Consider the following 115,343-nt stretch of genomic DNA (forward strand, 5'->3'; position numbering starts at 1 on the left):
TATCATGGTTATGCTCTTGAATAAGATCTGAGCCAATATTTGAAGTCATGATCACCACCGTATTTCTAAAGTCTACGGTGCGGCCCTGACCATCCGTTAAGCGGCCATCATCTAATACCTGCAATAAGATATTAAACACATCAGGATGCGCTTTTTCTACTTCATCGAGCAAAATCACCGAATAAGGCTTACGTCGTACCGCTTCTGTTAAATAGCCGCCTTCTTCATAACCCACATAACCGGGAGGTGCGCCCACTAAACGAGATACCGAATGTTTTTCCATAAACTCCGACATGTCGATGCGGATCATGGCATCCCGGCTGTCGAATAGAAAATCAGCCAAGGCTTTACATAGCTCGGTTTTACCCACTCCAGTGGGGCCCATAAATAAAAATGAACCTACAGGGCGGTTTGGATCCGATAAGCCAGCGCGGCTACGACGAATAGCGTTTGATACCGCATCCACCGCTTCATCTTGACCAATCACCTGCTGATGTAAGCTATCTTCCATACGCAATAACTTATCTTTTTCCCCTTCGAGCATTTTAGCCACTGGAATACCTGTCCAGCGCGATAAGACATCGGCGATCTCTTCATCGGTTACGCGATTTTTTAATAGATGCTGCTCTTGCATCTCTGCTTGGCCGGCTAAATCCAGCTGTTTTTCCAACTCGGGAATACGACCATATTGCAGCTCCGACATACGACCAAGATCGCCGGCTCGGCGTGCCACCTCTAGCTCCCGACGTACTTGTTCAAGCTCAGATTTAATATGCTGAGTGCCGGCCATGGCCGCTTTTTCTGATAACCAAATTTCTTCCAAGTCAGCATATTCGCCTTCTTTATCGCTGAGCTCATCACGAATTAATTGCAGGCGTTTAATACTGCCCTCGTCGTCTTCTTTAAGCAGTGCTTGCTCTTCAAGTTTTAATTGGATAATACGGCGATCCAGCTTATCTAAAGGCTCAGGTTTAGAGTCAATTTGTAAACGAATGCTAGAGGCAGCCTCGTCAATTAAGTCGATGGCTTTATCGGGCAATTGTCGGTCTGCAATATAGCGATGAGATAATACCGCTGCTGCCACAATGGCGGGATCGGTAATTTGCACATGGTGATGCAGCTCGTAGCGCTCTTTTAAACCGCGCAAAATGGCGATGGTGTCTTCTACTGAAGGCTCATTGATCAATACCTTTTGAAAGCGACGTTCTAAGGCGGCATCTTTTTCAATATATTGACGATATTCATCAAGCGTAGTGGCACCTACACAATGCAGCTCACCTCGGGCCAGTGCTGGTTTTAGCATATTGCCCGCATCCATGGCGCCCTCGCCTTTACCAGCGCCGACCATAGTATGGAGCTCATCAATAAAGAGGATCACTTGACCTTCTTCTTTGGCCAGCTCGTTTAATAAGGCCTTTAAACGCTCTTCAAATTCTCCGCGATATTTAGCGCCAGCAATGAGTGCCCCCATATCTAAAGATAATACGCGCTTGCCTTTTAGCCCCTCTGGCACCTCACCATTGATAATACGTTGGGCTAGCCCTTCGGCAATGGCCGTTTTACCCACCCCAGGCGCACCAATTAATACCGGGTTGTTTTTAGTACGCCGTTGCAATACTTGAATGGTGCGGCGAATTTCATCATCGCGGCCAATCACAGGATCTAGCTTACCCTGCTCGGCGCGCTCGGTGAGATCGATGGTATATTTTTCTAATGCTTGACGATTTTCTTCCGCATTAGGATCGTCTACTTTTTGCCCACCTCGTACTTCATCAATGGCTTTATTTAATTTTTCTTTACTTAAACCGGCACGCTTTAGCAGCTCGCCTAACTCACCTTGCTCATCCAAGGCGGCCAGTAAGAATAATTCGGAAGAGATGTAGCTGTCTTTACGCTGTTGCGCTAATTTATCGCACTGATTGAGCAAGCGCGCCAAGACAGGGGAAACTTGCACATCCATATTGGCGCCGCTGACCTTAGGTAAGCGCTCAACGGACTTATCCAGCTCCACGCGCAAGGTATTACCATCAACACCAGCATTGGTAAGCAGCGGGCGCAGCGAGCCACCTTCTTGGTTAAGCATGGCAATTAATAAGTGTGCAGGCTCTATATAAGCATGATCTCGCCCCACTGCCATAGACTGGGCGTCTTGCAGGGCAAGTTGAAATTTACTGGTTAGACGATCGAGTCGCATCAGAATTTTCCTCCAACAACCCGCGACGAGCGGGAAAAGATACAGGGTGACTGATACTAAAGATGGGGGTTAATGGTGAAATTTCAAGCTTTAAAAGGAAATATAGCGCCCAGTTAAGCTAAGCCCTAAACCCCCTGTTTTTCAGCTGAAGCCTGGAATTATAAGTGACGGAAAACTACAGGTTCTAGATTGGGGTTAATTTGGTTTTCTGGGCGCCGGGCGCTTGGGGCTTGGCGCTACTTTCACTCCAGCCAAATTAAACTGGCTTGGCGGCCGGTTATTGGCTCACGGCGATAAGAGAAAAAACGGTTGCGGTCGGTATAGGTGCAATAATCACCCCCATAACACTGAGTAACACCGGCTGCAGCTAAGCGCAGGCGAGCCAGCTGATAAATATCGGCCAGCCACTTATCAGCGCGGGGCGAGCCTTTAACCACAAACGCGCTAGCCGTTTGAGGTAAATGGTTTACAAACGCACTGCGCACCTCTCCTCCCACCTCAAACACGCGAGGGCCAATGGCAGGCCCTAGCCACACCATCACCTGTGCTGGCTCTACCGCCATGGAAGTTAAGGTGGCCTCTAGCACGCCGTTAGCCAGCCCGCGCCAACCCGCATGTGCCGCTGCCACCACAGAACCGCCATAGTCACAAAATAATACCGGTAAACAATCGGCAGTCATAATAGCGCACACTTGGCCCACGGTGCGGCTTACCACCGCATCGGCAATGGGCACAGGGAGCGCTGTTGCAGGCAAGGGTAACTTGGCGACATCAATGCCGTGTACTTGCTCTAACCAAGTAGGTGGCGTGAGCAAATTTAAATGGTTCGCTAAGCGCTCGCGATTAGTTTGCACATCTGCCAGTGCATCACCTACGTGACTGCCTAAATTTAAGCTAGTAAAAGGCGAAGCACTCACGCCGCCCTGGCGGGTGGTTTGTATGCTGTGCACTGTAGAGGGTGCGGGCCAATTAGGTTGAATAAGCTTCACGCTATCGCATCCTTATTAAGTCCACACCAAGTCATCAGGATGCGCAGCGGTGTCGGCTCTTAGCAATTCAATTAGCTCCACAAAATCATCGGGTAATGGTGCTTGCCATTCCATTATTTCACCGGTAATGGGGTGCTCTAAGCGCAACAAGACTGCGTGCAAGGCTTGACGCTTAAATTCACGTAAAAATGCTAACAGCTCAGGCTCGGCGCTGCGCGGTGGCTTTAAGCGACCGCCATAGGTGGGGTCACCCACTAACGGATGCTGTAAGTGCGCCATGTGCACGCGAATTTGGTGAGTACGACCACTTTCTAAGCGTAGGCGTAAACGAGTATGGGCACGAAACTTTTCCATGACTCGATAGTGAGTTCGTGCCGGCTTTCCAGAAGGCACCACCGCCATTTGGATGCGTTGGGTAGGATGGCGACCAATATTGGCGTCTACGGTTCCCCCTGAGGTCATATGCCCAATAGCGACCGCTTCGTATTCGCGAGTGATATCGCGCCCTTGCAATGCCGTTACTAAGTGGGTTTGTGCGGGGATAGTTTTAGCCACTACCATCAGCCCAGTGGTGTCTTTATCTAAGCGATGCACAATACCGGCGCGCGGCACTTCGGCAATGCTAGGGCAATAATGCAAGAGCGCATTTAACAAAGTACCACCGGGCGTACCGGCTCCCGGATGCACCACCAAACCCGCAGGTTTATTGATAACCATGATGTCATCGTCTTCATAAACGATGTTAATAGGAATATCTTCGGGCTCAAAGCGTAGGTCGTCTTCAAGCTCGGCGTTAATCTGTACTTGCTGACCCACAGTGACTTTAGCGCGCGGCGTGGTCGCGACCTCTCCGTCTACTAATACTTGCTCTAACTGGATCCACGTTTTAATTCGTGTCCGAGAATAGTCGGTAAACATTTCTGCCAACGTTTGATCTAAACGTTGACCATGTTGGCGATCGGCGACGGTGCCGTGTAATTCGATTTGCTGGCTCATAGCGACACTGGTTACCAAATGATGTTTAATTGGGTATTCTAGCGTTTCTTGGCGCTGAGCTTAATCAGTTTCCGCAAACTTGACGCTTAAATCGCAAAAATGGACTCTTTACATGGTTAAACAACGACGCGTATGGCTTACTTTAACGCTTGCTTTGGCATTAACAGCCACCGGATGCTCAAGTACTAAAAAAGATTCGGTACCCGATGAGCCGCCAGAAGTACTTTATCAAGATGCTCAAGCACGCTTACAATCAGGAAATTATATCCGTGCCGCCGAGCTGTTAGAAGCCATGGACTCTCGTTATCCATTTGGTGCTTACTCAAATCAGGTACAGCTAGACTTAATCTACGCCTACTATAAGCAAGACGATACGGCGCGCGCTTTAGCTAATATTGACCGCTTTATTCGCTTAAATCCTAATCATCCCAGCGTGGATTACGCGCAATATATGCGCGGCTTAACTAATATGGCCACCGATCATAACTTCTTTCAAGAGCTGCTTAATATTGACAGAACCGATCGCGATCCCGCCTATGCTCGCCAAGCCTTTGCCGATTTTCGCCAATTACTGCGCCAATATCCAGAGAGCGCATATGCTGCCGATGCGCGCGCACGTATGGTATTTTTAAAAAATCGACTCGCTAAATACGACTTAGCCGTGGCCCAATTTTATATGAAACGTGGCGCTTGGCTAGCCGCCGCTAACCGAGCAAAACAAGTGGTAGAAACCTATCCTGATACCAACACCTTAAAACCGGCATTGGATATTATGGCTAAAGCCTATGACACCCTCGGCTTAACCGAAATGGCTAATAATGCCAAAGCGGTCAAGCGCGCAAACTTTGCTAATAAAGTTAACTAGCGCTTACTAATTAGTGATCAAAAAGCCCTATGTTATTAGGGCTTTTTTATTAGTGTAATTTTCTTATAAAGTGGGTTTTAAACTTTCAAGAAAGCGTAAACACCGGATGCCGTACCAGCACAGCGGTTCGCCATCGATAAGTACAGCGGGTTGCTGTAGATCTTGTTGAGTCACCGCTAGTTGTTTAGCAAAGGGATAGGGCTCGGTGGAGCAGAGCAAAATAGGATTAAGACCCGTTATTTCTTCAGGACTAAGCTCAGGATAATTGGCATCAAACGCCAGCAGTTTGTGGCCAAAACCAAGGTGCTTAAAAACCGAATAAATAAAAGTGTGTTGGCCAATACTCATATAAGGCTTGCGCCAAATTAAATACAACCAAGGGCGGTCATCGCTGAGCACTGACTCAGATACCGCGTCTTTATGACTAATTAGTGGTAAAGCAGAAGGTAATGTCGTCGGCGAAATAGGCACTAGATTATTAAGCACCCGCTGAAAGCGCGCCGCCAGTGTAATTAAAACACCGTTATTTAACTGCTGGGCTAATAAGCGCAGCGCGCGGGGCATGTCTTGCACCGACTCGGCATGGGTGGCGATATAGGGATAAGGGCAGGATTGGGCCATGTCACGGGTGTTTTCTTCTTTATCAAATATCACCAGATCAGGTGCCAAGGGTGCAACTTTTTCCCACTGCACATCTTTAGTGCCGCCCACGACTACGATATCGGCTACCTGCTCGGCGGGATGAATACAGTAGCGGGTGCGCCCCACTACATTCACGCCACAAGCGAGTAAAGTTTCGGTCCAAGAGGGCACCATACAAACCACGCGCATTTATGCTCCTAAGCCCTAGGGGGCGCTGTACGTTATGTGCTATACGTCATTAAGATGGTGTTTTTCTTTAACGTATAACGTACGGCGTATCGCCTATGACCGCCTGTTAACTGGGTAAGGGCAATGCCGACAGCCATTGCCACAGCAGTAGCCGCGATCGAGGTGATATTTTGCCGTGAAGACCCAATTGCCATTTTCTATATAATAATCAATATTTTCTTGCAAAGGCGGTGGGGGTTGAGAGGGAGTGTCAGCCATTATGGAGCTCTTCGTAACAATAAATAGTATCAATAAAAACGCCCTGCAACTTAAGCACAGGGCGCTGGCATTATCAATGATGGCTTAGCTTAAGACTTAGCAAAATAGTCAGCTAAAAAAGTATCAAAATCCACTAAGTCAGACTGCTCCATTTTTTGCTGGCGCAATTTTGAGCGCGTCCCTTCGATATCAAAAAAGCTATCTTCCCAGTAATGGGGGCGGCTTTGCTGTAATTGATCGTGATACTGCTTAGATAAAGCAAGACCAAAGGGCAAAATGTCTTGTTGGGCGCTTTTAAGCTCACTCAATATTTTGGCCGATAAGGTTAATTCAGGATTTTGGATCATCGCTAAATGTTGTTGATGACTCTTAGCATAGCAACCCTTACCGCAGCAGGCGTCCAGTAAGTCGGCAACAGTTTTTAATTCAGCAAAATATTGCTCACCTAAGGTCGCTAACGTTAAGGACTCACCATTAACTTGCTCAAGCATTAGCTCAGGGTTACGCCCTTCTAATACCACCTTATTAAAGTTACGACGGTTAAGCGCAATTTCGTTGGCCGATAATGCTGGGGAGGGACTGAGTAAACACCACAATAAAAAGGTATCTAAAAAACGTACTTGTGCGGCATCAATACCCACTGGCGAGTAAGGGTTCACATCTACTGAGCGTAATTCTATATATTCAATGCCTCGGCTATGAAGGGCATCGGTGGGCTTTTCTCCACTTTCTGCGGTGCGCTTAGGGCGAATGGGGGCGTATAACTCATTTTCAATTTGCAATACGTTTGCATTAAGTTGGCGATACTCCCCCTCAACTTTAACCCCTATTTTGGCAAACTCGGGCGCATGCGTACCGATGGCGTTGCGCAAAGACGCCACGTATTTATCTAAGCTATCAAGAGAGATATTAAGATTGGCCTGAGCATTATTGGTATAGCCTAAATCGGATAAGCGTAGGGAAGTTGCATAAGGCAAATAAAGCGTGCCTTTACCTAAGCGCTCAAAGGGTAAGTTATGTTCAACACCTTGCAAAAACGAACCGCATAATGCAGGAGAGGCGCCAAACAGATAAGGAATTAACCAGCCAAAGCGATAAACGTTGCGGATCAGTCCTAAATATTTATCGGAAACAAAATCTTGTAAAAACGCGCCCTGCCCTTCACTGCTATGCCATTCACTCCAAAAACTGTCAGGCATAGAGAAATTAAAATGCACCCCTGAGATCACCTGCATACGGCTGCCGTATCTATGGTGCAAGCCTTGGCGATAAAGCGTTTTCATTTTCCCCATATTGGAGCGGCCATATTGCGCTAGCGGAATTTGCTCATCGCCGCCTTTTAATAAGCACGGCATACTCAGCGGCCACAGTTGCTCTTCGCCAAGATGGCGTAATACATAGCCGTGGATATCGCCTAGCTGAGCAAGTAACACTTCAACTGAGTCAGAGACGGGAGTAATAAACTCCATCTGTGACTCAGAAAAGTCAGTGGTGATATAACCATGAGTTAGCGCCGAGCCTAAAGAATTAGGATGGGGGCTAGTTGTTAACTGGCCCGTGGGGGTAATACGCAGGCTTTCGCGTTCTATACCACGGCGAATGCCTTTTAAAGTTGGCAGTCGTTGCGGCTGATGCCAAGCTTCAATTCTTGCGGCCAGGGTGGTGTTTTCTTTGATCATTATTATTCACTCTTTGGCACTGTGTCACGCAAGGTGACACAGTGAGAGGTCTGGCCTCATTACTCTATGGTAAAGTCATGTAGGGGTAGATGGAGCTCTTGCAAAGACTTTTCAAGCTTGGCTTTGTCTCCCACTACCACTATTACCATCTCTTTAGGATCTAACCACTGCTTAGCTAGCTCAGTTAGCTCGGCTTGGCTGACCTTAGCTACTATCTCTTGTTGCTTAGCTAAATAATCTGGCGATAACTTCATCATGGCTAACTGCAATAAAAACCCAGCTTTATCCCCTAAGGTTTCATAAGCCAATGCGTCTTGCTGCGAATAGCTGCTGCGCAAATATGCCACTTCTTTAGTCGTGGGGCCTTGTTCTTTAAATTGTTCAAGTTCCTGTAAAATATTAGTAATGGCATCAGCGGTAACATCTGCACGCACATCACTGGCGACTAAGAACACTCCTGCATCGCGGTTACCGGTAAAGTAGGAGTTTGCACCATAGGTAAAGCCCTTGTCTTCACGCAGATTAAGATTAATACGACTATTAAAATTGCCGCCTAAGTTAAAGTTCATCAAATTTGCATAAAAATAAGGGCCTGTGGCGTCGGTGGGCAGCGCACGACGCCCAATGCGCAATACAGATTGTACCGAGCCAGGGACATCCACAATATAAATACCCGGTGTTGCAGGCTGTGGCTTAACTGTCACCGCTTCTAAATGGGGCGCTTTCCCTTGCCATTGCTTTAAAAATGCAAAGTCTTTGGCTGCTTGTTCCTTTGATAAATCGCCCGCCACCAACACATGACCATTCGCGGGGTTATAGTAAGCATGATAATAATCGCGTACTTGATCTAGCGTAATCTTTGCTACATGTTCAGCTTGGCCATTATCTGGCAGCCCCATGCGGGTTTCACCATACATTAATTGGCGAAATGCTTGTTGTGCTAACCAAGAAGGCTGATGGCGACTTTGAGCCATGCTTTCTAACATGCGAGTTTTCACCTTTTCAAAGTCTTGTTCACGCAAGCCCGGTGTTAATAATAACTCTTCCACCAAGTCTAGGGTTTGGGGCAGCGTTTCCGTCATGGTGGTGATGTTAATTAAGTTGGTATAAAAACCATGGCTCACATTAACGCTGGCTCCTAAGCGCTCCAGTGCTTCACTAAACTCTCCTGAGCTTAACTTAGTCGTCCCTTGATTCATTAACTCAGCGGTAAGGCTTGCAATACCCACTTGTTCAGGGGTTTCGGCTAACTGACCACCGGGAAAGGCTAAAATGATTGATACCGCCGGAATTTCATCGTTAGTAATGCCTTGCAGCTGTATGTTATCTCCTAAGGTAGTGTGCCAAAGCTTAGGTGGCGTAATCACCACCGGCTCACTGGAGTCGGGCATCTGGCTGCGATCAAAGTCATCTTTTACTTGGCGGGCGTTAGTCTGTGTTAAGGGTTGTTCAGTTTTTGGCAACACTCGCTGTGGCGTCTCATAATTAGGCGGCGCCGCTTGCCAGTCGGTATGCTCAGAGGGAACGACACTTAAGCTCGCCTTGGGTTGGCCTTGGACATAGTGTTTATACACTTGACTCACTTGCTCAGGCGTGGTTTTTTCTAATTGGCGCCATGCATTAATTGCATATAAAGGGTCACCTTGTAGCACTTGCCCTAGCGCTAATTGTCGTGCCTTACCCTGGGTGCTATCTAGGCCTAATATTAAATTAGCGCGAAGCTCAGTAACGGCTTTATCGACATCGTCTTTATTAATGCCGCGCTTTTCAATCTCTTTAACGATGCGCTTAATTTCCGTTTCAAGAGGCTCGAGTGAGCCATCTTTTGAAGGATTGCTATAAGCCCAAATACTTAACGTACAGGCCAGCTCGCCACAATAATGTCCGGCGCCAGCACTGACTGCCTTACCGGTTTCCACTAACTCTTGGTATAACAGCGAGCTTTTACCCCCGCCCAATACATTAGCTAATACATCAAGGGCGGCCTCATCTTCTTGACCTAACCAGACGGTGGGATAAGACATATATAACATTGGCATGCGAATACGATCGTCTACTAAGGTTTGATAGCGGTCTTTATCTAGTTTAGCCACAGCCGGCTTGGCATCTTCAACTTTGGGGCCTTTAGGAATAGAGCCAAAGTATTTTTCTACCCACTCCAGAGTTTGTGAGGGTTCAAAATCACCGCTAATCACTAAGGTCGCATTATTAGGGCCATACCAGCGATTAAAGAACGCTTTAAGGTGATCCACATTGACTCGATCTAAGTCTTCTACATACCCAATAGGCTGCCAGCTATAAGGATGGTCTCTGGGATACAGTAACTCCCCCATGCGCTCACTCACTAAACCATAGGGCTGATTATCGATACGCTGGGCTCGTTCATTTTTAACGGTGTCGCGCTGAATTTCAAATTTACGCTGACTGACTGCCTCTAGCAAAAAGCCCATGCGATCCGCTTCCAACCACAGTACTTTTTCTAAATGGTTAGCGGGGACGGTTTCATAATAATTAGTCCGGTCTTGATTGGTAGTCCCATTCATGGTGCCACCGGCTTCGTTAATTAAGCGAAAATGTTCTTGGTCGCCGACATGCTTAGAGCCTTGAAACATCATGTGTTCAAAAAAATGTGCAAAGCCGGTTTGCTCTGGCTCTTCGCGTGCAGAGCCCACATGGTACGTCATTTCTACATGCACTAGCGGATCCGACTTATCGGTGTTAAGTAAGACCGTAAGCCCATTATCTAATTGATACATTTGATAAGGGATCACTAAGCCATCCGTCGAGGAGGTAACTTCTTTAACTAATGTAGGAGCAGCAACGACTAGCGGCGAGCTTAACAGCAATAACAGCGACCAAAACTTCATGGAGTTTCCTTAATATTTAACAGCAATATTAGCCTTGGAGTAAGACTTTACCGCGGGTATGACCCGTTTCAATTTGTCGATGGGCTAACTCGCCTTCCGCCAGCGGATACACATGGCTAATTTCTACACGCAGTTTTTGCTCAACTACCGCCTGCATCAAGTTAGCGAGTTGCTGGTTATCATTATGTTTTAACATACCAGTTGCACTTAAGCCTTTAGCCAAGGCGGCGTTAATGACATCATCGGCGGTATTAGTCGGCACAGTGACCACGCGGCCTTGCTCTTTCACATTTGTTAATAAACTTTTCCCTGAGTTGCCCCCTACTAAATCAATAAATAGGTCTACACTCTCAAGCTGTGAGACTTGCTCTTGTTCTCGATAATCCAGTACTTCATCTGCGCCCAGATTTCGTAAAAACTCATGATTATAAGAAGAAGCTAAGGCCACCACAGTCGCCCCTAAGTTTTTAGCGATCTGCACTGCCAAATGGCCAACGCCCCCGGCGGCTGCGGATATTAACACCCGCTCTCCTGCTTTAAGACAGCCGTGCTCGGTCAGCGCTTGCCAAGCAGTAATACCGGCTAGCGACAAGCCCGCCGCAGTTTCATCGCTTACCGCACTTGGAACCCGTAATAGCGCATTAGCGGGCACGACCAGCTGTTCGCTATAACCGCCGCCAGCCAATAGGCCAAATACCCGATCGCCTTCTTGATAAATGCTTACCTCTGCCCCCAGCTCTAACACAGTGCCCATGACTTCAAGACCCGGCGTCCAAGGTAATTGATCTTTAATCGCTTCTGCCCCCCAGCCTAAACCTGCTCGAGTTTTAGCATCCACTGGATTGACACCGGCAAAGTGCATTTGTACCCGAATTTCATTGGTGGCTAAACAGGGCGCTTCTTGCTCTACCAGCTCCAACTGACTGGCATCACCAAAGCGCTTTATCATTAACTGCTTCATCTGCTACTCCTTGTCTATACACTTAAGCGAGACTCGGCTCGCAACCTAACAGGCTTTACCATCCATCATCATGGGCGTTGTGCATCATACTGGGTTAATAAGTAATGCTGTGCACGCAAGCTTAGCTGTGTTGTCTATCTAGAGCTGCATAAGTGGCAGCAGCTAGGCTATAGTGCTCAAACAGGGCTGTTAGTTCCACCCTAATCGATATTAAAGAAGGAATTTGCCATGGCACGATTGTTTCTCTTACCTTTATTACCCGCCTTAGTGTGGACCTTATTCTTAATATATAATCAGGTGCCCCTCAAACAAGGCGCGCGTGGCTACTACTGGATCATTGGCTTAGGGTGGGGCCTAGCCGCATTTTTAACGCTGATGATCCGTGTAACTCGCTAGCTAAAGCTGAGCACAACAAGCGCTGGGGCCACTTTACCAATAGTTTTCCATCAATATTTGACCCGGCTTACGTCGTAAGTGTTTAGCCAGTCCTTTAAGCTTTAGCTCCGCCAAGGTATCGCGCACCATCTCAGGATTACCGCAAATCATCACTCGGCTGTGCTCAGCGCTAAATTCCAATCCTACTCTTTGCTCAAGGTGCCCACTATTTACAGCTGCGGTGATCCGCCCAGGCTCGGCGCCCGCTTCCGCCTCACGAGATACAAAGGGCACATAGTGAAAATGAGGGCGGTCTTGGGTAAGAGTTTGAATGCGCTCGCGATAGCCAAGCTCCGTTGCAAAGCGTACCCCATGAACCAGCACTATATTTTCAAAATGCTGCCAGCAGTCTCCCTGCGCTAACAAAGATACGAAAGGCCCCACCCCAGTACCGGTCGCCATTAGCCATAAATCTCGCCCTGGTGGCACTTCGTCGAGGGTTAAAAAGCCGGTAGCTGTGGGTTGTACTAATATTTCATCCCCTACCTTAAGTTGGGATAAATAAGGAGTTAACTGCCCCTCTCGGATAGTAATAATATAAAATTCACAGTCTTTACCGGGCGCATTGACATAAGAATAAGCACGCGCTACTTTTTTTTCCGGCGTATGCCAAGCCAGCTTAGTAAATTGACCTGCCTGAAAGGGCTCCACCTTAGCGTCTACCACGATAGAAAATAAGCTGTCACTCCATTGAGTGCGTGACTTAACAATACCCGTTATCCAGTCTGCCATTTGAGTTCTCCTAACGCTTTTCCTTACTCTAGCCTTATTACAGGCAATAAAAAACCCGCGACGAGCGCGGGTTTTCTTAGCGAGCGGTAAAACTTAGGCAGCAACGACCTGAATTTTAACGATGGCTTTAACGTCAGCGTGCAATTGCACACCTACTTCATATTCACCAACATTGCGTAATACGCCGTCAGTTAGGCGGATTTGGCTCTTGCTTACTTCAACACCGGCTGCGGTAATGGCTTCAGCCACGTCGCGAGCACCGATAGAACCAAACAATTTACCTTCATCACCTGATTTAGAAGCAATCTCTACATTTTCCAAACCTGACAGTTTGTCAGCTTGGGTTTGTGCAGCAGCTAATTGCTCAGCCAGCTTAGCTTCCAATTCAGCGCGGCGAGTTTCAAAGGTCGCTACGTTGTCTTTGGTGGCTAACACTGCTTTGCCTTGAGGCAACAAGAAGTTACGAGCATAACCGGCTTTCACGGTTACCTGGTCGCCCAGGCCGCCAAGTCTGGCGATTTTATCAAGAAGAATAACTTGCATTACCTTTCCTCAAAAAAATAAAAGAGTTAGGCCGCTGCTTACTTGTGCAGATCGGTGTAAGGCAGCAGGGCCAGGTAACGAGCGCGCTTAATAGCACGAGCTAACTGACGCTGAAACTTAGCGCGGGTACCAGTGATACGGCTCGGTACAATTTTACCGGACTCGGTAACATAATTCTTTAAAGTTGCGATGTCTTTGTAATCTATCTCAGTAACACCGTCTGCGGTGAAACGACAGAACTTACGACGACGGAAAAAACTTGCCATGATTCTAATTCCTCAGCTTAAACGTGAATTACTCGGCAGATGCTTCTGCACGAGGAGCGGCGTCGTCACGACGTGGTGGGCGTTCATCTTTGGCTTTTGCCATTTCTGAAGGCTCGGTGACGGCCTGCTTAGTGCGCATAATCATGTTACGCAACACTGCATCGTTAAAGCGGAAGTTAGTTTCCAGCTCATCAATCACAGCTTGGTCAGCTTCTACGTTCATCAGAACATAGTGTGCTTTGTGCAGCTTGTTGATTGGGTAAGCTAACTGGCGACGGCCCCAGTCTTCCATGCGGTGAACTTGACCGCCTGAAGTAGTGATTGCAGCGGTATAACGCTCAATCATGCCTGGAACTTGTTCACTCTGATCAGGGTGAACCATAAAAACGATTTCGTAGTGACGCATGGATTGCTCCTTACGGGTATAGCCTCTTCGTGGGCTCAGTCACACCATCGGAGGCAAGGAACTTATAAGTAAAGCGACTGATTTTAAGGAGGCGGATTGTAAAGGATAAATAGGTTAAAGGAAAGCTTATATATTTCGTAAGGCGTAAATCGTGAGGGCGACACCTCACACTTTATGCCTCACTCTTTCCTGTTAACTATTTCAACTTTCGTTGCAGGCCAATGGCCATGATCACTACCGCAGCACCGAGATAAACGTGTAACGCCGGATACTCATTAAATAACGCCATACCCATAATGGTGACAAATATTAATCCCGAATACTCACTGGCCGCTATTTTACTGGCATCGGCCATGGCATAAGCCAAAATACAAATACTTTGATAGATAATACCCATTAAGCAAATGCCGATCAGTAACAGCCAAATTTCGCCGTTCATCGGTTGCCAACCCGGCAGTGCTAAGGCAAAGCCTACCGGTATCGCGAGTGCTTGAGTTAAAAATAAGGTCGCCAACACCGAGCGTCCTTGGGGCAAGCGGCGCACTAACACATTACTTGCCGCCATAGAAAACGCAGTAAATAACGCCAACCCTCCTGCCCAGTGCCACTGGCCTGGATTAAGCACAATTAAGATGCCAACAAAGCCTAATAAGCTAATGCCATAAGCGAGAGGACGTATCTTCTCTTTACTGAGTAGGGCGGCCAGTGGCAGCGTCATCAAAGGGGCGGCATAAAACACCGCATTGGCGGTGGCCAGCGGTAAATACATTAAGCTAATAAAGACGCAAATAGAGCCAAATAATAATAAATGGCCGCGGATCAGATGGATTTTCCACTGTCCCCAGCCTTTATTACTTGGCGCTAATCGCCACCAAAACGGCAATAACAAGAGCGAGGTTAACAAAAAGCGCAGCGCAATATATTGATAAGGGGTAACTTGCGTTTGGCCAAGCAACTTCACGATAACATCACCAAATGAAATCGTTAAGTTGCCTAATATCAGCAATAAAATCGCTAATATTTGTCGATCACCGGCCAGGTGCGCTATCCGCTGTTGCATGTTTTTCTCTATGGTGAAGGGTGAGCAGTCAATTCTGTAGGGTTACAAGCAGGACAGAACAACAAGCAGGCCAGCACAAAGAGCAAGACGCTAGGCTACTTCTTACGTCTCGCCCCTCCTCTTTATTTAATACGCTGGCGCACCATTTCAAATAAGCACACACCCGTTGCTACCGAGACATTCAGGCTAGATACCGAGCCCGCCATGGGAATACTCACGAGCTCATCGCAATGCTCACGGGTTAAGCGGCGCATGCCTTTATCTTCAGCACCCATAACTAGCGCTTGGGCACCACTAAAGGTCGACTGATAGACACTGTGATCGGCTTCTCCGGCGGTACCCACCACCCAAATACCTTTATCTTGCAGCATGCGCAAGGTGCGTGCCAAGTTAGTCACTTGAAATAACGGCACCACTTCGGCCGCGCCACAGGCTACCTTGCGCACCACAGGTGTGAGGCCTGCTGAATTATCTTTGGGGACAATCACACCATGTACGCCGGCGGCGTCGGCGGTGCGCAAACACGCACCTAAATTGTGGGGGTCGGTCACACCATCTAGGACCAATAAAAAGGGCGTTGCTTGGTTTTCTAGCAATTGTGCTAAGTCAGTTTCATTTAAGATGGGCGCGGCTTGTACCTTAGCTACCACACCTTGGTGCTGGCCGCCTTTGGCTTTATTATCCAAAGCACTGCGATTGGAAAACTGCGCCTTCACTCCCACTTCTAATAAGCGCGCTTGTAGGCGATTTAAACGCTCATCGTCTCGTCCTTTTAATAGCCATACTTCCAACACTTTTTCAGGATGCACATCTAATAAAGACTCAAGGGCGTGAATACCAAAAATTAATTCATTGCTCATAAAAATTACTCAACGACTCTTTAAAAAACGGGGGTAACCCGCTTAGCGCGAACGCTGGCCGGTTACCCCCCTCTTTAGTGCATTTAATTAGTGGCGCTTTTTGCCGCCTTTAGGCTTAGCTTCCCCTTTAGGCTCACCACCTTTACTGTCACCTTTTGGCTTATTATTACGTCGTGGCTTAGCCCGTTGGCGCGATTTTAAATTTTTTGCGCCTTTGCCACTTTTAGCGCCAGCTGGCAGCGGCTCTTCTACCGTCTCAAAGTCGATCTTACTATCATCAAGATTGACTGCCATGACCTTCACCTTGATCTTATCGCCTAGACGATAACGACGACGGAAATTCTCACCAATTAAGAGTTGGCGTGCGGCATCAAACTGATAGTAGTCATTTTGTAAGCTTGAGATATGCACTAAGCCATCGATGTTAATTTCATCTAAGCGCACGAAGAAACCAAAACCGGTGACGTTAGCAATGGTTCCCATAAACTCGCTGCCCACGTGATCCAGCATAAACTCACACTTGAGCCAGTCGGCTACATCGCGAGTAGCATCATCGGCGCGTCGCTCGGTAACAGAGCAGTGCTCGCCCATGGGCGCCACTTCATCATAGGCATAAGGCACACCGCCAGTTTTACTGGCGCCGTTGCCAGCAAGCTTGGCAATCTGCGCCTTAATGGCACGATGCAAGATAAGATCCGGATAACGGCGAATGGGCGAGGTAAAGTGCGCGTAAGACTTCAATGCTAAACCGAAGTGACCATTATTTTCCGCTTGATACACCGCTTGCTTCATCGAGCGTAACAACATGGTTTGGATCAACTGATGATCGGGTCGGTCTTTAATTTGCTCGGCCAAGAGTGCGTAATCAGCAGGCTCTGGCTCGTCGCCACCTTTAAGTTCAAGGCCTAACTCGGCTAAGAAGCTGCGGAAATTGATCAGCTTCTCATCTCCGGGCTTTTCATGCACACGGAACAAGGCATGGGCGTCTTGTTGCTCTATAAAGCGCGCTGCCGCCACGTTTGCCGCTATCATACATTCTTCGATGATCTTATGAGCATCGTTGCGCACCACTGGCACTATGCTTTCTATTTTGCGCTGCGCATTAAAAATAAATTGCGTTTCTTCGCTTTCAAACTCCACAGCACCGCGTTGATGGCGCGCCTGCTTCATGGCGTGATACATAGCATTCAGTGCTTCAAGGTGCGGCACTAAGGGCGCATAACGCTCACGCAGCCCTTCGTCTCCCTCTACAATTGCAGCCACCTTGGTGTAGGTTAAGCGCGCATGAGAATTCATCACGGCTTCGTAGAAGGTAAAATCAGATAGCTTACCGCTGGCAGAAATACTCATTTCCGCCACCATACACAAGCGATCTACTTGCGGATTTAACGAGCATAAGCCATTTGATAAGACTTCTGGCAGCATAGGAATAACTTGGGCTGGGAAGTAAACCGAATTGCCTCGCTGATAGGCTTCATTATCCAGTGCGGTACCGGTGCGCACATAATAAGACACATCCGCAATCGCTACCCATAGGCGCCAGCCCCCAGAGGCTTTGGCTTCACAATGTACAGCATCATCAAAGTCGCGCGCATCTTCGCCATCTATGGTGAGCAGGGGTAAATGACGTAAATCTTTACGACCGGCTTTCGCCTCTTCTGGCACTTCTTCGGCCAAGGTCGACACTTCTTTGGTCACGGCATCAGGCCAGATATGGGGAATGCCATGCGTGCGCAGCGCAATCTCAATTTCCATGCCCGGATCCATGGTTTCACCCAAGATCTCAATCACTTTGCCCACGCCTGTCATGCGTTTAGTAGGGCGTTGTGTAATCGCTATGACCACCACTTGTCCTAAGCGCGCCCCTTGGGTTTCATCTTGCGGAATCAAGATATCTTGGGCCACACGACTGTCATCAGGCACCACATAGCTAACCCCATTTTCAATAAAATAGCGGCCAACAATTTCTAAGTCACGTGACTCCAGCAAGCGAACCACGCGTGCTTCGCGACGCCCTTTTGAGTCAAAGCGCAGCGGTTGTACTAACACTTGGTCGCCATGCATTAAGGCGTCCATTTCACGCTGCGATAAAAATAAATCATCACCGCCTTCTTCTGGACGCAAAAAGCCAAAGCCTTCGCGATGACCAATTACGCGGCCTTTAATCAGGTTCATTTTTTCGGGTAGCGCGTAACATTTGGTGCGAGTAAAAACTAATTGGCCATCACGCTCCATGGCGCGCAAGCGACGGCGCAACGCTTCGGTTTGTTCTTCACCTTCAAGATTTAGCTCGGCAAAAATATCATCACGAGAAATGGGGCTTTGTTTGGTCTTAATTAACTCAATAATGAATTCGCGACTTGGAATGGGGTTTTCGTATTTTTCAGCTTCCCGCTTTAGGAAAGGATCTTGTTGTTCTGACATAAAGTTGTCCATTTGTGCACTGAAATAAGGAAAGTGTACCTAAAAATAAGAATAACAAGTGACAAAGCGCCCGGTTAAGCCAGTGCGTGCTTAAACCGGGCGCTTCGTTACTGACCGCTATCGCTTAGCATTACAGCGACTTCAGCATCTCTTCGGGTAATGCCAGCACATCATTGCTGTTTACACCTATGCCGCGGTCAATGATGTTAGCCGCTATTGCTTTGGCTTCATCTAATGAGTGCATTACGTAAGTGCCACATTGGTATTCATTAAGCTCAGGAATTTCTGATTGATTGGCTACTTTGAGTACATCTTGCATGGCCGCTTGCCATGCATCAGCCACTTGCTGCTCGCTCGGTGCGCCTACTAAGCTCATATAAAAACCGGTACGACAGCCCATAGGAGACAAGTCAATGATTTCTACTTGATCACTGTTTAGATGATCGCGCATAAACCCGGCAAATAAATGCTCTAGAGTATGAATGCCCTTTTCGGACAAAATCTCTTGGTTAGGTAGACAGAAGCGCAAATCAAACACGGTAATGGTGTCTTTATTTGGCGTGGCCATGGTTTTAGCTACGCGCACGGCCGGCGCTTCCATACGAGTGTGATCAACGGTAAAACTGTCCAGCAAGGGCATGAATTATTCCTCTATTTAGATATCACAGCGATTGTGACAAAGAAAAGGGCAATGGCCAAGGTAATTCAACAGATAACGCGCCGCGTTGGTTAATCGAAGTCCCATTGGGAGCTATTTATCTGCTTTACGGCTTACGTTTAACGCCATACGTTAAGAGCAACATCGTTTTTGTTTCGTTCGGCGCGGCTTCGGCTCTTTCTCTAACTTACAGCTTACAGCTTAAAATCCCGCAAGGACTGTTAAAGCGTGCGTTACACGGCGTCCTCGTTTTGTTCACCGGTGCGAATGCGGATCACTTGGCTCACATCAAAAACAAAAATTTTGCCATCGCCAATCTTACCGGTGCGCGCCGTTTGCTCAATAGCCTCGATGCAAGACTCTAACAAGTCATCTTGCACTACTAGCTCAATTTTTACTTTAGGTAAAAAATCCACCATATACTCGGCGCCGCGATACAGCTCAGTATGGCCTTTTTGGCGGCCAAAGCCTTTAACCTCAGAGACCGTCATGCCAGTAATGCCCCGCTCTGCCAGCGCTTCACGCACGTCATCAAGCTTAAAGGGTTTAATAATGGCTTCAATTTTCTTCACGATACATCCTTAATTAAATAATGAATAAAGGGTAAGACAAGCGCTAGCTTTTACCAATTTATACGGCCAAAGCCTGAAGTAATGGGGTAGCGTCTGTCTTTACCAAAGTTACGGGCACTCACTTTAGGCCCGATCGCCCCTTGACGGCGCTTATATTCATTAATATCCACTAATTTAAGAACTCTACGTACCTCTGCTTCATCAAAACCAGCGGCTAATAGCTGGGCTAATGACTGGTCTTGCTCAACATAGGCTTCAAGAATAGCATCGAGTACTTCATAAGGAGGCAAGTTATCTTGATCCAGTTGATCCGGTGCCAGCTCCGCTGAGGGTGGACGGTCGATAACACGTTGCGGAATTGCAGGGCTCACACTATTACGATAACGAGATAAAGCAAACACCTTGGTTTTAGCTACATCTTTTAGCGGCGCAAAGCCCCCGACCATGTCACCATATAAAGTACAGTAGCCCACTGCCAGCTCACTTTTATTACCCGTAGTGAGCACTAAGCGGTGCTTCTTATTAGATAACGCCATCACTAACATGCCGCGTGCGCGCGCTTGCAAATTCTCTTCTGTGGTGTCGCCGGCGCTCTTTTCTTGGCCGGCAAACAGTGGAGTCAGCTGCCCCATAAAAGCATCAAACATAGGGGCAATAGGGACACTATTATATTCCACCCCTAAGAGCTTAGCTTGCTCAAAGGCATCATCCACACTTATAGCGGCAGTATAGTGAAACGGCATCATTACGGCTTGTACTTTATCTTTACCTAGTGCATCAACGGCAATCGCTAAGGTGAGGGCCGAGTCAATCCCCCCAGACAAACCTAGAACCACTCCTTCAAAGCCATTTTTAATAACATAGTCGCGAGTCGCTAATACCAAGGCCTGATACATCTCGGCTAAAGGCGCTAACTCTGGGCTAATTTCTGCCACATTCGGCGCTTTTTGCTCAAGGTGAACTAAACGGAGCGCCGAGCTAAATGCCGGCAAGCGTTGTACTAACTCGCCGCGTGCATTAAAGACTTGGGATAAGCCGGCATAAACGAATTCATCTTGCCCGCCGACTTGGTTGACAAAGATGAGCGGCAGGCCAGCTTGGGCACTGCGCTTTTCGAGTAGCGTTTGGCACAGGGCCGGCTGTTGATAACCGTAGGCGGCGGCGCTCATTACCATTAATAATTCGGCACCGGCAGTCTTTGCTTGGGCAATCAGCTTGGGTTGATAAATATCATCTCCAATAAGCAAACCGATACGATGCTCTTTAAAATTAATCAGCCCTGCTTGTTCGCCTGACGTAAAATAACGCGCCTCGTCCACGCCCCCCTCATTAGTGAGCTGCTGTTTAAAATAACGTTCTTGCAGCTGCCCCTGACAATAAAAAGACACCGCATTATAGCAATGCTTACCTTGGCGCCAGGGGTGCCCCACCAAAATGGCCACTTGCTGACTGGCCTTAGCAAGCTCTACGAGAGCGTGTTGTACACGCTCATATAAGTCATCACGAAGCAGTAAATCTTCTGGTGAATAACCGGTAATCGCTAACTCAGAAAAAACCACCAACTCGGCGCCTTGCTGGTGAGCATCTTCGATTGCAGTCAGTATGGTTTGAGTATTAGTTTCAATGGCGCCAACAGTGAAGTTTAACTGCGCAATGGCCAGAGTCAGAAGTGAGGGCATGAATAAATCCATTTAAATCTGTAATAAAGTCATAGTAATAAAACTCACGCCCCTTGTCAGTTTTAAAGCCAACTAGCGCTTTTTTTAAAGGAGATTCGAGCATAAATGAAATGAGTAAGATAAATAATAAAAAACTTAAAAGCGCCGGCCAAAGGGACCTGTATTTAAGGTTGGCATAACGACTACTGCGGCTTGTAAATTAAAAGACTGCGGTTGCTCCATACTATTTTGCCAAGTCACAGTGACAGCCAGCTGATGTTTATTACCCTGTTGCTGAATAGCGACTGCTGCCAACCAACTGTGCGATTCTGGTTGCCACTGATAGGCGTGAGTGGTCCAGTTCACCGTGAAAGACACTTGCCCGATCTCTGTTTCTTCTTCGCCTGACGCCAGTAACTGCCACTGTTTAAGTTTGGCAAACTGGCGTAACTCATCTAGCTTTGACTCGGCTAAACGCATGGCCGTTTCTAACGCGCGGTCATCGCGGCTATTTCTTAAGCGCTGCTGATGGAGAGGTAATAAGGTAGCGGCCATTATGGAGATTAACAGCATGGCGATCATGACTTCAATTAAGCTTACGCCGAGTTGGCGAGCTAGAAATGGCGGCTTAATCATCATGCCAACTGCCTGCTAATATACTCAACAATCGATAAGGAGTCGCTCCTATTTGGCTCTGACAATCGCCGAGGGTGCACAGTACGCCTGCGTCATAGCGCAGTGTAAAGTCTCCGTTAAGTGAGCTTGCTCCTTTGCCCATAACAAGTGCGCCAATTATTTCGCTGCCAGGCGCTAAAGTTAAAGTAGGAGCGGGGCCCACTAAGATAATTAAGCCATAGAACTTGATAGGTACAGTAGCAATGGCGGCCATGTCATTAAGTAATAAGATAACCGGCGCTTCACGAGAGCTAGTTATCTCATCGAGCTGGCAATGCCCACCGCCTGCTAGGTGATAAAAACCAGGGCGCTGAATGTGACTGCAATCTTGCGCCTGGTAACTGACTAAGGGTGCTAAGTTTGCTGCACGGTAGCCAAAGAGATAATGCAATAAATCAGGCACAAAGGCCGTGTCTTGCACTTTGATATCGCTCGCAAGATGGTGTTGTAAGGTATCGAATTGGCTAATAAAACCTTGGCAGCGCCGAGTTTGCTTATCATAGTCAGTAAGTGCACAGCTGTGCAGTGTACCCGTAATATTTAGCGCTCCTGCGCTCCAAATAGAGATAGGGTGCCCAGGATTTAGCACTAATTGTAATTGCCCATTAATATGGCTAGTGGCGGCCCCTAAGAGCAAGGGCGACTTGGGCCCTAAGTGTTGCGGGTTAAGCACAGTGCGCTCAGCCAAGGCTAAGCTAATACGACTAGCGGTACCACTGGCCATATAAGCTGAGGCTTGCAGCTGTAATACGCCAACCAAAGAGTTATGGGGCGCAATATTGACATGATACTTAATGTCGCCTAAGGCATGGCTCACTTGATGGCTTAGCGTCTCGACACTGGGATCAAGGTGGCGTTGTGCTATCGCTTCTGCCACCCCTTGCTCGGCAATCGCCTGTACGACGCGATATTCCAGCTCGTTTAACATCAAGCGCCGCTCAGCCACAAACGCACGACTCATAAATACCGACACCGAACTTAAAATTAATAGCAGCAATAAGCTCATACTTAAGGCAAGCATGCCTTGATTCAGTTGCCTCATAGGCTGGCCTGATTGCGCAATAATACTTGGCGCTGTAGGTGATAACTTAATTGAGGCTGTCGAGCAGACACACCAGACAAACTTAAGATAAGACTGCGCACCCCCAACACTTGGTTGTTAGGCGATAAACGAAAAGCAAGCTGAGTAATGAGCACATCTTGGCGCGGTATTAATTGATTTCCCCCTCGACAAACACGGCTCAGCTCCACACTGAGCGCATTTTCATCGAGCACCTTTAATTTAATGCTCTGGTTTAGTGCATCAAAATAATACACCCGCCCTAAGACACGCGCACTTGGGTGCGCCTCTTTATCCCAAAACTTTAATCTTAGACACTGAGCAGACTGAAGGTGGGGATGTAGGTCTTCATCAGGTAAAAAAGTTAATAACCGCGCCCAAGAATGAGGATCAAGCTGACTAAGCGCCCGCTCTTTTGCGGCACTGGGATGATACCCCGCACGTTGAATATCTCGGCTTAGAGTATCCATCACCATATGTAAGTCTTGGTGTAAACGAGACAGCTCTATATTGGTATTGTTTGCGCTCAATACTGCAACCAATAAAGACAAGCCTGCCGCCATTACGACACTCGTCCCTAAGATAGCGAGCAATAACTCAGGCAAAGAAAAGCCGCGCTCTGCCCGTAAATAAGACATAGATCCGTCACTAAAAGTTAGCATGGCGTCACTCCTGCCATGGCACTGGCTGAACAGAGGCGGATAAGACCATTATTCCATGTGAGCACTTCTAACTGATGCTCACCTTGAGTGAGAGTAATATTGCCCGCTAACAAACTAACTCGACGAGGCTTAAAAATAAGATAAGGACTGGGATAATTTGCGGTGAGGATTAAGTTGGGAAACTCAATACTGCTCGCCTGTTGAATGTTGTTAAGCACCAGGCCATCACAGTGGCTAACATGAGCCAGCTCAACAATTTTATACTGCCAATTTAGTGTACCTGAATCACTAAAACATAAAGTAATGGCGGTGTTGCGCTTAATGGCTTCACTGCGCGCTTGTTGCAAATGGTGATAAAGCATATTACCTGCAGCGCGCAGCCGAGCTTGTTCCGCTATTCGCTGAAAGCTAGGGAGCGCTAAACTGGCTAGCAGCGACACTAGCGCAAGGCTTATCAATAATTCCAGTAACGACAGTCCTCGCTGAGTCATACGCATACTGCCTCCTTGCAGCACACTCATTACTCTCTTTACACTGGACTAAGCTTGGTTCATGGTTTCTCTTTCAACAAGGCTCACTGATGGCGCCACCTTGGTACAAACTTGAGCACTTAAAGAAAGTGAGCAATAAAAGTTACGGCGTAACGTTATTAGAGCTGCTCATTGTCTTGGCAGTCATAGCCTTGTTAAGTACCCTCGCCTACCCACGTTTCACCAGCTATTTAATAAAAAACCAGCGCCAAGTTGCGCAGCAACAGCTCTATGAGTTACAAATAAAGCAAGAGCAATGGCGCCTCTTTCATGCCCAGTACTCCAGCGATATTAACGACTTAGATGCCCGCTTAGTCAATGATGCTCATTATGAATTTAGTATTGACCACGCCAGTGCTCATGACTATCAGCTAAGTGCGACCGCTAAACAAAGCTCTCGCCAAGTTCAAGACCAAGAGCTCAATCAAGCCTGTCATACATTAACGTTAACGCACGACCAGCAGCGCCTACCAACCCCGTGCTGGTAACAAGGGGCGCAACAAGGCAGCTTTATAATTTTTAGCCATAAAAAAAGCCGAACCATAAAGTTCGGCTTTTAGGAAAAATAAAAAACTATCGGTTAAGAAACGTTTTTTATCTTCAGCTCGGCAGGCACTTCAAAGACAATATTTTCTTCACGGCCTGGGTGTTCGGTAACCGTATTACCGCCTAACGCTTGTAGGTGACTGATCACTTCTTGTACCAAAATTTCAGGCGCCGATGCCCCGGCGGTCACTGCCACGCGGTCTACATCTGTCAGCCAGCGTGCTTCAATCATTTCTACGCAGTCAATCAAATAAGCACGCGTACCAATTTTTTCTGCCAGCTCTCGCAAACGATTAGAGTTAGAGGAGTTTTTAGAGCCTACCACTAACATCACATCCACTTTAGCCGCCAGCTCTCGCACCGCGTCTTGACGGTTTTGCGTGGCATAGCAAATATCATCTTTTCGCGGGCCTTCGATAGTAGGAAAGCGCTCTCGCAAGGCATCTATGACATCTGAGGTTTCATCAACACTGAGCGTAGTTTGCGTAACAAAGGTTAAGTTATCAGGGTATTTTACCGATAATAACGCCACATCTGCGGGGTTTTCGACTAAATAAATACCCCCCTCAGCGCTTTCATACTGGCCCATAGTGCCTTCTACTTCAGGGTGCCCCGCATGACCAATGAGTATGGTTTCAATGCCTTTTTTACTGGCACGATGCACTTCCATATGTACTTTAGTCACTAAGGGGCAAGTAGCATCAAACACCTTTAAGCCACGGCGCTTCGCTTCTTCACGCACCGTTTTAGACACACCATGCGCAGAAAATATAACAATATTATCGTCTGGGACTTGATCTAACTCTTCCACAAACACAGCGCCAGCGTTTTTAAGTTTATTAACCACATAGCGGTTATGTACCACTTCATGGCGTACATAAATAGGCGCGGAAAATTTTTCTAACGCGCTTTGTACTATGCTAATGGCGCGATCCACACCGGCACAAAAGCCTCGCGGATTGGCGAGTAAAATATCCATGCCAGACTCCTTACTGTTACAGGCTAAGGTGAGCGCAATCGATTAAGGCGCGCACCATACTCCGTTAACTAACGGATAATATTTCCACATCAAAAGTGACGTTTTTTCCCGCGAGCGGATGATTAAAATCAACGGTCACTGAATCCCCAGCTATCTCTCGAATAATACCCGGAATTTCTGCGCCATTTGGCTGACTAAAAGCCACGATAGCGCCTTCTTCTAAACTAATGTCAGCGCTAAATTGGCTGCGATCCATATAATGAATATTATTAGGGTTAATGGCACCAAAGGCATCATCGGGGCCAAGCTCAAAGCGATGCTCATCCCCCTCGGTTAAACCTAATAAGCAGGCCTCAAAATTAGCAGTTAAGCTGCCATCACCCATGGTTAACTTAGCAGGCTTACCTTGTAACTTGGTACTATCGGCCACAGAGCCATCGGCTAAGATTAGGGTAAAGTGAAATAAAACTTCACTGTGTGCATCTATCTGCTTAGTCATCTACTTTGTCCTTTTTTAGACTGTCGATGATAATCATCACGGCGCCAATAAAAATAAAACTATCCGCGAGATTAAATGCCGGCCAATGCCAGGCATGGACATGAAAGTCGAGAAAGTCCACTACGTGCCCCAGCATCAAGCGATCAATCACATTACCAATCGCCCCGCCAATCACCAAGGCATAGGCAGCCGGTAACCAACGAGCGGCCTTAGGCAATTTTGCCATCCATACACTCAATAGTACGGTAACCGCTGCGGCAAGACCGGCAAAAAACCAGCGCTGCCAACCGTCTTGGTCGGCTAAAAAGCTAAAAGCTGCGCCTGGGTTATAGACATGCACCAAATTAAAAAAAGGCGCTAAGCTCACCCCAGGATAACCAAAGTCTAAATAGGTAACGGTGAGCCATTTACTGATTTGATCCAATACTATGGTAAGGATCGCCAGCCACCACCAGCGCAAGCCCGAATTAAGTAAAGAGTTACGCCAAGATGAAGGCTGTGCGCCTGGCACCTGAGTCATTATGCAAACCGGCGAGTTTCGCCGTCTCCAGATACGTTAGACACACAGCGACCACACATATTATCGTGTTCGCTGCTCACATCATTCACATGGTGCCAGCAACGGCCACATTTAGGAGCGCCACTTTTACTCACCGCTACTTTTAAGCCTGCAAGCTCAGTATCCATAGCCTTAACCGCTTCAGGTAAAGGCTTCACCGTCACACTGGACGTTAACAACACAAAACGCAGCTCAGAGCCTAAACGGCCTAAGGTAGTGGCCAGTGCTTCATCCACAAATAAAGTGATATCCGCTTCCAGTGCGCCGCCAATAACTTTGTCTTTGCGCGCCGTTTCTAGAGCTTTATTCACGGCTTGGCGTACCGTGAGTAATTGTGCCCAAAAGGCATCATTTAGATTTTCGTTGCTATCTAAACCAAATAGACCATCGTAGAACTCTTCGGTAAAGACAAACTGACTACGCTCGCCTGGCAACAGATTCCAGATTTCATCAGCAGTAAAGCTCATGATAGGTGCCATCCAGCGTACCAGTGCTTCTACAATATGATACAAAGCAGTCTGACAAGAACGACGCGCAAGCCCATCAGCCTTAGCGGTATATTGGCGGTCTTTGATCACATCGAGATAGAAAGAACCCATTTCCACCGAGCAAAACTGCATTAGCTTTTGCGTTACTAAATGGAAGTTGTATTCATCATAGGCGGTGATAATTTCTTGCTGGATCGCTTGAGCACGCCCCACCGCCCAACGGTCTATTAACACCATGTCATCGGGTGCCACCATCTCGGTAGCCGGATCAAAACCACTTAAGTTAGCGAGTAAAAAGCGCGCAGTATTACGGATACGACGATAAGCATCAGCACTGCGATTTAAAATTTCATCAGACACCGTCATCTCACCGGAATAGTCGGTACTCGCGACCCATAAGCGCAAGATATCGGCACCCAGTTTATTCATCACTTGCTGCGGGCTGACTACGTTACCAATAGACTTGGACATTTTTCGCCCGTCCCCATCCACGGTAAAACCGTGGGTCAGCACTTGGCGATAAGGGGCATGATCTTTCATGGCGGTCGAGATCATTAACGACGACATAAACCAACCGCGGTGTTGATCTGACCCTTCTAAGTAAAGATCGGCAGCTTTGCCAGCAAACTCAGGGCGTTTATCCACCACAGTGGCGTGAGTCGAGCCGGAGTCAAACCACACATCTAGCGTATCGAGTACTTTTTCATATTGATCGGCTTCGCCACCCAATAACTCAACCGGATCGAGATCCCACCAGGCTTGAATGCCTGCGCGCTCAACGCGCTTGGCCACTTCTTCCATAAGCTCGGTGGCTCTAGGGTGCAATTCTTGGGTATCTTTATGCACAAATAAGGCGATGGGTACGCCCCAAGTGCGCTGGCGAGAAATACACCAATCGGGGCGGTTTTCTACCATGGCTTCAATGCGATTTTGACCCCATTCAGGCACCCATTGTACTTTTTTAATTTCTGCTAGAGCTTTATCACGTAAGCCCGCTTGCTCCATGCTAATAAACCATTGCGGCGTCGCCCGAAAGATAATGGGTGTTTTATGACGCCAGCAATGCGGATAGGAGTGAGTAAAGGCTTGATGGTGCAAGAGTGCACCGCGCTCTTTTAATACTTCAACCACCGCATCATTGGCTTTAAAGACATGCTGGCCAGCAAACAGCTCGGTATCAGGCAAATAAACACCGTTACCGCCCACAGGGTTGGCTACTTCTAAACCATAGTGTTGGCCAACCACAAAGTCTTCTTGACCATGGCCAGGTGCGGTATGCACAGCACCGGTACCCGCATCTAGGGTTACGTGATCACCGAGTACGGCGGGCACATCAAAATCATAAAAAGGATGTTGAAAACGGCTTAGCTCAAGCGCACTGCCTTGGCAAAAGCCTAAGTTGTGATATTGACTAATGCCAGCTCTGTCCATCACCTCGGTCACTAAGTCTGTGGCGAGGATCAAGCGCTCTGGCTGCTCACCTTCAACTTGCACCAGCGCATAGTTTAGCTCGCCATTAAGCGCCACGGCGCGGTTAGCCGGTAGGGTCCAGGGGGTGGTGGTCCAAATAACCACAGAGATAGGACCTTGGCCTTGATGATCCAGCGGGCAATCAAATAAATTAGCCACGGCGTTTTCATCAACCGCCTTAAAACGCACATCGATAGCGGGCGAGCGGCGGTCTTCATATTCCACTTCTGCCTCAGCTAATGCCGAGCCGCAATCAGTACACCAATGCACCGGCTTTGAGCCTTTGTGCAGATGACCATTATCGATAATTTTGCCAAGTGAACGGATGATATTGGCTTCGGTGTCATAGTCCATGGTGAGATAAGGATTATCCCAATCGCCTAACACGCCTAAGCGAATAAAGTCCGCCTTTTGTGCGGCAATTTGCGTATGAGCATAGGCGCGGCAAGCTTCTCGAAACTCAGCTGGCGTCACTTTAACGCCGGGCTTACCGACTTTTTCTTCTACCTTAAGCTCAATAGGTAGACCGTGGCAGTCCCAACCTGGAATGTAGGGCGAGTCAAAACCTTGCAAGCCCTTAGACTTCACAATAATGTCTTTTAAAATTTTATTGACTGAGTGACCAATATGAATACTGCCGTTGGCATAGGGAGGACCATCATGCAGGATAAAAGAGGGCTTACCCGCTTTTGCCTGACGCACGGCACCGTATAAATCCTGCTCCATCCAGCGCGCCAGCATCTGTGGCTCTCGTTGCGCTAAGTTACCACGCATCGGAAATGGCGTGTCCGGCAAATTCAGGGTCTTTTTATAGTCGCTCATGTGTCTTACATTCCATTCGGTTCTGAAACCGCTAAGCCAAACCAGTGGCGGGCTGCAACGGCGTCGTGTTGAATTTGCTCCTTTAGCAGTGCAAAGGAAGCGAATTTTTGTTCACTACGTAACTTTTTACGCAGTGTTACTTCCACCTGTTTACCGTAAATATCACCGGAAAAATCAAACAAATGGACTTCTAATAATGCTTGGGAGCCATTGACCGTGGGCTTATTGCCGATATTAGCCACTCCTGGGTAAACCTTGTCGTCCACGTGAAGCTCTACCGCATACACCCCAGACACGGGGCAAACTTGGCGCTTAAGCGCTACATTTGCGGTAGGAAAGCCAATGGTTCGTCCCAGCTTAGCGCCATGCGCTACTCGGCCACACAAACTATAAGCGCGGCCTAACATTTCTGCGGCATCGGCGAGGTGATCATTAAGCAGCGCCGCTCTGATTAAAGTACTGCTCACTCGCTCGCTGTTTCGGCGCAAGCTTTGCGTACTGACTACCTCAAAATTAAATTGGGCACCAGCGCGAGACAGTAATTCAAAATCACCTTGTCGATGTTGACCAAAGCGAAAATCATCGCCCACCACCAAAAAACGCACGCCCAGTTTATCCACTAATAAATCACGAATAAAATAATCAGGACGCTGCGCGGCAAAATCGGGAGTAAAGCGCACACATAATAAACGGTCGATACCCAACTTAGCTAACTGATGATATTTTTCTCGCAGTCGTGTCAGGCGAGCCGGCGCTTGTTGGCCACTAAAGAGCTCTCTGGGCTGAGGCTCAAAAATCATGACGCAGGCGGGCACTTGCAGGCGACGCGCTTGGGCAATTAATCCTTGTAACACGGCCTGATGGCCGAGATGCACACCATCAAAATTACCTATGCTGAGCACACAGCCGCTATGCCAAGGCTTAATATTGGTAACGCCGCGAATAAGCTCCATAGACTCCAAGCATGCCCTAAATGATAAAACGCCGGATTATACCTCAGCACGGCGTTCGGATCAGCCTTAGCGGCTTTTAAAATGCGCTAACCGTACGCCCAAGATTAATAGCATGACACAATAACACACAGCGCCCATCGCAATATAGCCTAGCAAGTGGCTGGCACTGCTGAACATTCCCCACTGGGCCCATACACTTAAGCCAGGGGACAACCAGAGCAACAGCCCCGCCATGACGAGGCTGGCCACGGCCACTTTAGCGCCAAACCACAAGGTATGAGCGCTGGGATGGTAGATATCACGTTTGCTAAGCCCCCAGCCTAATAAGCCGGCATTTAAGATGCCCGATAAAGCAGTGGCTAAGGCTAAGCCCACATAACCGAAGGGGAAAATTAACACCGCATTCATGACCATATTAGCGACCATGGCGATCACGCCAAAGCGCACCGGGGTTTTAGTGTCTTGGCGGGCATAATAGCCGGGCGCTAAGACTTTAATCAGCATAAAAGCTTGTAGGCCAATACCATAAGCAACTAAACTTTTACTGGCAGCACTGACTTCAAGCGGGCCAAACTCACCCCGCATAAATAATACCCGCAACATAGGCTCACTTAAGACAATCAAGCCCAACATGGCCGGAAAGCCCATCAGTAATACCATGCGCACGCCCCAGTCCATAGTAGCGGCAAAGCCTTCTTTTGACTTATCAACATGGCGACTCGACAGTGCCGGCAAAATCACGGTGGCAATGGCAATACCAAATAACCCCAGTGGGAATTCCAGTAAGCGATCAGAGTAATACAAATAACTAATGGAGCCGGTGGCTAAAAATGAGGCCAGCATAGTATCAAACAGCAAATTGACTTGACTGACCGACACCCCAAATAGCGCCGGTATCATAAGCGTGCGGATTTTGACCACCCCAGGATGATGCCAAGCCCAGCGCGGGCGCACTAACATATGCAGCTGGCGTAAAAACGGAAACTGAAACATAAACTGTAACAGACCGCCTAAAAATACCCCTATCGCTAAGCCCATTTCCGGCTCACTTAAGCGCGGCGAGAGCCACAGCGCGGCGCCTATCATGGCTAAGTTTAAAAATACTGGGGTAAATGAGGACACCGCAAACTTACCAAAGGTATTTAAAATGGCGCCCGACATAGCCGTAAAGCAAATAAACCACAGGTAGGGAAAAGTCACTTTTAACAATAATGAGGCTAAATCAAACTTGTAGGCATTAGGGCCATCATTTATCCAGTCTAAAAACCAACCTACCCCAAAAACTGCCGTCACTATGCCCGAACCCACCATGCCAATAATGGTTACGATAGTGACGATTAAGCCCAAGGTTCCCGAAACGGCAGCAATTAAGTCTTGGGTATCTTTAAAACTGCGTGTTTGTTTATATTCTGTCATCACAGGAACAAACGCTTGGTTAAACGCACCTTCAGCAAATAATCGACGTAAAAAATTCGGAATACGGTTAGCAAAAAAGAACACATCTGCAGATGCGCCAGCACCTAGCAGGTTAGCAATCACTACGTCACGTACCAAGCCTAACACTCGAGAAACAAGTGTCATGGTAGAGACAATGAGGCCTGAACGTAAAAGCGCCTTACTCAAAATGAAAACCTCGCGGTAAGAAAATTGCTGTGCATGGGGTAATGCTGGTAGAATTCGGCCGACAGTTTAACCCTCGGCTCTGTATCTGACCACAGGGCGATGTTTATTTGCACAAACCAATTGACAATTTGCAGTGAAAAAGGCATATTCCTCGGCCTTTTATTCTCACTCGCTAAGACAGTTTTAGGAGTTTTACCTTGGCTAATATCAAGTCTGCTAAGAAACGCGCGCTTCAATCTGAGAAACGCCGTAAGCACAATGCCAGCCGTCGTTCTATGGTTCGCACTTACATGAAAAAAGTACTGGCAGCTATCGCTACTGGCGATAAAGAAAACGCTCAAAAAGCGTTTGACACTGCACAGCCGCTACTGGATCGCATGGCCACCAAAGGTCTGATCCATAAGAATAAAGCAGCTCGTCATAAGAGCCGTTTGAACGCTAAAATTAAAGCTCTGTAATTTACAGGCTTTATAGCAGCGAAAAAACCGGCTTGCGCCGGTTTTTTATTATCCAAATTTTATGTAACAAGCAATACGAGCCATCGCGGTAAAATGATTTACCATTATCCGCAATTTTTCTTGCCTTAAGCGCTGACTTCTTCAAGCTCACTGCAATAGAGTTTATGCAGCAAGCCTATCATCTCGCGTACTTCATCACTTTTTAATGAGTAATAGACAGTTTGCGCCTCTTTTCGAGTGCGAACAAATCCGTCGTTTCTCAGTAAAGCTAAATGTTGAGAGAGGGCCGATTGGCTTAAGCCTAAGTGTTGATTCATTTCACCTACTGACAATTCCTTGTCCAGTAAATGACATAAAATAAATAATCTGCGCTCATTAGCCAGCGCTTTCAGCAGTTTAACGGCGTTAGCCGCGCCTGCTTGCATTGCATTCATGTCCATTATGAAGTCCACATTTAATAATTAACTAAATTCTCCGTCAAAACTGACGGGTGCGATGCCAGTTGAAAAATCATCTAAACCTGAGAACAGCTTAGTAAAGTCGCTTTCGCATAATCGCTTTACCGCAGGATGTTGTATCATACGTTCAGCAAAAATCACGTAATATTCTTCTTTAAGCTCTTCCACACGACCAATTTCTACTACCGGCTGATATTGTAAAATAGCATCTCGATAGATAGCCGGAGCGACAAATACCCCCTGATTAAAAAAGCCAAATGCTTTCATTAATGCCGCATCATCAAACTCGCCTAAAATTTGTGGTTTTAAACCCTGCACTTCTAGCCAATGCCGCAATTGGCGCCCCATGGCGGTACGCTTTCCTGGTATGAGTAAACGGCGCTCTTCTAAACACTCGGGAAAAGGCTTAACAGGCAAAGGTTCGCGGCAATAAAAGCCCATTTCACACTCACCCAGCTTTTTTGACAGCAAGCCCGCATGTTGTGCCGAGTCCACCGGACAGTCTGACAAAATCATATCTAGCTTGTGCTCACTTAATTGCTCTAGCAGCATCTCATGCGTTGACTCATAACAGCGCAGATGAATAGAGCCATCATTGGGGATAACTGACATTAACACGCGACTCGCTAGCCGTTTAGAAAGCGCATCCGCCACCCCCACATCAAAGATCAAATGATCCTCTTTACGATAATGCACTATATCAAGCATTTCGTAAGACAAACTAAACATGCGATCGGCATATTTAAACACTAATTGCCCCAGCTCACTGGCTTCTAACTGGCGGCCTTTTCGTTTAAATAACTTTCCTCCTAAGCGCTGTTCGAGCTGGCGAATTTGGCCAGTCACAGTTTGCGGCGTTAAAAATAACGCTTCGGCCGCTTTTGTTACCGAGCCTTTTTTCTGTGTCATCCAAAAATAATACAGATGATTGTAATTAAGATGTGACAACAGCCACCTCCGTTGCGGTGTGGCTTATCCTAATACTCGCTTCACTTATCCATGAACGCACAGCTTAGGGGCCAATAACAGATTTTTTATTTCCACCTATCTTGTCACTTGTTAGCGACTGCTCTTAGCACTGTACTCCATGCGCCTGGCCGCTTTAGTCGCAGGGTGTGGCAAAATACGGTGCAATAGAGCATAACCTAAACACGCAGCCATGGTTGAGCCTAATAAGATACCTAAGCGCGATAACGTAGCAAGCTCTGGGGTATGAGCAAAGGCCAGTGAAGCAATAAAAATAGACATAGTAAAGCCAATCCCGCATAACACCGACACGGCAAAAATCTGTTTCATGCACACGCCCGCAGGCAAATGAGCCACACCAACGCGCACGGCCAGCCAAGAACTTAAAAAGATGCCCATCGGCTTACCAAATAACAGACCCGCCATAATCCCTAAGGGTAGCGGCGAGGCTAAATCACTGAAGGACACCCCTTGCAGTGATACCCCAGCGTTAACAAAAGCAAACAGCGGCAAAATAAAAAATACACACCAAGGGTGCAAAAATTTCTCTAAGGCTTGAGACGGTGAAAACTTACGGCCATATAAGGGGATCAAAAAGCCTAAGATAACTCCCGCTACCGTAGCGTGAATACCCGACTTTAATACCGCCGCCCACACTACCCAGCCAATCACTAAATAAGGCACTAAGTTATGAACTTGCGAGCGATTTAACCAAAATAAAGCCGCAATGCCAGCCACAGCCACCGCCAAGGCGGGCAACATCAGTCCTTGGTTATAAAACAAGGCAATAATAATAATGGCGCCTAAGTCATCAATAATGGCCAGTGCCAGCAAAAATATCTTTAAACTTAAGGGGACTCGCTTACCCAATAACGCAATGACGCCTAGCGCAAAAGCGATATCGGTGGCGGTAGGAATCGCCCAACCATGAGCTCCTGCTTCGCCGGCATTAAACACTAAAAACCATAACGCAGGAAACAGCATGCCACCTACGGCAGCAATGGCGGGGAAAAGGGCTTTTTCGCGGGTAGATAGCGCACCCGATACCAGCTCTCGTTTAACTTCTAAACCAATTAGCAAGAAGAAGACCGCCATCATGCCATCGTTTACCCAATGGGATAGGGTCTTATCGAGATTTAAACTACTGATGCGCAGCTGTACCTGGGTATCGAGTACTTGCTGATATATCCCCGATAAGCCAGTGTTTGCCATTACCATAGCGATAAAAGCAGCGACAATTAATAAAATACCGCCAGCTGACTCTAAGGCAAGAAACCGTTTTAAGACATCATTCATACGACAGAGACTCCTTCTCATTAAATTGCTACCGAGCGCAATCGACTTATGCTTAAGTCATGAGGAGAAACCTCTGCCTACCGCTCGGTAAAACCGAGCACTTCCTGCTCGTTATCCTTGTATAACTAAAAAAATGCCAAACAACAACATGAAACTAGCAATTTAGTAACAAATATTCAGCGTTAGCGCGGCAATTTTAATATTAAATGGCCACCGGTGCTTTGATATGAGCGTGGGCTTCATAGCCTTCGAGCATAAAATCCTCAAATCGGTAATCAAATAAAGACGCCGGTTTTCTAGCCAGCACTAAAGTAGGAAGTGCAAAAGGCGTGCGCGTTAGCTGCAAATTAGCTTGTTCTAAATGATTGCGATACAGATGCACATCGCCGCCCGTCCACACAAAATCCCCCACTTCAAGGCCCGCTTGTTGTGCCATCATATGAGTCAGCAAGGCGTAGCTGGCTATATTAAACGGCAAGCCTAAAAAGACATCACAGCTGCGCTGATAGAGCTGACAGGATAATTTGCCATCAACGACATAAAACTGAAACAACGCATGACAAGGAGCGAGCGCCATTTGCTCAAGCTCACCCACATTCCACGCCGAGACGATAATACGTCGACTGTCGGGATCAGTTTTAATGGTATGCAGCGCTTGGCTTATTTGATCAATGACTTGGCCATCGGCGCCTTGCCAACTGCGCCACTGATGACCATACACAGGTCCTAAATTGCCTTGTTCATCTGCCCATTCATCCCAAATGCGCACGCCCTGCTCTTTTAAATAACCAATATTGGTATCGCCGTTTAAAAACCATAACAGCTCATGAATAATAGACTTCAAATGACATTTTTTAGTGGTGACGAGCGGAAAGCCTTCACTTAAGTCAAAGCGCATTTGGTGACCAAATATCGATAACGTACCGGTGCCCGTTCGGTCTTCTTTAACGGCACCCTTGTCTAAAATATGCTGCATTAATTCAAGATAGGCTTTCACGCTTTTTTCTCCGTTTGTAAATCACCACCACTAAACCACTGAGCCCGATAAAAGGCGGCCCAAATCAGAATGCCACCGGCGATCATCATCGGCAGGGATAACAGTTGCCCCATGCTAAAGGTATTAAGGTATAAGCCCAGCTGTGCATCGGGTTCGCGCACAAATTCCACTAAAAAGCGAAAGAGGCCGTAGCACAATAAAAACAATCCCGAGATAGCACCGCGCGGTGCCCGCGCTCGCCAGGCTAAATTTAAAATGATTAATAACACCACGCCTTCTAGCGCAAATTGATAAAGCTGAGAAGGATGGCGAGGCAAGTTACCCGCAGTAGGAAAAATAATGCCCCACGGCACCTCAGTCACCCGCCCCCATAATTCGCCATTAATAAAATTCCCAATACGCCCTGCCCCTAAACCAAAAGGGATTAAAGGTGCAATAAAGTCAGAGACGGCAAAAAATGTTTTTTTCTGTTTACGCGCAAACAACCACAACGCGATAATCACCCCAATTAAGCCGCCATGAAACGACATGCCGCCGGTCCAGATTTTAAACAAATAAACGGGATCATCTAAGAAAGTATCGAGTTGGTAAAAAAATACATAGCCTAAGCGCCCACCAATAATGACGCCTAAAAAACCATAAAAGAGCACATCTGAAACTTGCTCTTTGGTCCACAGTGAACCGGGTTGTCCCGCACGGCGATTTGCCATCAGCCATGCAAAGGCAAAGCCTAATAAATACATTAAACCATACCAATGAACCGCTAATGGCCCAACTTGGATAGCAATAGGATCGAAACCAGGAAATACCCAGTGGCCTTCAGACATGCCTTTCTCCAACTACAACAAAAAGGGAGTATTGTGCGATCGCACCGTCATAATTACCAGAAGTTACAGGCCCCACTGCCAAGTGCGTAACAAAGATCAGCGACTGGCTCTTCTTTGTTAAAGACTAGCGCGCGCCGCGCAGCAGTCCGCCTAAGCCGCGCTCGGTTAAATAACCACCAAAGATATCTCTGATCGAGCCTAACTGTTGCTGATCTTGAGTTTGGGCCAGTAAATTTTGTAATTCATCACACCGAGATTGGCGCACTATGTATTTAATACGCAAAATATTACTGCTATTCATACTAAAACGCCGATAGCCCATCGCCAGTAAGATCAGCACCCCAATAGGATCACCTGCCAGCTCGCCGCAAATCGATACCGGCTTAGCAAAGCGTTGTGCTGCCTCAATAATATGTTGCAAAGCGCGCAATACCGCAGGATGCAAGGCGTCATAAATATTAGCAACTCGTCCATTGTTGCGATCCACGGCTAATAAATATTGGGTGAGATCATTGGTACCCACCGACCAAAAGTCCACTAAGGGGGCCAGATCTGGCAATAGATATAATAAGGAGGGCACTTCGATCATAACGCCCAGACTGGGATAGCGGATCACTTCATGCTCTGGCGTTTCTGCTGATACTTCACGCCAAGCGCGATCCAGCATGCGCCTCGCCACGCGGATCTCATCAAGATTGGTTACCATGGGCAACATAATAGACAGATTGTCTAAGCCCAAACTGGCGCGCAACATGGCTTTAAGTTGCACTAAAAAAATTTCGGGATGATCGAGGGTTAAACGAATACCACGCCAACCCAAAAAAGGGTTTTCTTCCACGATGGGAAAATAAGGCAACTGCTTATCGCCGCCCACATCTAGGGTTCGCATACACACCGGCTTGCCCACATAATTGGCCATCACTCGGCGATAGGTAATAATTTGCTCTTGCTCTGAGGGAAAGCGGTCCCGCAGCATAAAAGGAATTTCAGTTCGAAATAAGCCAATACCGTCTACGGTATCGTTAGCACTAATGGTGGTGTCAGCACTTAAGCCCGCATTTAATAACAGCACCACTGGCACGCCATCTCGAGTATTAGCAGGCTCTTGGCCCACACTGGCAAACAACTCATCCATTTGTTGTTCTTGTGCCATCAAGCGCCGATATTCTCGTAATACCGAAGGCACGGGCTCTACTAATAGATCGCCACTGTGGCCATCTACAATCAGTAATTTTTCTTCAAGCAGCTCTAAATTATGCTCCACCCCCATCACCGCAGGCACGCCCATGGAGCGCGCTAAAATAGCGGCATGGGAGTTAATGGAGCCGCGGGCTGAGACGATACCTTTTAACTTATTAAGTGGGATCTCGGCAATTAAGGTGGCACTTATTTCTTCAGCCACCAGGATCACCGCTTCATCAAGCGTTAAGCTGTGCATGCCCTCGTCTTCGTGGATCAAGCGAGTGAGCAGACGCTGGCCAAGATCGCGAATATCGGCGGCGCGCTCTCGCAGATAAGGATCCGACATATGACTAAACTGAGCAATTTGGCGCTCACAGATACGCTTTACTGCACTGCCAGCAATCCAGCCATTATCAATTTCTTGGCGAATGAGACCGATAAACACCGGATCTTTTAATAAGTATTGATAGACTTCGAGTACCGCCACCGACTCACTGGCTTGGGACTCTTGCAAGCGCAACGCCATACCATTGAGCTCATCCTCGACATGCACTAACACTTTATTGAGGCGCTGATGCTGCACCTTAGGATCATCGGCTTTGCGCTCGGTGACTTGCGATAACTTAACACGCGGTCGCCACACCCACGCCCGCCCTATCGCAACGCCTGGCGAGCCGGCGAGTCCGCGTAACATGCCGTGCCAATTAGGCGAGCCTAAGTTACCTTTAGCTTCGGCGTGGGCAATAACCGTAGCCAGCTGAGACGCTAGCGTCACTAAGAAAGACTCTTCGCTTTCTTCAAATAAGCGCTCTAGCTTTTGTTGTACTACTAATACACCCAAGGTCTTGCGCTGATGGATAATAGGGGCGCCTAGCAAGGAGATAAAGGCATCTTCTTCGGCTTCTGGTAGGTACTTAAATTTAGGATGGCTTCGAGCATCGGCGAGGTTGATAAGCTCTTCTTTATCGCCAATCATGCCCACAATGCCCTCCCCAATGGGCAGCTTAGCGCGCCCCACGGCACTTAGGGCTAAGCCATCGGTGGCCACGAGTAAGTAGTTTGGCGAGTGCGGCTCGCGCAAATAAATAGAGCAACAGTCAACGTTCATCGCCAAGCGAGTTTGGCGTACCAACTCCTTCATAGCATCATTAAGATCTGAGCTGGCCGTCACCTGCTGGACAATTTCTCGCAATTCCTTTAACACTGTCCCTCCTCGCTAGGCGCTATGGCTAACGTTGCTATTTTGTTGGTTAAGGTTGGGTAGTGCAGCTTATCTCTAACACTAATTGATGATGCTCACCGGCATTTAAGGTGAGGTGATCATCCAACACATTGGCTGTTTCAATACACACCATGTTTGACCACGCCTCATCCGCAAAACCACTGAGTTGGCGCGCTTTATCAATCCAAGGATTCCACACAATAGCGGAGTGCGAGCCTTGAGCTTGCAACTGAATACGTCGCTGCCAGCCTGAGTCAATAAGCTGTACCTGGGTAGGCACATTCAAATAAACTCTGTCGGTTTCGCCATTAAAAGTAATAGCGCCCGCTTGAGCTTTCGCTTGCCATTGTTGTAAACAATCGTGGTAGGTACTTTGCTCAAAGCCCGTTAATTGAATATGGCGTATATCACTTATCGCAAAATAGCTGTGTAAGGCTTGGCTTATAGCCAAGGCTTCATGTCCTAAATTATAATTGTTAAGCCGCAACGTTAGTGTGTCAGTCAAACAAACTTGCAGCTCTAACTTAGCCGAGTGCGGCCAGTAGTGCTCATGACCATTACTCACATCAAGCACCAGCGTTAGCTCAACCGCATTCGCGCTCGCTTGACTATCACTGAGTTGCCAGTTTGAAGTGCGAGCAAACCCATGAAAAGGCACCCCTCTTCACTGAGCGCCTGTACCGGGTCTGGATTATGATTTCGATCGCCAAACCAAGGCCAACATAGCGGAACGCCACCGCGCACCGGTTGGCCGGCTTTATATATCGCTTGCTCGCTTAACCAAATAACCGGCGGCTGGTTAATATCTGGAAAGTAGCTAAGGATCTGCGCCCCTTGTTGGCAAATATCGAGCTGAGCTTGGCCAAAACGTAGCCGCCAGCCAGCTAAGCCTGAAAAAGCCATGGGAGTTAAGGAGTACTGCACGTTAGCTACCTCTTATTAATAATATAAAAGCCATCATTGGCGATGAGCGCTTAAAAAGGACTGCGCGGGTGTGATTAACGAGATCGCCTGCGAGGATCGCGCCGCCCTTGCTCCGCCATCACGATAGGAGCAAACTCCTTTAAAACGCGACGATAGACTTCTCGTTTAAAAGACACCACTTGGCGCACTGGGTACCAATAGCTCACCCAGCGCCAATCATCAAACTCAGGTTGACCATGACAGCCAAACTCAATGTGAGACTCGTGTTCTGGTTCTAATCGCAATAAAAACCATTTTTGTTTTTGGCCAATACACACCGGATTACTGTCCCAGCGAACTAAGCGCTTGGGCAATTTGTACTTAAGCCAGTGTCGTGTGACCGCGAGCAAGGTGACATGCTCAGGCTTAAGCCCAATTTCCTCATACAACTCCCGATACATGGATTGCTCTGGCGTTTCACCTTCATCCACACCACCTTGAGGAAATTGCCAAGAATGTTGCCCATAACGTCGCGCCCAGAGCACCTGACCTTTGCGATTGCACAGCACTATGCCTACATTGGGACGAAAACCGTCACCATCTATCACGCAATCACCAGACTAAAAAATTAACATACCAAGGATTGTTCCATATTCCCCTATTCGCAGCAAATCATGCTGCTCGCGCGTAGGAGCTCAGTCATCTTGAATAACTTCACTTATTGTCAATAGTTATGAACAAAAAAGGATCCTTGGACGATCACTTGCCCCCATAATGTGTGGATAAGCTTGTGACAAAGGCTGTATAGCTTATATTACCCAGCCCTCTCTTTATAAATCTTGTTTCCTGACTAGATAAACAGCATTTGTATTATTTCTTATATATCAAACAGTTATTTTTAAAAAATACGATCAACCTGGATCTTTAAACAGGCAGATCAATTGTTTTCAGTTTGTGAGCAAGTTTGGCTGTACAAAAAATAACCACAGCTTAGTTATCCACAGCATTACGGATAGATTCCTTCTCAAAATCCAGAAAATTGCCTTTAATTTATAAAAACTCGACTAAAAATTTATTCAGATACGTCTTTAGAGACTTATCCATATTTTCTGTGGATAAACTTGTGTAACAGCCGTTATCTACTCAAGATACCTAGTGGTTTGTTATACTCGCCTCCCGTCTCACTGTGCTAGCACGCCATTAGAGCGAGAGAGTTAAGCAGAACGTTAAGCGATAAAGGAGTGAAGATATTTTGCACACATTAGGACTTCGCCCTACCTCACAGCAGTACTTAGTACATAGCGCCGAGCAATTGTGCGGCTTAACGCTGGCAGAAGTGGCGCAGACCTTACAGGTTAACGTGCCTAAAAATTTGCGCCGCAATAAAGGGTGGATAGGGCAGCTGCTAGAGCTCGCCTTAGGAGCGAGCGCCGGCTCTAAACCTGAGCAAGACTTCCCAGAGCTGGGAGTGGAATTAAAAACTATCCCAGTTAATGACCAAGGTAAGCCATTAGAAACCACCTTCGTGAGCGTTGCGCCCTTGACAGGTATTAGTGGTTTACGGTGGCAAGACTCTAATGTGCGTAATAAATTATCGTGCGTACTGTGGATCCCTATTATTGGCGAACGCCATGTGCCTCCTGGGGAAAGAGTCATAGGCCCGCCCTTGTTATGGCACCCTTCTAGCGAAGAAGAGCGCCTGCTGCAACAAGATTGGGAAGAAATCATGGAGTTGATAAGCTTAGGTCACATTCAAAGTATTACCGCTCGCCATGGCCAAGTATTACAACTGCGTCCTAAAGCGGCCAACAGTAAAGCATTAACCGAGGCCATAGGCGCAAAAGGTCAGCCGATCCTCACCCTCCCCCGTGGCTTTTATCTTAAAACTAACTTTACTGGCACCTTGTTAGCCAAGCATTTTATGCTGTAGGAGCACTAAAGTGTGCGGGAAAATGAGTAAAGGAAAACCTAATAAACGAAACGTTACGCCTCACTGTTCACAGCGAGGGGCTGATCTTTTAGTCGCCAGATCAACCAAGCGACAACTAGGATCCATGGAATGGCGAACAGGTTGAGCCACTGCCAGCCCAAAAGCACTAAACCTTGGCCGGCGAATAAGCTCCCCACGGCGGCGGCACTAAACACCATAAACTCATTCATGCCTTGAACCTTGGCTTTTTCAGCAGGTAAGTAACTAAAGGTTAATAAATGGGTAGCGCCAATAAAGCTAAAGTTCCAGCCTACGCCCAGCAATAATAGTCCCCACCAATAACTCCAAAAGCCTTGGCCCGTCAAATTAATTAACACACTCCCTATTAAGGCAGCACATCCCCACAAAATAACGTTGCGGGTAGTAAAGCGGCGAATTAAATGTCCCGTAAAAAAAGAAGGGACAAACATACCTAGCACATGCCATTGGATAACATGCGCTGTGGCATTAAAACTGTGCATATCTTCGTTCATGGCAAGGGGAGTGGCGGTCATGATCAACACCATAATCCCGTAGCCAATCATGCCAGAGGCCACAGCTGCCAGCAGTATGGGTTGAGCAAATAACTGGCGATAGCTTCTGATGTGGGGATCATTATTTACGTGACTGGGCTTTAGTAGTGGTAATGCCATAATTAATAGCATTGCCAGTACATACAAGCCAAATAAGCCATAAAATGCGCCGGCATAGGGACTCTCGGCATGCCAGTCTTGAGATAATATTGCTAAGTTAGGGCCAATAATGGCAGCTAATACGCCACCGGCCATGACCATACTTATGGCACGAGCATGCTGCGCCTGTGGGCAAGCTTCAAGGGCGGCAAAGCGATACTGTTGCCCCACGCCAATAGCGATGCCAATTAAGAAGGTCCCTAGCGCAAATAAACTCAGACTACTGAATAATAAGCCTTGTAAGGCCACCCAAGTCCCCATTAATCCGATAAGGTTACCTAAGACAAAGCCTATTTTACGCCCCAACTTTTGCATTAAGTGTGCCGCGGGCAAGGTCGCACAAATAACCCCAATAAACTGACAGGCAATGGGTAGCGTAATTAAAGAGGGATGAACGGCCAGCTCTTTACCTACTAATGCAGAAATCGATACCAATAAAATATTGCCTGACATTAACAAGGCCTGCGCTATGGCCAAGCCCCACACGGTAATCGGCATTTACAATCCTTAGCTGAATAATGTGAAAACAGAGGCGGGAGAGATAATCCCTCTCGTTTACGTCTCACAGCTTAAAAACAAAAAGGCCCGCAAATGCGGGCCTTTTATCACAACCAGTTGGCTGTTACTTAGCGCTGCGAGGTGCAGCACCACGGGCAACAAGACGCTCTTTAATACGAGCAGACTTACCAGCACGCTCACGCAAGTAGTACAACTTGGCGCGACGTACCAAGCCACGGCGCTTCAATTCAATGCTGCCGATCAACGGGCTGTGGGTCTGGAAAGTACGTTCTACACCTTCACCGTTAGAAATCTTACGTACGGTGAATGCGGAATGCAAACCACGATTACGTACAGCGATAACTACGCCTTCATATGCCTGAAGACGCTCTTTACCGCCCTCTGCAACACGTACCATGACACGTACGGTATCACCAGGACCAAATTCAGGATGGTCGGTACGTAATTGTTCTTCTTCCAGCTGCTTAATGATATTGCTCATGATATTTCCTTACCTAGGGTAAACTGAAAACTCTACTGTTTTGATTCGTTATATTCACGAATAAATTGGGCAAGAAGTTGTTCTTGCTGGTCAGTCAGAGCTAGGTTGTTTAATAGTTCCGGTCTTCTTAACCAGGTTCGACCTAACGACTGCTGCATTCGCCAATTGTCTATCTCGGCGTGCTTGCCACTTAACAACACGCTAGGAACGGCCATTCCCGCTAATTGTTCAGGGCGTGTGTAGTGCGGATGATCCAAAAGCCCTTCACTAAAAGAGTCTTGTTCCGCACTGGCCATGTCACCTAATACACCCGGCACTAAACGGGCCACCGCATCTACTAGCACCATGGCCGGCAATTCGCCGCCACTAAGCACATAATCTCCCACCGACCACTCTTCGTCGACGTCGGCTTGAATAATGCGCTCATCCACGCCTTCGTACCGTCCGGCCACCAAAATCAGCTTTTGCTGTTGGGCCAATTCGGTCACGCCTTGCTGATCCAACTTGCGCCCTTGTGGAGAAAGATAAATCACCTTAGCTCCCACACCGGCGGCGTGACGTGCTGCGGCTATCGCCTCACGTAACGGTTGTACCATCATTAGCATCCCAGGACCGCCGCCATAAGGCCTGTCATCAACAGTGCGGTGTTTATCCTGAGCGAAATCTCGAGGATTCCAACATTCGAATGTCAACAGCCCGTCTTTTACGGCCCGCCCGGTTACACCAAAGTCAGTTACAGCCCGGAACATCTCCGGGAAGAGGCTTACTACCCCTATCCACATGACGCTTTACTCCGTGCTTTGACTTAAGTTTAAAAATCCGGATCCCAATCAATTTCGATAATGCGCTCTGCAATATTTACAGACTTTATGACTTGGTCTTTAATAAACGGAATTAACCGCTCACGTTGACCAAACGCATCTTTGGCATTCGCTTTTACTACTAATACGTCGTTAGAGCCGGTTTCCATCAACTGCGACACTTGGCCAAAATCATAGCCCTTAGTGTTTTGCACTCGACAACCGATTAAATCGCGCCAGTAGAATTCGTCATCAGGGAGTGGCTTAAATAAGGTTGCACTTACCCCAATGTCGGCGCCGGTTAGCAATTGGGCTTCTTCGCGCTGCTCAACATGGCTGAGCTTACAAATAAGACCATTATTATGGCGCTTCCAGGCCGAAACCTTCACTTCTCGCCAGCTATTACCGTCTCTCATCAGCCAAGGCTGATAATCAAAAATGCCGTCTGGTCGGTCGGTAAAGGAGTTGACCTTCAGCCAACCTTTAATGCCATAAACGGCGCCCAGTTGGCCTACCACTACAGGTTCGCTCACTTTAATTCCCTACCATCACTCAGACTTAGGCCGCAGCTTGTGCTTTGGTTTGGTCTTTTACTAACTTAGCTACACGCTCAGAAACTGTTGCGCCTTGCTCAACCCAATGGTTGATACGCTCAAGATCGATACGCAGCTTTTCCGCTTGGCCAGCAGCCAATGGGTTAAAGAAGCCTACTTTCTCGATGAAACGGCTGTCACGTGCGTAACGGCTGTCTGCTACTACTACTTGGTAAAACGGACGCTTTTTTGCGCCACCACGTTGTAAACGAATGGTTACCATATCGTCCTCTATATAACGGAACAAATAAGGCTCACAAACACTGCGAACCTTAGCTTAAAATAAGCCGCGTAATTGTACTTGAAAAAGGGGGTAATGCAACCAAATTGGCAGGAGCAAAGTCGATGACAAGGTTTTATAATAAACAATTTGCGCTAAGTGAGCGCGCCTAGCACGCCCACATTCAGCCTTATTTTAAAAACACAGAGCAGTTAAGTTTAAAAAGGTCGACCGCCGCCCCCCATTCCTCCCATGCCACCGGGGCCCATCATGCCTTTCATCTGGCCCATCATTTTGCGAATTCCGCCTTTGCCAGACATTTTTTTCATCATCTTTTGCATCTGGGTAAATTGTTTTAATAACTTATTTACTTCTTGTACTTCCGTCCCGGAGCCCAGTGCAATACGGCGCTTACGTGAGCCTTTAATTAAGTCCGGATGGCGGCGCTCTTTTGGCGTCATAGAGCTAATAATGGCTTCCATGCGGGTACTCATTTTATCATTGACCTGTTCTTTCACATTGTCAGGTAATTGACTCATACCGGGTAGCTTATCCATTAAGCTCATCATGCCGCCCATGCTGCGCATTTGTACTAGCTGATCTCTAAAGTCTTCTAGATCAAAACCTTTGCCTTTTTTAAGCTTTTGCGCCATTTCTGCCGCTTTGTCTTTATCAACCGTGCGCTCCATTTGGTCAATTAAAGACAAGACATCGCCCATGCCTAAAATTCGCGAGGCAATACGATCGGGATGAAAAGGCTCTAGCGCTTCAATTTTTTCACCCATACCGATAAATTTGATGGGCTTACCGGTAATGTGGCGCACCGACAGCGCAGCACCACCACGGGCGTCACCATCAGCTTTAGTTAAAATGACACCCGTTAGCGGCAGTGCATCATTAAAGGCCTTGGCAGTATTAGCCGCGTCTTGACCGGTCATGGCATCTACTACAAACAAAGTTTCAATAGGGCTTATCGCTTGATGGAGCTGTTGGATTTCGTCCATCATAGCGTCATCAACGTGTAAGCGACCGGCGGTATCGACAATCAAGACATCGAAAAACTGCTTACGGCCATAGTCCAGCGCATTGCGACCAATCTCTACAGGCTGTTGCTCAATATTACTGGGAAAGCACTCTATATTCAGATCCGCGGCGAGCGTTTCTAGCTGTTTTATTGCCGCCGGACGATACACGTCGGCACTCACCACTAATACTTTTTTCTTATGGCGCTCTTTAAGGTGCTTTGCCAGTTTGGCCACAGAGGTTGTTTTACCCGCCCCTTGCAAGCCTGCCATTAAGATGACCGCCGGCGGTGTGGTGGCTAAATTAAGCTCTTCGTTCGCCTCACCCATTACCGAGACCAGCTCGGCATTAACGATTTTAATAAACGCCTGACCAGGGCTTAGGGATTTAGACACTTCAGTGCCTACCGCCCGCTCTTTTACGCGATTAACAAAATCACGTACCACCGGCAGCGCAACGTCGGCTTCTAATAACGCCATGCGTACTTCACGCAGCGTTTCTTTGATATTGTCTTCGGTCAGACGGCCACGGCCACTGATATTTTTCAGTGTCAGCGACAGTCTTTCGGTAAGATTTTCAAACATGATATAGCCCGCAATTGGCGAAAATTACTACCAGTATACCTAAGTTATCCGCTGAACTTAAGCGACCTTAGGTAGCGATATGCGTTAGGTTAGGGGTATACTGATAATTCTTCTTATTTCAACCATGAATGGTTTAAATTCATTATGGAATTGCTGGCAATTTTGGCAGTGGTCTTCTATTTACTAGCGGCCTTTGCCTGTGTGCATAATATCTTTAACTCCAAACACACGCGCGGCTTAGCTTGTGCGCTAGCAGCTGGCTGTGCCATCGCCCTCCATGGTCTGTGGCTATTTGACACTATAGTGCGGGTGCCTGGGCAAAACTTAAGCATGCTTAATGTCGCCTCACTGGTGAGTTTAATTATTGCCGCCTTAATGACGGTGTTAGTGGCACGCTTTAAAGTCTGGCTATTAATGCCCTTAATTTATGTATTTGCCGGCATATTATTAGCGGCGGATATGCTGGTGCCCAGCCATTACAGTATGTATTTGGAAAGCCGGCCCGAAGTATTACTGCATATAGGATTAGGCTTATTAGCCTACTCCTTACTGGCTATTGCTTCATTAATGGCTATTTTGTTAAGCTTTCTAACGCATCGCCTTAAGTCACATAAGCTGACTAACTTGCCCTCGCTACCGCCTTTAATGACCCTAGAGCGCTATTTATTTAGATTGATTTTTATCGGTGTGGTCGTCTTAACCTTGTCTATCTCCACGGGATTATTCTTCTTACAAGATATGTTTAGTCCCACTAAAGCTCATAAGGCAGTGCTGACTATCTTGGCTTGGTGTGTGTATGTGGGCCTATTATGGGGCCATCACCATTTGGGTTGGCGTGGCAAAAAGGTCATTTGGACCAGCTTAGTTGGCAGCGCCTTACTCACGCTGGCTTATTTTGGTAGCCGCTTTGTACGCGAGGTATTGCTGGGCTATTAAGTATTTGGCCCTCAATCAATTCTAGTATTTGAATATGTTATGACACAGGACGGTCTGCTTGGACGATATTTCCACAGGTACCCTTAGTGGGATCCTGTTAGCGTTACTCTTTCTTTCTGCTTTTTTTTCAAGCTCTGAAACGGGCATGATGTCGCTCAACCGTTATCGGCTGCGCCACCTCGCACAAAATAATAATAAATCTGCTCAGCGCGTAGAGAAATTACTCGCGCGCCCTGATCGCTTAATCGGTTTGATATTAATTGGCAATAACTTAGTTAATATTATGGCCTCTGCGGTCGCTACTTTACTGGCGATCCGCTTATTTGGCGATGTGGGAGTGGCGATTGCCACCATTGGCTTAACCATCATTGTGCTGATTTTTTCTGAGGTAACTCCTAAAACCTTAGCCGCTTTGTATCCAGAGCGGGTGGCTTTTCCTGCCTCTTTTATTCTTAAACCCTTAATGTGGATTCTCTATCCGGCGGTGTGGACCATTAATGCCATTTCTAATGGTTTATTAATATTATTTCGCATTAATCCGCAGGGGCCAGAGGATAATGCCATTAGCTCTGAAGAATTGCGCAGTATAGTCAATGAAGCGGGGGCATTAATCCCTCGTCGCCACCAAGATATGTTGGTTTCAATATTGGATCTAGAAAAGGTAACCGTCGATGACATTATGGTGCCGCGCAATGAGATTTATGGCATAGATGTGACTCAAGACTGGAAAACGATTTCGCGCCGCTTAATGCAAAGTCCCCATACTAAGGTATTACTGTATCGGGATAATATTGATGATGCTTTAGGCTTTATCCATGCTCGAGATGCGCTGCGCTTATTAGCAAAAGAGGAATTTAGTAAAACTAATTTAATGCGTGCGCTGCGTGAGCTGTATTATATTCCTGAAGCGACGCCGCTTAATGTCCAGCTAGTTAAATTCCAGCGCAATAAAGAGCGTATTGGCTTAATTGTCGATGAGTATGGCGATATTCAAGGTCTAGTGACCTTGGATGATATTTTAGAAGAAATCGTCGGCGACTTTACCACCACTATTAGCCCCACCTTAAGTGATGAGATAAAACCGCTTGATGATGGCTCCTATCTCATTGAAGGCTCAGCCAGCATTCGCGATATTAATAAAGAGCTGGGCTGGAAACTGCCCTGTGATGGTCCACGCTCACTGAATGGTTTAATTTTAGAATACTTAGAAGAGATTCCCGAGGCCAATATTGGGCTGAGATTACTGGGCTATCCGCTGGAGATCTTAGAAGTTGAAAATAATATGATTAAACTGGTGCGAGTCTTGCCTCATTATTTTAAATAACCGCCAAATAGAAAAGGCCGCAATCAAATACTAGATTGCGGCCTTTTACTCATCAGCAAGTGAATAACTTATTGAACTTCTATACCGGCTACCGGCTCTAGCGCAGCAAAGACCGTCATTAACTCTTCACGATTACTGACTAAGTCGGCCAAAGTATAGCCCTCCATTACCCCGATAAATGCTTCCATCGCTTCTTTTAAGGCATCTTTTAAGCGACAGATTTTAACGAGGTAACAGGCAGGACTCCCACAATCAATGCCCTCAAGGTTATTTTCTAGGGCACGGATCACCTGTCCGACATTAATATCTTGCGGCGCTTGAGCTAAGCGTATCCCGCCATTTTTACCGCGGATTGCCCGCACATAGCCTTCACGGGCTAATTGGTTAACGACTTTCACTAAATGATTACGCGAAACATCATATAACTTTGATACGTGGGCAACTGAACTCAGTTCTCCCTCGGGCAAAGTCGCCAAGTACATTAGCGTTCTCAGACCAAAGTCAGTATAGGTGGTCAGCTTCATAAAGAGATCCCTGAGTGTGAAAAGGTGCATTTATTATACAATTTATTATAACAATGTGGCATTAATAAAAGTTAAGCAGCTAGTATATTCGAGCTTGCTAATTTTAACATCTAAATTACCTTATCTCGCTTCACACTATAACGCCATTGACCTCGAGCTAACTAAACCTAGAACAATAAGCGGTTATTAAGCTCTTTTACTTTTGCTGCTGGCATCTTGGCCGCTAAGCCAGCAGTTAAGCGCTGCGCTTCTTGATGGCGTTGTGGGTTTTCTAACACCATTTCTTTAAGCCATAAGTAGGCTTGTGGGTAATCGAGCGGGCTACCTTGGCCGCTTAATAACCACTTAGCCCAAGTAAATTGCGCTTTTTCTAAGCCTAAACTGGCCGCTTCTTGCATCAGTGGTAACGCCCGCTCGCGGTTTTTTTGTACTAAGGTGCCATCGTAGTAATACCGCCCCAGTTGTTCCAGTGCAGCAGGCAAGCCTTGCTCAGCGGCTTTCCACATCATACCTACCCCGCGGCGCGCTTGTGCCGGTACGCATACCCCCACGCTAACATATCGCCCCATAAAAATTGATAAGAGGGCAAGCGCAAGACTTCGGCTCTGGCTTCAATATCTTGCACAAGCTGGCAATCGTCTTTATCTCGCACCTGCTGTAAGTGGCGATTGGCATTAATCCACTCAATTAATTGATATTCTTCATATAAAGGTACGGCTCTAAGCTCGCCCTCAGCTAAGGCTGCAATGGCGGAGTCGACATCGGATTTGACTTCGCTGGCACTGTTACGCTCGCTATCGTCAGCATCGGGCTCAGTGAGCTTGGCTTGCGAGACCGCGGTAGTAATAGTGTCAGCAATAGGAGTAGCTGCCACCACAGGAGCAGCTCCCGCTTTAGGCGGCACTTGGGCTTGTGCAACAAGGGGGGTCGATATCATGGCACACAGCAGTATTGGCCCTAACTTTATTTTCATTATGGGTGTCCTCTTACACTGCAGTGGTTATCGGCATGAGTTATTAAAAATGAAGCTCTAGCGAAAAGTAGCGCTTAAGCGAGGTCTTGTTTCGCGCGTTGCCAGTAATGGTCTAATTCACCCGCGCTACACTTTTGGCAGTGTTTATTATCTTGGCGTAGTGCTTGCTCCACCTTACGAAAGCGCTGTTCAAATTTATTATTTGCCCCGCGCAATACCGCTTCTGGATCCTGCTTGAGGTGGCGCACTAAATTCACACATGCAAATAATACATCGCCCAGCTCATCCGCGATCCGCATCTTATCTTGATGAGCACGAGTAAGCTCGGCTTTCACTTCATCGAGCTCTTCATAAATTTTATCTATAACGGGAGATAATTCTTGCCAGTCAAACCCCACGCTCGCACAGCGTTTTTGTATTTTATTGGCGCGCGTCAGCGCTGGAAGGTTAAGCGCAATACCATCGAGCGCACTGGTCGCATTGGCATCGAGAAGCTGGCGCTCTTTTGCTTTAGTGGCTTCCCAGTTAGCTTTAACCGCAGCTTCTGTAGCGAGCGTTTGCTCACCAAAGACATGGGGGTGGCGGCGAATAAGCTTTTCACATACCGCTTGTATCACATCATTAAAATCAAACAGTGCCTGCTCTTTACCAAGTTGAGCATAAAACACCACTTGGAATAATAAATCCCCCAACTCCCCCGGCAACTCATTAAGCGCATTGCGAGTAATAGTGTCGGCCACTTCATAGGCTTCTTCTAAGGTATGAGGCACTATGCTGGCAAAGTTTTGTTTTTTATCCCACGGACAGCCAGCAATTGGGTCTCGAAGCTTGGCCATAATCGCCAATAGATCTTCAAGGGAATAAGCGGTATGTGGCATAACTTGTCCTAGTAAAAAGTAAACTCTAAAAAGCGCTATTGCTTTGCTTAGTTAATTCATAACCCATACCTTACAAGCGCTTAGCTTCAAAGACATCAGGCAGCTGGCTTATTTTAGCTAAAGCACGGCTGAGGCTATCCAAGTTATAAATACGCAGTGCCATGTCCATAGTGGCGGTTTGCTGCTTGCGATTAGAGCGGCTACTAAACTCCACCACATTAATTTTTTCATTGGCCAAAATGGTGGTGATATCGCGCAATAAACCAGATCTGTCATTAGCTAGCACGCGCAAGGTTATCTTATAACCTCCGGCACTGTCCTCACCCCAAATCGCCTCGACTAAGCGTTCAGGATGCTGAAGCTGTAGCTCTTTTAACTGTTCACAGTCATCTCGATGAATGGAAATACCACGGCCTTGGGTAATAAAGCCGGTAATTTCATCGCCAGGGATGGGTTGGCAGCAACGCGCAATATTTGTTAATAAATTACCTACGCCCTGCACCACTATGTGTCCTTTAGTGCTAACTGGCGTAGGCTTTTTTGCAGCGTTAAGCTCTAATTGCCTTAATACGGCTTGGTCTTGTTCATCACTGGTCGGCTTTTTATGTTGGCCTTGTACGTAATTAAGCAGTTGATTGATCCGCAGATCTCCACCACCAATGCCGGCTAATAAATCATCGAGGTGCTGCACATTAAAGCGCTCTAATACGCCTTTATTAATAGCAGAAAAGGCCAGACCTAAGCGCTCTAATTCTTTATCGAGCAGCTCACGACCGGCCACAATGTTCTTATCGCGGTCTTGTTTTTTAAACCAAGTACTCACTTTAGCGCGCGCACGACTGGTACGTAAAAATCCTTGATTAGGGTTCATCCAATCGCGACTAGGATTGGGCTGTTTTTGCGTAATAATTTCTACTTGATCGCCAGTTTGCAGCGTATAAGTAAAGGGCACAATGCGCCCCTCTATCTTGGCACCAATACAACGATGCCCTACTTGGCTGTGAATATAATAGGCAAAATCAAGCGGAGTAGCGCCCAGCGGCAAGTCCACCACTTCTCCTTTAGGAGTAAATACATACACTCTGTCTTCAAACACTTGGCTGCGCAGTTCATCGACTAAAGAGCCACTCTCTGCCATGTCTTCTTGCCAAGCTAATAGTTTTCTTAGCCAAGCGATTTTATCTTCAAAGCCGCTTTGTTTAACCGCTCCCGCTCCTTCTTTATATTTCCAATGAGCAGCCACTCCAAGCTCGGCATCTTGGTGCATTTGACTGGTGCGAATTTGAATTTCAACGGTTTTCCCCTCTGGCCCTAAGACCACGGTATGAATAGATTGGTAACCATTAGGCTTAGGGTTAGCGACATAATCATCAAACTCGCGAGGAATATGGCGAAATTGGGAATGCACCACGCCAAGCGCGCCATAACAGTCTTGCAGGTGGGAGGTGATCACCCGTACCGCGCGCACATCAAATAGCTCATCAAAATCTAAGCTCTTTTTTTGCATTTTTCGCCAAATGCTATAAATGTGCTTAGGGCGACCATACACGTCCGCATCTATTCCCGAGGCTAAGAGCGAGCTTTTTAAGCCGCTAACAAACTCGTTAATATACGCCTCGCGCGCTAGACGTTTTTCATGTAATAAAGAAGCTATTCGCTTATAGGTGTCAGGGTGCAGATAGCGAAACGATAAATCTTCCAACTCCCACTTCAGCTGGCCAATGCCAAGGCGATTCGCTAACGGGGCATAGATATTGGCAATTTCTTTAGCGACCAATACCCGAGTTTCTTCGTCGGCGCTCTTTACTTCGCGCAGGCAAGTAATGCGCTCGGCAAGTTTTATCACCACGGCGCGCACATCTTCCACCATGGCTAATAACATGCGTCTGACTTTATCAACTTGTGCTTCTGAGCTTTTATCGCTGTGCACATGTTGCAATGAGCGAATGGCTTCCATATCGAGCACGCCTTGTAACAAGCGCGTGATAGTGGCACCAAAATCTTGCTCTACCTCTGCCAAGGTTAAATGCTCGGCTTCCAAATAAGGATATAAAATAGCGGCCTTAATGGTATCAGTATCCATGCTCAGCGTGAGCAAGATGCCAACCATTTCTACCCCTTGCGCTTGCAACTGCAGCAAGGCCGACTGAGGCGCGTTAAGGCTTAAACAATACTCATATAAAGCACTAAACTGAGCACGCTCGTCTGGCGTGAATGGCAAGCTCGCCGTCCACTCTTCTAAACGGAAAGTGTCGGTAAGATGAGTATTGCGTACTGCTACCATAACTGTCCCTTAATTTAGCTCAAACAACGCCATCGCTTCACAATGTATTGTATGGGGAAACATGTCGATTAAACACAGCTGCACCAGTTTATAACCCGCGGCTAATAATGGCTGACTATCGCGCGCCAGCGTCACCGGATTACAAGATACATAGAGCAAGCGCTGGGGGGCAAGCTGGCATAAATAAGGCATGACGTGTTCGGCACCGGCACGGCCGGGATCGAGCAATACTCGTTCAAAACCTTGTTGTGCCCACGGCGCTGTCGTAAAGTCTGTGGCTAAGTCGGCGCGAAAAAATTCAGCCTGACTCACGCCTTGCTCTTCGGCATTACCCCTTGCCTGCTCCACCATTTCCATGACGCCTTCGACAGCCACCACACTGTGACCCGCGGCGGCTAACGGCAATGAAAAATTACCCACCCCACAAAACAGATCTAATATTCTGTCTCCTGGCTCTGGTGCTAACCAAGCTTTAGCTTTGTTCACCAGCTGACTATTTAAGGGGCCATTAATTTGAATGAAATCCCCAGGTGTAAATGACAATTTTATATTATCTATTTGATAATAAAGCGAAAATGGAACATGTAAAGGGCGGCGACTATGATCATCTTGTAAAAAGAGCGCCACCTCACGCTCCTGAGCAAAAGTCAGTAATAAGTCCAGATCCCCAGCCGATAACGTCGCGGTGTGGCGTAATAATAGCGCCACGCCCTCGGCGGCTTCATAAAGCTCAATATGTCCTAGATGCTTATTGCCTTTTAGCTGGTTTAGCAGCTGTCGAATTGCCACAATTAATGCCGATAATGCGGGGCGTAATACGCCGCAATGGTCAATTTCCACTAACTGATGAGACTGACGACGCCTAAACCCCAGCGCTACCCCTTTGCCCTGACGGCGAATCGCTAAGCGGGCAACGCGGCGATAACCTTGAGTTGCGCCCTCATTTAGCCACTCAAATTCAGGTAAATCAGTCATACCTTGGCGGGCAAACAGCTGGCTTACGGTGCGCGCTTTAAGGGCGCGCTGCTCGCTCGGTGCCATATGCTGTAATGAGCAGCCACCGCATTCATTAATATAGGCGCAAAATGGGGTGGTGCGTGTAGCAGCACTACTTAATACTTTTAATAAGCGCGCCGTTTGATATTTCGCATTTTTCTGTATCAAACTAACGCGAACTCGCTCTCCTTTTAAGGCACCGGCTACATATAACGGCTTACCTTGATAGAGAGCAACGCCTAGGCCATGACTGTTTATCTCGGCGATAGTTATCTCAAAAGGCGCTTGGCCGGTGGGCTTGGATTTTTTTTCCTTAAAGAACTGAACCATAAACGTGGAGGCCTCGAACCGGCTATGTCATCATAAGCGTCTGTTGATTTAAGACTGGCATTGTCCCACATTCGCCTACTATGACCAAATACGGCCTGCGAGCCAGAATACTCGCCTACACCCTGATCCCCACCTTGCTGATTGGTGTTTTTTTAGCCAGCTACTTCACCGTTAGCCGCTATCAGCAATTGGAAAATGCCTTGATCCGCCAAGGCGTTAATGTGATTGAGCCCATGGCGCTTGCCAGTGAGCTACCACTGAGTAATCGCAATCGGGAAGCGCTTAATCGCTTGTTAAGCAATATCCACCGCAATAATAGCCCCTTAATTAGCGCTATTGCCTTATTTGACGATCAAGGAAAATTGCTGGTCACCTCTAATTATCATAAAGATTTTAATGTGCTGAGCTTAAAGGATGGCGAGTCCATTCCCTTATCAACCACAGTGGAAACGCGAGAGGGTGACATAGTGTTGCGCACGCCAGTCTTAAGCGATGCCATTAAGTCAGAGGCTATCTGGGAAGATGTCGCGGCTAAGCCTCTTGGCTATATCTCCATGCAGCTCACCAACGACTCCGCCATGCTAGTGCACTATAAAGAAACCTTTATGGCTGGGTTAATTGTGTTACTGGGCGTGTTGTTAAGTACCCTTTTTGGCCTGCGCTTAATTAAGGGCGTTTCGCAACCTATTACTGATATGATCACCGCTATTTATAAAATACGCGAGGGGCGACTTGATACTCGGGTGCACGGTGAGTTTACCGGTGAAATGCACATGCTTAAAAATGGCATTAATGCCATGGCCAAATCCCTTGCCGAATATCATGAAGAAATGCAGCAAAATATTGACCAAGCGACCTCTGACTTGCGAGAGACGCTAGAGCAAATTGAAATTCAAAATATTGAGTTAGATATGGCTAAAAAACGCGCCCAAGAAGCAGCGCGCGTTAAAACAGAATTTTTAGCCAACATGTCTCATGAACTACGCACACCACTGAATGGCGTCATTGGCTTTGCCCGCCAGCTGCAAAAAACCCGCCTCAGCACTAATCAACTGGATTACCTCACCACCATAGAGAAGTCGGCGCAAAATTTACTGAGCATTATTAATGACATTCTTGACTTCTCTAAGTTAGAAGCGGGCAAGCTGACTATGGAGCACATTCCGTTTTCATTGCGCGATACGCTCCAAGAGGTGATGACACTATTAGCGCCAAGCGCCCACGACAAAGGCCTAGAGCTATCAATGCGCGTGGACGCGGCGGTACAAGATAGTTTAATGGGCGATGCGCTGCGCTTGCAGCAGGTACTCACTAACCTTGTGGGCAACGCCATTAAATTTACCGAACAAGGCAACGTAGATGTACGAGTCGATGTCAGTCCTGCCAGTTTACCTGAGCGGGCGGCGCTGTGTATCCACGTTAAAGACACCGGCATTGGTATTACCGATCAGCAGCGTCGCCAGTTGTTTCAAGCATTTAACCAAGCCGACTCCAGCATTTCACGCCGCTATGGCGGTACTGGCTTAGGATTAGTGATCACACAAAAATTGGTACAGCAAATGGCGGGGCGCATTAGGCTGCACTCGGAGCCTGGTGTCGGCTCGGTATTTAGTTTTACCTTAGAGCTAGACCAAGCCAGAGTGCCGTTAGCCGAGCCACTGCCATTGGCTGAGCTCAGTCAAAAAAGTGTCTTTTATCAAGAGGCCGATGAATTTAGCTACCGCGCAACTCAAGCCCTATTACGTGAATGGGGCGTCACCTTAGTAAATGAGTCGAGCTTAAGTAGTTGCCTAGATTATGTATTACTGGGCTTTAGCCCTCATGCCCTACCCAGTGAAATTGAGCAAAGCATTTCTCAATTTAAGCAACAAGGCCATAAGGTTGTGGTGTTACTTAGCTCCACTGACCCTCTATTAGCTGAGGCGCTCATTAACAGTGGCGCTGAGCTTTGTTTAACAAAACCCGTGCATTATCAAAAGCTCGCTCACGCGCTGACGCAACCTAATGTACTGTCTTTACCTTATTTATTACCTGCTACCCAAGTGGCATTACCCAGCTTAGCGGCCACTCAAAAACAAACGATGCGAGTGTTAGCCGTCGATGATAATCCCGCCAACTTAAAACTCATTAGTGCGCTATTAAGTGAGCAAGTAAGCCAAGTAGATACCTGCTCTAATGGCCAAGAAGCCCTTAATTTAGCTACCGTTAATCATTATGATGTCATTTTTATGGATATTCAGATGCCGCTGCTTGATGGCATTCAAGCAACTCAAGAAATCCGTAAAAGTAGCGGCCCCAATCGCCATACTCCCATTATTGCCGTGACCGCTCATGCCATCGCGGGCGAGAGAGAGCGCTTAATGCGCCAAGGAATAGACGACTACTTAGCAAAACCACTAGATGAGCGCATGCTGGCCGAGCTTATTCGCCGCTTTGCCCGCCCTGTGACCACACCTGACGCTAGCCATAGCCAAATAAACTGGCCACTGGCCCTTAGCCGTGCGGGTAATAAAGAACACCTTGCTAAAGAGATGTTGCGCTTATTACTTGAAACCATAGATGAATGCGAGCCTTTACTTAATAAAGCGGTAAACAGTGAGCTAGAGAGCCAAACACTCCATAGCGCTATTCATAAGCTCCATGGGGGCAGTGTTTACTGTGGTGTGCCTCAGCTACAGGCATTATTAGCACAACTTGAACAAGCACTGCTTGCCAAGCAGCCAGTCAGTGCTATAGAGCCGGAGTTACTGGAATTACTGGAGCGCTTTGCCCAAATTCGCCACCAAGCTAAGCACTATGTATAACGGCTAGGAGTAGTGAGTAGTGAGTAGTCTAGGAATTAGAGACTCGGAGCTGGTCCGAGTCTGGAGTGATTAAATGCCTTGTCGGGCATCTTGCATAAGACGCTTCATATCGCGGATGGCTTTTTCTAATCCCTCAAAGGCGGCGCGCGCAATAATGGCATGCCCAATATTAAGCTCATGCATCTCAGGAATAGCCGCTATGGGTTTTACATTATGATAATGCAAGCCATGTCCTGCGTTCACCTTAAGGCCAGCATCACTGGCGTAGGCTGCACTGGCCGCAATGCGCTTTAGCTCCGCACCTTGCTCTGCTTCATTTTGCGCATTAGCATAATGGCCGGTATGAATTTCGATATAAGGGGCGCCGGTAGCTAGAGCGGCATCAATTTGCTGGCGCTCTGCATCAATAAATAACGACACTTTGATCCCAGCTTCGCTTAAACGACGTACGGCAGCCGTTATTTTTTCTAGTTGCCCTGCCACATCTAAGCCGCCTTCAGTGGTCACCTCTTCGCGTTTCTCTGGTACTAAACAGACATAAGTGGGCTTGACTCGACAGGCGATATCTAACATTTCATCGGTCACCGCCATTTCTAAATTCATGCGTGTTTGAATGGTTTCATTTAGTATCTCTATATCCCGGTCCACAATATGGCGGCGGTCTTCACGTAAATGCACAGTAATGCCATCGGCACCCGCCAGCTCAGCAAGGGTTGCCGCATACACAGGATCCGGATAGTTAGTGCCTCGCGCATTACGCAAGGTAGCAATGTGATCGATATTAACGCCTAAAAATAATTCACTCACTGCGACTTCCTCTCTTTCCTTTGATAAAGAGCGCACGACTGCGCAAAGGCCGCCCCCCTAAATAAGGAGCCAAAGCTTGACGACTAAACTGTTTTGCAGCTAACAAGATATCACTGGAACTTAAATCTAGCTCGGCGAGAGCCAGCAGATGCTCACCTAAATAAGCGCCGCTTTGGTAGCGCTCAACCCGACTAAACCCTGCTTCTGCTTGATACTGATACCAAGCTTTGGCAACAACGCCTTCGCCGGTGTGGGCATCAACAGCAAAATCTACGCCATAGCCTAAAACATTCAGCATATAAAACTCAAAATGGCGCAAACAAGGCTCAAGGGCCTCACCGGCGGCCAATTTGTGTAAGGTGGTTTGATAAGCCTCAAACACCTCATCAAACGGGGTGTGGGCCTCTAATAGGTAATAAATAAGCTCATTAAGATACAGGCCACTGTATAACGCCGTGCGGGTAAGGCGAATCGCCGGCGCCGTGGCTTCTGCTTTAAATAAAGTTTTAAGCTCACCTTTACCACCAAAGGTGAGACTTAGAGGCACAAAGGGCTGTAATAGCCCTTTTAGGGGAGAGCGTGGCTGGCGGCTGCCTTTAGCAATTAAGCTTTGACGGCCTTGTTCTTGGGTGAACACCTCCACCAGCTGGCTGGTTTCACGATAGGGGCGGCTATGAATAACAAAGGCGGCATGGCCTTTCATTAATCTTCACCATACCCCAAGCTACGCAAAGCACGTTCATCATCGGCCCAGCCCGACTTCACTTTCACCCACAGCTCAAGAAATACTTTTTGCTCAAGTAAATTTTCTAAGTCTAACCGGGCTTCGGTGCCAATCACTTTGAGTTTTTCGCCCTTATTACCAATCACCATGCGTTTTTGACCACTGCGCTCTACTAAGATCAGGCCATTAATACACACCACGCCCTTATCATTTACTTCATAGCGCTCAATCTCTACCGTCACTGAGTAAGGTAATTCCTCCCCATAAAGCGCATAATTTTTTCACGAATAATTTCTGCAGCCATAAAGCGCGACGAGCGATCCGTGATGTAATCTTCTGGAAAATGATGAGGCGAGGGCTTTAAGCGCTGGCGCGCCAGTTTCGCGATAGTGTCGACATTGGTGCCCTTTTCCGCCGACAACGGCACTATATCAGCAAAGTCCATTAGGCTAGATAACCACTGCATATGCGGCAACAGCTCTTCTTTGGTTTCCACATTATCAATTTTATTGATTGCCAATACCACAGGGCACGTTAACCGGCGTAACTTATTGAGCACCATCTCATCATCAGGCGTCCACTTTGTGCCCTCTACCATAAAGATCGCCATTTCCACATCGCCTAATGAGCTAGAGGCGGCGCGGTTCATAAGGCGATTAATGGTGCGTTTTTCTTCAATGTGTAAACCTGGCGTATCCACATAGATAGCTTGATAAGCGCCCTCGGTATCTATGCCCATAATACGGTGGCGAGTCGTTTGCGGCTTACGGGAAGTAATACTGACCTTTTGCCCTAACAGCTGATTAAGCAAGGTCGACTTACCCACATTAGGGCGCCCCACAATGGCAATAAAGCCACAATATGTTTGTTCTGGTGAGCTCATAGCAAGACTTCCAATGCATGTTCGGCCGCAGATTGTTCGGCCTTACGACGACTAGTACCGATGCCAATCACAGGCTCTGCCATGCCTTCAATTTGGCAGTGCACGGTAAATTTTTGGTTATGGGCTTCGCCAATGACTTGCTCAACGGTATAAGTGGGCAGCGGTTTGCGCTTACCTTGCAATAATTCTTGCAGACGAGTCTTAGGATCTTTTTGCTCAATACCGGGCTGGATAGCGTGTAAACGATCTTCATACCAGCCTAATAAGATGCTTTGCATCTGTTCGATATTTGCATCCAGATAGATAGCACCAATAATGGCTTCTACCGCATCCGCTAAAATAGACTCGCGGCGAAAGCCACCGCTTTTTAGCTCGCCCGGCCCTAAAATTAAATAATCGCCAAGCTCAAACTCCCGCGCCAGCTCTGCCAAGGTTTTTTCACGCACTAAAGTGGCGCGCATCCTCGACATATCGCCCTCGTTAACCTTAGGAAAGCGATGAAACAGCGCATCGGCAATCACCATGCTTAATAAGGAGTCACCTAAAAACTCTAACCGCTCATTATGGCGAGCACCCGCACTGCGATGCGTTAAGGCGCGCACCAACATACTTTGATCGATAAAGGTATAACCCAGTTTTTTTTCTAAAATGTGCAATTTTTTCATTAATGAATAGCGCCTATGCGGCTAAAGCGGACATTACTGGGCACCCATGTTGGCAACCAGCTGTCGGCGTTGCGTTCAAATTCAAAGCTAATCCAGATAGCAACCGCTTTACCTACTAAGTTCTCTTGTGGCACAAAGCCCCAAAAGCGACTGTCGGTGCTGTTGTCTCTGTTATCACCCATAGTAAAATAATGTCCAGCAGGCACTACCCATTCATTTTGCGCGGTATTAGGTTGGCCATAATATAACTGGATAGGATCGGGGCGTTGGGGGTTTTTTAATATATCGTGCCCACGTTCTGTTAACGCTTCTGAAAAACGCTCAAGCGCCACCCCTGATTGAGAAAACTCCCCTACTTCACCTGCGCTTAAGGCCACAGGTGCAAAATCAGGACAGTCATCGCCCGCACAAGCAGGTTTAATAAACAGTTGTTTGTCTTGATAAACGATGCGATCCCCAGGCAGGCCAATCACCCGTTTAATATAATCAATACGGGTATCTTCAGGGTATTTAAATACCACTACATCGCCGCGTTTAGGCTCACCGGTTGGGATCAAAGTGGTATTACTGATGGGCTCTTTTAAGCCATAAGCAAATTTTTCCACCAAGATAAAATCACCCACCAATAAGGTCGGCATCATAGATCCTGAAGGAATTTGAAACGGCTCATAAATAAAAGAGCGCAACACTAACACCGCCGCAATCACGGGAAAGATAGAACGCGCTTGCTCCACCCAACCCGGGACACGGGCGACTCGCGCCAACACGGCTTCGTTCACTTGATTACCGTGTGCGGCTTGAGTTTTAGCAATTGTACGCGCCCGCTCTGGACCCCAGCGCCATTTATCTAGCGCCCAAATAATGCCGGTCACCAAGGTGACCAGCACTAAGATCAAGGCAAAATTACTCGCCATAACTTACTTGTCCTTTCCGACATGTAGAATTGCTAAGAAGGCATCTTGAGGAATATCGACCCGGCCCAATGACTTCATGCGCTTTTTACCTTCTTTTTGCTTAGAAAGTAGCTTTTTCTTACGACTCACGTCGCCACCATAACACTTAGCGGTAACGTCTTTACGTAAGGCTTTTACAGTGCTGCGTGAGATAATTTGGCTACCAATTGAGGCTTGAATAGCAATATCAAACATTTGGCGCGGGATCAGCTCGCGCATTTTATCAACCAATAACCGGCCACGATACACAGCGTTCGCTTTATGGGTGATCACTGCTAGAGCATCGACGCGATCCCCATTAATCATAATATCTAAGCGCACCATGTCAGCCGTTTCAAAGCGACTAAAACCATAATCTAGCGAGGCATAGCCGCGGCTGCAAGATTTTAAGCGATCAAAGAAGTCTAACACCACTTCCGCCATCGGAATATCATAGGTAAGTGCCACTTGGTTACCGTGATAAACCATATTCTTTTGCACGCCGCGCTTTTCAATACACAGCGTAATCACGTTGCCTAAGTATTCTTGCGGTACCAGTATATGACACTCAGAGATAGGCTCGCGCAGCTCTTCAATTTCATTTAAAGCCGGTAAGTTAGAGGGGCTAGAAACATAGATAATATTGCCATCGGTTTTTACCACCTCATACACGACCGTAGGTGCTGTGGTAATTAAGTCCAAGTCATATTCACGCTCTAAGCGCTCTTGGATAATTTCCATGTGCAATAAGCCAAGGAAACCACAGCGAAACCCAAAGCCTAGGGCATTAGACGTTTCTGGCTCATAGAATAAAGAGGCATCGTTTAGCGATAATTTATCTAGGGCATCACGAAAGGTCTCATAATCATCGGCAGAGATAGGGAATAAACCCGCATACACTTGTGGCTTCACTTTTTGAAAACCAGGTAAGGCCAGCTCAGCACCATGTTTGGCATGGGTGAGTGTATCGCCTACCGGCGCGCCATGAATTTCTTTAATGCCGCACACTACCCAGCCTACTTCACCACAGCCTAAGCCGTCGGTGTCGGTTTGTTTAGGTGTAAAAATACCAATGCGATCCACGCCCCAGACTTGCCCGGTGGTCATCACTTTGATTTTATCGTTTTTCTTAAGCTGGCCATGTTTAATACGCACCAAAGACACCACGCCTAAGTAGGGGTCAAACCAAGAGTCGATAATCAAGGCTTGTAGCGGCGCCTCAGGATCGCCCTCGGGCGCTGGAATTTGACTAACAATGCGCTCTAGTACTTCATTCATACCGACGCCAGTTTTAGCTGAGCAGCGCACGGCGTCCATGGCGACAATACCAACAATATCTTCTATTTCGGCTGCTACGCGCTCAGGTTCGGCCTGAGGTAAGTCGATTTTGTTTAAAATCGGCACCACTTCTAGATCCATATCTAGCGCGGTATAGCAGTTGGCCAAAGTCTGTGCCTCAACACCCTGACCTGCGTCTACTACCAGCAAGGCGCCTTCACAAGCGGCCAAAGAGCGGGACACCTCATAGGAAAAGTCCACGTGTCCTGGGGTATCAATAAAGTTCAGCTGATAGGTTTCGCCGTCGTCGGCCTGGTAGTTCAGGGTCACACTTTGCGCTTTAATGGTAATGCCACGCTCGCGCTCCAGATCCATGGAGTCGAGCACTTGTTGCTGCATTTCACGATCTGACAAGCCGCCACACACCTGGATCAAACGATCGGACAGGGTGGACTTGCCGTGGTCAATATGAGCGATGACGGAAAAGTTACGAATGTGCTTCATGATGCGATAAGGAGTCCGTAGTCTGAAAAGCAAAGGTGAAAGGCAGGATTCTACTGGATTAGCATTACCGAGGCCAATCCTTAGTCAATATTGGTTTAGTAAGCCATTCAGGGAGAGGCAGCTAGGGGGTGTCGAGATCCTGTGCCAGCTGGGTAGAGGCTAACATGGTAGAGAGGATCACCGGCTCAGTCACTAATTGCCCGCCCCGGTCTGCCCAGCGCGCCGCCAGTACAAACCCGAGTAAGCCGCCCACAGCCGCACCCAGTATGGTGCCGCCGTCGCCCAAGCCAAGGCCGATGCTCGCGCCTAATGCGCCAGCCATGACTAATAGTAACGGCAATAAATAGACTAAAAAAGCGCTGCTAATCAGGCTGTGCTCAGGAATGCCGATCCGCACTTGTTGATTAACGGTCAAGCTTAAGTCGGTCGCGATTAAAAAACGGTGATCTCGCCCTGGAAGTGCTTTAGACACAATGCCAGTACCACAGTGGCTGCTTTGTTTGCATTGACCACAGGCTGACTTACTAAAACACACTACTTCCACCTTGCCATCGTATACGGCAGAAACAGTGGCAATTTCTTCAATCATAAGCAACGCTCGCTACAGTTCGTTCAACCACTTGGCCTAGATTAAGGCTTCTCGACTCGACTAATACTCTCAACAATATGGCGCGCAGTTTCTACAGGAATAGCTCCTACAACCGTAATATCGTTGCCTTCCGGTGAAGTGACACTTAATAAATGCGTGGCGCCTTGGCGAACTAATTGTTGTTTCACTTCCGCCGAAGGTTTGGCCTTACTTAAATAGACAGAGACATCGACTAAGCTGTTAGACAGCATAATATAATCCACCGACTGTTCGGTAATGGGCAACTTATGCTTATCTTGAGAGCGCAACTCAAAACCTGAAGGTAACCAGCCAAATTTCCAAGGCAGCGTCTGGCTAGCTCCCGGATAGACATCGGCAATGGATACCACAGCCGGTAAGTCAGCTTCTTTTAACTCTTTAATTAATGGGCTTGGCTGTTCACTTACTTTAAGCGCCACCCCCATACTTTGCTCTACTAAGTTGGCCTCTTCGCTAAGCGTGTCGAGCTTAACCAATAAGCCGGTTTCTTGATCTAGCCATAATACATAGCCGTAATAATCGGGGGACTTAGGCACTAAGCGCACCACTTGGGCTACTCGGCCAAGCACGCGACTGCGCCCCGCAGACACCGCATCGTAATGAGCATGTAACGAGCGCAGCGACATTTGCTGCAGTCGATAAAAAAGACCGGGTAGGCTTGAGTTTTTTAAGGTGTAGCCACCTTGGTTAGCATCAAAGAAGCTGGTTTCATCATCTCTTTGCACAAATTCACGAGGCCGCCCATTTAAGTGGGTTAAATGGGTAAACACTTGATTGTCTATATGGCCGCGCGTAAGACGCTTAGGCTCTAACTCTCCTTGGCTAAACTCAATCAGGGTGAGTTCAAAATTAAGCTCTTGATAGGCTTGCTGCATACGCGCTAATAAATCAGGTGCTGCCCCATCTTCGGCCAGCACCTGACTAGAAAAAACCCATGTCACGATCAGGAATACGGCACTCAGCCCCTGTTTTTTCAAAGTGTTTACCTTTCTTTTAACGCATTCATCAGTGTCATCATGGGCTTTATGCTGGATAACCTTATCCTTTTTTACTGCCACACCTTTTTCCTACCACTAGTGTTGGCGTAAACGCTGTTGTAGCTCATGATCCATTAGCAACTCATGAATACGTCTTTGCTGCTCTAACTGCGCTTGTTCTTGAGTAGGCTGCAGTGAGGAGTTTTTGTAATTTAAGCTCACCGGCGTCGCACCGCCATTCAAGGGCACGGTATTGAGTACCGGTGACTGTAAGTCTTGCTGGCTGTATTGCTGCACGCCCACAATTAAGGCAGCAGACACAGAAGCCGCGATAGCAAATTGCCCCGCATAACGCAGCATAGGCGCTAACTTACCAAAGCGCGCACGTACTACATTACTGTTGGTGCTCGGTGCAGATTGATTAGCGGGCTCAAGATTTGCCGTGGTATGAACGCCACTAAAGGGAGCGTCGTCGGCTAAAGCAGCCATCACGTTATCGCTCATATCCTGATGCAAATGCGTGGCGAGATCGCTGCGCAAAGCATCGCCATACAGATGGTAACGAGCAAAAGTACCGGCCATCTCAGGCTCATCGCTAAGTAATTCTAGCAATACTTTATCTTGTAACTCACCATCGACTAAGGCCGAAATCTGCTCTTTATTATTCGCAAGGTGTGCCATGTCGTTTGCCATAACAATTATTCTCCGTTCAACCCTGAAGTAACGGCTGGACTCGCTTATCGATAGCTTCTCGTGCTCGAAAAATTCGAGAGCGAACTGTTCCTACTGGGCAGTCCATCACGTTGGCTATGTCTTCGTAGCTCATCCCTTCCAACTCTCGCAAGGTTATCGCCGTTTTAAGATCTTCAGGCAGTGCGTTAATAGTGTCAAATACTGCCTGCTTAATCTCTTCTGATAGCATGAGTCGCTCAGGTGAAGCTTGATCTCTTAAGCCATTACCACCGTCGTAATACTCTGCGTCGTCTACTTCAACATCGCTACTAGGTGGCCGTCTTTTTTGTGCCACTAAGTAATTTTTCGCCGTGTTTACCGCAATGCGATACAACCAAGTATAAAAAGCGCTATCGCCTCTAAATCCGGGTAAGGCGCGATAGGCTTTAATAAAGGCTTCTTGCGTCACATCCGGCACATCACCTGAGTTGGACACATATCGTGAGACTAGGTTCGCTACTTTATGCTGATATTTTTTTACCAGTAAGCCGTAAGCGTTTTTATCACCACGCTGCACCCGTTCAACCAGCTGCTGATCTGTGAATTGATCGCTCATGGGAGCCGCGTAACCTCCGAATAATCCGATGTAACATGCCATCGGCTCGTAATAAGCGCACCTGTATTGACTACGGATGCGGAGAAAAGTTCTGAACTCATTTGAGATAGTTAATTCTGGCTGCGCCTACTGCTTGCATGGGATAACATAGAAAAACTATCCACCTTGGGTCAATGATACTTTATGAAGGATCCTGTTGAATACCTTTGCGACGTGCTCATTATTGGTAGTGGCGCCGCTGGCTTGTCTTTGGCTTTAAAACTGGCCGATCACGCCCAAGTACATCTACTCAGTAAAGGCCCCCTTGCAGAGGGCTCGACCTTCTACGCTCAAGGTGGCATTGCCGCCGTGTTTGATGAAACCGACAGTATCGAGTCTCATGTAGCCGACACCTTAATTGCCGGTGCTGGCCTGTGCGATCCTGCGGTGGTGGAATATACCGCCCGCCAAGCGCCGGATGCTATTCAATGGCTTATTGAACAAGGCGTGCCCTTTGATACCGAACCCTCAGCTCAAGGCAAAGCGGCGTATCACTTAACCCGAGAAGGAGGCCACAGTCATCGACGTATTTTTCATGCCGCCGATGCCACGGGAAAAGCGGTGCAGCTCACTTTAAATGAGCGAGTACGCCAACATCCTAACATTCATATTCTTGAAAGGGTCAATGCGCTGGACTTAATTACTAGCGCTAAGCTGGGAGATGACACCACTAAAACCGGCGAACCCAATCGTATCTTAGGTGCCTATGTCTGGAACCGCGATAAAGAGCGAGTGGAAACCATACAAGCACGTTTTGTGGCCATGGCCACTGGCGGTGCTTCTAAGGTTTACCAATATACTTCCAATCCCGATGTCAGCTCTGGCGATGGCATTGCCATGGCGTGGCGAGCAGGATGTAGAGTGGCGAATATGGAATTTAACCAATTTCATCCCACCAGCTTATTTCACCCCGATGATAACAACTTTTTGCTCACAGAGGCGCTGCGCGGTGAAGGTGCGCTGTTAAAACGCCCAGATGGCAGTCGCTTTATGCCAGATTATGACTCACGAGGCGAGCTAGCTCCGCGGGATATCGTGGCGCGCGCCATCGATCATGAGATGAAACGCCTGGGTGCCGAGTGCATGTATTTAGACATTAGCCACCAACCGCGCGACTTTATTCTTAAACACTTTCCTACTATTTATGAGCGCTGCTTAAAAGTAGGCATCGACATTACTTGTCAAGCGATGCCGGTAGTGCCTGCCGCGCATTACACCTGTGGCGGCGTAATGGTGGATGAGCATAGCCAAACCGATATTTCTGGTTTATATGCCATTGGTGAGGTCTCTTATACTGGCTTACACGGCGCTAATCGCATGGCGTCTAATTCTTTATTAGAGTGCATCGTCTTTGCTCGCGCCGCTGGTCAAGATATTCTAGCTAAGCTGGCTAGTACACCGCCTCCCCCTATCTTGCCACTGTGGGATGAAAGTCGAGTAGCCGACTCCGATGAAGAAGTGGTCATTCACCATAACTGGCATGAATTGCGGTTATTTATGTGGGATTACGTAGGCATTGTGCGTTCAAACAAACGCTTGGAACGAGCCAAGCGTCGAATTGAATTGTTACAGCAAGAAATTGAGGAATATTACCGCCACTTTAGAGTGAGTAATAATTTATTAGAGCTACGTAATTTGGCACAAGTCGCGGAGCTTATTATCCGCTCGGCCATGGCGCGCAAAGAATCGCGCGGCTTACACTACACCTTGGATTATCCAGACCCAGCGCCCGATCCTAAGCCGACAATCTTAGAGCCTTAAAAAACGCGGTACGTGTTACGCCATACGCTGTAAGTACAAAAGCGTGTTTATCTTTAACTTACGGCGTACAAAGTTAGGCTTACGGTCGTTTTTCTGGTGCTGCTTGCAATATTAATTGCGCTAGACGCCGATACACTCCGTCTGATACTGCGTCTTGAAAGAGCCAAGCACAAGGCAAGCGTTGCTCATCCAGCATAAGTAATAAAAAGCCGGGCCCTACTCGGCTGTGATGAGACAAGCGCCCTTGTTGGCCGTTAATCAGCAATTGACCTTGGTTATACTCTCCTCTTAGCACATAGCTGCGGCTGCGATAAACTAACCCGCCACAGACGAGTAACCACACCGGCGTAAACCACGGCAATATATCGCCTCGCAGTAAAAAATAGGCGGGTAGCCACCACAGGCTCGCCGCTGTTAACAAATAGTAAGCATGAAAGCGCGAAGCACTAGCGTTGATTTCGAATCTGGTTACGCTCAAGAATGAACTCCACCATGGCTTGAAACTCAGGCTGTGCTGAGCTTTGATGTCCCATTAACCAAGCAAATAAGTCAGGATCGTCACATTCCAATAACCGTTCAAATACTTGTTGCTGGCTAGGTGACAGCCCCTCGTACTCGTGCTCTACAAAGGGAGCGAGTAAGACATCTAGCTCCAACATGCCACGGCGGCACGCCCAGATTAAACGCGATTTATTAGTGGCACTCAGCATATGCATACCCAAAAGATAAAACGAAACTCATAGTATAAGCTCCAATGACTACTGACAAATGTGTTAGTCATCTTTACCATGGGGCTCACACTTGACTTACTTTAACCTTATTCCTTGCCTATAAAGGGAGCTTACATGTTGACTCTTTCTTCTTCTCCCACGTTATATCCACTGAGCGACCGAGGCGTAATTAGCCTCACCGGTGACGACAGAACCAAATATCTTCAAGGACAAGTGACCTGCGATGTTGCCTTACTCAATTCTGGTGAGGCGACCTTAGGCGGTCATTGTGACAGTAAAGGCCGCTTATGGGGCAGTTTTTGGCTAGCCAATCTAAGAGAGGAGTTATTACTCATTACTAACGCCTCTTTACTGGAGCGCCAATTACCAGAGCTGAAAAAATTTGCGGTGTTCGCTAAAACTGAGGTCGTCGATGCTACGCTACAATGGCAAGTATATGGTTTGGCGGGTGAGGGCTTATCTTATTGGCTTGATCAACAAGTCACAGGCGATAACCTCTGGCAAGGAGGTGTGGTTATTCCCGTAGCCGCTGAGCATGCTCTACTGGTCTTGCCTAAGGATTCACCGGCGCCTGAGTTACCGATCGGCAGTGAACAAGCATGGCGCGGTTTAATGATCCAAGCCGGCATACCAGAGCTACACGCCGAGCACCAAGGCGAATATATTCCCCAAATGCTAAACTTACAGGCACTCGATGGCATTAGCTTTACTAAAGGCTGCTATATGGGCCAAGAAACTGTGGCGCGAGCAAAATATCGCGGTGCCAATAAAAAAGTCATGTATATTTTATCTGGCACTGCCAGTGCGCCTATTAGTGTTAATCAAGATCTTGAGCTCCAACTGGGTGAGAACTGGCGCCGCGCCGGTACTGTATTAAATGTGTATCAAGATGGAGAGCAATGCTTAATCACCTCTGTGCTTAACAAAGATCTTGAAGCTGACACTGTGTTTCGCATTAAAGGACAAGACGACAGTCGTTTTAGCTTACAAACACTGCCTTACTCCTTAACTGAGTAAGCAGCCAAGCTCACTCCTCTCTTTTTAGGTTATTGCACACCCCTCTTAGCTAACACGGCTGAGATGGGTGTTTTATCTACTTTATATCGGAGTCATAATGCGTAATACCCTAGATCGTATTCGCCATACCTTAGGCTTTGAAATTATTGGCCTGCTTATTTTTACCCCCTTTGCCACCTTGTTCTTTGGTTATAACATGTTTGAAATGGGCTTAATGGCGGTAGTCGGCTCTATTATCGCGACCGTATGGAACTACATTTATAATGTGTTGTTCGATCACGCCATGGTAAAAGTTCGTCAAGACGTTCATAAAACTACTGCCATTCGTATTCTTCATGCCTGTCTTTTTGAAGGCGGACTCTTGGTCTTTTTCCTGCCTATGATTGCGTGGCATTTAAAGATTAGCTTGTGGGAAGCCTTTACCATGGGCATGGCCATGTCGGCTTTTTATCTTAGCTATGCCTTTGTCTATAACCTTATTTACGACAAAGTATTTCCGATCCCCGACAACTTGGCGCAAGCGCAACGCACCTGAAAGGATCAAGGCGATGAGCACTAATGCTCGCCCTCTTTAAACAACGCTCGGTTTAATTACCGAGCTGCTTGTTAGTCACGACAGCGTGAAGTTAATCACAATTCCCAAATAATTTAGCCAAGATTTTTAGCCACTTTGCGTCTATCTCCTCTTCATTATTCTTCCCTTAGCCCGCCTGCCCGCGCCTTACGCTCAACCATTTACACTTAGTAGCCACACCACGCACTAGTTAATATCGCCCCAGCACAGACTCAGTTCATTGCTATGCTCAAACTAAGGCCGCTTATAAGTCCGTTGTTTAACCAACTGAATACAGCGTCTCGTTCAACCCACATTACTCAATCTTGTCTGTTGTCTAACAGAGATAAAAATCAGCAACACTCACTCACAGGCGCGCCCTGTATTTAGCGTGCCAAGACCAAGACCTTAAGATTTATTATCAGCATTAAGTGAGATCGCCTATGCAGCTTCCTACTCCAAGCTTTTCACGCCAAGAATATCAGCAGCGATTAAGTAAGGTACGAGCTTCTATGGCACGTAAAAACTTACAAACGCTCATTATCCATGACCCCTCTAATATGGCGTGGCTAACAGGCTATGACGGCTGGTCTTTTTATACTCCGCAAGTGGTAGTAGTGGGTCCCGTAGGTGAGCCTTTATGGTTTGGTCGGCATATGGATGCTAATGGCGCCAAGCGCACCGCGTATTTACGCTCCGACCACATTACTTGGTATCCCGATTATTATGTAATGAATCCTTTGTTACATGCTATGGAGTACCTTGCCAACCAAGAGCTTAAGCCTAGAGCTTGGGCCTATGGCAAGGTAGGTGTTGAAATGGATAACTATTATTTTAGTCCCAAAGCCTATTTTTCATTGCGTGCTAATTTACCGAATGCGGAGCTTGTCGATGCCACCGGCTTAGTAAATTGGTGTCGCGCCATAAAATCAGAAACTGAGCTTAGCTATATGCGTATTGCGGCGCGGATCGTTGAACAAATGCATCAAGCAGCACTGGAAATGATAGAGCCAGGCTTACCCAAAAACCTACTGGTGGCCGAGATTTACCGCGTGGCTATGGAGGGGTATGAGGGGCATTACGGTGACTACCCAGCCATAGTGCCGATGCTGCCCTCGGGCGAGGATACTGCTGCCCCCCATTTAACTTGGGATGAGCGTCCTTTTAATAATAATGAAGCGACCTTTTTAGAATTAGCAGGCTGTCATCGGCGCTACCACTGTGTGCTATCGCGCACTATTTATTTAGGTAAGCCCACCAAAGACTTTTTACGCGCTAACGAAGCACTCAATGCGGGCTTAGAAGCCGGACTTGCGGCGGCAAAGCCTGGAAACCGCTGTGCCGATATTGCTGATGCGCTCAATGCCACCTTAGCGAAATACGGCTTTAACCGTGAAGGCGCACGCTGTGGCTACCCCATTGGTCTAAGTTACCCACCAGACTGGGGCGAGCGCACTATGAGCTTGCGCAACACCGACCAAACGCTGTTAAAACCGGGCATGACGTTTCATTTTATGCCGGGTCTTTGGCTAGATAACTGGGGGATGGAAACCACAGAAAGCATTGTTATTACAGAAAACGGCGTGGAAACACTCAGTCATTACCCAAGGAAGTTATTTGTTAAAAATAACCCCCGTTAAGCTGGCGGATAAGGAGCTTTAATGCGCTTAGACAGATACGACATTTTAATTTTACAAATCCTTCAACAACAAGGCCGTATTACTAAAACGGATCTTGCCCAAGCCATTAATTTGTCCGTGAGCCCCTGCTGGGAGCGAGTGAAACGCTTAGAAAAAGCCGGCATTATTGAAGGGTACGGGGCGCGAATTAACCGCCAAGTATTGGGTAAACAAACCAGTGTATTAGTAGAAATAAGCCTAACGAGTCATAGTGCCAGTCGCATGCAGCATTTTGAAAAAACCATGCGCGAGTGTGAGCAAGTCGTGGATTGTTATGCCACCGGTGGCGGCGTGGATTATGTACTGCGTATTTTATGTGAGGGCATCGACCAATATCAGCGGCTCATAGATCATTGGTTAGATGCCGACTTAGGTATAGATAAATATTTTACCTATATAGTGACCAAAACCATTAAGCAAACTAGCAGTATTCCTATCGAAGACTCCCCCGGCTTATTGCTCTCGATCTAAGCGCAATAGCAGCCTGCAGTAAAAACGGCGCTTTTTTTAGCGCTAAACAAAAGAAAAACCTCTTTTTAGTCGCCATTACCAAAAGTAATTAGCGCCCTCCTCTCTAAGCTTAAAACAACAGCATAAATAACGTTAACACTAAGAGGTGCGCTTATGAGTCTACAACTACATGCCGTCAGTACCAGCAAAGTCACCGATGCCATTATGCCGTACTTAACAGACGCTCGGTTAGTGCGCGAACTAGCGTATATCAACGGTAAGTGGGTGCATGGCCCCCAAGATATCGATGTACTTAACCCTGCTACCGACGATGTGATTGGCCACTGTACTCAATTAGCCCCACTGCAAATTGAACAAGCAATTGAACATGCTCATCAAGCATTTCAATCTTGGCAGGCCCTACTGGCCGATGAGCGCGCTGCTATTTTAATGCGCTGGCATGACTTAATTTTAGAAAATAAAGAAGACTTAGCGCGCCTAATGGTGCTAGAGCAAGGCAAAGCATTAAATGATGCCCAAGGTGAGATTGACTATGGCGCCTCTTTTGTACGCTGGTTCGCTGAAGAAGCGCGCCGTGCCTATGGTGAGACTATACCTAGTCACATTGCTAACGCCGAGCTTGCCACTATCCGAGAGCCTGTTGGGGTAGCCGCATTAATTACGCCGTGGAATTTTCCGCATGCCATGATCACCCGCAAGGCCGCCGCCGCATTAGCGATAGGTTGCACTGTGCTCATTAAACCTGCCAGCGAAACGCCTTTCTCGGCGTTGGCCTTGGCCGAGCTTGCCGAGCGCGCGGGCTTTCCTGCCGGCGTGTATAACGTGCTTACCGGTAAAGGTAGCCAGGTGGGTCAACAATTATGTCAGTCAGAAAAGGTGCGCGCGCTGTCTTTTACCGGCTCTACGCGAGTTGGAAAAATTTTACTCGCCCAAGCTGCCAGCACCGTTAAAAAATGCTCTATGGAGCTTGGCGGCAATGCGCCCTTTATTGTATTGCCAGATATGGATATCACCGAAGCGGCCAAGGCGGCGGTAGCAGCTAAGTTTCAAACCGCCGGCCAAGACTGTTTAGCGGCCAACCGCATTTTTGTGCCCCATGCTCATTATGAACAATTTTTAACAGCGTTTGCCGAGCAAATGGCCAGCATCAAAGTCGGCAATGGGTTTTCTGAGGGCGTGACCTTAGGGCCGCTGATTTTTCATGAGGCAGTCGATAACGCACAGCAGCTCGTCGATGACGCTCTCGCAAAAGGCGCACGTTTAATTGCCGGAGACCAAACCAAAGCGCTCGGCTCCAACTTTTTTATGCCTACGTTACTTGCCGATATTACACCGCAAATGCGGGTATTTAGTGAAGAAAACTTCTGTCCTGTAGCCGGCGTTATGCCCTATCACTCGTTAGATGAAGTGATTGCACTGGCTAATGACACTGAATATGGCTTAGCAGCCTATGTGTATGGCCAAGATATTCGCCAGCTTTTTCAAATTATTAAACAGCTTCAATTTGGCATGGTGGCCGTAAACTCCGTGAAAATGACCGGTCATGGCATTCCCTTTGGCGGCGTTAAACAGTCGGGCTTAGGTAGAGAAGGCAGCCGCCACGGCTTTGATGAATACAGTCATCTTAAGTACTACTGCTTAGGAGGACTCACGTCTGATATGTGAGCACAGCACTAAGCGTACACAAGATAACGTCAGACCTAAGGCGCTGAACGTACAGCGACTCAAAAGTTAAGGAGCTCAACATGACTCTAGCTACTCAAAAATGGTTAGAAATGGATCGCAACAGCGTGTTTCACGCCTCCACTCATTTAAAGCAATATGCCCATGGCGAGCTTAAAGGGCGCATTATTACCGGCGCCGAAGGGATCCGCATTAAAGACTCCACTGGCATCGAGCTGATTGATGCTTTTGCTGGCCTCTATTGTGTCAACATCGGCTATGGTCGCTTAGAAATGGCCGAAGCCATTTATGAACAAGCTAAGAAGCTTGCTTACTATCACACCTATGTGGGGCACACCAACGAGGCGCTGATTGAACTGTCAGAGCGCATTATTAAAATGGCGCCCGCCAATATGAGTAAAGTCTATTACGGCACCTCCGGCAGTGATGCCAACGAAACCCAAATGAAATTAGTTTGGTATTACAATAACGTGCGTGGCCTGCCAGAAAAGAAAAAAATTATCTCTCGTCACCGTGGTTACCACGGCTCCACTATCGCCTCTGGCTCACTCACCGGCTTAGATGCTTTCCATGCTCATTTTGACTTGCCCTTACCACGGGTAAAGCACACATTAGCGCCCGTTTATTATCACCGCGCAGACAACCAGATGAGCGAGCTGGAGTTTTCCGCGCACTGTGCGGCTGAGCTGGAAAGTATGATTTTAGCTGAGGGGCCAGAGACAGTCGCCGCCATGATAGGTGAGCCTGTGCTGGGCACCGGCGGTATAGTGCCGCCGCCTCAGGGTTACTGGAGCGCAATTAAAAAGGTACTAAATAAGTACGATATCTTATTAATTGCCGATGAAGTGGTGTGTGGTTTTGGCCGCTTAGGCTCAGACTTTGGCTCATTGCATTATGATATGCAGCCAGATTTAATGACCATTGCTAAGGGCTTAACTTCGGCTTATCAGCCACTTTCGGGGGTGATTGTGGGCGATAAAGTGTGGAAAGTGTTAGAAGATGGCACCGATGAGTTTGGCGCCATCGGCCATGGCTATACTTACTCTGGTCATCCCATGGGGGCGGCGGCGGCATTGTGTAACTTGGATATTATTGCTCGTGAAAAGCTCACCGAGAACGCGCGCGACACCGGTGCTTATTTACAACAACGCATGTTAGAAACCTTTGCTGATCATCCTTTAGTAGGCGATGTTCGCGGGGTAGGCTTAATGCATGCGCTGGAGTTTTCTAGTGATAAAGCTCAGCGCCAGCCCTTTGATCCCGCGTTAAAAGTAGGGCCACAAATAGCGGCGGCTTGCTTAGAGCAAGGCTTAATTGCCCGTGCTATGCCGCACGGTGATATTTTAGGTTTTGCACCGCCCTTGGTGGTCACGCCCGTAGATATTGATGACATAGTGGCGCGCACCGAAAAAGCGGTAGATAAAGTGACCGACCAACTGATCCGCAGCGGCGATTTTTCCAGTCGAGAAAAACTACGCGCTTAAACTTGTTAGCAATAAACAGGGTAGCGACTTTGCTACCCTTTTTTATGGTGCTTAATCTTGGCTAGGAGGTGCTGTGAGCGCCGCCACTGCCTGTTCAGCCTCTGGCTCTTGTCCATAAACGCGCTCATAAGGCCACCAATTAGGATGATGAGTGCGCACATGAGCTAACATACCTTCGCGAAGACGCATCGCCGTCGTCCACGCAGTGGAGGGATCTGGCGACATGGCATAAAAAGATAACTCTTGGCCAGCGCGACTATGGCGGGTAACACTGGCAGCCAAAGTATGATGATCAATCACCCCTTCATCATTTTTGGCTAATTCAATAAACACCTCGCGCAGCTGACTAATATCGGCGCTGTGATCCAACACCAATACGATCGTTTTCATAATGCGCGCATCTTTTACCGACCAGTTTTCAAAAGGTTGCGAAATAAAGTGCTTCACCGGCACAATAATCCGCCGCTCATCCCAGGTGCGCAGGCGAATAAACGTGTAGAAAATACTTTCTACATAAGCCCAGTTGCCTTCAAAGAGCACACTGTCACCAATGCGCACCGGCTTAGCTAAGGCAATCTGCAACGAGGCCATAATATTGCCCAGCACCGCCTGCCCCGCTATGCCCAGCAAGACTGTGACTACCCCAGCAGATGCCAGCAGTGACATGCCTAACGACTCAAATAAATTAAGCTGGATCAACACCACAATAAAGGACACCGCCACCATCACTAATACCACGATGCGGCGCAGCGCATAAATTGAGGTATAAAGCTCTCGCTCCTTAATACTGCGCGTGTCATCAATTTCGCCAATTACCCGCAGCGTCACGCGGTTTAAGACGGCATCAATAATTTTGAGCACTGTCATGCCCAAACCCGACACGATAACAATAATTAAAAAGGGATGAACAATATTGGTAGCAGGCCCAGAAAAGGACACACCCATTCTAAAAAAGAATTGCGCCACCGCCGCCATAATGACCACGGCTAACGGTAAACGCGTTTTTTCTGCCGCTTGGCGTAAAATAGGACTGTTGGCTTTATGGCCAAGCCAGCGCATAGTGCGATTCACCAGCCACCCTAGCCCCAGCAAGACGACTAATAACAGCGGCAGTGCAATCCATTCCCATAAGCGCAACCCCCCTACTTTCTCTTTTAAAGAAGCAGGAATGTAGGCCTCAAATAAATGGGGGCCAAAAGCTTCATATAAAATAGGAATGTTTTCCACGGTTTGTGGCGTAAATAGCCACACCGGCTCACGGTCTTTGGATTTATAGCGCGCTAAGCGAATTTCATAGGTTTGGCCATTAAGCTTAACCATTTTCAAGCCAATATCGCGTCGTGCTTGGCCGGTAAGTGGATGATTAGCCGGCCCTTGCTCTTCCATGGCATCGGGGCGGGCGGATAAGCTAGACCAATCAATCCACAGCTGGCGATCAATAACTAGCCCTAATTCCCGAGCCAGCTCAGCGCCGCGTTTGGCGCGCTGTGCCTTAGGTAAGTCGGCAAGATTTAAAAACTGTGCCGCCTTTTGATACTCACTGGCCTCGGTTAGCGCGACAAAGTTACGTACCGTTTCTCGGGGCGTACGCCGATTAGCCCCCTTGGCGCCTTTTACCGTACCGGTGGCTGCAAAGTCCGCTTGATACCAGGAGCCACTTTCTTGGCTAGCTTCAGCCAATGCATAAGGAGAGGTGAAACTCACTAGGCCTACACTTAACAGTAGGATTACCCCTCTTAACAGATGAAAAAAAGATAGCGAATAAATAATCGACTCCAGCAATGTTAGTTAGCAACCATACCTTCTCAATATAGCGTGCGCTGTTACTGAGCATAAACGGCTTCGTCTCTAATGTCTGTTAGCTACAGCTTTTATCTGTGATGAGTGACAACAATACTTAATAAAAAAGCGGCGAGCACTTAGTGCTCACCGCTGTCAAATCATCTCAATAGTCACGCTCTCTTAATACCACTACATACCTAACCAGTTAGGTAAGCCCATGGAAATACTCGGCACATAAGTGACTAGCATTAAGAAGCCTAACAAGATCATCAGCCAAGGTAGTGCCGCCTTAATCACTTGTGATAACGGCATACCGGTCACTGCCGAGGTAACAAATAAGTTTAAGCCCACGGGTGGCGTGATCAAGCCAATCTCCATATTCACCACCATAATAATACCCAGATGAATAGGATCTATACCCAGTTGAGTAGCGATGGGAAATAAAATAGGGGCCAAGATCAAGATGATCGCCGAGGGCTCCATAAAGGCACCGGCAATCAAGAGCACAATATTCACCACCAATAAAAATATCCAAGGCTGCAAACCGGCTTCTAATACCATATTGGTAATTTGCTGAGGAATTTGCTCAGTGGTTAACACATGGGCAAATAACATGGCATTAGCAATAATAAACATCAGCATAATAGTCAATTTAGCTGACTCTAATATCACCTTAGGTGCGTCTTTAATGCGCATATCTTTATAGACAAATAACGCAATAAAGGCCGAATATACGGCGGCCACCGCAGCGGCTTCGGTGGGGGTAAACATGCCCGAATAAATGCCACCTAAAATAATTACCATTAGCAGCAGACCCCATACGGCCTTGCGTGCAGCACTTAGCCATTGGCGAAAGCTGGCCCGAGGCAGTGCGGGTAAATTTTTCTTCACCGCAATTAAATAAATTGCCACCATTAATACCACGCCTAGCAGCACGCCTGGCACTACCCCTGCCATAAACAAGGTACCGACCGAGGTTTCGGTCGCGGCGGCATATACCACCATCACTACCGAGGGCGGGATCAAAATGCCCAAGGTACCGGCGTTCGTCACAATACCTGCGGCAAACTCTTGCGGATAACCAGAGCGCACCATGCCGGCAATGGCAATCGAGCCTACCGCCGCCACTGTGGCAGGGCTGGAGCCAGACAGCGCGGCAAACAACATACAGGCCATCACGGCGCCGATGGCTAAGCCGCCACGAATATGGCCCACCGTCGCATTAGCAAAATCAATTAAGCGGCGCGCTACGCCGCCTGTGGTCATAAAAGAACCCGCCAGTAAGAAAAAAGGAATGGCGAGTAAAGTGTAGTGTTCACTGGTTTCAAATAACTTAATGGCCAGCGAGCGCACCGAGTCTGGGCTAAACAACATGATGGTGACTGAGCCGGCTAAGCCTAAAGAAATGGCTACCGGTACTCCAATAAACATCAGCGCAAACAGTGCGGCAAACAGAAACGGAATCGTCATTTTTTAGACCCTTCTGTTTCAGATAATTTCATGGCATCGGCGGCTTCATCAGCCAGACCCAAGCCCACTTGTTGATTGCGCACCAAGCGCACAAATATTTCTACAAATCGAATAAATACGAGGGTAAAACCAATGGGTACTATCATGCCAATGTGCCATTGCTGCACCCCAAATTGTCCCAAATCATCGGCGCCAATGGCCGCTTGCATTAAGGTATTGATCCATTCAAAACTGGCCACACTTAATAAGGCGGCATAGCCTAAACAAAATAGGCAAGCGAGCACGGCAATCACTCGCTGTACTGAACGCGAAGTCAGTTTGACTAATGCATCTACGCCAATATGCCCGCCAATGCGCACGCCATAAGCCAGGCCAAAAAAAATCAGCCAAGCAAATAAGGCTTTAGTTAGCGCATTACTCCAAGTCATGGTTTGCACGGCATCTAAGAAAAAATCACCAATGCTATAAAAAAATTCTGAGGTCGCTTCTGAGCCCTCGGCAAAGTATTCGCCTATGGCATAAAAAAGGGTGTAAATGTTATTTAACATCACATATACAAAAGTGACTAGCGTCATGGCTGCTAATAAGAAGACAATCAATGCCTCCTCAAAGCGATCCCACATTAGGCGCAACATCGTCATACTCTTTCTCCAGCTACCGCACCTACTAAGCTTTGGCTAATAAACAGCTTAAACCCATGTTTAAGCTGCTTAAGCTTAGGTTATTGTTCGTTTGCAGCTTCTGCCGCGGCAATCCGCTCGGCACCAATTTCTTTTTCAAACTTTTTCCAAACGGGTTTTACTTGTTTGCGCCATTGGTCGCGCTCTTCTTTGGTTAGCGTAATAATTTCACTCTTACCACTGTCAATAATGGACTGTTTATCACGCTGATTGATCTCTTCAGCATGTAAGTTCACCTCGGTCGTCACTTCATCCATAATGCTGCGCAGCTCAGTACGAATATCTTCGGGTAAGCCATTCCAGAACTTGGTATTAGTGATCACCATGTAGTCCAATAAGCCGTGATTAGACTCAGTAATGTACTTTTGTACTTCGTGCATTTTTTGCGAATAAATATTGGAATAAGGGTTTTCGGCCCCGTTCACCACTCCGGTTTGCAAGCCTTGGTATACTTCGGCAAAGCTCATTTTTCGCGGGTTGGCACGCAGTGCTTTAAATTGCTCATCTAATACCGCTGACGCTTGTACGCGAAACTTTAATCCGCGCGCATCTTTAGGTACATGCAGTGGCTTATTGGCGGACAACTGCTTCATCCCGTTATGCCAATAACCTAAGCCGGTAATGCCTTTATCTTCCATACTGGTAAGCAGCTCTTGGCCTACGGGCCCTTTTTGAAAGCGATCTACAGCCGCAATATCATCAAATAAAAACGGTAAGTCATAAATTTGGATGGGCTTAGAATAATGTTCAAACTTCGCCAATGAGGGCGCAATTAATTGCACATCACCCAATAACAAGGCTTCCATTTCCTTACCATCGCCAAATAATGAGGAGTTAGGATAGACATCCACTTCTACTTGGCCAGGCAGACGCTCTTCTGCCAACTTTTTAAATAATAAGGCACCTTGGCCTTTAGGCGTATGCTCTGCCACCACGTGAGAGAATTTAATTACAATGGGCTCTGCCGCCGTAGCAAGGCCCGCCAAACTCAGTGATACGGCACATGCCAGTACCTTAGCAGTCGTTTTAAGCATTAAAATTTCCTCTTCCTTAGAACAATTAACGCCGCACCGGCGACAGATATAAAACACCTTCACGGCTATCAGCTATACAGTAATTTTTTTAGCAAAACACAGTGACTGCGCCTAAAGTCGATCGCTTAGACATTTATCAGCATCCCAGCTTAAATTTTTTTGACGAGTATCAAACTCTGTTCGCGTTTTTAATAAAAACCTTTACTAGGTTTTATCTTTCTCCAACCAGTAAGATAGGTAGGCGCATTAAAAATGCACTAAGTGACTTAGAGTTTTTGGTAGCGAACAGTGAGGAATTAAAGATGGTAGTGAGGCAGTGACGCTAAAGGAGAAAAACGGGGTATTAGGAAGATTCAGTCACATTGCTCATTGCCGATATAGAGCCTGAGCATGCAGTAACAAGGGAAAGAATTTATTATCTAATAGATAGCGAGTTTACTAGAGCTGTGATTAAGAGCTTTGCTGTTACAACAGCTCGGCTCTTTCTTCTAAACATTCCACCGAGCCCATCTCAAACTCTCGGCAAATCCAAGGGCGGTGTTCATAAATAGTGCACAGCATGGTTTCTCGGTCTAGTGCCGCGCACCAGCCATCGTTTAAGCGGCGCATCGTTTCACTGCCCCATTTATCTTGGCTAATGTAGTGCTGTGGCACACCGGTGTCAGAAATGAGCATTACTTCTAAACGACAACAGCACGCTTGGCAGCTAGTGCAAGTCACTGAGGAAGTACTTGGTTGGTTTAAGTTTTTAATCGCAATCTTGTGATTGGTATCTAACATTCACCCTCTTACATTGGAGCTTAGCGTTTTAGCGCACAAATAATCACCACATCTTAGCATTTGCCTCCCCGATGACCAAATCAGCAGCTATCTTTACTCAAGTGAGAGATAAGCGTTTTTATTATTGCAGGTAAGTGTTTATCGCTGCTTGTTTTTTATACAAACAAGCGTCACCTCACAAAACCGATATAAACAAAAATTTATTTTAAAAAGTTATATTTGAGTCTTAAGCCTTTAGTCTCTAGGCTTATCATGCTTTTGAAAAGCCTATTATAGAAATAGCGCTTTGTTTTGGGCTATAGCACGGCTGGTAAGTGGATAATAAGTCTTTTACCATCGTCCATTATTAATAAAAACAATACATTAGAGTTATGTGAAATACCTCTGGGGGAGAATGCGCATGCAGCTTAATAATCTCTATAAACCGATAAGAATTGCGAGTTTTGTGGTGCTCGGCCTAATGGTAGTAGCCGTGCTTTATGCGTTTACCATGACAGTGACCCACTGGACTGGGATTAGCGTCTAAGAATGAGGCACCATTATGAATAATAGACAAGCTCGGCTATTTGCTATCGGCTCGACCGCCTTCGCTGCCATCTTGTTTTTAGGGATGACAGTGGACAGTCACCGACAATTTCCTGAACTCACTAATGCTGACAAGATCACGCCAGAAGTAGTTCATGGAAAAGACGTATGGCACAAATATAACTGTATTAACTGCCATACCTTATTTGGTGAGGGTGCTTATTATGCACCGGATTTAACCAAGATCACTCAGCATAGAGGGGAAGCCTATCTGCACGCTTATATGCGTGATCCTTCTAAGTTTTACGATGAAAACAAACACCGTCGCTTAATGCCTAAACAAGATCTTAGCGAAAAAGAAATCGTGGATCTGGTGACTTTCTTAGGCTGGGTGAGTGAAGTTGATAACCAAAACTGGCCGCCAAGACCCATCTTGGTGACGGGTGGCTTTAGCCAAGCCGCCAGTGCCGCACCTGCAGTAGCCAGCCCAGGCAGCACGCCGGTTAATAGCGACAGTGATCCACGCGCCTTAGGTGAGCAAGTGTTTGCCAGCGCCGTTCCTACGTGTAAAGCATGTCACTCCTTAACACCTGGTGCCGATGGCGCAGGCCCAAGTTTAGCGGGCGTGGTGACACGTACCGAAGAACTACTTGCCAGTGGTGAGTACCAAGGGAAAGCGAAAGATGTAGAAGCCTATTTGCATGAGTCTATTGTGGAGCCCTCAGCCCACTTAGTTACCGGTGATATGTACTCGGCCGGTGGGACTTCGTTTATGCCAAATAGCTATGCTGAAAGTCTGTCTGAAGAGCAAATTGATCAGCTCGTGGCCTTTCTTGCAACCTTAAAATAATCGCTAACGGCCGTCGTATTCGTACGACACCGTGATAAAGGAGAATTACAATGCGCTATAAGTCCCAGGCAGTCGCCTATTGGTACTTTGCCGTGGCCATGGTGTTATTCGGTTTGCAGCTCGTATTTGGCTTGCTTTCCGCCACCAAGTACTTAGGCCCGGATCCGCTACTTTATGTCTTGCCCTTTGACGTGACTAAAGTTATTCACACTAACTTATTGATCGTATGGGTACTTACCGGCTTTATGGGTGCCACCTACTGGCTAGTTCCAGACGAATCTAGAACTGAGCTACACAGTGTAAAACTGGCTTATATCCAGTTGATCCTGTGGACCTTAATGGGTGTAACCGCCGTTGTCGGTTACCTGTTCCGCTACGGTACTGGCAACAAGCTGTTAGAACAGCCCCTGCCTCATAAAATCGTCATCGTCATTTGTATGCTGATTTTCTTGTATAACATTGGCATGACCATTAAAAAGTCTGGCCGTTTTACTACCACAGAAGGCGTGTTAGTACTGGGCTTAGTGAGCACCGCGGTGTTATTTTTCCCCGCCTTGCTGGAATATAAAAACTACACAGTATCCATTTTCTACCGCTGGTGGACCATTCACCTGTGGGTAGAAGGCGTGTGGATGATGATCATGGGTAGCTTCTTAGCCTATCTCTTGATCCGCCTCTCGGGTGCTGACCGCGAAGTCATGGAAAAATGGCTATATGTCATCGTAGGTTTAGTATTCTTGGCCGGTATTGTGGGCACCGCGCACCACTACTACTGGGTAGGTGTACCTTATTACTGGTTACCGATTGGTGGTTTCTTTAGTGCTCTTGAGCCGTTAGCAATTATTGGTATGGCAATGTATGCCTATGGCGCTATGCGTCGCTCAGGCTTATCGCACCCCAATAACCTAGCTCTGCACTGGACACTAGGTAGTGCCATTTTCACTTTGTTTGGCGCCGGCCTGTTGGGCTTAGCTCATACTTGGCCAAGTGTTAACAAGTGGACTCACGGTACCTTAGTTACCGCCATGCACGGCCACGCCGCTTTCTATGGTGCTTATGCCATGATAGTACTGGCGATGATCGCTTACGCTTTACCGTCACTGACGCACAGCCGTAAAGATCATAACCCCGCCATTGGCTACTGGGCATTCTGGTTGCAGCTGGGTGGCATGTTTGGCATGACCATTTCCTTTGCGACTGCCGGCATTGGTCAGGTGTATTTAGAGCGCATTATGGGCATGGGTTACTTAGATGCTCAGCTTAAAATCCAAGTACACTTTATTATGCTTATCGCCTCAGCCTCTATGTTCTCCTTAGGTGCTGGCCTGTTTATCTTTGACTTCTTCCGCCGCAGACCGCGTTTTGAAGTGACAGAAACAGATGCACTAGGCAATGATGTGAACGACCCAGTCATTGTGACTGAGCGCAGGTTATAACATGGGAATGAATCCAGACTTACGCCCGCTGGCGGAGGCATCCGCCAGCGAACCTTGGTATCAGCCAGCCGGTAATGAAGTGGAGTTGTTTGAACAATGCCATGCTCACCAGCTGGCGGTGATGCTTAAAGGTCCTACGGGTTGCGGTAAAACGCGTTTTGTTGAGCATATGGCGTGGCGCCTTGGGCGCCCGCTTATTACCATTGCTTGTCATGACGATCTGGCGGCCAGTGACTTAATTGGCCGCTACCTTATTCAACACGATGGCACAGTTTGGCAAGATGGCCCGCTTACGCGGGCTGTTCGCCAAGGGGCTATTTGTTATTTAGATGAAGTAGTAGAAGCGCGCCAAGATACAGTGGTGGTATTACATGCCCTCACTGACCACAGGCGCATTTTACCTATCGATAAAACCGGCGAAAATCTCCAAGCTGCACCTGGCTTTCAGTTAGTTGTGTCTTATAACCCCGGTTATCAGCGCATGCTAAAAGATCTAAAGCCCAGTACTCGCCAGCGGTTTGTGGCCATGGACTTAGACTTTCCTGCTGCCGAGCATGAGGCTAATATAGTGCGCCATGAAAGTGGCGTAGACCATGCAACGGCGACCGGTTTAGTGTCGCTGGCACTGCGAATTCGCCAACTTAAAGATCGCGGCTTAAGTGAAGTGCCCAGCACCCGCTTATTAATTGCTGCGGCCACCTTATCTACTTGCGGTATTGGGCTTCGCGAAGCCTGCTATGCTGCTATCGTTTCACCCTTATCTGATGAGCCCTCTATGATAGACGCCTTGCGTGATCTCGTAGACGGCACTTTCATCTAATATGGCAGAACCCGAAGACCTACTCAGCGACGCGGCGCGACATGCCACCATTTTTACGCGTAAAATGTGGCGGCGTTATCGCCCGCTTCCTGTTGGCCCACCCACGGCAATGCTGGTGGATGTGGCTCCCCGTCTCGACTTATTAATTACCGCTGTTATGGGTCAAAGCTATGCTCTGCGCTTAGCTCAGCACCCGGCGCACCCCACTTTTTTATCGCGGCTATTTGGTCGGGTACAGGCTCCTTGGTTACAAAACGCCATTCCCGCCACTAATGGCCGCTATATATGGCTACCGGCTGACACTAACATAACCGATATCCAGCAAGGCTATGAGCTGTATCGCGTGATGGCACTGCAACAAGCATTGCGCGCTCAGCGTGGCAGTGTTGAGCCACACGGACTCACCTCGGCCCTGCAACAAGATGTGTATTTATTATTAGAAGCGTGGGCGTGTGATGCGGAGCTGGTGCGCCAATTGCCTGGCATGACCGATGCGGTGCAGCGCGCTCGCTTGCATGCTCTACAACAGCGCCCGCCGCTGACCCGCTTTTCTAAGGCGCGCCGCCCGCTCGAATTATGGCTTCGCCAATTACTAGAAAGCTCAGTGTCAGACTCTAAAATGCCGCTGAGCAGCCATCCTGCTCAATCTCGTTGGTTGGCTCAAGAGCTAATCCACAGCAAAGCGCTATTAATCAATACGCCCGAGCACCCAGACCCTCAACATCGAGAGTTTGATCTTGGTGGCGCGCCGCTACTTAAAGATTGGTGGACCGGTGAGCTGCGCCCTGCCAGTGCGGCAAATGCCACTTCCTCGCCTCAGCAAGACGAGCAAGACGCCACCCGTGAGCCTAGCGCAGATAATCCGCGCAGCAGTCATTTGCCACGCCGTCCAGAAGTGCGCGAAGCGCTAGAAGATGAAGATGAAGAGCCAGAAGAAGAAGGCCTGTTTATGGTGCAACTCGATGAGCCGCACCAGCAAGCCGAGGATCCTTTTGGTCTTAATCGCCCCATGGATAAAGATGAAGACACCAGCGCCGATGACTTTGGCGACATGTTGTCAGACTTACCCGAAGCGCGATTAGTATCAACACCTGGCACGCCAAAAGAAGTATTGATAGCCGACGATCCGCCCGACACTAATACCGCCATGCAACTCAAGCGCGCGGTACAAGAAGAGCGCGGTATTATCTATCCGGAATGGGAGTTTCGTAGCCAAACCTATCGTGAGCCCGGTGCCACAGTGCGCGTGCTGCCAAACTTATTAGGCACTCAAGCGTGGGTAGATGAAACGCTAGAGCACCATCAAAGTTTGCTTAACCAAATTAAGCGCAACTTTGAAATGCTTAGCGCGCGTCGTGTTACTAAGCGCAAGCAACTCGATGGTGACGATATTGACCTTAACGCTTGGATTGAAAGCTACAGCGATTTTCGCGCCGGTGGCGCCTTATCTGATGCCCTTTATCAAACACGACGCACTGCCGAGCGCGACTTAGCCATTACCTTACTCATAGATGTTAGTGGCTCTACCGACAGCTGGGTGAGCGAAAATAGACGCATTATTGATGTGGAGCGTGAAGCTTTATTGTTAGTGTGCATTGCGCTACAAAGCATGGGCGAGCCCTATTGCATACAAGCCTTCTCCGGCGAGGGACCCGACTTAGTTATCTTGCGTGAGCTGAAAAGCTTTAATGAGCCGTTTAGTAATGAAGTGGCATTGCGTATTAGTGGCCTTGAGCCAGAGCGCTACACGCGCGCCGGTGCCGCCCTTCGCCATGCTACGCACTCTTTAATGCAACAGCCTGCCAGCCATCGCCTGTTACTGTTTTTATCTGATGGCAAACCCAATGATAAAGACGAATACGAAGGGCAATACGGTGTAGAAGATATGCGCCAAGCCGTTATTGAAGCCACCATGCAAGGCATTTCTGCATTTTGCTTAACTATAGATCGCCAAGCACCCAGCTATTTGCCACGCATTTTTGGTGCCCACCATTACGCACTACTGCCACGACCTGAGCAACTACCTACCGCGTTATTAGATTGGCTAAAACGCTTGGTTATTCACTAGTTTGCTCACTTAAATAAGCTAAGTCCGCGCCAGCGGGCTTAGCTCAGCGATGGCATCAAGCCAAGCCGCGGGCTCTTGAGCTCCCGTGAGCAAATGCTGATCATTAATAATAAAAGCCGGTACCGAGCTAATACCTAGTTGCTGGTAATAGGCTTGTTCTTCTCGCACCACAGCCCCATAGTCATTATTAGCTAACACAGTGCGCGCCGGCGCAACCGCGAGCCCTACTTCACTCACACAATCGAGTAAGACCTCTGGCTGAGACACATCTTTCGCTTGTCCAAAATAGGCATTAAATAACGCTTGAGTCAGCGCCGTTTGCCAGCCCTGCTCTGCCGCCCATTTAACTAAGCGGTGGGCGTCAAACGTATTACAAATAGGACGCGCGTGAATTTTATTAAAATTAATCCCTAGCGATTGAGCAAGCGTTTGCAGATGGGCTTGCATCTGGTGCATCTCTTGCTCACTACGCCCATACTTTTGTGCCAACGCCGGCAAAATAAGCTCACCTTGGCCGCGGTATTCAGGACGTAACTCAAAAGCGCGCCAATGAAGCGTAAATAGATAATCTGCGCTTAACTGTGCCATCGCTTGCTCTAATCGGGCATAGCCAATAGCACACCAAGGGCAGGCAATATCTGACACTATATCGATGTGTATAGACTGCAAAATAAACCTCTCTTAAGCCTCTAATGAATGCTAAAGGCCGCCTGAATAGACGGCCTTTCTTAACCTGCAGTACAGCATTATTTTTTAGGGTGCCAGCGCTCATCTTCCCCTTTCGCGTACTTATGCTTTACCGCCGCCCACGCCACTTTATGCGCCGTTTCTTCGCGAGAGCTATCGCCTTGGCGTTCTTCAGCACTTTTATACTCATCATAAGCACTATTAAAGGCCGCGCGATAAATATCCTGAGCATGGCTTGGCAATACATTCGTTACATTATCGGGTAAGTCTTTATTAGCAGAATAAGGCATGGCTCCTCCATCCGGTTTTTAATAACTCGTTTGCCAGTATAGTTAAAAAAGTGCGGTGAGGGTTCGACAGTTTGTGACGCTGGCAATTAAAAAGACTCAAACAAACCACTTTTTAAGCCATGATGTTAGTAATCAGCTGCTACAGTTAAATTGAAACCTGAATCAAACACTCTGATGGAGGTGCTGATAATGACTGACCATACTGTTTTACTTGGCGAAGATTTTCCTCATAAAGTAAGTGCAGAATATCCCAGCCGCGAGTCAGCAGAACAAGCGGTGCAACGCTTAACCGAGCACGCTCAGATCCCAAGAACTCAAATTAATATCGTGCAGCCTAATGATCCTTTAATTGCGCGCAAATTAGAGCCAGAAGTCACAGGCATTCGCCGCACGCTAGCACGCTCCCATCTAGTATTTGGTGGTGCTGGGTTAGTATTAGGCCTAGTGGTGGCCTTGATCCTAGTCAGTGTAGGGCCGGTATTAACCCGCTCTAGTCCCCTATTTACCTTTATCGTCTTTGGTTTTTTCTTCACCATCTTTGGTTTATTACTGGCCGGTTTAGTGTCGTTGCGCCCCGATCATGACTCCATGATAGCGAAAACACGCACCGCCTCTCGCACCGGCCAGTGGACGGTTATCGTGCATTGTCAGGATCAAGACCAGCAAGAGCGAGCAAAAGAAGTAGTAAACACGACTGCGGAAACCTTATAAAGCCCACCGTCATGATACCGAGCTAAGCTCGGTATTTTTTATTAAAGACTTAAACCTAAATTGATACCACATTTTATTAAGGAGCGCAGATTGTGAATACTGAATTTACCAATGCCCCCACCAAAGCCATGTATCAACATATTAAAGAAACTCACCCGCTGCCTTTAATCAATGAAGCGACCGAAGCCAAAACCGGTTACATCGGCTTAAAAGGCTTAGCCGCAGAAGTGAAAGCCGAATATTCCGAGCGCTTTAAACAAGAGTTTAGTGAAGCAGAATTTGCTCAAATAGACTGGCAGCAAATAGTCGCGATGCTTGCCACCTTAGGACAGTAACTGAAAAATGGCAGCTCTTAGGGCTGCTTAAGTTATTTAGCACTTATTTTTATGGCTTACCAAATTGACGGGCAATGGTGCTGCGCCCCCTACTTTTCATCTACCTGAAGTTTGAATAATAAGACTAAGCAATAACCTGAGCTGCAATTTAAATGTCCGAAATTAATAGCTCAGCCTATCTGCTAATCTGTGATTAATTCCGTCATAAATTAGATACTAGCAAGGAGAGCGAACGCTGATGAATGAAAAAATAAAGACGCACGGCCCAGCTGTACCCTCGGAGCAACTCATTGATGTTTATAACAGTACTCAACATGAGCCTTCAGCTTGGAAGATGATCAGCGATCAGGTGATGGGTGGCGTTTCCAGTGGGGACTTACACCAAACGCAATATCAAAACGCGACTGCTACTTGCTTAACGGGGCGTACCAGCTTGGATAATAACGGTGGCTTTGTGCAAATGAAGCTAGATATTGAGCCCAGTGAGTTAAGTGCTGACTATAAAGGGCTATTTATCGAGCTGGCCGGCAATTCACACCATTATAACTTGCATGTAAAAACTACTCAGCTCACTCGTCCTTGGCAATCTTTTCGCTACACCTTAGCCGTAGCACCACATTGGACTCGATTCATTGTGCCCTTTGAGCAATTGCTCGCGCATCGCACCGAAACAGAGTTTCAACAAACCGAGATCAATAGTGTTGCAGTAGTGGCGATTGGTGAGGAATTTGAAGTAGAGATATGTGTACGCCGATTTGGTTTTTATAAATAAACCACGGTCACTGCGGCTTAGACTGAGCCTCGTTGCTAGCAAAGAGTCGCTAAGATCTCAAAAATTCAAACTCACACTCTTTGAGTGTCGGTCTAAGGCCATATGCTAGAGTGTTAACAACAGTGGCCTGCAACACCTTATGGCCTTATTTGCGCCCAAACCTTAAGGAGGTTTATATGGTAGAGCACAACGCTGACGATTATCGCGCAAAGTTACTGCGTATCCTCGATAAAGACGCACGTAAAGATGAAGTAATGGAGATGTTCGAACAGAACCTAGAACTCGAAGCGGATAATGCAAAAGCCGCGGCCTATCTTGCCCTTAGCGAGGCCGATTTGAGTCACTTAACCTCCATCATCGATGAAGTGGACCACGAGCCAGAGCCGTAAAAATCTTAAGGCCGCGCTAATTCACACTCCCCCAGCAAGACGGCCTCGACTGGCAGTGACGTTTCGCTTTTTAATACCGTCTTCTCAAACCGAAGTCAGAGAATAGTTGCCGCGCATATTTGAAGCAATTATTCTCTGGCTCCAATTAACTTACCCAACAAGCCATTGATGTTAAAACTCTCGCTTAAAAAAACTGCTGAGATAACTGGCCTATTAAGTCTTCACCAACATAGGCGAGCGTAATCGAGTCCAGTCAGTTTGCTGGCGTTTGTGATTGGCCTTGTTAAGCGGTAGGTTCCAATAACGCTGGTAAATTAATAAACTTCAATTCTATCCGCTTCTCATATATTTTTAGCATTTTTAATGTATCTATGTCGTACATTAACTTACCACCATGCTTTGCTACATTACTCTGCGGTAAGAAGATATAATCACGAACATTCTTATCTAAACCCCACCATTTGCACACATAGATGTTTAAAAAAGAAACAACGGCCTGAATAGATAATTCAGCCTCGCTTACAGACCAGCTTTCTATTTCTAAAGTTAAATTTTGAATAGGCTTATTTTTTGGAGAAACACTTTCTAACTCTTGATGATACCAAGCATAATTCCCATCTTTTTTTCTGATTTATAAATTATTTTTTAGAGTAGACTTTAGAATGTACACTCTCATTTCTCAGCTGAATTAGTCGTTTTACAGATTGGTATTCTTTACATCCTTTATCTATTTTATTATCAGTATTATTAAGTAAAACCAACTCAAACTTTTCAAGAAGATGGTAGTCTTTTTCACTGACCTTCTCATCTAATGCTTCAAGAATACTATTTGAAGCAGCCTCTAAACAATAAATACTTGTCAAGATAGAGGATGTAACAAGGCATCGCTTTAAAAAATTATCATCTGTGTGCTCAGCTTCATGCAATAAACGCATGGATTTACCGAGCAGACTAAAGAAACTATTTTTTACTTTCTCACCAGATTGCATGATCTCTGCCTTATATGGCGCTTAACAACTTATTAGTAAACTTACTCTTTTTTGTATTTGAGATTACCTATTAAGTATTAAAATAGGTACTTAATTATAAACGACTTTAGCATCAAAACATTGATCTACTTGGTAGAAAATCGTGTCTGCATACTTTCCTGTTTGTAGGATACATAAAGCCTGATCCGCCTCAAACCAGTGCATTTATAAATGCGACAACCCACTAATACTGTAATAGAAAAGGCGTAGCTTTTTGGCCACACCTTAGTTTTAAGTAGTTAATTAACTATTAAGACTCTTTAATTTCTGGCTTTAATTTTTTTGACGTTTCTGGATAAAGGAGATTAAGCGCTACCCCGCCACCATCCACCACCACGGCGGCGTGCTCGCGGGTGAGTAATCTGGGTTCAACTACGCCACAAGAGTGGGCAATGGTTTCTACTTCATGCACTAAGTTATTGTGATAGCTGGCAATGCGGCCGGCTTTTACTTCAGGTACTAGCCCTTGCTGTAAGCGCGGGTTATGAGTAGTAATGCCGGTGGGGCAGGTATTTTTATTACACTGCAAGGCTTGAATACAACCTAAGCCAAACATAAAGCCGCGCGCCGAGACAATAAAGTCTGCGCCCATACACAGTGCAGCAGCAACATCGGTGGGGTTAATTAGTTTACCCGAGGCAATCACTCGAATGCGATCTCGTAAGCCGGATCGAATTAGCTGATTCACTAATAGCGGTAAGCTATCGCGCAGTGGCAAACCCACGCTGTCCATTAATGGCATAGGCGCGGCACCGGTGCCGCCATCGGCGCTATCTAGGGTAATGAAATCAGGCGCGCAATCTACGCCGCGCGCACTAATGCGTTCACAAAAATCACTTAACCACTCGGTGGTGCCGAGCACTAATTTGAAACCCACCGGTTTGCCGGTAACTTCACGCACATGGCCTATAAAGTCTAATAAGGAGTCGATACAGCGAATTTCTGGATGGCGGTTTGGGCTAATGGAAGCCACGCCTTCGGGGATGCCGCGCACCGCTGCAATTTCTGCGGTAACTTTTTCGGCCGGTAAAATGCCGCCCTTCCCTGGCTTAGCGCCTTGGGAGAGCTTAATTTCAAACATTTTAACTTGCTCAATGTCACTAATGGCTTTGAGCTTTTCGTCATCTAGTTTGCCTTCATGATTACGCACGCCGTATTTAGCGGTGCCAATTTGAAAAACCACATCACAGCCACCCTCAAGATGATACTCCGATAAGCCGCCCTCACCGGTATTCATCCAGCAACCGGCTTTAGCCGCCCCCATGCTTAAAGCACGGACTGCCGGCTTTGACAGCGCGCCAAAGCTCATGCCGGAGATATTAAAAAACGACGGTGCATCATAAGGCGTGCGGCAATTGGAGCCAATACGCAGCGGCTGGGTAGAAACGGCGTCTTCTTCTAAGGTAGGAAAGGGGCAGTTTAAAAAATAATAAGTGCCGGGCTTAGATAAGTCTCGAGTAGAGCCAAACGCTACGGTGTTATTTACGTTTTTGGCCGCTCTATATACCCAAGAGCGCTGCGCGCGGTTAAAGGGCATTTCCTCCCGGTCCATGGCAAAGAAATATTGGCGAAAAAACTCCCCTAAGTGTTCAAACACATAACGAAAGCGGCCAATAATGGGATAGTTACGGCGAATACTGTGCACGGTTTGGCGCTTATCGGCACGATACATGCGCCAACCCGTAATGGTAAGCCCCACTATGGTTAGCAGTAAGACGGTGCCCACTACCACAATAAAAATAACGGCGGCTTGAGTCCAAGTTTCATTCATAAAATAGCGATCCAATAGGAGTGACTGGCGTATGCTAACGTGAAGCTTTAGCTAACAGCAACCGCTGTTAAATAAGTTGCAGGCGCCCTCACTGATTGGCCTACCTATTTAGTAAAGCTGCTAAGTTATAAGCGCTCATACCTAAATAGTGCGCGCTATGAGCAGCATAAAAAAGGCGTGAGGATTTATCCTCACGCCTACTCTTTATTGTTTATTCTTGTTGCGGCACTTTCTCTGTGAAAAAGCCTACTTTGCGCTAGGGCGCAGTGTAGGGAATAAGATCACATCGCGAATAGTGTGCGAGTTGGTTAACAACATCACTAAACGGTCGATCCCTATGCCTTGGCCGGCGGTGGGGGGCAAGCCGTGCTCTAACGCCACTACATAGTCTTCATCGAAGAACATGGCTTCATCGTCACCGGCTTCTTTTTGGTTGACTTGATCTAAGAAGCGCTGCGCCTGATCTTCGGCGTCGTTTAACTCGGCAAAGCCGTTGGCAATTTCACGACCGCCGATAAAGAACTCAAAGCGCTCGGTTATGCTGGGATCCTTATCATCACGGCGCGCCAGCGGTGACACTTCAGCCGGATACTCGGTAATAAAGGTCGGCTGAATTAAGCGATGCTCAACGGTTTCTTCAAAGATCTCGGTGATCACTCGGCCTAAGCCCCAGCTCTTTTCCGTTTTAATCTTCAAGTCTTTAGCGATCTCAAGCGCACTGTCTAAGGTGCTTAACTGCTCGGCGGTCACTTGTGGATTAAATTCCAGAATCGAGTTCTTCATGCTTAAACGTGCAAAAGGCTGACCAAACTCAAAGGTCTCTTCACCGTATTGCACGGTAGAGCTGCCCAGCACTTCGGTAGTCACGGTGCGTAGCATGTCCTCGGTGAAGTCCATTAAATCTTGGTAGTTAGCATAAGCCCAGTAAAATTCCATCATGGTAAATTCTGGGTTATGACGCGGCGATAAGCCTTCGTTACGAAAGTTACGGTTAATTTCGAATACTTTCTCAAAGCCGCCCACCACCAAGCGCTTTAAATACAGCTCGGGCGCAATACGCAAATACATGTCCATGTCCAGCGCATTGTGATGAGTGATAAACGGGCGAGCCGAGGCGCCGCCTGGGATCACTTGCATCATGGGTGTTTCTACTTCCATAAAGTCGTGATCATTCATAAATTTACGAATGGCCGCCACCACTTGTGAGCGCACTCTAAAGGTGGTGCGCGACTCATCATTAGTGATCAAGTCTAAATAGCGCTGGCGATAGCGAGTTTCTTGATCCGATAAGCCGTGAAATTTCTCAGGCAAGGGGCGCAGCGCTTTAGTTAGCAATTGGAAGTTATCCATGCTCACGTATAAGTCGCCTTTGCCAGATTTATGCAAAATACCGGTCACACCGATAATATCGCCAATATCTAGGCCGACGTATTTATCTTTAATAATGGCTTGCGCGTCTTTAGTGGTGTAAGCCTGAATACGACCGCTTACATCTTGCAGCACCAAAAACGGGCCGCGCTTGGCCATAATGCGCCCCGCCACCGATACGGTTTTATTCAGCTCAACGAGTGCTTCTTTATCAAGCTCACCAAATTCGGCTTGCAGATCGACGCTTAAGTGCTCGCGATGAAAGTTATTAGGGTGGCCATTGGCCGGACAATCTTTGCGAATGTGATCAAGCTTGGCACGGCGCTCGGCGATCAGCTTATTTTCGTCTTGTACTTGCTCTGTCATGATTTGCCTTAATAAAAACTGATTAAAGTCCAGACTTGAGGCTGGCCTCAATAAATTTGTCTAAACTACCGTCGAGTACGGCTTGCGTGTTACTGGTTTCAACGCCAGTGCGTAAGTCTTTAATGCGCGAGTCGTCCAACACATAAGAGCGGATCTGACTGCCCCAGCCAATGTCAGACTTGCTGTCTTCCATGGCCTGTTTTTCTGCATTTTGTTTTTGTAGCTCATATTCATAGAGCTTGGCTTTCAGCTGTTTCATCGCCTGATCGCGGTTTTTATGCTGAGAGCGGTCATTTTGACACTGCACCACTATGCCCGTGGGCTCGTGGGTTAAGCGCACCGCGGAGTCGGTGCGGTTAACGTGCTGACCACCGGCACCCGAGGCGCGGTAGGTATCGGTGCGAATATCAGACGGATTAATATCGATTTGAATATTGTCATCAATCTCTGGATAAACGAAGGCCGAGCAAAATGAGGTGTGACGCCGTCCACCCGAGTCAAAGGGCGATTTGCGCACTAGACGGTGCACGCCAGACTCGGTGCGAAGCCAGCCGAAGGCATAGTCGCCGCTAAATTTCACGGTAGCGGATTTAACGCCAGCCACATCGCCATCGGAGAGTTCAATAATTTCGGTTTTAAAGCCGCGCGACTCGCCCCAGCGTAAATACATGCGCAGCACCATGCTGCACCAATCTTGGGCCTCGGTACCGCCCGAGCCAGATTGTAGGTCTAGGTAGCAATCGTTGCTGTCGTGATCGCCAGAAAACATGCGATGAAACTCAAGATCAATCAGCTTTTTATCTAGCAGCTCTACATCGGCTTGGGCTTCTTCAAAGGTTTCTTCGTCGTCTTCTTCTTGCGCCAGCTCAACCAGCTCGGCGATATCGACGATGCCGCGGTCTAACTCATCGAGGGTTTCAACCACGGTTTCCAGTGCGGATCTTTCTTTACCCAGTGCTTGGGCACGCTCGGGCTGATTCCATACATCCGGCTGTTCTAGCTCGGCGTTTACCTCTTCTAGACGCTCTTTTTTAGCGTCATAGTCAAAGGTACCCCCTAAGAAGCTGGGTCCGTTCGGACAGCTCCTTAAGTTTATTATTCACAGGGTTAACTTCTAACATGGGTCTAATGACTCTCTCTTGAACTGAGTGATAGCACGGGTGATTAAACGGTGCAGGTGGCGTTTGCCACATCAGGGGCTAATTCTACCGAAAGCTGACCATAAACGCAGCAGCCATTGCGAGATTTGTCACTGGTCACACTATTAACGTATGTTTATCTTATTTTTAACTTTAATTTAAATATTTGGCATAAGATACGGCTATAACACCGCCCTTGATGTGAAGATAAAATATGAATAACTTAAAATTAAAACATAAGATTTTGCTGAGTTTTATTATCGCCATCACTATCACGGTGGCGGCGTTAAGTACCATTAGCTTTATGAACTTAAAAGCCCAACTTTATGAAGATAGCGAAACTTTAGTGGCTAACTTAAGTTTGCGTGAAGCAGAAAAAGTATCTTACTGGTTTGAAATTCGCGAACGCATGCTGATTGCTGCAGGCAAACAAGTGGCACAGAGTCCAAGCGCGGCACTGACTCAAGCAGAAGAAAGCGGTCATTTTGCCGTTACCTACTTTAGTAATACTCAAGGTCAAACTCAGTACAGTATCTCCATTAGTGAAGATGCAGGTTATGACCCCCGTACTCGCCCTTGGTATCAGCAAGCCACGCAAAAAAATGGCCCTATCATTACCTCGCCCTACGAAGATGCTTCCGATCTTGGCACTGTGGTGTCCCTCGCTACGCCCGTTAAGCAAAATGGTCGCCTAATAGGGGTAATGGCCGGTGACGTGACCATTAGTAAGCTGATTCAAGACATTAATGATATTCAGCTTCCCGCTCAAGGTTACGCTATGATGCTAAGCCGTGATGGCACCGTTATCGCCTATCACGATGAAGCCCTTATTTTGCAGCCTGCCAGTAAAATCGATAGCGATATTAACGTCGCTAATCAAGAGCAATGGCTTAAAAGTGATGCGCTGCATCAGGTACAGCTAGGTGATAAAGATAAATTAGTTTATAGCCAAGCCATTCCTAATACTGATTGGCAGTTACTGATGGTGCTCGACAAAAATGCCCTAGAAGCACCGCTTACGCCTCTCTTATTACAGCAATTAGGCATTGCCACCCTAGTGGTGGTGGTCGCAGTGATATTAATTAGCTTATTAGTGCAATGGCTATTAGCGCCTTTATTACGGGTCTCTCATGCCTTAGAGCAAATTGCCAGCGGTAAAGGGGATTTGACGCGTCGTATTGATATTCAAAGCCAAGATGAAGTGGGTATGCTCGCCACTAACTTTAACCGCTTTGTAGCCAGTCAAGCCGAGCTGATTGGTCAAATTCGCAGCCAAGCCCAGTATTTAGGAAATGCTGCTGAGCAAGCCTCGGCGCGGGCTAATCAAACCGTGACCGACTTAGGCCGCCAGCAACAAGAAGTGACTATGGTGGCCACCGCTGTGACCGAGATGGCTTCGGCTACGCAAGAGATCGCTAATAACGCCGAGCAAACCGCCGCCGCGGCTCAGCAATCCAGTAACAATACTGCTCAAGGTAAACAGCAGGTCAATAAAACCCGTGACTCTATCCAATTACTGTCTTTAGAAATGGTGCACGCTTCTGAGGTGATTGAGCGCCTTAATTTACATGCACAAAATATCTCTAGCGTGTTATCCACCATTCAAGGCATCGCCGAGCAAACCAACCTGTTAGCGCTGAACGCCGCCATCGAAGCGGCGCGAGCCGGCGAGCAGGGTCGCGGTTTTGCGGTGGTGGCCGATGAGGTGCGGGTATTATCGCAGCGTACTCATGCGTCTACCGAGGAGATCCAAGTCACCATTTCTACTTTACAAAGTGCCACTAAAGAAGCGGTACAGTTAATGGATACCAGTCGTAATTTAGCCGAGCTGAGTGTCGAAGATGCCGAAGCTGCCGCCGTGGTACTTACCGAAATCACCAGCTCAGTGGCGCTCATCTCCGATATGGCCAGCCAAATTGCCACTGCCGCCGAAGAACAAAGCCAAGTGACCGGTGAAATTACCCAAAACACCACCACCATTAAAGACGTGGCCGATGAATTAGCCGAAGACGCCAATAACTCACTCACCCAATCTAAAGGCTTATATGAGCAAGCCGGAAAATTAAATAACTTAGTGAGTGCTTTTATTCTTAAATAAGTAGTCACAGTGCTTAAATAGCAAAAGGGAGCGCTAACGCTCCCTTTTTAAAGAGGGTATTAATGCCTGTGGATCAAGGCTTAGGTGGGGAGCAAGTACTGATCCCTAACATAGAATAAACGGGGAAAACCCCAGCACGGCCGTAGTTAAGAGCAACACGCCCAGCCAGCCCCACGCACTGTGTGGCCCCACAAAAACCAGTGCAATTAACACTATACCGACTAGGGCTCGCACGCTCCTATCTAATTTGCCCATATTACATCTCATCTGTCTTCTCCCTAAGCCCAGATCAATAAGTGTACGCTAGCCTAAGCTTGCCTTGAGCTTAGGTCATAAAATCTCGCACAATAATTAAATCTAAAAAAATTGCACTCTCAATGGCCTTTGTTGTAAAAGGCCATAGTAATAATTAATAACAGTGCAGCGCTAGGGGCATACTACAGGCTAAAACATAATGATGTTGAACTATCATTTAAAATAAGCGCGGCGAAATTATGCTATTGATTTTGTTTATTATTATAGCGGCGCTATATTGTCAACAATGAGTTGCAGCGATTGTTTACCCTGCCACTCATTAATATCTAACTTATATACGAGCTGCACTTTATTGATAGCCGCATTAGGCCAGACACTTAAGTCCACATTAAAGGCAATAGCATCAATGAGGCTGCGACCTTCATCAATGCTCACCACTAATTTTAAATGCTTTTCACCCACTAAACGCTGTTTAATAATTCTAAACTCGCCATCAAATAAGGGCTCAGGAAATGACTGTCCCCAAGGACCAGCGGCGCGCACTTGCTCCGCTAACGGCAAGATGAGCTCTTCGCTCGCAAGGTCACCATCCGTTACAATTTCACCAGCTAATAACTCGGCGCTCACCCAAGTCGCCGCCACTCGCTCAAAGGCGGCTTTAAAGGGAGCCAGTGCCGATTTTCTTAAAGATAAGCCGGCCGCCATGGCGTGACCACCAAATTTATCAATGACTCCAGGCTGTTGGCGGTCTATCTCTTCTAGTAAATCCCGCAAATGCACGCCAGGAATGGAGCGGCCCGAGCCTTTAAGTTCATCTTCTCCCGCTTCAGCAAAGGCAATGACCGGTCTGTGATAGCGCTCTTTAATACGCGAGGCCACCAAGCCCACCACGCCTTGGTGCCAGTCATCTTGATGCAGCACTAAGCCATGAGGTAACTCACCTTGGCTAATATTAACTTTAGTGAGGCTGGCCAGCGCTTCATGCTGCATGCTGGCTTCAATGGCTTTACGCTCACGGTTAAGCTCATCCATCATGGCAGCAAGCTTTCGTGCTTCATCTAAATTTTCACTGAGTAAACAAGCCACACCCATCGACATATCATCAAGGCGCCCTACTGCATTTAAGCGTGGCCCCAGCGCAAAGCCAAGATCACTGGCCACTAAGCGCGATGGATTACGCTGGGAAATATCGATCAGCGCCTGAATACCCGGCCGTACCCGACCGGCGCGCATGCGCTGTAAGCCCTGATGCACTAATACCCGATTATTGCCATCAAGCGCCACCACATCGGCGACCGTACCCAGTGCCACGAGATCTAAGTATTCACCCATATTAGGTGCAGTAATACCTAAACGCTGAAACCAGCCTTGCTCGGTGAGAGCGGCGCGCAGTGCTAATAATAAATAAAAGGCCACGCCCACCCCTGCCAAGTTTTTAGAAGGAAACGCACAGCCTTCTTGATTAGGGTTAACAATGGCTGCTGCATCGGGCAGCTCATTACCTGGCAAGTGATGATCGGTCACTATTACCTGCATACCTTTTGCATTTGCTGCGGCAACTCCACTTACACTGGAAATGCCATTGTCGACGGTGATCAACAGCTCACCGCCCATGCGCGCCACTTCTTCGACGACCTGCGGGCTTAAGCCATAGCCATAATCGAAGCGATTAGGCACCAAATATTGCACTTGCCTCGCGCCCATGGCGCGCAAGCCATGCACCATAAGAGCCGAACTAGTAGCACCATCACAGTCAAAATCGCCCACTATTACTATGCTGCGCTGAGCCTCTAAACCTTGCACCAACACCTTGACCGCCTCAGCCATGCCTTTAAATTCTGGCTTAAGTAAGTTAGCAGCACTTAAATTAAGTTGCTCAGGGCTGACCACGCCACGACTGGCATAAAGGCGCTGAATAAGTGCGGGTAAGCTATCTGGCAATTGATGAGCAAGGCTTTGGCGGCGGCGAATATTAAGGCGTGATGACGTCATAGGAGGATCTATAAACACTGGTTATATAAACAGGAAAGTAACACTACCCCCAGCTCCGCCATTTTGCAATTAAGCTTGGCGCAGTGGTGAGTGAATGGTGAGGGGTAAAGAACACGAAACCAGTCAAGGTATATCTGTACCGAAACTCGCGCTATTTTTCCGTGTTTTTGTCTGCTTCTCGTAATAAAGAAGTGTGGCGAACAATCTTTAGTCGTTAAACACCGACCTCGAGATCCTGACTTTCGACACATGACGGCAAAATAAACACCGCCTATGCTGTCATACCAGGCTCGCCCCGGTATCTCGTTCTGATCTCTTAAAATCTAAACTGGGATCCTGATTTTCGGCACATGACGTGACACAGCAGAGAGAAGTGATCAGGGACTGGGGAATCGTTAAAACCAACGCTCGAGGCTCGGTGCTGTTCTTAATTATTGGCCGTCATACCGGTACCGGGGCGTAGCTCGGCATGACGTAGCCCCGGTATCTCGCTCTTAGTTTTGAAAACCTAAACCGAGATCCTGAAGCAAGTTCAGGATGACGGCATAAAGACCAACACCGATTTTTGTTAGCTTGGTGCTCGGCGCTGCCTTCTCTTTTCAGATCTAATCACTATTTTTCCGTGGATTCCGTGGCAGATTAGTCTTTAGTCTTTAAACCTAAAACGAGATCCTGAAACGAGTTCAGGATGACGGCATAAAGACCAACACCGATTTTTGTTTAGCTTGGTGCCGGGCGCTTGGTGCTCGGCGCTGACTTCCACTTTCAGATTTAATCTCTATTTTTCCGTGTTCTTCCGTGTATTCCGTGGCAAAAGATCTTTTAGTATTTAGCTTGGTGCTGGGCGCTTGGCGCTGCGGTTAACCTCTAGGGTGGTGCTCTGCATGGAGGGCGTTGAGTCTGTGGGTGGCGACGTGGGTATAAATTTGAGTGGTGGATAAGTCTGAGTGACCTAGCAGCATTTGCACTACCCGCAGATCGGCACCGTGATTGAGCAAATGGGTGGCAAAGGCGTGGCGCAAGGTGTGCGGTGATAAATCACTATTAATGCCGGCGCGCTGGGCATAAATTTTAATTCGGTGCCAAAAAGTTTGGCGAGTCATTTGCCGAGCCCGGCGCGAGGGAAACACTACATCTGAGGGCTGCTCGCCTAATAAAAAAGCGCGCGCCGCTTTTAAATATAGCGAAAGCCAATGCAACGCTTCTTCGCCCATGGGCACTAGTCGCTCTTTATTACCTTTACCGGTCACGCGCACCAAGCCTTGGCGCAGGCTAATGCTTTCCATGGATAATCCCACTAACTCACTGACTCGCAATCCCGTGGCATACAATAACTCCAACATGGCTTTATCACGCAGCTCTAGCGGATCATCTACTTCAGGCGCCTCCAATAGATTAAGCACTTGTTGTTCACTCAAGTCTTTGGGCAGTCGGCTTGGCAGCTTAGGGCCAGCAATTAAGATACTGGGATCGTCGAGTCGTAATTGCTCACGGTGCAAATACTGAAAAAAGCGGCGCAGTACGCTCAGCATGCGCGCCGTGCTACTGGCTTTAAAACCTGTATCGAGTCGATAAGCTAAATATTGCTGCAAGGTTGCGCCATCTACTGCCACTAGGCTATCACCTTCGCCGTCTAGCCAGCGAGCAAAGTGACTTAAGTCACTGCGATAGGAAGCTAGGGTATTATCGGCAAGCCCCTTTTCTAACCACAGGGCATCAACAAATTGTTCAATTAATGGATAACTCATTACCACTCCAAACTCTGCTCACAGAAAAGCTTCTGTTATGATAGCGCCATTGCCTGAAACGATAATGGGATGCCATGAATATCGGTTTATTTTACGGTTCAACCACCTGCTATACAGAAATGGCCGCCGAAAAAATTGGCGAACAACTCGGGGCTGAGCTGGTTGATTTGCATAATATCAAGGATGTGCCACTAGCGCGCGCTCAAGACTACCCCATCTTGATTTTGGGTATTTCTACCTGGGATTTTGGTGAGCTGCAAGAAGACTGGGAATCCCATTGGGATGACATAGACCAGCTTGATCTAAATGGCCATGTGGTGGCCTTGTTTGGCATGGGTGATCAGTTAGGCTATGGCGAATGGTTTCAAGATGCACTGGGTTTGTTACACGATAAAGTGATTGCCCAAGGCGCCACTGTCGTTGGCTATTGGCCAAATGTGGGTTATGAATTTGAAGCCTCTAAGGCCCTCACCGCAGACGGCGAATACTTTGTGGGTTTATCGCTGGATGAAGCCAATCAATATGATGATAGTGACGCGCGCATTCAAAGCTGGGTGGCCCAAATTTTAGAAGAAATGGCTGTCTTATAGCTAGAATGCCTTAGTCGACAGTCATACTTGCAAATTGCGCCGCAAAAAAAAGACCGACCGAGAGCAAACTCGGTCGGACTTTTTCATTGCTTAATAAAGCAATTAACGCAGCTAAGCCTGAGCCTCAGCGGCCTTTCTCTTCGGCGCGCTGAGGGTAAGGCCCACGATAGAGGCCACTGCCGTAGGAATAACCCATGCCATACCAATATCAAACATGGGTAACCAGTGGAACACCGACATATCTAAGCCGGCCGCTTGTAAGCCATCAATTAAGCCAAAGATTAAAGCCACCGCTAAAATCACCCGATACGCCATTACCGGACCGCGCATCAGTGGCTGTAAATAAGTCGCCAGTACTAGAGCAACCGCAACCGGGTAAAAAGCCACTAAAACCGGTACCGACAGGGCAATTAAACTATTAAGCCCAATATTTGCCACTAAGGTACATAACACCGACATAATCACTACCCAGCGGCGGTATCCTAACTTTCCGGTTAAGCGAAAGAAATAATCCCCACAAGCAGAAACCAAGCCCACGGCGGTAGTTAAACAGGCCAACGTCACGATGGCCGCTAAAATCCACAGTCCTGGAGTGCCAAATAAAGACAGCACATACGCACTGATGATTTCACCGCCATTATTAGCGCTATCCACTACGCCTAAGCTGGTGCCACCTAAAATAAATAGCGAAATATAAACAAAGCCTAATCCGGCAGCAGCAATCAGTGCCGCTATGGCCAAATAGCGCGACTGTACGCGTTTTTCCGTCACCCCTTTTTGGCGTAATACATCCAAAATAAGCATGCCAAACATTAAGGCGGCAAAGGTGTCCATGGTGTTGTAGCCCTCAATAAAGCCCTTTACAAAAGGCTGCGCTTGATAGACTTCACTCACCGGTGGCTGTGTGCCTTGAGGATTCATAAATACCGCTACTGCTAAGCTAATTAGCAGCAGCAATAAGATAGGGGTCAAGATTTTGCCAACCGCATCCAGCAACCGCCCTTGGTTAAGAGATAACAACAGCACTACCCCAAAAAAAACCAGGGTATAGAGCGTTAAAGTAAATTGGCTAGGATGAGCTAAAAAAGGTTTTAGGCCCATTTCATACGCCACTAAGCCGGTACGAGGCGCGGCAAAGGCAGGGCCAATAATAATAAATATCGCCGTGGCCATAATAGTGACCACTAGGGGAGGTAAATAACGACCCATAGTGGGTAAGCCGCCGCCGGCCATGGCTGCGGCCAGCAGCGTGACTAAGGGTAAGCCCACCGCAGTCAGCAAAAAGCCACTCATGGCACTGGGTAAATGCTCACCTGCTAAAAAGCCGGCTAACGGGGGGAAAATAATATTACCGGCGCCTAAAAAAAAGGCAAAGGTCATAAAACCTAAACCTAATATATCAAATGTGGTTAATGACTTATTCACGTACACCTCTTGCGGCTGCTGACTTAAGCCAGCTTCGTTTGCATTCAAACGATAATAACAATACGACTTGCCGCCACTGGCTCTCCCAAAAAAGAGTGACTTTATCTGCAGAGTGCCTGACAGCCGCCGAGCTGCTTATTAGCATAATGGTGCGCTATTAAGATGCAAAGCAAAATTTACAACTTAAGATAAAAAGGTCGTACCAGTCTCAGATATGACTCGCTATAACCTTGGTTTGCAGTGTTAATCCACAGCTGCTCGCGTATTTCTTGGGATTTAACACTACAAAATAGCCCTAAAAAACGCGACGCCTCTTTACCCTCTTTAGTATAAACCTCTTGTTGCTCTACTAAATACAAGTTGTTTAACTGGGCTTCTTGGCGCGCTATATCTAGCGCTTGGTAAGGTAAAATCACCGCCAAACGCCCACTTGGCTGTAATAAACGTTTCGTGTGCTTAAATAAGTCTGCCAAGCTTAAGCTGCTGGTGTGGCGCGCGTGTTGGCGAGCCTGGCACTCAAACGCTTGGCCGGGCTTAAAATAAGGCGGGTTAGCCACTATTAAGTCAAAGGGTTGCTCTTGATAAGCTTGCAAAGCGCCTTGTTTAATCACGACTTTTTGCGGCCAAGGAGAAGCAGCTACATTTTCGCACGCCTGAATTGCCGCTTGTTTATCTAACTCAAGACCTATTATTTTAACCTCAGGCGTAGTGCGCTGCGCCAGCATTAACGCGACTAAGCCAGACCCCGTGCCCACATCTAAGATACGCTTCGCCTGCGCCAGTGTCACCCAAGCGCCGAGCAAGATGCCATCTGTGCCTACCTTCATCGCGCAGCGATCATGATTGATATGAAACTGCTTAAACGTAAAACCGCGACTACTCATGCTGATCCTGTCAGGTTTTTTTATTCCAATTCCCTTATAATACCGCCTTTTAGTAGGCTGACGAGACCGATCATGAGCACTATGACCTTCGAGCAACTGGAACTGGACCCTGTCTTGGTCCGCGCACTGGCTGAAATGGGCTATGCAAAACCGACTACCATTCAGAGCCAAGTGATACCCGAAGCCATGAGCGGACGGGACATTATGGCCTCTGCCCCCACAGGTACGGGTAAAACTGCGGCCTTTTTATTACCCGTATGCCAGCATTTACTAGACTTTCCGCGGCGGAATGCCGGGCCTACGCGCATTCTAATTTTAACGCCCACGCGTGAGCTGGCGATGCAAATTGGTGACGATGCTAAAAAAATTGTAAAGCACACCCCTTTAAAAGTAGAAGTGATCACCGGTGGCGTGCATGAAAGCCAACATTTACCCGCGCTCACTAAAACTACCGATATTGTGGTGGCGACGCCGGGGCGTTTGTTGCAATACATTGAAGAAGAGTCGTTTGATAGCCGCGATATTGAAATGCTGGTGCTCGATGAGGCAGACCGCATGCTTGATATGGGCTTTATCCGCGAAGTGGACCGTATTGCCGCAGAAGCGCGCTGGCGTCGGCAAACCATGTTGTTTTCGGCTACGTTAGAAGGCAAAAGCTTAATGAAGTTTGCTGCCGATTTATTAAGTAACCCCGTTCAACTGAGTGCCGAGCCACCGCGCAGCGAGCGTAAAAAAATCAACCAGTGGGTGCACTTAGCCGATAATCCTGAGCACAAGTTTGCTTTATTAGTACATTTATTACGCCAAGCAGAAGTAAAGCGCAGCATTATTTTTGTGAAAACTCGCGATCGCTTAATGGAGCTGGCGAGTCGCTTACAACAAGAAGGGCTGTATAACGCTTGGTTGCGCGGCGAAATGGAGCAAGAAAAGCGCGTTGAGGCGCTGGGCCGCTTTCGAATTGGGCGAGTCAACATCTTAGTTGCCACCGATGTGGCCTCACGAGGCATAGACTTACCCGAAGTGAGTCATGTTATTAACTACGATATGCCGCGCACCGCTGATGTCTATGTACACCGCATTGGGCGCACCGGTCGTGCCGGCCAAAAAGGCACCGCCATTAGCTTAGTCGAAGCCCATGACATGCCCTTATTACTACGGATAGAAAAATACATTGAAGAGCCGCTTAAGCGCCGTATCGTCGATGAGTTAAGGCCGCAACATAAAGAAGCGCGGGTAAACTCAGGTAAGCGCAAAGATAAAAACAAAAATAAGCAGACAAGCCCAGTTAAAAAAGAAAAGGTACGCTTGCGTGATACTAAGGCTAAGGGCAAGCCAAAATGGGCAGGCCCTAAACCCGGTGAAGCCGTGATCCCTAAGCCTAAGAAAAAAGCTGCTCCCGCGCCGCAGTGGGATGATGAGGATGACGACGAGTAACATTTTTAAAGATAGGCACCTTGAGGTGGCTATTTTTTTGCACAAAAAATTAACTATGCTTAAAGGCCGCTACTTACTATGACGAGCGCCCATGAGAGCATCTTATTTAGCCCAGTCACCGCACAACTCGCGACGCCGCTTAGTGCGGCGCCAAACGATGGATCGCCGCGACTTGCTTAGAGGTGAGCCTCCTTACCAAGCCAGTCGGCGCCAGCTTGCCCGACGAGTGAATGATACTTTGTAGCTAATACACTTTTATATTGGGAAGTAGCTTGGGAGAGCGCCATAAAAAAACCGGCCCATAAGAGCCGGTCAAAAATGCAAATGAAGAAGAAGTATAACAATCAGTAAGCACATAACATCAGAGCCTAGCCCTTGGCAAAGGTTCCAGATTTTTTTAAATTATTTTATAAATTCCTGTAAATAATGGCCGAAGAGCAAGACGAGCGCTTGGCCATAAAAAAACCGGCCCAGAGGGGCCGGTTAAAACAGAAAATGAAGAGAGAGTATTCAAATTCAGTAAGCACACTAGTTATGAGCCAAGCTGTAGCAAAAGGTTCATACTTTTTTAAATTTTTTAGCGATTCTTTTTAAACCCGCTGCGTCTCACCTGTAAATGAAGCCCTTAAAGCTGCTCTTCACGCTTAAACACCAGCTCGGTGGCACTGGACTCTGCTTCTACAAAATAATAACCATCAACAGCAAATTGTGTTAACTGACTTACTTCACTCAGCTGATTTTGTATGATGTAGCGCGCCATTAGGCCACGTGCTTTCTTGGCGTAAAAACTAATAATTTTATATTGACCATTTTTGCAGTCTTTAAAAACTGGCGTAATAATTTGACCACTTAAGCGCGTCGGCTTTACTGACTTAAAATACTCATTTGATGCTAAATTAATCACCACATTATCGCCTTGCTCGGCTAATGCCTCATTAAGCTTATCGGTGATGATATCGCCCCAAAACTGATACAGGTCTTTACCGCGCTCGTTATCGAGCTTAGTGCCCATTTCAAGGCGATAAGGCTGCATTAAGTCCAGTGGCCGTAATAAGCCATATAAGCCGGACAATATACGTAAATGCATTTGTGCAAACGTAAAATCTTTTTTGCTTAGGCTTTCTGCATCCAGCCCCGTATAAACATCGCCTTTAAATGCCAGCAGCGCTTGTTTGGCATTGTGCGGCGTAAACTCTGGCTGCCAATCAGCAAAACGCGCGACATTGAGTCCAGCGAGCTTATCGCTAATTTTCATTAGCTTGCTCAAATCAGTTGGTGTTAACTGGCGAGCGCGCTCAATCAACAAGGCCGACTCTGCCAGTAACTCAGGCTGAGTAAAGTCTTTAATAATCGCAGGTGTGTCAAAGTCGAGCGTTTTAGCAGGAGAAACAACAATTAGCATCACTTACCTCTGTGTAGTTCAAATAAAGAGCCGCCATTTATTCAATGGTTACATTATCTAATAAGCCGCCTTCTAAGCCCTTGCCTCCTGCTTGTAACTTGATCATAAGGCGCACATCATTTGGAGAGTCAGCATAGGCAAGCGCTTCGCTATAGCCGATTTGGTTTTGGTTATAAAGATCAAACAAGGCCTGATCAAAGGTTTGCATACCTTGCTCACGAGACTTGCTCATCACTTCTTTAATGCGATGGAGCTCGCCTTTGCGGATCAACTCTGCCATTAACGGACCATTTAGTAGCACTTCAAAAGCACCGCGCCGCTGGCCTTGTTCATGGGTGGGAATTAATTGTTGCGCCACAATGGCTTTAAGATTAAAGGATAAATCAAACTGTAATTGTCGATGCTTACTTTCTGGGACTAAATGCATAATGCGATCCAGCGCTTGGTTGGCATTATTAGCGTGCAACGTAGCCATACATAAATGGCCGGTTTCGGCAAAAGACAAAGCATAATTCATGGTTTCTTCAGAGCGTATCTCACCAATCGCAATCACGTTCGGCGCTTGGCGAAGCGAGCTTTTTAAGGCGGCAGCAAAAGAGACGGTATCTATGCCCACCTCACGCTGAGTAATAATAGAGCGCTCATGTTGGTGTACAAATTCAATAGGATCTTCAATAGTTAAAATATGATCGTCACTATGGCGATTACGATAACCCAGCATAGCCGCCTGAGTAGTCGACTTACCCGCACCAGTGCCACCCACAAATAGCACCAGTCCACGCTTCGCCATGGCGACTTCTCGTAAACAATCTGGCAAAGAGAGTTCTTCAAAAGAGGGGATATGACTTTGAATGCGCCGGATCACCATGCCCGCTTTTTCTTGTTGCCAAAAAGCACTGACTCTAAAGCGGCCTAATTGGGCATCACTAATGGCAAAGTTAGCTTCTTTTTGGTCATGAAACTGCGCCCGCCCCTCCGGTGTCATGCAAGACTCTACTAGCGCTAAACTCTGTCTTGCACTGAGCTTAGTGTCGTTTATCGCCACTAAATGTCCTTGGCGCTTAAGGGTGGGGGCCACCCCCACTGAGATATATAAGTCTGATGCGTGTTGTTCCACCATGGCTTGCAACAAAGGGCTTAATTGCATTGCTCTCTCCAGTAGTTGAGACCGGCGTTATTGAAAACTGTGACTGTCTACGGCTTGGGTGCGGGCATCGACAATAGAAATATGGCCAGAGTTAACTAAGTTTCTTAAACACTGATCCAGTGTTTGCATGCCATGAGCCATACCGGTTTGGATCACCGAATACATTTGCGCAACTTTATCTTCTCGGATCAAGTTGCGGATCGCGGGAGTGCCTAACATAATTTCATGCGCGGCAATGCGCCCCCCTTCGGTTTGCTTCAGTAAGGTTTGTGAAATCACAGCGCGCAGCGACTCAGAGAGCATAGAGCGCACCATGGCTTTTTCATTACCCGGAAATACATCCACAATGCGGTCAATACTTTTAGCGGCGGAAGAGGTATGCAGCGTCGCAAACACTAAATGTCCCGTTTCGGCGGCGGTTAAGGCTAAGCGAATGGTATCAATATCACGCAACTCACCCACTAAAATAATATCGGGGTCTTCACGCAAAGCGGAGCGCAGCGCATTACTAAAAGAGTGGGTATCACGATGCACTTCTCGTTGATTAACTAAGCATTTTTTATTGTCATGCACAAACTCAATCGGATCTTCAATAGTAAGAATATGCTTATTAAAGTGCTCGTTAATGTGATTAATCATGGCGGCGAGTGTAGTGGACTTACCGGAGCCGGTGGGCCCGGTCACTAACACTAGGCCTTTTTGATATTCAGCAATACGGCGAAAAATATCAGGGCAAGCCAGCTGCTCTAAGGTTTGTACTTCACTTGGGATCACACGAAATACGGCGGCCGCGCCACGGGCTTGATGATACGCATTAACCCGAAAGCGCGCCAAGCCGGTTAAATCAAAAGAAAAGTCGACTTCCAGCTCATCTTCAAATTCTTTGCGCTGGCGATCATTCATGATCTCATAAACCAAACGGTGCACATCGGCATGCTCTAATACTGGCAGGTTTATTTTTCTAATATCGCCATCAACACGAATTTGGGGCGCTACCCCTGCAGATAGGTGCAGATCAGAGGCATTATGCTTTACACTAAACGCCAATAATTCCGTAACATCCATTCTCCGTCCCTCTTGCCTTTGGTTTTATTATTCATATGAAGACTATCCTACAACAGCTGCAGCAGGTTCACGACAGAATTGCCGCCGCCGCCCATGCCTGCGATCGCTTGCCTGAGCAAGTGCACTTATTAGCGGTCAGCAAAACTAAGCCCATCGCCGCCATTGAGGCCGCCTATCAAGGCGGACAGCGCCAATTTGGCGAAAACTACGTACAAGAAGCCATTGAAAAAATTCAGGCACTGAGCGCGACGCACTTGGATATTGAATGGCATTTAATTGGGCCTCTTCAGTCGAATAAAACCAAAGTGGTGGCTGAGTATTTTGCTTGGGTGCAAACCCTAGATCGTTTAAAAATTGCCGAACGTCTTAGCCAACAACGCCCGGCGCATTTAGCGCCACTACAAGTGTGCTTGCAGGTAAATATTAGCCGCGAAGCCAATAAGTCTGGGATATTGCCAGAAGAAGTGGCAGCACTCGCTGATAAAGTAGCGCAATTACCGCAGTTAAACTTACGCGGGTTAATGGCCATTCCTGAGGCGACTGAGGATACAGAAAAACTAAAGTCACAATTACTAGAGTTGCAGCAACTCTTTGATAGAATGGCACAAATTTATTCAAGCCTAGACACCCTATCGGTGGGCATGAGTAATGATCTTGAAATTGCCGTCGCCTGTGGTAGCACCCTAGTTAGGGTGGGCACCGCCATCTTTGGCACACGACCTACGTGAGTAAGCATAATGAATACCAGCACAGTCATAGAACATCGTAATCTGGCTTTTATTGGTGCAGGCAATATGAGCCGCAGCTTAATTTCTGGATTAATTAAAGCCGGCTACCCCCCTTCCTCTATCATGGCGGCTAATCCGTCTAAAGGTAAGCTCAGCCAATTGGCAAAAGAATTTGGCATTGGTGTTAGCCAAGATAATAGCGAAGTGGCGAACTGGGCCCAGGTAGTGGTGTTAGCAGTAAAACCACAAATGATGGCCGAGATGCTCAACGCTTTAGGGCAGACAGCCCAATTATTATCAGGCAAATTATTAATTTCTATTGCTGCAGGTCTGTCAGTCACTCGCTTAACCGAGCTTACGGGTCAAACACGCATTATTCGCACTATGCCCAATACTCCCTCGTTATTAGGCTTGGGCATGACCGGTTTATATGCCTCAAGCGCAATTAACCAAGACGATCGAGATTACGCCGAGCAGATGATGCAAGCGGTCGGCAAAACCTTGTGGCTTAATGACGAAGATGGCATAAATAAGATCACCGCCGCCGCCGGCAGTGCACCTGCTTATTTTTTCTTATTTATGGAAGCCATGGCAGCACACGCAACTGCATTGGGCTTTAGCGCTGAAGAGGCCCGACTTTTAGTTGAGCAAACTGCGCTCGGTGCGGCTAATATGGTCAGCGCCAATCCCGATGTCTCCTTAAGCGAGCTAAGAGCGCAAGTGACATCAAAAGGCGGCACTACAGCGCAAGCGATTGCCCATTTTCAAGCACAGGCACTGGATACGCTCGTCGCGGATGCGATGAATGCGGCGCTATTGCGCGCCCGAGAACTCGAAACACAGCTCTAAGGACACCCCATGAATACCGCTTATTATCTGATTAATACCTTATGCGATCTGTATTTGATGGTCGTATTGCTGCGAATTTGGCTGCAATGGGTGCGCGCTGATTTTTATAATCCAGTGAGTCAATTTGTATTAAAGGCCACTAATCCCGTATTAGTTCCTTTAAGACGCTTTATTCCTGGCTTTTTTGGCATCGATTTTGCCGCTCTAGTGCTAGCGGCATTAATTGTGGCGCTTAAATTAACTTTATTACATGCGCTACTGTCTGAAGCCAGCATTGGTCTGTATTGGTTGTTACTCATCGTCCTTACCATAGTAAAAAAAGCCGGCGTTATGCTGTTTTGGATATTAATAGTGCGGGCGCTGTTAAGCTGGGTTAGCCAAGGCAATAACCAAGTTGAATACTTAATGTTTCAACTCACCGAACCCTTACTTGCGCCCATTCGTCGTATTATCCCCGCCATGGGTGGGCTCGATTTATCGATGTTGGTACTATTTATTATTCTACAGGTGCTGAACTTCTTAATGAGCGATCTGTTCGGCGCATTGTGGCTGAGCCTGTAACACTGGCGGTACAACTGATTAATGAGACGCTAGCGCTGCGTATTTATCTGCAGCCTAAAGCGTCTCGTGATCAATTTGTTGGCTTGCATGATGGCGCACTAAAAATTGCCATTACCGCCCCGCCCATTGAAGGCAAGGCCAATAAACATTTATTAAAATGGCTAGCTAAGCAATGCCGCGTCGCCCAGTCTCAGGTACGCTTACAAAGCGGGGTAACCAGTCGCCATAAACAGGTGATTATTCAACGCCCCACTGTTATACCAGCACCCTTATTACGTTTACTGGACAAAGCAGACTAAAATACACACTGACAACCTTTAACAATAAGGAAAGGTTATGCTAAAAAATTTAGTACGCGGCCTCTGGCTGAGCTTATTATTGATCCCCGCCCTTGGCCACGCTGCTGAGAAAAAAGTAGGGGATTGGACGATACATTATAATGCCCTCCCTTCTACCTTTTTAACGCCCGAGGTCGCTAAGGCTAATCGCATTGAGCGCAGCCGCTACAATGGCTTATTAAATATTGCCGTGCTAGATAGCCAAGGAAAATCGGTGCAAGTGAATATGACGGGCCAAGGAAAAACCTTAATTGGTACGGTACGCAAATTAGAGTTTCAAACCATTCGTGAAGGCGACTCCATTTACTACATCGCCGAATACCCTTATCGCAATGAAGATAATGTGTTATTTACCATCGATATTAAAGCGCCTAAGCGCGGTGCAGAGCTGAGCTTTCGCCATACTTTTTACACGGATTAATAGCGCTTAAGCTAACGCCCTTGCCTAACAGGCGTGTAATTCGTTTTAGTGCCCTAAGGGCAAGAGAAAGTTAATGACTAAACAGATAGTACTGGCCTCTGGTAATATTAAAAAAGTGGCCGAATTACAAAGTCTACTCACGACTTTAAACTTAAATGTCGTGCCCCAAAGTGAGTTTGGTGTTAGCGACGCCAAAGAGACCGGCACCACGTTTGTGGAAAACGCCATTATTAAAGCCCGTCATGCCGCCTCGGTGACCGGCTTACCAGCCATTGCCGATGACTCTGGCATTAGCGTGGCCGCCCTTGATGGTCGCCCAGGTGTGTACTCGGCGCGTTTTGCCGGTGAACACGCCAGCGATCAAGAAAATCTCGAGTTATTGCTTAGTCAGCTAGCAGGCGTGCCCAGCGGCCAACGCCAAGCCACCTTTTGGTGTGTATTAGTATATTTACGCCACGCTCACGACCCCACGCCCCTCATTTGTACCGGCACTTGGCAAGGAGAGATCACCACCCATGCTCGTGGCGTACGCGGCTTTGGTTATGATCCTATTTTTTGGGTAGCAGAGGCCGATAAAACCGCTGCCGAGCTCACTAACGAAGAAAAAAACAAGTTGAGTCACCGCGGCCAAGCCTTGCGCCAGCTGCAAAGCTTATTTTTAGCCGATCTATCTTTACAAGAACCAAGCTAATGCTACAGCTGCCTCCTTTAAGTTTATATATCCATATTCCTTGGTGTGTTCAAAAATGTCCCTATTGCGACTTTAATTCTCATACCTTAAAAGAAGCCATTCCCGAACCAGCTTATATTAGTGCCCTGTTAGCGGACTTGCGCCAAGATCTGCATTTAGCGCAAGGGCGCACGCTATATAGCATTTTTATTGGTGGCGGTACCCCAAGCCTAATGAGCCCTGCCGCCATTAAGCAGTTACTAGCGGGCGTGCGGGCGCTTATTCCCTTTAAAGAACAGATGGAAATTACCTTAGAGGCCAATCCGGGCACGGTAGAAGCGGGACGCTTTGCCGGCTTTAAAGAGGCGGGGGTAAATCGGATCTCCATCGGCATTCAAAGCTTTCACGCGCAACAGCTAACGCGCTTAGGACGTATTCACGATCCCGAACAAGCCCGTTTTGCCGCTAAAGAGGCGGCAAAAGTAGGCTTAACCAGCTTTAATGTGGACTTAATGCACGGCTTACCGGATCAAAGTGTAGATGATGCGTTGTCGGACTTAGCACAAGCCATTGCGCTGGCCCCGCCCCATTTATCTTGGTACCAACTGACCATAGAGCCCAATACGCCTTTTGCTTCTCGCCCGCCGGTATTGCCCGAAGATGACATTTTGGCCGATATTTATGAGCAAGGTCATGACTTATTGTTAGCCCACGGCTATCAGCAATATGAAGTGTCGGCCTATGCCAAACCCGGTTTTGAGGCGCAGCACAACCTGAATTACTGGCGTTTTGGTGATTACTTAGGTATTGGCTGTGGCGCCCATGGAAAAATTACTTTGCCATTAGAAGGTAAGCTAGTGCGCACCGTTAAGGTAAAGCATCCCAAAGGCTATTTAGACTCCAATCGAGCCTATTTAGATCATTACACTGCCATAGCTGCGCAGGATCTGTCGCTGGAATACTTTATGAATC

At 47.4% G+C, this 115,343-nt stretch carries 111 protein-coding genes and 2 pseudogenes (2 of these 113 running past the window's edge); 34 read left to right on the forward strand and 79 right to left on the reverse strand.

What is annotated here, in order from left to right; translation table 11 throughout:
• The 3 genes from clpB to rluD all read right to left on the reverse strand — a co-directional run.
• On the reverse strand, positions 1–2,194 hold the 5' portion of the coding sequence (clpB, locus tag CBP12_RS07690) for an ATP-dependent chaperone ClpB (RefSeq protein WP_086963906.1). The gene continues 386 nt to the left of window position 1, outside the view; only the first 2,194 of its 2,580 coding nucleotides appear in the window; the start codon lies at positions 2,192–2,194; the stop codon falls past the left edge of the window.
• Between the two features lie 242 nt (positions 2,195–2,436).
• Positions 2,437–3,183, reverse strand: coding sequence for a peptidoglycan editing factor PgeF (gene pgeF, locus CBP12_RS07695; protein ID WP_086963907.1), 747 nt, complete (start codon positions 3,181–3,183; stop codon positions 2,437–2,439).
• Between the two features lie 15 nt (positions 3,184–3,198).
• On the reverse strand, positions 3,199–4,179 hold the full coding sequence (gene rluD / locus CBP12_RS07700; RefSeq protein ID WP_086963908.1) for a 23S rRNA pseudouridine(1911/1915/1917) synthase RluD: 981 nt from the start codon (positions 4,177–4,179) through the stop codon (positions 3,199–3,201).
• A 112-nt stretch (positions 4,180–4,291) separates the two neighbouring features.
• Between rluD and bamD the strand changes: the two genes are divergently transcribed.
• On the forward strand, positions 4,292–5,044 hold the full coding sequence (bamD, locus tag CBP12_RS07705; RefSeq protein WP_086963909.1) for an outer membrane protein assembly factor BamD: 753 nt from the start codon (positions 4,292–4,294) through the stop codon (positions 5,042–5,044).
• A 63-nt stretch (positions 5,045–5,107) separates the two neighbouring features.
• On the opposite strand, the gene CBP12_RS07710 is transcribed toward bamD, so the two are convergent.
• From CBP12_RS07710 to CBP12_RS07725, 5 genes are all read right to left on the reverse strand, one after another.
• On the reverse strand, positions 5,108–5,875 hold the full coding sequence (locus tag CBP12_RS07710) for an ABC transporter substrate-binding protein (RefSeq protein ID WP_086963910.1): 768 nt from the start codon (positions 5,873–5,875) through the stop codon (positions 5,108–5,110).
• A gap of 93 nt (positions 5,876–5,968) precedes the next feature.
• The gene (locus CBP12_RS13905) at positions 5,969–6,133 is read right to left on the reverse strand and encodes a DUF5522 domain-containing protein (protein WP_198341770.1); all 165 of its coding nucleotides are present in this window, start codon (positions 6,131–6,133) and stop codon (positions 5,969–5,971) included.
• 89 nt (positions 6,134–6,222) lie between these two features.
• Positions 6,223–7,812, reverse strand: coding sequence for a glutamate--cysteine ligase (gene gshA, locus CBP12_RS07715; protein WP_086963911.1), 1,590 nt, complete (start codon positions 7,810–7,812; stop codon positions 6,223–6,225).
• A gap of 59 nt (positions 7,813–7,871) precedes the next feature.
• Positions 7,872–10,679 (reverse strand): M16 family metallopeptidase, encoded by a 2,808-nt coding sequence (locus CBP12_RS07720; protein ID WP_086963912.1) that lies wholly within the window; start codon positions 10,677–10,679, stop codon positions 7,872–7,874.
• Positions 10,680–10,707: 28 nt separating this feature from the next.
• Entirely contained in the window at positions 10,708–11,640 is a 933-nt protein-coding gene (locus CBP12_RS07725; protein ID WP_086963913.1) for an NADP-dependent oxidoreductase, read from the reverse strand.
• 228 nt (positions 11,641–11,868) lie between these two features.
• On the opposite strand from CBP12_RS07725, the gene CBP12_RS13560 reads away from it, so the two are divergent.
• On the forward strand, positions 11,869–12,036 hold the full coding sequence (locus CBP12_RS13560) for a hypothetical protein (RefSeq protein ID WP_198341771.1): 168 nt from the start codon (positions 11,869–11,871) through the stop codon (positions 12,034–12,036).
• 33 nt (positions 12,037–12,069) lie between these two features.
• On the opposite strand, the gene CBP12_RS07730 is transcribed toward CBP12_RS13560, so the two are convergent.
• The 14 genes from CBP12_RS07730 to CBP12_RS07795 all read right to left on the reverse strand — a co-directional run bounded on the left by CBP12_RS07730 (position 12,070) and on the right by CBP12_RS07795 (position 24,148).
• Positions 12,070–12,807, reverse strand: coding sequence for a ferredoxin--NADP reductase (locus CBP12_RS07730; RefSeq protein WP_086963914.1), 738 nt, complete (start codon positions 12,805–12,807; stop codon positions 12,070–12,072).
• A gap of 93 nt (positions 12,808–12,900) precedes the next feature.
• Entirely contained in the window at positions 12,901–13,350 is a 450-nt protein-coding gene (gene rplI / locus CBP12_RS07735) for a 50S ribosomal protein L9 (RefSeq protein ID WP_086963915.1), read from the reverse strand.
• Positions 13,351–13,388: 38 nt separating this feature from the next.
• The gene (rpsR, locus tag CBP12_RS07740; protein WP_086963916.1) at positions 13,389–13,616 is read right to left on the reverse strand and encodes a 30S ribosomal protein S18; all 228 of its coding nucleotides are present in this window, start codon (positions 13,614–13,616) and stop codon (positions 13,389–13,391) included.
• 28 nt (positions 13,617–13,644) lie between these two features.
• Positions 13,645–14,022, reverse strand: coding sequence for a 30S ribosomal protein S6 (gene rpsF / locus CBP12_RS07745; protein WP_086963917.1), 378 nt, complete (start codon positions 14,020–14,022; stop codon positions 13,645–13,647).
• A gap of 196 nt (positions 14,023–14,218) precedes the next feature.
• Positions 14,219–15,082, reverse strand: a complete 864-nt coding sequence (locus tag CBP12_RS07750; RefSeq protein WP_086963918.1) for a DMT family transporter — start codon at positions 15,080–15,082, stop codon at positions 14,219–14,221.
• Positions 15,083–15,204: 122 nt separating this feature from the next.
• Positions 15,205–15,942, reverse strand: a complete 738-nt coding sequence (gene rlmB, locus CBP12_RS07755) for a 23S rRNA (guanosine(2251)-2'-O)-methyltransferase RlmB (RefSeq protein ID WP_086963919.1) — start codon at positions 15,940–15,942, stop codon at positions 15,205–15,207.
• 87 nt (positions 15,943–16,029) lie between these two features.
• Entirely contained in the window at positions 16,030–18,366 is a 2,337-nt protein-coding gene (gene rnr / locus CBP12_RS07760) for a ribonuclease R (RefSeq protein ID WP_086963920.1), read from the reverse strand.
• 130 nt (positions 18,367–18,496) lie between these two features.
• Positions 18,497–19,006 (reverse strand): S-ribosylhomocysteine lyase, encoded by a 510-nt coding sequence (gene luxS, locus CBP12_RS07765; protein WP_086963921.1) that lies wholly within the window; start codon positions 19,004–19,006, stop codon positions 18,497–18,499.
• Between the two features lie 251 nt (positions 19,007–19,257).
• A complete protein-coding gene (gene glnB, locus CBP12_RS07770) occupies positions 19,258–19,596 on the reverse strand; it encodes a nitrogen regulatory protein P-II (RefSeq protein ID WP_086963922.1) in 339 nt (112 codons plus the stop codon).
• Between the two features lie 50 nt (positions 19,597–19,646).
• Positions 19,647–21,275, reverse strand: coding sequence for an NAD+ synthase (locus CBP12_RS07775; protein ID WP_086963923.1), 1,629 nt, complete (start codon positions 21,273–21,275; stop codon positions 19,647–19,649).
• 135 nt (positions 21,276–21,410) lie between these two features.
• Positions 21,411–21,893, reverse strand: a complete 483-nt coding sequence (locus tag CBP12_RS07780) for a type IV pilus modification PilV family protein (RefSeq protein ID WP_086963924.1) — start codon at positions 21,891–21,893, stop codon at positions 21,411–21,413.
• Positions 21,883–22,971 (reverse strand): hypothetical protein, encoded by a 1,089-nt coding sequence (locus CBP12_RS07785; RefSeq protein WP_086963925.1) that lies wholly within the window; start codon positions 22,969–22,971, stop codon positions 21,883–21,885. Before CBP12_RS07785 ends, CBP12_RS07780 begins: the two co-directional genes overlap by 11 nt.
• Entirely contained in the window at positions 22,968–23,651 is a 684-nt protein-coding gene (locus tag CBP12_RS07790) for a hypothetical protein (protein ID WP_086963926.1), read from the reverse strand. The genes CBP12_RS07785 and CBP12_RS07790 overlap by 4 nt, the downstream gene beginning before the upstream one ends.
• Entirely contained in the window at positions 23,645–24,148 is a 504-nt protein-coding gene (locus CBP12_RS07795) for a GspH/FimT family protein (RefSeq protein WP_198341772.1), read from the reverse strand. Before CBP12_RS07795 ends, CBP12_RS07790 begins: the two co-directional genes overlap by 7 nt.
• 83 nt (positions 24,149–24,231) lie before the next feature.
• On the opposite strand from CBP12_RS07795, the gene CBP12_RS07800 reads away from it, so the two are divergent.
• The gene (locus CBP12_RS07800) at positions 24,232–24,669 is read left to right on the forward strand and encodes a type IV pilin protein (RefSeq protein WP_086963928.1); all 438 of its coding nucleotides are present in this window, start codon (positions 24,232–24,234) and stop codon (positions 24,667–24,669) included.
• 92 nt (positions 24,670–24,761) lie between these two features.
• On the opposite strand, the gene ispH is transcribed toward CBP12_RS07800, so the two are convergent.
• From ispH to murJ, 6 genes are all read right to left on the reverse strand, one after another.
• Complete coding sequence (gene ispH, locus CBP12_RS07805; RefSeq protein ID WP_086963929.1) at positions 24,762–25,706, reverse strand: 4-hydroxy-3-methylbut-2-enyl diphosphate reductase; 945 nt, start codon at positions 25,704–25,706, stop codon at positions 24,762–24,764.
• Positions 25,707–25,770: 64 nt separating this feature from the next.
• A complete protein-coding gene (gene fkpB / locus CBP12_RS07810; RefSeq protein WP_086963930.1) occupies positions 25,771–26,205 on the reverse strand; it encodes an FKBP-type peptidyl-prolyl cis-trans isomerase in 435 nt (144 codons plus the stop codon).
• Positions 26,198–26,725 carry a signal peptidase II gene (gene lspA, locus CBP12_RS07815; protein WP_086963931.1) on the reverse strand — a complete coding sequence of 176 codons (528 nt, stop codon included), beginning with the start codon at positions 26,723–26,725 and terminating at the stop codon, positions 26,198–26,200. Before lspA ends, fkpB begins: the two co-directional genes overlap by 8 nt.
• Entirely contained in the window at positions 26,725–29,544 is a 2,820-nt protein-coding gene (gene ileS, locus CBP12_RS07820; protein WP_086963932.1) for an isoleucine--tRNA ligase, read from the reverse strand. Before ileS ends, lspA begins: the two co-directional genes overlap by 1 nt.
• 5 nt (positions 29,545–29,549) lie before the next feature.
• Positions 29,550–30,497: a bifunctional riboflavin kinase/FAD synthetase gene (gene ribF, locus CBP12_RS07825; RefSeq protein WP_086963933.1), complete on the reverse strand. Its 948-nt coding sequence runs from the start codon at positions 30,495–30,497 to the stop codon at positions 29,550–29,552.
• A 66-nt stretch (positions 30,498–30,563) separates the two neighbouring features.
• Positions 30,564–32,120 carry a murein biosynthesis integral membrane protein MurJ gene (gene murJ / locus CBP12_RS07830; RefSeq protein WP_086963934.1) on the reverse strand — a complete coding sequence of 519 codons (1,557 nt, stop codon included), beginning with the start codon at positions 32,118–32,120 and terminating at the stop codon, positions 30,564–30,566.
• 197 nt (positions 32,121–32,317) lie between these two features.
• On the opposite strand from murJ, the gene rpsT reads away from it, so the two are divergent.
• Positions 32,318–32,578 (forward strand): 30S ribosomal protein S20, encoded by a 261-nt coding sequence (gene rpsT / locus CBP12_RS07835; RefSeq protein WP_086963935.1) that lies wholly within the window; start codon positions 32,318–32,320, stop codon positions 32,576–32,578.
• Positions 32,579–32,703: 125 nt separating this feature from the next.
• Here rpsT and CBP12_RS07840 read toward each other — a convergent pair whose 3' ends face one another.
• From CBP12_RS07840 to rppH, 9 genes are all read right to left on the reverse strand, one after another.
• Entirely contained in the window at positions 32,704–33,018 is a 315-nt protein-coding gene (locus CBP12_RS07840; protein WP_086963936.1) for an ArsR/SmtB family transcription factor, read from the reverse strand.
• A gap of 21 nt (positions 33,019–33,039) precedes the next feature.
• On the reverse strand, positions 33,040–33,984 hold the full coding sequence (gene nhaR / locus CBP12_RS07845) for a transcriptional activator NhaR (protein ID WP_086963937.1): 945 nt from the start codon (positions 33,982–33,984) through the stop codon (positions 33,040–33,042).
• Between the two features lie 111 nt (positions 33,985–34,095).
• Entirely contained in the window at positions 34,096–35,298 is a 1,203-nt protein-coding gene (gene nhaA / locus CBP12_RS07850) for a Na+/H+ antiporter NhaA (RefSeq protein WP_086963938.1), read from the reverse strand.
• A gap of 202 nt (positions 35,299–35,500) precedes the next feature.
• The gene (thyA, locus tag CBP12_RS07855; RefSeq protein WP_086963939.1) at positions 35,501–36,295 is read right to left on the reverse strand and encodes a thymidylate synthase; all 795 of its coding nucleotides are present in this window, start codon (positions 36,293–36,295) and stop codon (positions 35,501–35,503) included.
• Positions 36,292–37,122 carry a prolipoprotein diacylglyceryl transferase gene (gene lgt, locus CBP12_RS07860; RefSeq protein ID WP_086963940.1) on the reverse strand — a complete coding sequence of 277 codons (831 nt, stop codon included), beginning with the start codon at positions 37,120–37,122 and terminating at the stop codon, positions 36,292–36,294. Before lgt ends, thyA begins: the two co-directional genes overlap by 4 nt.
• A gap of 124 nt (positions 37,123–37,246) precedes the next feature.
• Positions 37,247–39,508: a phosphoenolpyruvate--protein phosphotransferase gene (gene ptsP / locus CBP12_RS07865; RefSeq protein ID WP_086963941.1), complete on the reverse strand. Its 2,262-nt coding sequence runs from the start codon at positions 39,506–39,508 to the stop codon at positions 37,247–37,249.
• 46 nt (positions 39,509–39,554) lie between these two features.
• Positions 39,555–40,184 carry a D-hexose-6-phosphate mutarotase gene (locus CBP12_RS07870; protein WP_198341773.1) on the reverse strand — a complete coding sequence of 210 codons (630 nt, stop codon included), beginning with the start codon at positions 40,182–40,184 and terminating at the stop codon, positions 39,555–39,557.
• Entirely contained in the window at positions 40,106–40,450 is a 345-nt protein-coding gene (locus CBP12_RS13565) for an aldose epimerase family protein (protein ID WP_198341774.1), read from the reverse strand. Before CBP12_RS13565 ends, CBP12_RS07870 begins: the two co-directional genes overlap by 79 nt.
• 74 nt (positions 40,451–40,524) lie before the next feature.
• The gene (gene rppH / locus CBP12_RS07875) at positions 40,525–41,037 is read right to left on the reverse strand and encodes an RNA pyrophosphohydrolase (RefSeq protein ID WP_086963942.1); all 513 of its coding nucleotides are present in this window, start codon (positions 41,035–41,037) and stop codon (positions 40,525–40,527) included.
• A gap of 644 nt (positions 41,038–41,681) precedes the next feature.
• Between rppH and mutH the strand changes: the two genes are divergently transcribed.
• Positions 41,682–42,359, forward strand: coding sequence for a DNA mismatch repair endonuclease MutH (gene mutH / locus CBP12_RS07880; RefSeq protein ID WP_086963943.1), 678 nt, complete (start codon positions 41,682–41,684; stop codon positions 42,357–42,359).
• 53 nt (positions 42,360–42,412) lie between these two features.
• Here mutH and CBP12_RS07885 read toward each other — a convergent pair whose 3' ends face one another.
• The 6 genes from CBP12_RS07885 to ffh all read right to left on the reverse strand — a co-directional run bounded on the left by CBP12_RS07885 (position 42,413) and on the right by ffh (position 47,310).
• Positions 42,413–43,588, reverse strand: a complete 1,176-nt coding sequence (locus CBP12_RS07885; RefSeq protein ID WP_086963944.1) for an MFS transporter — start codon at positions 43,586–43,588, stop codon at positions 42,413–42,415.
• 124 nt (positions 43,589–43,712) lie between these two features.
• Positions 43,713–44,090 (reverse strand): 50S ribosomal protein L19, encoded by a 378-nt coding sequence (rplS, locus tag CBP12_RS07890; RefSeq protein ID WP_086963945.1) that lies wholly within the window; start codon positions 44,088–44,090, stop codon positions 43,713–43,715.
• Positions 44,091–44,122: 32 nt separating this feature from the next.
• A complete protein-coding gene (trmD, locus tag CBP12_RS07895) occupies positions 44,123–44,872 on the reverse strand; it encodes a tRNA (guanosine(37)-N1)-methyltransferase TrmD (protein WP_086963946.1) in 750 nt (249 codons plus the stop codon).
• A 29-nt stretch (positions 44,873–44,901) separates the two neighbouring features.
• Positions 44,902–45,423, reverse strand: coding sequence for a ribosome maturation factor RimM (rimM, locus tag CBP12_RS07900; protein ID WP_086963947.1), 522 nt, complete (start codon positions 45,421–45,423; stop codon positions 44,902–44,904).
• 25 nt (positions 45,424–45,448) lie between these two features.
• Positions 45,449–45,706, reverse strand: a complete 258-nt coding sequence (gene rpsP, locus CBP12_RS07905; RefSeq protein ID WP_086963948.1) for a 30S ribosomal protein S16 — start codon at positions 45,704–45,706, stop codon at positions 45,449–45,451.
• A gap of 215 nt (positions 45,707–45,921) precedes the next feature.
• A complete protein-coding gene (ffh, locus tag CBP12_RS07910) occupies positions 45,922–47,310 on the reverse strand; it encodes a signal recognition particle protein (RefSeq protein WP_086963949.1) in 1,389 nt (462 codons plus the stop codon).
• Between the two features lie 144 nt (positions 47,311–47,454).
• On the opposite strand from ffh, the gene CBP12_RS07915 reads away from it, so the two are divergent.
• Positions 47,455–48,246, forward strand: a complete 792-nt coding sequence (locus CBP12_RS07915) for a cytochrome C assembly family protein (protein ID WP_198341775.1) — start codon at positions 47,455–47,457, stop codon at positions 48,244–48,246.
• Between the two features lie 58 nt (positions 48,247–48,304).
• The gene (locus CBP12_RS07920) at positions 48,305–49,570 is read left to right on the forward strand and encodes an HlyC/CorC family transporter (RefSeq protein ID WP_086963950.1); all 1,266 of its coding nucleotides are present in this window, start codon (positions 48,305–48,307) and stop codon (positions 49,568–49,570) included.
• Between the two features lie 68 nt (positions 49,571–49,638).
• Here the strand turns inward: CBP12_RS07920 and CBP12_RS07925 are convergent, their stop codons facing one another.
• From CBP12_RS07925 to rlmD, 5 genes and pseudogenes are all read right to left on the reverse strand, one after another.
• Positions 49,639–50,094: an Rrf2 family transcriptional regulator gene (locus CBP12_RS07925; RefSeq protein WP_086963951.1), complete on the reverse strand. Its 456-nt coding sequence runs from the start codon at positions 50,092–50,094 to the stop codon at positions 49,639–49,641.
• 167 nt (positions 50,095–50,261) lie between these two features.
• A pseudogene (locus CBP12_RS07930) lies at positions 50,262–51,031 on the reverse strand (tetratricopeptide repeat protein).
• Between the two features lie 110 nt (positions 51,032–51,141).
• Positions 51,142–51,945, reverse strand: a complete 804-nt coding sequence (gene mazG, locus CBP12_RS07935; RefSeq protein WP_086963952.1) for a nucleoside triphosphate pyrophosphohydrolase — start codon at positions 51,943–51,945, stop codon at positions 51,142–51,144.
• A 70-nt stretch (positions 51,946–52,015) separates the two neighbouring features.
• Entirely contained in the window at positions 52,016–54,229 is a 2,214-nt protein-coding gene (gene relA / locus CBP12_RS07940; protein WP_086963953.1) for a GTP diphosphokinase, read from the reverse strand.
• Between the two features lie 9 nt (positions 54,230–54,238).
• Positions 54,239–55,555: a 23S rRNA (uracil(1939)-C(5))-methyltransferase RlmD gene (gene rlmD / locus CBP12_RS07945; protein ID WP_086963954.1), complete on the reverse strand. Its 1,317-nt coding sequence runs from the start codon at positions 55,553–55,555 to the stop codon at positions 54,239–54,241.
• A gap of 80 nt (positions 55,556–55,635) precedes the next feature.
• Here rlmD and barA point away from each other — a divergent pair, with 80 nt between their 5' ends.
• Positions 55,636–58,359: a two-component sensor histidine kinase BarA gene (gene barA / locus CBP12_RS07950; RefSeq protein WP_086963955.1), complete on the forward strand. Its 2,724-nt coding sequence runs from the start codon at positions 55,636–55,638 to the stop codon at positions 58,357–58,359.
• Positions 58,360–58,428: 69 nt separating this feature from the next.
• On the opposite strand, the gene pdxJ is transcribed toward barA, so the two are convergent.
• The 10 genes and pseudogenes from pdxJ to rpoE all read right to left on the reverse strand — a co-directional run bounded on the left by pdxJ (position 58,429) and on the right by rpoE (position 67,045).
• Positions 58,429–59,166, reverse strand: coding sequence for a pyridoxine 5'-phosphate synthase (gene pdxJ, locus CBP12_RS07955; protein WP_086963956.1), 738 nt, complete (start codon positions 59,164–59,166; stop codon positions 58,429–58,431).
• Complete coding sequence (gene recO / locus CBP12_RS07960; protein ID WP_086963957.1) at positions 59,159–59,869, reverse strand: DNA repair protein RecO; 711 nt, start codon at positions 59,867–59,869, stop codon at positions 59,159–59,161. The genes pdxJ and recO overlap by 8 nt, the downstream gene beginning before the upstream one ends.
• Positions 59,869–60,773 (reverse strand): annotated as a pseudogene (gene era / locus CBP12_RS07965) (GTPase Era). Before era ends, recO begins: the two are co-directional and overlap by 1 nt.
• A complete protein-coding gene (gene rnc / locus CBP12_RS07970; RefSeq protein ID WP_086963958.1) occupies positions 60,770–61,438 on the reverse strand; it encodes a ribonuclease III in 669 nt (222 codons plus the stop codon). Before rnc ends, era begins: the two are co-directional and overlap by 4 nt.
• Complete coding sequence (lepB, locus tag CBP12_RS07975) at positions 61,438–62,352, reverse strand: signal peptidase I (RefSeq protein WP_086963959.1); 915 nt, start codon at positions 62,350–62,352, stop codon at positions 61,438–61,440. Before lepB ends, rnc begins: the two co-directional genes overlap by 1 nt.
• Positions 62,353–62,355: 3 nt before the next feature.
• Complete coding sequence (gene lepA, locus CBP12_RS07980; protein WP_086963960.1) at positions 62,356–64,152, reverse strand: translation elongation factor 4; 1,797 nt, start codon at positions 64,150–64,152, stop codon at positions 62,356–62,358.
• A gap of 121 nt (positions 64,153–64,273) precedes the next feature.
• Complete coding sequence (locus CBP12_RS07985) at positions 64,274–64,741, reverse strand: SoxR reducing system RseC family protein (RefSeq protein ID WP_086963961.1); 468 nt, start codon at positions 64,739–64,741, stop codon at positions 64,274–64,276.
• Between the two features lie 41 nt (positions 64,742–64,782).
• A complete protein-coding gene (locus CBP12_RS07990; RefSeq protein ID WP_232455038.1) occupies positions 64,783–65,838 on the reverse strand; it encodes a MucB/RseB C-terminal domain-containing protein in 1,056 nt (351 codons plus the stop codon).
• A 15-nt stretch (positions 65,839–65,853) separates the two neighbouring features.
• Positions 65,854–66,450: a sigma-E factor negative regulatory protein gene (locus CBP12_RS07995; RefSeq protein WP_232455039.1), complete on the reverse strand. Its 597-nt coding sequence runs from the start codon at positions 66,448–66,450 to the stop codon at positions 65,854–65,856.
• A 16-nt stretch (positions 66,451–66,466) separates the two neighbouring features.
• Complete coding sequence (gene rpoE / locus CBP12_RS08000; RefSeq protein WP_086963962.1) at positions 66,467–67,045, reverse strand: RNA polymerase sigma factor RpoE; 579 nt, start codon at positions 67,043–67,045, stop codon at positions 66,467–66,469.
• A 183-nt stretch (positions 67,046–67,228) separates the two neighbouring features.
• Here rpoE and nadB point away from each other — a divergent pair, with 183 nt between their 5' ends.
• Positions 67,229–68,845, forward strand: a complete 1,617-nt coding sequence (nadB, locus tag CBP12_RS08005) for an L-aspartate oxidase (protein WP_086963963.1) — start codon at positions 67,229–67,231, stop codon at positions 68,843–68,845.
• Between the two features lie 79 nt (positions 68,846–68,924).
• Here nadB and CBP12_RS08010 read toward each other — a convergent pair whose 3' ends face one another.
• Entirely contained in the window at positions 68,925–69,323 is a 399-nt protein-coding gene (locus CBP12_RS08010; protein ID WP_086963964.1) for a protein YgfX, read from the reverse strand.
• Positions 69,292–69,555, reverse strand: a complete 264-nt coding sequence (locus tag CBP12_RS08015; RefSeq protein ID WP_086965473.1) for an FAD assembly factor SdhE — start codon at positions 69,553–69,555, stop codon at positions 69,292–69,294. The genes CBP12_RS08010 and CBP12_RS08015 overlap by 32 nt, the downstream gene beginning before the upstream one ends.
• Positions 69,556–69,690: 135 nt before the next feature.
• Between CBP12_RS08015 and ygfZ the strand changes: the two genes are divergently transcribed.
• The 6 genes from ygfZ to CBP12_RS08045 all read left to right on the forward strand — a co-directional run bounded on the left by ygfZ (position 69,691) and on the right by CBP12_RS08045 (position 76,463).
• The gene (gene ygfZ, locus CBP12_RS08020) at positions 69,691–70,593 is read left to right on the forward strand and encodes a CAF17-like 4Fe-4S cluster assembly/insertion protein YgfZ (RefSeq protein ID WP_086963965.1); all 903 of its coding nucleotides are present in this window, start codon (positions 69,691–69,693) and stop codon (positions 70,591–70,593) included.
• Between the two features lie 97 nt (positions 70,594–70,690).
• Positions 70,691–71,128 carry a PACE efflux transporter gene (locus tag CBP12_RS08025; protein ID WP_086963966.1) on the forward strand — a complete coding sequence of 146 codons (438 nt, stop codon included), beginning with the start codon at positions 70,691–70,693 and terminating at the stop codon, positions 71,126–71,128.
• Positions 71,129–71,589: 461 nt separating this feature from the next.
• A complete protein-coding gene (locus CBP12_RS08030; RefSeq protein ID WP_086963967.1) occupies positions 71,590–72,786 on the forward strand; it encodes a M24 family metallopeptidase in 1,197 nt (398 codons plus the stop codon).
• Positions 72,787–72,807: 21 nt separating this feature from the next.
• Positions 72,808–73,296: an Lrp/AsnC family transcriptional regulator gene (locus tag CBP12_RS08035; protein ID WP_086963968.1), complete on the forward strand. Its 489-nt coding sequence runs from the start codon at positions 72,808–72,810 to the stop codon at positions 73,294–73,296.
• A 153-nt stretch (positions 73,297–73,449) separates the two neighbouring features.
• Positions 73,450–74,961, forward strand: a complete 1,512-nt coding sequence (locus tag CBP12_RS08040; protein ID WP_086963969.1) for an NAD-dependent succinate-semialdehyde dehydrogenase — start codon at positions 73,450–73,452, stop codon at positions 74,959–74,961.
• An 80-nt stretch (positions 74,962–75,041) separates the two neighbouring features.
• Positions 75,042–76,463, forward strand: a complete 1,422-nt coding sequence (locus CBP12_RS08045) for an aspartate aminotransferase family protein (protein ID WP_086963970.1) — start codon at positions 75,042–75,044, stop codon at positions 76,461–76,463.
• 51 nt (positions 76,464–76,514) lie between these two features.
• Here CBP12_RS08045 and CBP12_RS08050 read toward each other — a convergent pair whose 3' ends face one another.
• The 5 genes from CBP12_RS08050 to CBP12_RS08075 form a co-directional block, all read right to left on the reverse strand.
• Complete coding sequence (locus CBP12_RS08050; protein ID WP_086963971.1) at positions 76,515–78,167, reverse strand: mechanosensitive ion channel family protein; 1,653 nt, start codon at positions 78,165–78,167, stop codon at positions 76,515–76,517.
• 267 nt (positions 78,168–78,434) lie between these two features.
• Entirely contained in the window at positions 78,435–79,715 is a 1,281-nt protein-coding gene (gene dctM / locus CBP12_RS08055) for a C4-dicarboxylate TRAP transporter large permease protein DctM (RefSeq protein ID WP_086963972.1), read from the reverse strand.
• On the reverse strand, positions 79,712–80,356 hold the full coding sequence (locus tag CBP12_RS08060; RefSeq protein WP_086963973.1) for a TRAP transporter small permease: 645 nt from the start codon (positions 80,354–80,356) through the stop codon (positions 79,712–79,714). Before CBP12_RS08060 ends, dctM begins: the two co-directional genes overlap by 4 nt.
• 80 nt (positions 80,357–80,436) lie before the next feature.
• Entirely contained in the window at positions 80,437–81,429 is a 993-nt protein-coding gene (locus CBP12_RS08065; protein WP_086963974.1) for a TRAP transporter substrate-binding protein, read from the reverse strand.
• Positions 81,430–81,894: 465 nt separating this feature from the next.
• Positions 81,895–82,209 carry a YkgJ family cysteine cluster protein gene (locus CBP12_RS08075; RefSeq protein ID WP_086963976.1) on the reverse strand — a complete coding sequence of 105 codons (315 nt, stop codon included), beginning with the start codon at positions 82,207–82,209 and terminating at the stop codon, positions 81,895–81,897.
• Positions 82,210–82,750: 541 nt separating this feature from the next.
• Between CBP12_RS08075 and CBP12_RS08080 the strand changes: the two genes are divergently transcribed.
• Genes CBP12_RS08080 through CBP12_RS08095 form a run of 4 tightly spaced genes read left to right on the forward strand, consistent with a single transcriptional unit; the run spans position 82,751 to position 87,908 of the window.
• Positions 82,751–83,584, forward strand: coding sequence for a c-type cytochrome (locus tag CBP12_RS08080; protein WP_086963977.1), 834 nt, complete (start codon positions 82,751–82,753; stop codon positions 83,582–83,584).
• A 50-nt stretch (positions 83,585–83,634) separates the two neighbouring features.
• Positions 83,635–85,020, forward strand: a complete 1,386-nt coding sequence (locus tag CBP12_RS08085) for a cbb3-type cytochrome c oxidase subunit I (protein WP_086963978.1) — start codon at positions 83,635–83,637, stop codon at positions 85,018–85,020.
• A 1-nt stretch (position 85,021) separates the two neighbouring features.
• Positions 85,022–85,840: a CbbQ/NirQ/NorQ/GpvN family protein gene (locus tag CBP12_RS08090; RefSeq protein WP_269765806.1), complete on the forward strand. Its 819-nt coding sequence runs from the start codon at positions 85,022–85,024 to the stop codon at positions 85,838–85,840.
• A gap of 1 nt (position 85,841) precedes the next feature.
• A complete protein-coding gene (locus CBP12_RS08095) occupies positions 85,842–87,908 on the forward strand; it encodes a nitric oxide reductase activation protein NorD (protein WP_086963979.1) in 2,067 nt (688 codons plus the stop codon).
• 18 nt (positions 87,909–87,926) lie between these two features.
• Here the strand turns inward: CBP12_RS08095 and CBP12_RS08100 are convergent, their stop codons facing one another.
• Positions 87,927–88,577 carry a DsbA family oxidoreductase gene (locus CBP12_RS08100; protein ID WP_086963980.1) on the reverse strand — a complete coding sequence of 217 codons (651 nt, stop codon included), beginning with the start codon at positions 88,575–88,577 and terminating at the stop codon, positions 87,927–87,929.
• 77 nt (positions 88,578–88,654) lie between these two features.
• Entirely contained in the window at positions 88,655–88,885 is a 231-nt protein-coding gene (gene chaB / locus CBP12_RS08105) for a putative cation transport regulator ChaB (RefSeq protein ID WP_086963981.1), read from the reverse strand.
• A gap of 189 nt (positions 88,886–89,074) precedes the next feature.
• Between chaB and CBP12_RS08110 the strand changes: the two genes are divergently transcribed.
• From CBP12_RS08110 to CBP12_RS08125, 4 genes are all read left to right on the forward strand, one after another.
• Positions 89,075–89,596: a hypothetical protein gene (locus CBP12_RS08110; protein WP_086963982.1), complete on the forward strand. Its 522-nt coding sequence runs from the start codon at positions 89,075–89,077 to the stop codon at positions 89,594–89,596.
• Positions 89,597–89,688: 92 nt separating this feature from the next.
• The gene (locus CBP12_RS08115) at positions 89,689–89,931 is read left to right on the forward strand and encodes a hypothetical protein (protein ID WP_086963983.1); all 243 of its coding nucleotides are present in this window, start codon (positions 89,689–89,691) and stop codon (positions 89,929–89,931) included.
• Between the two features lie 238 nt (positions 89,932–90,169).
• Entirely contained in the window at positions 90,170–90,703 is a 534-nt protein-coding gene (locus CBP12_RS08120) for a CIA30 family protein (protein WP_086963984.1), read from the forward strand.
• Positions 90,704–90,879: 176 nt separating this feature from the next.
• Entirely contained in the window at positions 90,880–91,092 is a 213-nt protein-coding gene (locus CBP12_RS08125) for a hypothetical protein (RefSeq protein WP_086963985.1), read from the forward strand.
• 638 nt (positions 91,093–91,730) lie between these two features.
• On the opposite strand, the gene CBP12_RS08130 is transcribed toward CBP12_RS08125, so the two are convergent.
• The 4 genes from CBP12_RS08130 to prfB form a co-directional block, all read right to left on the reverse strand.
• On the reverse strand, positions 91,731–92,081 hold the full coding sequence (locus CBP12_RS08130) for a hypothetical protein (protein ID WP_086963986.1): 351 nt from the start codon (positions 92,079–92,081) through the stop codon (positions 91,731–91,733).
• A 289-nt stretch (positions 92,082–92,370) separates the two neighbouring features.
• Positions 92,371–93,891 carry an FMN-binding glutamate synthase family protein gene (locus CBP12_RS08135; RefSeq protein ID WP_086963987.1) on the reverse strand — a complete coding sequence of 507 codons (1,521 nt, stop codon included), beginning with the start codon at positions 93,889–93,891 and terminating at the stop codon, positions 92,371–92,373.
• 246 nt (positions 93,892–94,137) lie between these two features.
• On the reverse strand, positions 94,138–95,625 hold the full coding sequence (gene lysS, locus CBP12_RS08140; protein ID WP_198341776.1) for a lysine--tRNA ligase: 1,488 nt from the start codon (positions 95,623–95,625) through the stop codon (positions 94,138–94,140).
• Positions 95,626–95,647: 22 nt separating this feature from the next.
• Positions 95,648–96,746 (reverse strand): peptide chain release factor 2 gene (prfB, locus tag CBP12_RS08145; protein ID WP_157420079.1). Its coding sequence is split into 2 segments (ribosomal slippage): positions 95,648–96,670 and positions 96,672–96,746, totalling 1,098 coding nucleotides; the frame shifts between segments, so codons are not numbered across the junction.
• 232 nt (positions 96,747–96,978) lie between these two features.
• Between prfB and CBP12_RS08150 the strand changes: the two genes are divergently transcribed.
• Positions 96,979–98,862: a methyl-accepting chemotaxis protein gene (locus CBP12_RS08150; RefSeq protein ID WP_086963988.1), complete on the forward strand. Its 1,884-nt coding sequence runs from the start codon at positions 96,979–96,981 to the stop codon at positions 98,860–98,862.
• 105 nt (positions 98,863–98,967) lie between these two features.
• Here CBP12_RS08150 and CBP12_RS08155 read toward each other — a convergent pair whose 3' ends face one another.
• The 3 genes from CBP12_RS08155 to xerD all read right to left on the reverse strand — a co-directional run bounded on the left by CBP12_RS08155 (position 98,968) and on the right by xerD (position 102,857).
• On the reverse strand, positions 98,968–99,129 hold the full coding sequence (locus tag CBP12_RS08155; protein ID WP_332454881.1) for a YgaP family membrane protein: 162 nt from the start codon (positions 99,127–99,129) through the stop codon (positions 98,968–98,970).
• A gap of 249 nt (positions 99,130–99,378) precedes the next feature.
• Positions 99,379–101,109, reverse strand: a complete 1,731-nt coding sequence (gene recJ, locus CBP12_RS08160) for a single-stranded-DNA-specific exonuclease RecJ (protein WP_086963989.1) — start codon at positions 101,107–101,109, stop codon at positions 99,379–99,381.
• A gap of 860 nt (positions 101,110–101,969) precedes the next feature.
• Positions 101,970–102,857 (reverse strand): site-specific tyrosine recombinase XerD, encoded by an 888-nt coding sequence (gene xerD, locus CBP12_RS08165; protein WP_086963990.1) that lies wholly within the window; start codon positions 102,855–102,857, stop codon positions 101,970–101,972.
• 74 nt (positions 102,858–102,931) lie between these two features.
• Here xerD and fldB point away from each other — a divergent pair, with 74 nt between their 5' ends.
• Positions 102,932–103,447 (forward strand): flavodoxin FldB, encoded by a 516-nt coding sequence (gene fldB, locus CBP12_RS08170; RefSeq protein ID WP_086963991.1) that lies wholly within the window; start codon positions 102,932–102,934, stop codon positions 103,445–103,447.
• 111 nt (positions 103,448–103,558) lie between these two features.
• Here fldB and brnQ read toward each other — a convergent pair whose 3' ends face one another.
• Entirely contained in the window at positions 103,559–104,827 is a 1,269-nt protein-coding gene (gene brnQ, locus CBP12_RS08175) for a branched-chain amino acid transport system II carrier protein (protein ID WP_232455196.1), read from the reverse strand.
• A gap of 221 nt (positions 104,828–105,048) precedes the next feature.
• Positions 105,049–105,756 carry a tRNA1(Val) (adenine(37)-N6)-methyltransferase gene (locus CBP12_RS08180; RefSeq protein WP_086963992.1) on the reverse strand — a complete coding sequence of 236 codons (708 nt, stop codon included), beginning with the start codon at positions 105,754–105,756 and terminating at the stop codon, positions 105,049–105,051.
• Between the two features lie 72 nt (positions 105,757–105,828).
• Here CBP12_RS08180 and srmB point away from each other — a divergent pair, with 72 nt between their 5' ends.
• Positions 105,829–107,190, forward strand: a complete 1,362-nt coding sequence (srmB, locus tag CBP12_RS08185) for an ATP-dependent RNA helicase SrmB (RefSeq protein WP_086963993.1) — start codon at positions 105,829–105,831, stop codon at positions 107,188–107,190.
• Positions 107,191–107,281: 91 nt separating this feature from the next.
• Positions 107,282–107,434 carry a hypothetical protein gene (locus tag CBP12_RS13460; protein ID WP_157420081.1) on the forward strand — a complete coding sequence of 51 codons (153 nt, stop codon included), beginning with the start codon at positions 107,282–107,284 and terminating at the stop codon, positions 107,432–107,434.
• Between the two features lie 381 nt (positions 107,435–107,815).
• Here CBP12_RS13460 and yaaA read toward each other — a convergent pair whose 3' ends face one another.
• Genes yaaA through CBP12_RS08200 form a run of 3 tightly spaced genes read right to left on the reverse strand, consistent with a single transcriptional unit; the run spans position 107,816 to position 110,804 of the window.
• A complete protein-coding gene (yaaA, locus tag CBP12_RS08190; protein ID WP_086963994.1) occupies positions 107,816–108,592 on the reverse strand; it encodes a peroxide stress protein YaaA in 777 nt (258 codons plus the stop codon).
• Positions 108,593–108,629: 37 nt separating this feature from the next.
• Positions 108,630–109,739 carry a PilT/PilU family type 4a pilus ATPase gene (locus CBP12_RS08195; protein ID WP_086963995.1) on the reverse strand — a complete coding sequence of 370 codons (1,110 nt, stop codon included), beginning with the start codon at positions 109,737–109,739 and terminating at the stop codon, positions 108,630–108,632.
• A 27-nt stretch (positions 109,740–109,766) separates the two neighbouring features.
• Positions 109,767–110,804, reverse strand: a complete 1,038-nt coding sequence (locus CBP12_RS08200; protein ID WP_086963996.1) for a type IV pilus twitching motility protein PilT — start codon at positions 110,802–110,804, stop codon at positions 109,767–109,769.
• Between the two features lie 35 nt (positions 110,805–110,839).
• On the opposite strand from CBP12_RS08200, the gene CBP12_RS08205 reads away from it, so the two are divergent.
• The 7 genes from CBP12_RS08205 to hemW form a co-directional block, all read left to right on the forward strand.
• On the forward strand, positions 110,840–111,532 hold the full coding sequence (locus tag CBP12_RS08205) for a YggS family pyridoxal phosphate-dependent enzyme (RefSeq protein WP_086963997.1): 693 nt from the start codon (positions 110,840–110,842) through the stop codon (positions 111,530–111,532).
• 27 nt (positions 111,533–111,559) lie between these two features.
• A complete protein-coding gene (proC, locus tag CBP12_RS08210) occupies positions 111,560–112,381 on the forward strand; it encodes a pyrroline-5-carboxylate reductase (protein ID WP_086965480.1) in 822 nt (273 codons plus the stop codon).
• A 9-nt stretch (positions 112,382–112,390) separates the two neighbouring features.
• Positions 112,391–112,942 (forward strand): YggT family protein, encoded by a 552-nt coding sequence (locus CBP12_RS08215; RefSeq protein WP_086963998.1) that lies wholly within the window; start codon positions 112,391–112,393, stop codon positions 112,940–112,942.
• Entirely contained in the window at positions 112,927–113,241 is a 315-nt protein-coding gene (locus CBP12_RS08220; protein ID WP_232455040.1) for a DUF167 family protein, read from the forward strand. Before CBP12_RS08215 ends, CBP12_RS08220 begins: the two co-directional genes overlap by 16 nt.
• Positions 113,242–113,278: 37 nt before the next feature.
• Complete coding sequence (locus tag CBP12_RS08225) at positions 113,279–113,701, forward strand: DUF4426 domain-containing protein (protein WP_086963999.1); 423 nt, start codon at positions 113,279–113,281, stop codon at positions 113,699–113,701.
• Between the two features lie 73 nt (positions 113,702–113,774).
• Positions 113,775–114,392 carry an RdgB/HAM1 family non-canonical purine NTP pyrophosphatase gene (gene rdgB, locus CBP12_RS08230; protein ID WP_086964000.1) on the forward strand — a complete coding sequence of 206 codons (618 nt, stop codon included), beginning with the start codon at positions 113,775–113,777 and terminating at the stop codon, positions 114,390–114,392.
• Positions 114,392–115,343, forward strand: partial view of a radical SAM family heme chaperone HemW gene (gene hemW / locus CBP12_RS08235; RefSeq protein WP_086964001.1) — the 5' portion only. It continues 194 nt past the right edge of the window; 952 of the gene's 1,146 nt are visible here — the first part of the coding sequence; its start codon is at positions 114,392–114,394; the stop codon falls past the right edge of the window. The genes rdgB and hemW overlap by 1 nt, the downstream gene beginning before the upstream one ends.

This window comes from Oceanisphaera avium, from assembly GCF_002157875.1.
In the GTDB taxonomy this organism is placed as follows: Bacteria; Pseudomonadota; Gammaproteobacteria; order Enterobacterales; family Aeromonadaceae; genus Oceanimonas; species Oceanimonas avium.

Bases quoted from the DNA above. Each gene is read 5' to 3' on its own strand.
- CBP12_RS08195 (WP_086963995.1), bottom strand. From the start codon at position 109,739: ATGCAATTAAGCCCTTTGTTGCAAGCCATGGTGGAACAACACGCATCA.
- CBP12_RS08060 (WP_086963973.1), bottom strand. From the start codon at position 80,356: ATGACGATGTTGCGCCTAATGTGGGATCGCTTTGAGGAGGCATTGATT.
- lysS (WP_198341776.1), bottom strand. From the start codon at position 95,625: ATGACAGAGCAAGTACAAGACGAAAATAAGCTGATCGCCGAGCGCCGT.
- gshA (WP_086963911.1), bottom strand. From the start codon at position 7,812: ATGATCAAAGAAAACACCACCCTGGCCGCAAGAATTGAAGCTTGGCAT.
- CBP12_RS08200 (WP_086963996.1), bottom strand. From the start codon at position 110,804: ATGGATGTTACGGAATTATTGGCGTTTAGTGTAAAGCATAATGCCTCT.
- lspA (WP_086963931.1), bottom strand. From the start codon at position 26,725: ATGACTCAGGTGCCAGGCGCACAGCCTTCATCTTGGCGTAACTCTTTA.
- CBP12_RS07915 (WP_198341775.1), top strand. From the start codon at position 47,455: ATGGAATTGCTGGCAATTTTGGCAGTGGTCTTCTATTTACTAGCGGCC.
- CBP12_RS08065 (WP_086963974.1), bottom strand. From the start codon at position 81,429: ATGCTTAAAACGACTGCTAAGGTACTGGCATGTGCCGTATCACTGAGT.
- rlmB (WP_086963919.1), bottom strand. From the start codon at position 15,942: ATGAGCAATGAATTAATTTTTGGTATTCACGCCCTTGAGTCTTTATTA.
- CBP12_RS08130 (WP_086963986.1), bottom strand. From the start codon at position 92,081: ATGCAATCTGGTGAGAAAGTAAAAAATAGTTTCTTTAGTCTGCTCGGT.
- barA (WP_086963955.1), top strand. From the start codon at position 55,636: ATGACCAAATACGGCCTGCGAGCCAGAATACTCGCCTACACCCTGATC.
- rplS (WP_086963945.1), bottom strand. From the start codon at position 44,090: ATGAGCAATATCATTAAGCAGCTGGAAGAAGAACAATTACGTACCGAC.
- CBP12_RS08090 (WP_269765806.1), top strand. From the start codon at position 85,022: ATGGGAATGAATCCAGACTTACGCCCGCTGGCGGAGGCATCCGCCAGC.
- CBP12_RS08085 (WP_086963978.1), top strand. From the start codon at position 83,635: ATGCGCTATAAGTCCCAGGCAGTCGCCTATTGGTACTTTGCCGTGGCC.
- CBP12_RS07725 (WP_086963913.1), bottom strand. From the start codon at position 11,640: ATGAAGCAGTTAATGATAAAGCGCTTTGGTGATGCCAGTCAGTTGGAG.
- trmD (WP_086963946.1), bottom strand. From the start codon at position 44,872: ATGTGGATAGGGGTAGTAAGCCTCTTCCCGGAGATGTTCCGGGCTGTA.
- ygfZ (WP_086963965.1), top strand. From the start codon at position 69,691: ATGTTGACTCTTTCTTCTTCTCCCACGTTATATCCACTGAGCGACCGA.
- rnr (WP_086963920.1), bottom strand. From the start codon at position 18,366: ATGTCAGAACAACAAGATCCTTTCCTAAAGCGGGAAGCTGAAAAATAC.
- CBP12_RS07730 (WP_086963914.1), bottom strand. From the start codon at position 12,807: ATGGCAGACTGGATAACGGGTATTGTTAAGTCACGCACTCAATGGAGT.
- relA (WP_086963953.1), bottom strand. From the start codon at position 54,229: ATGGTAGCAGTACGCAATACTCATCTTACCGACACTTTCCGTTTAGAA.
- ffh (WP_086963949.1), bottom strand. From the start codon at position 47,310: ATGTTTGAAAATCTTACCGAAAGACTGTCGCTGACACTGAAAAATATC.
- yaaA (WP_086963994.1), bottom strand. From the start codon at position 108,592: ATGCTAATTGTTGTTTCTCCTGCTAAAACGCTCGACTTTGACACACCT.
- CBP12_RS08110 (WP_086963982.1), top strand. From the start codon at position 89,075: ATGACTGACCATACTGTTTTACTTGGCGAAGATTTTCCTCATAAAGTA.
- CBP12_RS07840 (WP_086963936.1), bottom strand. From the start codon at position 33,018: ATGGACATGAATGCAATGCAAGCAGGCGCGGCTAACGCCGTTAAACTG.
- CBP12_RS13560 (WP_198341771.1), top strand. From the start codon at position 11,869: ATGGCACGATTGTTTCTCTTACCTTTATTACCCGCCTTAGTGTGGACC.
- CBP12_RS08095 (WP_086963979.1), top strand. From the start codon at position 85,842: ATGGCAGAACCCGAAGACCTACTCAGCGACGCGGCGCGACATGCCACC.
- rlmD (WP_086963954.1), bottom strand. From the start codon at position 55,555: ATGGTTCAGTTCTTTAAGGAAAAAAAATCCAAGCCCACCGGCCAAGCG.
- luxS (WP_086963921.1), bottom strand. From the start codon at position 19,006: ATGCCCTTGCTGGACAGTTTTACCGTTGATCACACTCGTATGGAAGCG.
- recJ (WP_086963989.1), bottom strand. From the start codon at position 101,109: ATGACGTCATCACGCCTTAATATTCGCCGCCGCCAAAGCCTTGCTCAT.
- fldB (WP_086963991.1), top strand. From the start codon at position 102,932: ATGAATATCGGTTTATTTTACGGTTCAACCACCTGCTATACAGAAATG.
- xerD (WP_086963990.1), bottom strand. From the start codon at position 102,857: ATGAGTTATCCATTAATTGAACAATTTGTTGATGCCCTGTGGTTAGAA.
- recO (WP_086963957.1), bottom strand. From the start codon at position 59,869: ATGAAAGGCCATGCCGCCTTTGTTATTCATAGCCGCCCCTATCGTGAA.
- CBP12_RS07720 (WP_086963912.1), bottom strand. From the start codon at position 10,679: ATGAAGTTTTGGTCGCTGTTATTGCTGTTAAGCTCGCCGCTAGTCGTT.
- fkpB (WP_086963930.1), bottom strand. From the start codon at position 26,205: ATGACTAAGCAGATAGATGCACACAGTGAAGTTTTATTTCACTTTACC.
- ribF (WP_086963933.1), bottom strand. From the start codon at position 30,497: ATGGAGCTTATTCGCGGCGTTACCAATATTAAGCCTTGGCATAGCGGC.
- CBP12_RS08125 (WP_086963985.1), top strand. From the start codon at position 90,880: ATGGTAGAGCACAACGCTGACGATTATCGCGCAAAGTTACTGCGTATC.
- CBP12_RS07775 (WP_086963923.1), bottom strand. From the start codon at position 21,275: ATGCCCTCACTTCTGACTCTGGCCATTGCGCAGTTAAACTTCACTGTT.
- lgt (WP_086963940.1), bottom strand. From the start codon at position 37,122: ATGTCTGAAGGCCACTGGGTATTTCCTGGTTTCGATCCTATTGCTATC.
- CBP12_RS08150 (WP_086963988.1), top strand. From the start codon at position 96,979: ATGAATAACTTAAAATTAAAACATAAGATTTTGCTGAGTTTTATTATC.
- CBP12_RS08215 (WP_086963998.1), top strand. From the start codon at position 112,391: ATGAATACCGCTTATTATCTGATTAATACCTTATGCGATCTGTATTTG.
- CBP12_RS08120 (WP_086963984.1), top strand. From the start codon at position 90,170: ATGAATGAAAAAATAAAGACGCACGGCCCAGCTGTACCCTCGGAGCAA.
- rpsP (WP_086963948.1), bottom strand. From the start codon at position 45,706: ATGGTAACCATTCGTTTACAACGTGGTGGCGCAAAAAAGCGTCCGTTT.
- CBP12_RS07995 (WP_232455039.1), bottom strand. From the start codon at position 66,450: ATGGCAAACGACATGGCACACCTTGCGAATAATAAAGAGCAGATTTCG.
- CBP12_RS08225 (WP_086963999.1), top strand. From the start codon at position 113,279: ATGCTAAAAAATTTAGTACGCGGCCTCTGGCTGAGCTTATTATTGATC.
- dctM (WP_086963972.1), bottom strand. From the start codon at position 79,715: ATGACGATTCCGTTTCTGTTTGCCGCACTGTTTGCGCTGATGTTTATT.
- CBP12_RS07885 (WP_086963944.1), bottom strand. From the start codon at position 43,588: ATGCCGATTACCGTGTGGGGCTTGGCCATAGCGCAGGCCTTGTTAATG.
- srmB (WP_086963993.1), top strand. From the start codon at position 105,829: ATGAGCACTATGACCTTCGAGCAACTGGAACTGGACCCTGTCTTGGTC.
- ispH (WP_086963929.1), bottom strand. From the start codon at position 25,706: ATGGATATTTTACTCGCCAATCCGCGAGGCTTTTGTGCCGGTGTGGAT.
- chaB (WP_086963981.1), bottom strand. From the start codon at position 88,885: ATGCCTTATTCTGCTAATAAAGACTTACCCGATAATGTAACGAATGTA.
- CBP12_RS07800 (WP_086963928.1), top strand. From the start codon at position 24,232: ATGGCGCCACCTTGGTACAAACTTGAGCACTTAAAGAAAGTGAGCAAT.
- CBP12_RS08180 (WP_086963992.1), bottom strand. From the start codon at position 105,756: ATGAGTAGTCGCGGTTTTACGTTTAAGCAGTTTCATATCAATCATGAT.
- CBP12_RS13460 (WP_157420081.1), top strand. From the start codon at position 107,282: ATGAGAGCATCTTATTTAGCCCAGTCACCGCACAACTCGCGACGCCGC.
- CBP12_RS07710 (WP_086963910.1), bottom strand. From the start codon at position 5,875: ATGCGCGTGGTTTGTATGGTGCCCTCTTGGACCGAAACTTTACTCGCT.
- CBP12_RS07985 (WP_086963961.1), bottom strand. From the start codon at position 64,741: ATGATTGAAGAAATTGCCACTGTTTCTGCCGTATACGATGGCAAGGTG.
- nadB (WP_086963963.1), top strand. From the start codon at position 67,229: ATGAAGGATCCTGTTGAATACCTTTGCGACGTGCTCATTATTGGTAGT.
- bamD (WP_086963909.1), top strand. From the start codon at position 4,292: ATGGTTAAACAACGACGCGTATGGCTTACTTTAACGCTTGCTTTGGCA.
- CBP12_RS08025 (WP_086963966.1), top strand. From the start codon at position 70,691: ATGCGTAATACCCTAGATCGTATTCGCCATACCTTAGGCTTTGAAATT.
- CBP12_RS07785 (WP_086963925.1), bottom strand. From the start codon at position 22,971: ATGAGGCAACTGAATCAAGGCATGCTTGCCTTAAGTATGAGCTTATTG.
- brnQ (WP_232455196.1), bottom strand. From the start codon at position 104,827: ATGACCTTTGCCTTTTTTTTAGGCGCCGGTAATATTATTTTCCCCCCG.
- CBP12_RS08040 (WP_086963969.1), top strand. From the start codon at position 73,450: ATGAGTCTACAACTACATGCCGTCAGTACCAGCAAAGTCACCGATGCC.
- CBP12_RS07790 (WP_086963926.1), bottom strand. From the start codon at position 23,651: ATGCTAACTTTTAGTGACGGATCTATGTCTTATTTACGGGCAGAGCGC.
- rpsF (WP_086963917.1), bottom strand. From the start codon at position 14,022: ATGCGTCACTACGAAATCGTTTTTATGGTTCACCCTGATCAGAGTGAA.
- CBP12_RS08075 (WP_086963976.1), bottom strand. From the start codon at position 82,209: ATGTTAGATACCAATCACAAGATTGCGATTAAAAACTTAAACCAACCA.
- CBP12_RS07925 (WP_086963951.1), bottom strand. From the start codon at position 50,094: ATGAAGCTGACCACCTATACTGACTTTGGTCTGAGAACGCTAATGTAC.
- rdgB (WP_086964000.1), top strand. From the start codon at position 113,775: ATGACTAAACAGATAGTACTGGCCTCTGGTAATATTAAAAAAGTGGCC.
- CBP12_RS07795 (WP_198341772.1), bottom strand. From the start codon at position 24,148: ATGCGTATGACTCAGCGAGGACTGTCGTTACTGGAATTATTGATAAGC.
- ileS (WP_086963932.1), bottom strand. From the start codon at position 29,544: ATGAGCGACTATAAAAAGACCCTGAATTTGCCGGACACGCCATTTCCG.
- mazG (WP_086963952.1), bottom strand. From the start codon at position 51,945: ATGCCACATACCGCTTATTCCCTTGAAGATCTATTGGCGATTATGGCC.
- rpsR (WP_086963916.1), bottom strand. From the start codon at position 13,616: ATGGCAAGTTTTTTCCGTCGTCGTAAGTTCTGTCGTTTCACCGCAGAC.
- CBP12_RS07780 (WP_086963924.1), bottom strand. From the start codon at position 21,893: ATGATGATTAAGCCGCCATTTCTAGCTCGCCAACTCGGCGTAAGCTTA.
- lepA (WP_086963960.1), bottom strand. From the start codon at position 64,152: ATGAAGCACATTCGTAACTTTTCCGTCATCGCTCATATTGACCACGGC.
- CBP12_RS08155 (WP_332454881.1), bottom strand. From the start codon at position 99,129: ATGAGATGTAATATGGGCAAATTAGATAGGAGCGTGCGAGCCCTAGTC.
- rnc (WP_086963958.1), bottom strand. From the start codon at position 61,438: ATGAAAAAATTGCACATTTTAGAAAAAAAACTGGGTTATACCTTTATC.
- rluD (WP_086963908.1), bottom strand. From the start codon at position 4,179: ATGAGCCAGCAAATCGAATTACACGGCACCGTCGCCGATCGCCAACAT.
- nhaA (WP_086963938.1), bottom strand. From the start codon at position 35,298: ATGAATGATGTCTTAAAACGGTTTCTTGCCTTAGAGTCAGCTGGCGGT.
- lepB (WP_086963959.1), bottom strand. From the start codon at position 62,352: ATGGCGAGTAATTTTGCCTTGATCTTAGTGCTGGTCACCTTGGTGACC.
- rplI (WP_086963915.1), bottom strand. From the start codon at position 13,350: ATGCAAGTTATTCTTCTTGATAAAATCGCCAGACTTGGCGGCCTGGGC.
- CBP12_RS08030 (WP_086963967.1), top strand. From the start codon at position 71,590: ATGCAGCTTCCTACTCCAAGCTTTTCACGCCAAGAATATCAGCAGCGA.
- CBP12_RS08080 (WP_086963977.1), top strand. From the start codon at position 82,751: ATGAATAATAGACAAGCTCGGCTATTTGCTATCGGCTCGACCGCCTTC.
- CBP12_RS08135 (WP_086963987.1), bottom strand. From the start codon at position 93,891: ATGAATGAAACTTGGACTCAAGCCGCCGTTATTTTTATTGTGGTAGTG.
- CBP12_RS08035 (WP_086963968.1), top strand. From the start codon at position 72,808: ATGCGCTTAGACAGATACGACATTTTAATTTTACAAATCCTTCAACAA.
- rpoE (WP_086963962.1), bottom strand. From the start codon at position 67,045: ATGAGCGATCAATTCACAGATCAGCAGCTGGTTGAACGGGTGCAGCGT.
- CBP12_RS08015 (WP_086965473.1), bottom strand. From the start codon at position 69,555: ATGCTGAGTGCCACTAATAAATCGCGTTTAATCTGGGCGTGCCGCCGT.
- CBP12_RS08045 (WP_086963970.1), top strand. From the start codon at position 75,042: ATGACTCTAGCTACTCAAAAATGGTTAGAAATGGATCGCAACAGCGTG.
- CBP12_RS07750 (WP_086963918.1), bottom strand. From the start codon at position 15,082: ATGCAACAGCGGATAGCGCACCTGGCCGGTGATCGACAAATATTAGCG.
- CBP12_RS08205 (WP_086963997.1), top strand. From the start codon at position 110,840: ATGAAGACTATCCTACAACAGCTGCAGCAGGTTCACGACAGAATTGCC.
- CBP12_RS13905 (WP_198341770.1), bottom strand. From the start codon at position 6,133: ATGGCTGACACTCCCTCTCAACCCCCACCGCCTTTGCAAGAAAATATT.